Annotated in this window: 74 protein-coding genes, 1 rRNA gene and 2 pseudogenes (1 of these 77 only partly in view); 41 read left to right on the forward strand and 36 right to left on the reverse strand. The window is 71.0% G+C overall.

Going from position 1 to position 86,228, the window contains the following annotated elements; translation table 11 throughout:
* The 3 genes in view from BFN33_RS34040 to BFN33_RS34050 are tightly spaced (at most 1 nt apart) and all read right to left on the reverse strand, a layout consistent with a single transcriptional unit that may run on beyond the window.
* A protein-coding gene (locus BFN33_RS34040; protein ID WP_069764026.1) for an ABC transporter permease crosses the window boundary here: on the reverse strand, window positions 1–458 show its 5' portion. The gene continues 205 nt to the left of window position 1, outside the view; only the first 458 of its 663 coding nucleotides appear in the window; the start codon lies at window positions 456–458; the stop codon falls past the left edge of the window.
* A gap of 1 nt (window position 459) precedes the next feature.
* Entirely contained in the window at window positions 460–1,101 is a 642-nt protein-coding gene (locus tag BFN33_RS34045) for an ABC transporter permease (protein ID WP_069764027.1), read from the reverse strand.
* Window positions 1,098–2,135 carry an ABC transporter ATP-binding protein gene (locus BFN33_RS34050; protein ID WP_069764028.1) on the reverse strand — a complete coding sequence of 346 codons (1,038 nt, stop codon included), beginning with the start codon at window positions 2,133–2,135 and terminating at the stop codon, window positions 1,098–1,100. The genes BFN33_RS34045 and BFN33_RS34050 overlap by 4 nt, the downstream gene beginning before the upstream one ends.
* A 141-nt stretch (window positions 2,136–2,276) precedes the next feature.
* Between BFN33_RS34050 and BFN33_RS34055 the strand changes: the two genes are divergently transcribed.
* The 3 genes from BFN33_RS34055 (at window position 2,277) to BFN33_RS34065 (ending at window position 5,334) form a co-directional block, all read left to right on the forward strand.
* Window positions 2,277–3,809 (forward strand): aromatic amino acid ammonia-lyase, encoded by a 1,533-nt coding sequence (locus BFN33_RS34055; protein WP_069764029.1) that lies wholly within the window; start codon window positions 2,277–2,279, stop codon window positions 3,807–3,809.
* Complete coding sequence (locus tag BFN33_RS34060; RefSeq protein ID WP_069764030.1) at window positions 3,806–4,657, forward strand: MurR/RpiR family transcriptional regulator; 852 nt, start codon at window positions 3,806–3,808, stop codon at window positions 4,655–4,657. Before BFN33_RS34055 ends, BFN33_RS34060 begins: the two co-directional genes overlap by 4 nt.
* A gap of 83 nt (window positions 4,658–4,740) precedes the next feature.
* Entirely contained in the window at window positions 4,741–5,334 is a 594-nt protein-coding gene (locus BFN33_RS34065; RefSeq protein WP_088245446.1) for a hypothetical protein, read from the forward strand.
* Window positions 5,335–5,350: 16 nt separating this feature from the next.
* On the opposite strand, the gene BFN33_RS34070 is transcribed toward BFN33_RS34065, so the two are convergent.
* The 5 genes from BFN33_RS34070 to BFN33_RS34090 form a co-directional block, all read right to left on the reverse strand.
* The gene (locus BFN33_RS34070) at window positions 5,351–5,725 is read right to left on the reverse strand and encodes a hypothetical protein (RefSeq protein ID WP_069764032.1); all 375 of its coding nucleotides are present in this window, start codon (window positions 5,723–5,725) and stop codon (window positions 5,351–5,353) included.
* Window positions 5,726–5,745: 20 nt separating this feature from the next.
* Window positions 5,746–6,267: a roadblock/LC7 domain-containing protein gene (locus BFN33_RS34075; RefSeq protein WP_069764033.1), complete on the reverse strand. Its 522-nt coding sequence runs from the start codon at window positions 6,265–6,267 to the stop codon at window positions 5,746–5,748.
* Between the two features lie 34 nt (window positions 6,268–6,301).
* Entirely contained in the window at window positions 6,302–7,243 is a 942-nt protein-coding gene (locus BFN33_RS34080; protein ID WP_069764034.1) for a hypothetical protein, read from the reverse strand.
* Window positions 7,240–7,656 (reverse strand): hypothetical protein, encoded by a 417-nt coding sequence (locus BFN33_RS34085; protein WP_069764035.1) that lies wholly within the window; start codon window positions 7,654–7,656, stop codon window positions 7,240–7,242. Before BFN33_RS34085 ends, BFN33_RS34080 begins: the two co-directional genes overlap by 4 nt.
* Window positions 7,657–7,825: 169 nt before the next feature.
* Window positions 7,826–9,196, reverse strand: a complete 1,371-nt coding sequence (locus BFN33_RS34090; protein WP_069764036.1) for a diaminopimelate decarboxylase — start codon at window positions 9,194–9,196, stop codon at window positions 7,826–7,828.
* 168 nt (window positions 9,197–9,364) lie between these two features.
* Between BFN33_RS34090 and hutU the strand changes: the two genes are divergently transcribed.
* The 4 genes from hutU to hutI all read left to right on the forward strand — a co-directional run bounded on the left by hutU (window position 9,365) and on the right by hutI (window position 14,929).
* The gene (hutU, locus tag BFN33_RS34095) at window positions 9,365–11,029 is read left to right on the forward strand and encodes a urocanate hydratase (protein WP_069764037.1); all 1,665 of its coding nucleotides are present in this window, start codon (window positions 9,365–9,367) and stop codon (window positions 11,027–11,029) included.
* A gap of 77 nt (window positions 11,030–11,106) precedes the next feature.
* Window positions 11,107–12,309 carry an allantoate amidohydrolase gene (locus BFN33_RS34100; RefSeq protein WP_088245451.1) on the forward strand — a complete coding sequence of 401 codons (1,203 nt, stop codon included), beginning with the start codon at window positions 11,107–11,109 and terminating at the stop codon, window positions 12,307–12,309.
* A complete protein-coding gene (locus BFN33_RS34105; protein WP_069764039.1) occupies window positions 12,306–13,643 on the forward strand; it encodes a formimidoylglutamate deiminase in 1,338 nt (445 codons plus the stop codon). Before BFN33_RS34100 ends, BFN33_RS34105 begins: the two co-directional genes overlap by 4 nt.
* Window positions 13,640–14,929, forward strand: coding sequence for an imidazolonepropionase (hutI, locus tag BFN33_RS34110; protein ID WP_069764040.1), 1,290 nt, complete (start codon window positions 13,640–13,642; stop codon window positions 14,927–14,929). The genes BFN33_RS34105 and hutI overlap by 4 nt, the downstream gene beginning before the upstream one ends.
* 12 nt (window positions 14,930–14,941) lie before the next feature.
* Here hutI and BFN33_RS34115 read toward each other — a convergent pair whose 3' ends face one another.
* Window positions 14,942–16,453: an RICIN domain-containing protein gene (locus BFN33_RS34115; protein WP_069764041.1), complete on the reverse strand. Its 1,512-nt coding sequence runs from the start codon at window positions 16,451–16,453 to the stop codon at window positions 14,942–14,944.
* Window positions 16,454–16,619: 166 nt separating this feature from the next.
* A complete protein-coding gene (locus BFN33_RS34120; protein ID WP_069764042.1) occupies window positions 16,620–17,534 on the reverse strand; it encodes an RNA polymerase sigma factor SigF in 915 nt (304 codons plus the stop codon).
* A 239-nt stretch (window positions 17,535–17,773) separates the two neighbouring features.
* On the opposite strand from BFN33_RS34120, the gene BFN33_RS34125 reads away from it, so the two are divergent.
* From BFN33_RS34125 to BFN33_RS34145, 5 genes are all read left to right on the forward strand, one after another.
* Entirely contained in the window at window positions 17,774–18,154 is a 381-nt protein-coding gene (locus BFN33_RS34125; protein ID WP_069764043.1) for an STAS domain-containing protein, read from the forward strand.
* A 225-nt stretch (window positions 18,155–18,379) separates the two neighbouring features.
* The gene (locus BFN33_RS34130) at window positions 18,380–18,874 is read left to right on the forward strand and encodes an ATP-binding protein (RefSeq protein ID WP_069764044.1); all 495 of its coding nucleotides are present in this window, start codon (window positions 18,380–18,382) and stop codon (window positions 18,872–18,874) included.
* 132 nt (window positions 18,875–19,006) lie between these two features.
* Complete coding sequence (locus BFN33_RS34135; protein WP_069764045.1) at window positions 19,007–19,702, forward strand: LPXTG cell wall anchor domain-containing protein; 696 nt, start codon at window positions 19,007–19,009, stop codon at window positions 19,700–19,702.
* Window positions 19,703–19,929: 227 nt separating this feature from the next.
* Complete coding sequence (locus BFN33_RS34140) at window positions 19,930–21,021, forward strand: hypothetical protein (RefSeq protein ID WP_069764046.1); 1,092 nt, start codon at window positions 19,930–19,932, stop codon at window positions 21,019–21,021.
* The gene (locus BFN33_RS34145; RefSeq protein ID WP_370743339.1) at window positions 21,018–22,346 is read left to right on the forward strand and encodes a hypothetical protein; all 1,329 of its coding nucleotides are present in this window, start codon (window positions 21,018–21,020) and stop codon (window positions 22,344–22,346) included. The genes BFN33_RS34140 and BFN33_RS34145 overlap by 4 nt, the downstream gene beginning before the upstream one ends.
* Before the next feature lie 98 nt (window positions 22,347–22,444).
* On the opposite strand, the gene BFN33_RS34150 is transcribed toward BFN33_RS34145, so the two are convergent.
* Window positions 22,445–23,989, reverse strand: a complete 1,545-nt coding sequence (locus BFN33_RS34150; protein WP_069764048.1) for a peptide MFS transporter — start codon at window positions 23,987–23,989, stop codon at window positions 22,445–22,447.
* A 296-nt stretch (window positions 23,990–24,285) separates the two neighbouring features.
* Between BFN33_RS34150 and BFN33_RS34155 the strand changes: the two genes are divergently transcribed.
* Together BFN33_RS34155 and BFN33_RS34160 are read left to right on the forward strand one after the other, a co-directional pair.
* Window positions 24,286–24,963 carry a response regulator transcription factor gene (locus tag BFN33_RS34155; protein WP_057611579.1) on the forward strand — a complete coding sequence of 226 codons (678 nt, stop codon included), beginning with the start codon at window positions 24,286–24,288 and terminating at the stop codon, window positions 24,961–24,963.
* A gap of 29 nt (window positions 24,964–24,992) precedes the next feature.
* Window positions 24,993–26,267 carry an ATP-binding protein gene (locus tag BFN33_RS34160; RefSeq protein WP_069764049.1) on the forward strand — a complete coding sequence of 425 codons (1,275 nt, stop codon included), beginning with the start codon at window positions 24,993–24,995 and terminating at the stop codon, window positions 26,265–26,267.
* Between the two features lie 344 nt (window positions 26,268–26,611).
* On the opposite strand, the gene BFN33_RS34165 is transcribed toward BFN33_RS34160, so the two are convergent.
* A complete protein-coding gene (locus tag BFN33_RS34165) occupies window positions 26,612–27,130 on the reverse strand; it encodes a GtrA family protein (protein WP_069764050.1) in 519 nt (172 codons plus the stop codon).
* Window positions 27,131–27,295: 165 nt separating this feature from the next.
* Here BFN33_RS34165 and BFN33_RS34170 point away from each other — a divergent pair, with 165 nt between their 5' ends.
* Genes BFN33_RS34170 through BFN33_RS34180 form a run of 3 tightly spaced genes read left to right on the forward strand, consistent with a single transcriptional unit; the run spans window position 27,296 to window position 30,137 of the window.
* Window positions 27,296–28,435 carry a 5-(carboxyamino)imidazole ribonucleotide synthase gene (locus BFN33_RS34170; protein WP_069764051.1) on the forward strand — a complete coding sequence of 380 codons (1,140 nt, stop codon included), beginning with the start codon at window positions 27,296–27,298 and terminating at the stop codon, window positions 28,433–28,435.
* Window positions 28,436–28,455: 20 nt separating this feature from the next.
* Window positions 28,456–28,953, forward strand: a complete 498-nt coding sequence (gene purE / locus BFN33_RS34175) for a 5-(carboxyamino)imidazole ribonucleotide mutase (protein WP_069764052.1) — start codon at window positions 28,456–28,458, stop codon at window positions 28,951–28,953.
* Window positions 28,950–30,137, forward strand: coding sequence for a dipeptidase (locus BFN33_RS34180; protein WP_069764053.1), 1,188 nt, complete (start codon window positions 28,950–28,952; stop codon window positions 30,135–30,137). Before purE ends, BFN33_RS34180 begins: the two co-directional genes overlap by 4 nt.
* On the opposite strand, the gene BFN33_RS55280 is transcribed toward BFN33_RS34180, so the two are convergent.
* Window positions 30,086–30,601: a hypothetical protein gene (locus BFN33_RS55280; RefSeq protein ID WP_107488006.1), complete on the reverse strand. Its 516-nt coding sequence runs from the start codon at window positions 30,599–30,601 to the stop codon at window positions 30,086–30,088. The genes BFN33_RS34180 and BFN33_RS55280 overlap by 52 nt on opposite strands.
* 17 nt (window positions 30,602–30,618) lie before the next feature.
* Between BFN33_RS55280 and BFN33_RS34190 the strand changes: the two genes are divergently transcribed.
* Window positions 30,619–31,731, forward strand: coding sequence for a dipeptidase (locus BFN33_RS34190; RefSeq protein WP_069764054.1), 1,113 nt, complete (start codon window positions 30,619–30,621; stop codon window positions 31,729–31,731).
* Between the two features lie 54 nt (window positions 31,732–31,785).
* Here BFN33_RS34190 and BFN33_RS34195 read toward each other — a convergent pair whose 3' ends face one another.
* Both BFN33_RS34195 and BFN33_RS34200 read right to left on the reverse strand, forming a co-directional pair.
* Entirely contained in the window at window positions 31,786–32,169 is a 384-nt protein-coding gene (locus BFN33_RS34195; RefSeq protein WP_057611570.1) for a VOC family protein, read from the reverse strand.
* Window positions 32,170–32,197: 28 nt separating this feature from the next.
* A complete protein-coding gene (locus BFN33_RS34200) occupies window positions 32,198–32,557 on the reverse strand; it encodes a VOC family protein (RefSeq protein ID WP_069764055.1) in 360 nt (119 codons plus the stop codon).
* A gap of 117 nt (window positions 32,558–32,674) precedes the next feature.
* Here BFN33_RS34200 and BFN33_RS34205 point away from each other — a divergent pair, with 117 nt between their 5' ends.
* On the forward strand, window positions 32,675–33,184 hold the full coding sequence (locus tag BFN33_RS34205) for a CGNR zinc finger domain-containing protein (protein WP_069764056.1): 510 nt from the start codon (window positions 32,675–32,677) through the stop codon (window positions 33,182–33,184).
* Window positions 33,185–33,265: 81 nt separating this feature from the next.
* Here the strand turns inward: BFN33_RS34205 and BFN33_RS34210 are convergent, their stop codons facing one another.
* The 6 genes from BFN33_RS34210 to BFN33_RS34235 all read right to left on the reverse strand — a co-directional run bounded on the left by BFN33_RS34210 (window position 33,266) and on the right by BFN33_RS34235 (window position 39,207).
* Window positions 33,266–33,964, reverse strand: coding sequence for a cupredoxin family copper-binding protein (locus BFN33_RS34210; protein WP_069764057.1), 699 nt, complete (start codon window positions 33,962–33,964; stop codon window positions 33,266–33,268).
* Complete coding sequence (locus tag BFN33_RS34215) at window positions 33,961–34,419, reverse strand: hypothetical protein (protein ID WP_069764058.1); 459 nt, start codon at window positions 34,417–34,419, stop codon at window positions 33,961–33,963. Before BFN33_RS34215 ends, BFN33_RS34210 begins: the two co-directional genes overlap by 4 nt.
* 119 nt (window positions 34,420–34,538) lie before the next feature.
* Window positions 34,539–35,570, reverse strand: coding sequence for a plastocyanin/azurin family copper-binding protein (locus BFN33_RS34220; protein ID WP_069764059.1), 1,032 nt, complete (start codon window positions 35,568–35,570; stop codon window positions 34,539–34,541).
* Between the two features lie 42 nt (window positions 35,571–35,612).
* Window positions 35,613–36,932 carry a copper resistance CopC/CopD family protein gene (locus BFN33_RS34225; protein ID WP_079141139.1) on the reverse strand — a complete coding sequence of 440 codons (1,320 nt, stop codon included), beginning with the start codon at window positions 36,930–36,932 and terminating at the stop codon, window positions 35,613–35,615.
* Complete coding sequence (locus tag BFN33_RS34230; protein ID WP_069764060.1) at window positions 36,929–37,579, reverse strand: hypothetical protein; 651 nt, start codon at window positions 37,577–37,579, stop codon at window positions 36,929–36,931. Before BFN33_RS34230 ends, BFN33_RS34225 begins: the two co-directional genes overlap by 4 nt.
* Before the next feature lie 284 nt (window positions 37,580–37,863).
* On the reverse strand, window positions 37,864–39,207 hold the full coding sequence (locus BFN33_RS34235) for a UDP-glucose/GDP-mannose dehydrogenase family protein (RefSeq protein WP_069764061.1): 1,344 nt from the start codon (window positions 39,205–39,207) through the stop codon (window positions 37,864–37,866).
* 178 nt (window positions 39,208–39,385) lie between these two features.
* Here BFN33_RS34235 and BFN33_RS34240 point away from each other — a divergent pair, with 178 nt between their 5' ends.
* The 3 genes from BFN33_RS34240 (at window position 39,386) to BFN33_RS34250 (ending at window position 42,062) form a co-directional block, all read left to right on the forward strand.
* Window positions 39,386–40,543 (forward strand): acyl-CoA dehydrogenase, encoded by a 1,158-nt coding sequence (locus BFN33_RS34240; RefSeq protein WP_069764062.1) that lies wholly within the window; start codon window positions 39,386–39,388, stop codon window positions 40,541–40,543.
* 178 nt (window positions 40,544–40,721) lie between these two features.
* Window positions 40,722–41,084 (forward strand): four-helix bundle copper-binding protein, encoded by a 363-nt coding sequence (locus tag BFN33_RS34245; RefSeq protein WP_069764063.1) that lies wholly within the window; start codon window positions 40,722–40,724, stop codon window positions 41,082–41,084.
* 204 nt (window positions 41,085–41,288) lie between these two features.
* Window positions 41,289–42,062, forward strand: a complete 774-nt coding sequence (locus tag BFN33_RS34250) for a class I SAM-dependent methyltransferase (RefSeq protein WP_069764108.1) — start codon at window positions 41,289–41,291, stop codon at window positions 42,060–42,062.
* Window positions 42,063–42,074: 12 nt separating this feature from the next.
* On the opposite strand, the gene BFN33_RS34255 is transcribed toward BFN33_RS34250, so the two are convergent.
* A complete protein-coding gene (locus BFN33_RS34255) occupies window positions 42,075–43,388 on the reverse strand; it encodes an LCP family protein (RefSeq protein WP_069764064.1) in 1,314 nt (437 codons plus the stop codon).
* A gap of 119 nt (window positions 43,389–43,507) precedes the next feature.
* On the opposite strand from BFN33_RS34255, the gene BFN33_RS34260 reads away from it, so the two are divergent.
* A complete protein-coding gene (locus BFN33_RS34260; protein WP_069764065.1) occupies window positions 43,508–44,065 on the forward strand; it encodes an acyl-CoA thioesterase in 558 nt (185 codons plus the stop codon).
* Window positions 44,066–44,102: 37 nt separating this feature from the next.
* Here the strand turns inward: BFN33_RS34260 and BFN33_RS34265 are convergent, their stop codons facing one another.
* Complete coding sequence (locus BFN33_RS34265; protein WP_079141141.1) at window positions 44,103–45,563, reverse strand: LCP family protein; 1,461 nt, start codon at window positions 45,561–45,563, stop codon at window positions 44,103–44,105.
* Between the two features lie 131 nt (window positions 45,564–45,694).
* Here BFN33_RS34265 and BFN33_RS34270 point away from each other — a divergent pair, with 131 nt between their 5' ends.
* Entirely contained in the window at window positions 45,695–46,723 is a 1,029-nt protein-coding gene (locus BFN33_RS34270) for a glycosyltransferase family 2 protein (protein ID WP_069764067.1), read from the forward strand.
* Window positions 46,724–46,758: 35 nt separating this feature from the next.
* Here the strand turns inward: BFN33_RS34270 and BFN33_RS34275 are convergent, their stop codons facing one another.
* From BFN33_RS34275 to BFN33_RS34300, 6 genes are all read right to left on the reverse strand, one after another.
* Window positions 46,759–48,390, reverse strand: a complete 1,632-nt coding sequence (locus BFN33_RS34275; RefSeq protein WP_370743340.1) for an LCP family protein — start codon at window positions 48,388–48,390, stop codon at window positions 46,759–46,761.
* A gap of 63 nt (window positions 48,391–48,453) precedes the next feature.
* Window positions 48,454–50,196 (reverse strand): LCP family protein, encoded by a 1,743-nt coding sequence (locus tag BFN33_RS34280; RefSeq protein ID WP_079141148.1) that lies wholly within the window; start codon window positions 50,194–50,196, stop codon window positions 48,454–48,456.
* 159 nt (window positions 50,197–50,355) lie between these two features.
* Window positions 50,356–51,957 (reverse strand): LCP family protein, encoded by a 1,602-nt coding sequence (locus tag BFN33_RS34285; protein WP_069764070.1) that lies wholly within the window; start codon window positions 51,955–51,957, stop codon window positions 50,356–50,358.
* Between the two features lie 259 nt (window positions 51,958–52,216).
* Window positions 52,217–53,959 carry an LCP family protein gene (locus BFN33_RS34290; protein WP_069764071.1) on the reverse strand — a complete coding sequence of 581 codons (1,743 nt, stop codon included), beginning with the start codon at window positions 53,957–53,959 and terminating at the stop codon, window positions 52,217–52,219.
* A 153-nt stretch (window positions 53,960–54,112) separates the two neighbouring features.
* Entirely contained in the window at window positions 54,113–55,297 is a 1,185-nt protein-coding gene (locus BFN33_RS34295) for an LCP family protein (RefSeq protein ID WP_069764109.1), read from the reverse strand.
* Between the two features lie 118 nt (window positions 55,298–55,415).
* Window positions 55,416–56,150: a TIGR03089 family protein gene (locus BFN33_RS34300; protein WP_069764072.1), complete on the reverse strand. Its 735-nt coding sequence runs from the start codon at window positions 56,148–56,150 to the stop codon at window positions 55,416–55,418.
* Between the two features lie 129 nt (window positions 56,151–56,279).
* Between BFN33_RS34300 and BFN33_RS34305 the strand changes: the two genes are divergently transcribed.
* Entirely contained in the window at window positions 56,280–57,752 is a 1,473-nt protein-coding gene (locus BFN33_RS34305) for an N-acetylmuramoyl-L-alanine amidase (protein ID WP_079141142.1), read from the forward strand.
* Window positions 57,753–57,936: 184 nt separating this feature from the next.
* Window positions 57,937–59,019: an NDP-sugar synthase gene (locus BFN33_RS34310; RefSeq protein WP_069764074.1), complete on the forward strand. Its 1,083-nt coding sequence runs from the start codon at window positions 57,937–57,939 to the stop codon at window positions 59,017–59,019.
* Window positions 59,020–59,288: 269 nt separating this feature from the next.
* Here BFN33_RS34310 and BFN33_RS34315 read toward each other — a convergent pair whose 3' ends face one another.
* The 4 genes from BFN33_RS34315 to BFN33_RS34330 form a co-directional block, all read right to left on the reverse strand.
* On the reverse strand, window positions 59,289–60,296 hold the full coding sequence (locus BFN33_RS34315; RefSeq protein ID WP_069764075.1) for a DNA-3-methyladenine glycosylase: 1,008 nt from the start codon (window positions 60,294–60,296) through the stop codon (window positions 59,289–59,291).
* Window positions 60,297–60,417: 121 nt separating this feature from the next.
* Entirely contained in the window at window positions 60,418–61,881 is a 1,464-nt protein-coding gene (locus tag BFN33_RS34320; RefSeq protein WP_305144237.1) for a coenzyme F420-0:L-glutamate ligase, read from the reverse strand.
* Between the two features lie 8 nt (window positions 61,882–61,889).
* Window positions 61,890–62,849: a 2-phospho-L-lactate transferase gene (gene cofD, locus BFN33_RS34325; RefSeq protein ID WP_069764076.1), complete on the reverse strand. Its 960-nt coding sequence runs from the start codon at window positions 62,847–62,849 to the stop codon at window positions 61,890–61,892.
* Window positions 62,850–62,883: 34 nt separating this feature from the next.
* Window positions 62,884–63,429, reverse strand: coding sequence for a cysteine dioxygenase family protein (locus tag BFN33_RS34330; RefSeq protein ID WP_069764077.1), 546 nt, complete (start codon window positions 63,427–63,429; stop codon window positions 62,884–62,886).
* Window positions 63,430–64,141: 712 nt separating this feature from the next.
* On the opposite strand from BFN33_RS34330, the gene BFN33_RS34335 reads away from it, so the two are divergent.
* The 3 genes from BFN33_RS34335 to BFN33_RS34345 all read left to right on the forward strand — a co-directional run bounded on the left by BFN33_RS34335 (window position 64,142) and on the right by BFN33_RS34345 (window position 69,720).
* A complete protein-coding gene (locus BFN33_RS34335) occupies window positions 64,142–64,405 on the forward strand; it encodes a WhiB family transcriptional regulator (protein ID WP_003990679.1) in 264 nt (87 codons plus the stop codon).
* Window positions 64,406–64,588: 183 nt separating this feature from the next.
* Complete coding sequence (locus BFN33_RS34340; RefSeq protein ID WP_079141144.1) at window positions 64,589–68,245, forward strand: glycosyltransferase; 3,657 nt, start codon at window positions 64,589–64,591, stop codon at window positions 68,243–68,245.
* Complete coding sequence (locus tag BFN33_RS34345; RefSeq protein WP_069764079.1) at window positions 68,242–69,720, forward strand: DUF5719 family protein; 1,479 nt, start codon at window positions 68,242–68,244, stop codon at window positions 69,718–69,720. Before BFN33_RS34340 ends, BFN33_RS34345 begins: the two co-directional genes overlap by 4 nt.
* A gap of 22 nt (window positions 69,721–69,742) precedes the next feature.
* Here the strand turns inward: BFN33_RS34345 and BFN33_RS34350 are convergent, their stop codons facing one another.
* Complete coding sequence (locus BFN33_RS34350; RefSeq protein WP_088245448.1) at window positions 69,743–70,186, reverse strand: metallopeptidase family protein; 444 nt, start codon at window positions 70,184–70,186, stop codon at window positions 69,743–69,745.
* Window positions 70,187–70,544: 358 nt separating this feature from the next.
* Between BFN33_RS34350 and BFN33_RS34355 the strand changes: the two genes are divergently transcribed.
* The 8 genes and pseudogenes from BFN33_RS34355 (at window position 70,545) to BFN33_RS34385 (ending at window position 78,224) form a co-directional block, all read left to right on the forward strand.
* Window positions 70,545–70,919, forward strand: a complete 375-nt coding sequence (locus BFN33_RS34355; RefSeq protein WP_069764081.1) for a DUF3499 domain-containing protein — start codon at window positions 70,545–70,547, stop codon at window positions 70,917–70,919.
* A gap of 134 nt (window positions 70,920–71,053) precedes the next feature.
* Window positions 71,054–71,387 (forward strand): annotated as a pseudogene (locus BFN33_RS52160) (L-lactate permease); the annotation flags it as partial.
* 157 nt (window positions 71,388–71,544) lie between these two features.
* Window positions 71,545–72,777 (forward strand): annotated as a pseudogene (locus tag BFN33_RS34365) (L-lactate permease); the annotation flags it as partial.
* 103 nt (window positions 72,778–72,880) lie between these two features.
* A complete protein-coding gene (locus BFN33_RS34370) occupies window positions 72,881–74,248 on the forward strand; it encodes a phosphomannomutase/phosphoglucomutase (protein ID WP_176742526.1) in 1,368 nt (455 codons plus the stop codon).
* A 194-nt stretch (window positions 74,249–74,442) separates the two neighbouring features.
* On the forward strand, window positions 74,443–74,613 hold the full coding sequence (locus tag BFN33_RS50415) for a Trm112 family protein (protein ID WP_007382472.1): 171 nt from the start codon (window positions 74,443–74,445) through the stop codon (window positions 74,611–74,613).
* A 156-nt stretch (window positions 74,614–74,769) separates the two neighbouring features.
* Window positions 74,770–75,897 (forward strand): SIS domain-containing protein, encoded by a 1,128-nt coding sequence (locus BFN33_RS34375; RefSeq protein ID WP_069764083.1) that lies wholly within the window; start codon window positions 74,770–74,772, stop codon window positions 75,895–75,897.
* A 45-nt stretch (window positions 75,898–75,942) separates the two neighbouring features.
* On the forward strand, window positions 75,943–77,094 hold the full coding sequence (gene manA, locus BFN33_RS34380) for a mannose-6-phosphate isomerase, class I (protein ID WP_069764112.1): 1,152 nt from the start codon (window positions 75,943–75,945) through the stop codon (window positions 77,092–77,094).
* Window positions 77,095–77,240: 146 nt separating this feature from the next.
* Complete coding sequence (locus tag BFN33_RS34385) at window positions 77,241–78,224, forward strand: cation diffusion facilitator family transporter (RefSeq protein WP_069764084.1); 984 nt, start codon at window positions 77,241–77,243, stop codon at window positions 78,222–78,224.
* An 87-nt stretch (window positions 78,225–78,311) separates the two neighbouring features.
* Here BFN33_RS34385 and BFN33_RS34390 read toward each other — a convergent pair whose 3' ends face one another.
* The gene (locus BFN33_RS34390) at window positions 78,312–80,510 is read right to left on the reverse strand and encodes a fructose-specific PTS transporter subunit EIIC (RefSeq protein WP_069764085.1); all 2,199 of its coding nucleotides are present in this window, start codon (window positions 80,508–80,510) and stop codon (window positions 78,312–78,314) included.
* A gap of 489 nt (window positions 80,511–80,999) precedes the next feature.
* On the opposite strand from BFN33_RS34390, the gene ahcY reads away from it, so the two are divergent.
* Together ahcY and BFN33_RS34400 are read left to right on the forward strand one after the other, a co-directional pair.
* Window positions 81,000–82,457 (forward strand): adenosylhomocysteinase, encoded by a 1,458-nt coding sequence (ahcY, locus tag BFN33_RS34395; protein ID WP_069764086.1) that lies wholly within the window; start codon window positions 81,000–81,002, stop codon window positions 82,455–82,457.
* Between the two features lie 149 nt (window positions 82,458–82,606).
* On the forward strand, window positions 82,607–83,236 hold the full coding sequence (locus BFN33_RS34400) for a hypothetical protein (protein WP_069764087.1): 630 nt from the start codon (window positions 82,607–82,609) through the stop codon (window positions 83,234–83,236).
* Between the two features lie 99 nt (window positions 83,237–83,335).
* On the opposite strand, the gene BFN33_RS34405 is transcribed toward BFN33_RS34400, so the two are convergent.
* Window positions 83,336–84,346: an RDD family protein gene (locus tag BFN33_RS34405; RefSeq protein ID WP_069764088.1), complete on the reverse strand. Its 1,011-nt coding sequence runs from the start codon at window positions 84,344–84,346 to the stop codon at window positions 83,336–83,338.
* Between the two features lie 130 nt (window positions 84,347–84,476).
* Here BFN33_RS34405 and BFN33_RS34410 point away from each other — a divergent pair, with 130 nt between their 5' ends.
* Together BFN33_RS34410 and BFN33_RS34415 are read left to right on the forward strand one after the other, a co-directional pair.
* Entirely contained in the window at window positions 84,477–85,484 is a 1,008-nt protein-coding gene (locus BFN33_RS34410) for a stage II sporulation protein M (protein WP_069764089.1), read from the forward strand.
* A 556-nt stretch (window positions 85,485–86,040) separates the two neighbouring features.
* A 16S ribosomal RNA gene (locus BFN33_RS34415) occupies window positions 86,041–86,228 on the forward strand; the annotation flags it as partial.

An 86,228-nucleotide genomic window follows, 5' to 3' on the forward strand; every position in this document is an offset into this window, starting at 1 on the left:
AGGCGCAGGCCGGTCATGATCAGGGGGAGTGCGAGCGGCAGCTCGATCTGGAACAGGACCTGGTGGCCGCGCATGCCCTGGCCGCGGGCGGCGTCCTTGACGTCCGGGTCGACGGCCGTCATGCCGGCGTAGGTGTTGGTGACGATCGCCGGGACCGCGAGGGCGACCAGTGCGACGTAGACCGGGAGCATGGACAGGCCGCCGGCCAGGAAGACCAGCACGACCAGGCCGACGGTCGGCAGGGCGCGGCCGAAGGAGGCGAGGTTGATCGCGAGGAAGGCGCCCTTGCCGGTGTGGCCGATCAGCAGGCCGAGGGGGAGGCCGATGGCGGCCGCGACGAGGGTCGCGAGCAGTGAGTACTGGAGGTGCTCGGCGAGGCGGTGGGCGATGCCGTCCGTCCCCGTCCACTGGGAGCCGCTGGTCAGCCAGGAGCCGAGGTTCTTGAAGAGTTCGTACATGTCAGGCTCGCCTCCGCCGCCACGGGGTCAAGACGTACTGGAGGGCCACCAGCAGGGCGTCCGCGACCACGGCGAGCAGGATCGTGAGGACCACGCCCACGATCACCGGGGTCGGGAAGTCGCGCTGGAAGCCGTCGGTGAAGAGCTGGCCGAGGCCGCCGTCGCCGATGTAGGTGGCGACCGACACCAGGGAGATCGACATGACGGTCGCGATCCGCACGCCCGCCATGATCACCGGGAGCGCGAGGGGGAGTTCGACGGTGAGGAGCGTGCGCAGGGGGCGCGTGCCCATCGCCTTCGCGGCCTCCTTGGTCTTCGCGGGGACCGAGTCGAGGCCCTCGACGGTGTTCCGCAGCAGGACGACCAGGGTGTAGACCGTCAGGCCGATCACGGTCGTGGTGCGGGTCAGACCGCTGATCGGCAGCAGAAGCACGAAGATCGCGATGGACGGGATCGTGAACAGGACGTTCGAGAGCCCGAGCAGGAAGCCGCGCAGGGGGCGGACCCGGTGGGCGACCACCGCGAGGGGCAGCGAGATCAGCAGGCCGAAGAAGACGGCGCTCAGGGCTGCCTGCAGGTGCGAGACCGTCAGGGTGGTCAGGTCGTCGGTGTGGCCGGATATCCACGACCAGTCGATGGTCATGCGGCCACCCGGGCTTCCGTGTGGGCGCGGCCCGCGTGCCGGTGGATGTCGTCGCGGGAGGTGACACCGGTCAGTACGCCGTCGGCGTCGACGCGGGCGACCAGGCCGGTGGGGGAGGCGAGGGACTCGTCGAGGGCGGCGAGCAGGGAGTCGCCGTCCTTGAGGGGGCGTACGGGGAGTTCGAGGGCGTCCGCCGAGCGCCAGTGCGCCGGCCTGCCGGCTTCGTCGCGTACGAGGGTCCAGGCGCCGCCGTCGGGGGCCGGGCCCTGCGGGACCTCGGCCAGGGTCTTCAGCGAGAGCAGCTTCAGGCCGCGCTCGGCGCCGAGGAAGTCGGCCACGAAGTCGTCGGCCGGACGGGCGAGGAGCTCGGCGGGCGGGGCGCACTGCACGAGGTGACCGCCGGTCCGGAAGATCGCGATGCGGTCGCCGAGTCGTACGGCCTCGTCGATGTCGTGGGTGACGAAGACGATGGTCTTGCTCAACTCCTTCTGGAGCCGGAGCAGTTCGTCCTGGAGCTGGGTGCGCACCACCGGGTCGACCGCGCCGAAGGGCTCGTCCATGAGGAGCACCGGCGGGTCGGCGGCGAGGGCGCGGGCGACGCCGACGCGCTGTTGCTGGCCACCGGAGAGCTGGTGGGGGTACCGCTTGCCGGACTCGGCGGTCAGACCGACCGTCTCCAGCAGTTCCGCCGCCCGGGCCCGGGCCTTCTTGCGGCCGTGGCCGAGCAGGAGCGGGACGGTGGCGATGTTGTCCAGCACCGTGCGGTGCGGGAAGAGGCCCGACTGCTGGATGACGTACCCGATGGAGCGGCGCAGTTCGGCCGCGTCCTGCCGGGTGACGTCCTTGCCGCCGACCTTGATGGTGCCGGAGGTCGGCTCCACCATCCGGTTGATCATTCTGAGGGTGGTCGTCTTGCCGCAACCGGAGGATCCGACGAGGACGGTCACGCCGCCTTCCGGCATGTCGAGGGTGAGATCGTGCACTGCTGTCGTGCCGTTGGGGAAGCGCTTGTGGACCGTGTCGAACTGGATCATGAGATGTCCCTTGCCCGGCTGTATAACGTCATGCAGAGTTCTCGGTAGCTGAATAGGTTGTCAACGGTTCGGTGTTAATCCGAGGTAACGGATGACCGTCAGGCAAGATCGAACGTCCGCTTTGAGGGGAGTCTGAGCTAAATGTCGTCTCGGATCGTGGACACTCCTGATCCCGTCGCGGTCGGGCACACGGGCTTGGTGGTCCTCGACGGGATCGGACTCGGCGTCGCGGACGTCGTCCGCCTCGCCGACGGGAGCGCGCGACCGGTGCCCGGGACCGACGCGACGAAGCGCGTGACGGAGTCCTGGGACGCCGCCCGCCAGATCGCCGCGACCGGACGCGTCTACGGCCGCTCGACCGGTGTCGGCGCCAACCGGAACGAGGACGTGCCCACCGAGGCGGCCGCCGAACACGGTCTGCGGCTGCTGCGCAGCCACGCCGGCGCGATCGGCGAGGAACTCCCGGCCCGGCAGGTCCGGGCGATGCTCGCGGTGCGGGCCAACCAACTGCTCGCGGGGGGCGCGGGGCTGCGGCCGACCGTCGTGACGGCTCTGTGCGAGGCGCTGGAGAGCGGGGCGTACCCGGTCGTCAACGAGTTCGGCTCGGTGGGCACGGGGGACATCGCGGCGCTGGCCCAGGTGGGGCTGGCGCTGGCGGGGGAACACCCTTGGCGGGGGACGGACGGTGCCGCCGGGGGTGCCCCCGAGCCCCAGCTCCTCGACAACAACGACGCCCTTGCCTTCATCAGCAGCAACGCCCTCACCCTCGGCCAGGCCGCCCTCGCCCTGCACGAGCTGCGCGGGCTCATCGAGGCCACGCAGGTCGTCGGGGCGCTGTCACTGCTGGCCGTGGACGGGTCGCACGAGGCGTACGCCGCCCCCGTGCACGCCGCCCGGCCGCACCGCGGATCCGTCGAAGTGGCGCGGCGGATGCGGGAGTTGATCGGGGCGGAGGAACGGCCCACCCCACCGCTCGGCCGGATCCAGGACCCGTACGGCTTCCGGTGTCTGCCCCAGATCCACGGTCCCGCCCAGGACGCCGCCGACACCCTGGAGGAGGTCCTCTCGATCGAGATCAACGCGGCCGCCGAGAACCCGCTCATCTCCCCCCAGGACATGGCCGCCTACCACCACGGCGGCTTCTACCAGGCCCAACTGGCCCTCGCCCTGGACCACTTCAGGCTGGCCCTCACCCAGGTCGCCCGCCTGTCCACGTCCCGGCTCTCCACGCTCAACGAGCCCGCCTTCACCCGTCTGAGGCCCTTCCTCGCCGACCAGGAGCCCGCCTCCTCCGGCGTGATGATCCTGGAGTACGCCGCCGGAGCCGCCCTCGGCGACCTGCGGGCCTTCTCCGCGCCCGCCTCGCTCGGCCACGCTGTACTCTCCCGAGGCGTCGAGGAACAGGCCAGCTTCGCCTCGCTCGCCGCCCGTCAGACACTGCGGGCGTGCGGCGCGTACCGTCTCGTCGTCGGCTGCGAACTCGTGGCCGCCGTACGGGCGCTGCGCCAGCGCGACCTCAGGCCCGACCCGGACCTCCCGGTGGGCCGCGCGCTGGAGCTCGCCGAGGCGGTCCTCGAAGAGGACCCGGCCGACCGGCCGCTCACGGGCGACGTGACGGCGGCGGCCGCACTGCTCGACCGGTTCACGGACATCTGGAGGGGGAGCGAGGCATGAGCGAGACGGGCGGGGTGGACACTCCCGCGGGACGGCTGCAGGCACTGTTCGAGGGGCACCGGCTCACGCCGACCCAGCGGCGCATCGCGCACAGCATGGTGCGGCGGGCCGGGGACGTGCCGTTCCTGTCCAGCGTGGAGCTGGCCGAACTGGCCGGGGTCAGCCAGCCCTCGGTCACCCGCTTCGCCGTCGCCCTCGGCTTCGACGGCTACCCCGCCCTGCGCAGGCACCTGCGCGAGGTCACGCCCACCGAACAGTCGGCGGCCTCGGCGTCGTACAACGAGTACCAGCAGGCCGTCGAGGCCGAGATCGAGAACCTCAGGCACCTGGCGGAGATCCTCGCCGACCCGCGGCCGGTGCAGAAGGCGGGTCGGCTGCTCGCGGCCTCCCGCCCCCTGCCGGTGCTCGGTCTGCGGGCCGCCGCCTCCCAGGCGTACGGCTTCGCGTACTTCGCCGCCAAGGTCCATCCGGACGTACGGCTGCTCAACGAGGGCGGCACGATGATCCACGACCGCATCGACGCCGCCGTCCGCGCGGGCGCCTCGACCCTGCTGTGCTTCGCGCTGCCCCGGCACCCCCGGGAGGTCGTCGACACCCTCGCCTACGCCAAGGAGGCGGGCCTGAGCGTCGTCACGGTCGCCGACTCCGCCTTCGCCCCCGTCGCCAAGGTCTCCGACCTGCTGCTGCCCGCCGCCGTCGGCACCGGCCTCGCCTTCGACACCGCCTGCGCGCCGATGCTGCTCGGCCGGGTGCTGCTGGAGGCGATGTGCGACGACCTGGCGGACGCGCAGGCCCGGCTTGAGGAGTTCGACGCGCGGGCGGCGGCGCGGGGACTCTTCGTCGAGTAGGGCGTTTTTTCAGGCTCGTCTCACGTTCGCTCGCTACTCTCCCGGCCCAGCAGGACTGTGCCAGGACGAGAAGGAGGCGGGACGTGGCACGCGGAGATCGCAGGGCTCAGGGGCTGGCTCGGGTGGCTGTCGTCGTGCGGGCCGGGGCGGCGCCGCTGTGGTGGCTCGGAGTGTTCGCGGCGGGCGTCGGGCTGCTGATCCCGGGCCTGACCGGACGCCGGATCGGGGTGATGGCGGGCGCGGCGCTGTTCATCGTCGCCGTGGCCGTGGTGTCGTACGGCCGCCGCAAGCGGTACACGACGCTGGGGCGGGCGGCCGTTCGCGCCGGAAAGCACGACGTGCTCCAGGACCGGGCGGTCAGTGTGCGCAACTGGCGCCGCGGACACCGCTGGTGGCTGCTGCTTGCCTGGCTGGTCGCGCTGGTGAGTTCGTTCGCCGTGCCCGTCGCGGGCGGCATGCTGCTGGCCGGGTGCGGTACGGGCCTGTGGTTGAAGGCCGCCTGGCTCGGGCGGCGCGAGCGGGCCGAGGACGCACTGCTGTGGGTGCGGGTCGACTGGCTCGCCGCGAACGGCGGCCGCCCGGCCGGCAAGGCGGTCAGGGCGTACCGCAGCACGGGTATCGCGGCGGGCGACGCGGCCCCGGGAGGATCGCGCCGCCGCACCGCGGCACTGGTCTAGGTCCGGTGCTTCCGGGTCACACCTCCAGGTCGTTCTCGATCTGCCTCAGCTGGTGGCGGGCCATCGCGAGGTTGGACCGCTTGGCGTCCAGGACCAGGTAGAGGAAGAGGCCGTTGCCACCGCGTCCGCTGATGAGGCGGATGAGGTGGTACTGGTCGGACAGGGTGATCAGGATGTCCTCGATCTGGGCCTTGAGGCCGAGGTGCTCCATCGTGCGCATCTTCGCGCGGACCACGTCGGTGTTGCCGGCGGCGGCCACGTTCAGGTCGAAGGTCTTGCTGCCGCCCATGGTGCCGAGCGCCATGCCGCTGGTGTAGTCGACGAGCGCGACGCCGGTCGCGCCCTCGATGGAGGCGAGAGCCTCCTTCAGTGTGGTTTCGGTGTTGGCCATGACTGTGTCTCCTCGGTTGTCTAACTTTCGGTGGTGGTGCGGGCCGCCGTCGGTGCGGTGGCCGCGGCGCGCGGATCCTCGGGCTTGGCCCGGGACGTGCGAGCCGCTCTGGCACGTGCCGGAGCGGACTTCGCGGGCGCCTTCGTGATGGCTTGTGTGTGCTCGGCGGCCGCGCTGTCGACGAGCTCCCCGATCCGGGCACCCGCCCGGCGGCCCTCGAGATGCAGGCGCCCGACGTTGACCCGGTCCTGCGCGAGCAGCGTGACGACGGCCCCGGCGCCCGCCGCGTACGTGGCGACGTAGCCGTACACGCCCCGCAGGAGCAGTTCGCGCAGGTCGCCCTGGCCGGTCTCGTCGGCCAGCTGGGCGGCGAGCGCCCGGGTGGCCCCGGTGAGCGCGGCCACCGTCTCCGGATCGACACCCGGGGTGTCCTGGGCCAGGACGAGACCGTCGGCGTCCGCCGCGAGAGCGCCCGTGAGCTGCGGCACCCGGGCTCTGAGCCGGCGCAGCTCCTCCAGGATCCCGTCCTGAGCTGCTGCCATCAGGTCTCTCCTCTCGGCGCGGATCCGCTGCCGCTCAAAGGGCCTCCAGCGCATCCCTGAGCCTCTTCAGCAAGGTGACGTGGGGATCGACGAACTCGACGGGCGGACCGTCGCCCGGCGTCCCGGGCACAGGCTCGGTGAGGGACACCGGCGGACGGGGCGTGACCACTCCGGCCGCCACCAGCCGCCGTACGTCCACGAGGGTGTGGAAGGCCGGACGGCCCAGCTCGCGTGCGATCTCCGACGCCGTGCGGATGCCGTCCACGCGGGCCAGTACCGCCTGCCGCCGGGCCGGGAGCGGCGGGGGCGCGGGGCGGTGCTCCCGGGTCAGCGGCACCTCGTCCGGCAGGGCGTCAGGCCAGATGCGGTGCAGCAGGTCGCGGCGGCGCAGGGTCTCGCGCTCCAGGTCGGCGACCGGGACCGGACGCGGGCCGCCGGGGGTGTCGTCGGGTTCCCGGGGTTCGACGACGGGCTCCTCCGGTCCGTCCTCGCTGCCGTAGCGGAAGCGGCCCGGGGTGCTGCTCGGGGCGAGGGCGAAGTACGCCGCGTCGTACAGCGCGGTCAGCCGGCACATCTCCAGGGCGCCCGCGGTGAGCAGCCCGCCCGCGACCAGCCGACGGCCGGCCCGGTGCACGGCCTCGGCGCCGGTGAGGCGGCGGGCCCCGGTGCCGGCGCCCCCCGTGCTTGCGACCGACTCGGCCAGGGCCTGCCGCCAGACGTCGGGGTCCAGCGTGCCGTGGGCGGCGAGGAGGACGTCGGCGCCGGGGGCGGCCGGGCTCTCGGCGTGCACCACTTTGCCGTCGGCGAGGTGCAGAGTGCCGCGCTCGCGCACCAGGATGCCGGTGGCGCGCTCGGCGGCCAGCCGGGTCAGCATCGGCGAGACACCGCCCCAGCCGCGGTCCAGGGCGGCCGCCTTGTCGCGCACCGGCAGCCGGGGCGGCGGGGTGGCGGGCGTGGTGATGCGGACCGTCGTCATCCGAGCTCCAGCCGTCCGGCCATCTCGCCGAGCCGGATCCGGGCCAGCGCGAGATTGCCCTCCGCGCGGGCCAGCCACAGATGCAGGAACACGCTGCTGTCGAAGGACGTCGGCACGAAACGCAGGACGTGGTAGCTGTCCCGGTTGCTCAGGATGAGATCTTCGACCGGCGGGTCCGGCTCGTCCCCGGGCGCCGCCGCCTCAGCGGCCCGGGAGCTCTCGGAGGCGAAGGCGCGCTGCTCGGCGGCGAGCCGGGCGAGCTCGGCGGCCTCCGCGGCGGCCGCCTCCTGGTCGCCGCCGGGAGCTTCCCCGACGGCGCCCAGTGCCAGCCCGCTCGTCCAGTCGACCAGCGCGGCCCCCCGCGCACCCGGCAGCCGCATGGCTTCCAGCAGGCACTCGTCGATTCCCTGCACCGTGGCTCCCCTCCCGCCTGGGGTTCGGCTGAGTGACGCCGAAACTACGCAACGTGTGCGCGACGGGTGAGGGATCTGGCATTTTCCGGTGGAACATTCTCCGGGTGGCTAGAGTGGGTCAACTTGCCTTGTTCACGGGCCAATTGATCAGTCGACCCGCCGCTGCGTGTCAACGGCTCCCGGGTGCGTGGAGGGTGGTGAGCGCACCGGCGTGCGCCCCTCCGGATTCGGCCACGATCGAGGCGAGCGTCTGCGGATCCCGCACGGTCGCGAAGCGAACGCCTCCCGGCCGGTCGGGCACGAAGCCGTAAATGCCCGGCCGGGCCAGCGAGTTGTACGCGTAGTGGTGCGCGAAGTAGTACGCGCCCGTGTCCAGCGCCGCCGCGTAGTCCCCCTGGTCGAGCAGCGGCAGCGCGCGGCCCTCGGCCAGCAGGTCGCCCGCGAAACAGGCGGGACCGGCGACGTCCTGCACCACCTCGGGCCCGCTCTTGGGCCGCCCCTTGCCGTCGTACGCGGTGATCCTGAGCGGCCACGACCCCGGCACGTACACCGTCCGCGTCGCCACCTGCACGCCCGCGTGCGTCACCGCGACCGCCCGCCCGCCCGCGCTCTTGGCGTACTCCACCCGCGCCACGATCGTGCCGTGCTTGGCCAGCAGCGACCGCCCGAACTCGGTGACCAGCCCGTACCGCCCGTCGAACAGCCCCGGTACCGCCTCCCTGAGCGCCCGCGCGTACTCCGCGTACGTCGGTGCCGTCACGTCCGAGGCGAAGTTCACCGGCAGCCCGCCGCCGATGTCGACCGTGTCGATCTGCGGCCGCCCGATGCGCCGGTTGATCTCCTCGGCGAGCGCGTACGTCTCCGCGACCCCCTGAGCCATCAGGGAGAGCGGGATGCCCTGCGAGCCGGTGTGCGCGTGCAGCCGGCTCAGCCAGGGCCGGTCGAGGTAGGCGCACACGACCCACTCGCGCGCCCCCTCGTCCCGCAGCGCCACCCCGAACTTCGAGGTCGCCGTGGCCGTGGAGGTCGCCCCGATGGAACCGCCGCCGACCTGCGGGTTGACCCGGATCCCGAGCGGGGAGCGGCTGACGGCCGACCGGACGAGGCCGTCGATGCGGTCCAGCTCCTGCGGATTGTCCGCGTTGACGGCGATCCCCAGCGCCAGCGCCTCCCTGAGCTCGGCCGGCGTCTTGGCGGGCGAGTCCAGGACGGTCTCGGCCGGCGACAGCCCCGCCGCCCGCGCCAGCGCGAGTTCGCCGGGGCTCGCCACCTCCGCGCCGATGCCCTCCTCGCGCAGCAGCCGAAGCACCGGCACCAGCGGGGTCGCCTTCACCGCGAACGCGTGCAGCACCGGGGTGCCCGGCGCGGTGACCTCGGCGAAGGCCGCGCGGAGCTCCGCCGCCGACTCCCGGATCCCGGTGACGTCGAGAAGTCCGACGATGGGGGAGTCCGGCCCCAGCAGGCCCTGCTCCACGGCCGCGCGCACCGCCTCGTCCCGGCGGGCCACCCGTCCTTCACCGGTGTTGCCGTACTCGTCCACCACGACTCCTACTCGTCGTCCCTGCCGTCGCGCCGCGTTCGGATGTCCGAACGAAACATCCCTGCCCTACCGATGCTGACGCCAGAACGTCTTGACTAGTTCTATTCAGAAAGTCAGGATGTGAATATCGACAGCAACAAGCCGGAGCAGAGCCCCAGGAGGCAGACCATGTCAGGACCCCGCCCCGTACGAGCGCCGCGCGGTACGGAACTGAGTGCCCTGGGATGGCAGCAGGAAGCCGCCCTGCGGATGCTCCAGAACAACCTCGACCCCGAGGTCGCCGAGCACCCCGACAAGCTCGTCGTCTACGGCGGCACCGGCAAGGCCGCCCGCGACTGGCGCTCCTTCGACGCCATGGTCCGCACGCTGCGCACCCTCAAGCAGGACGAGACCATGCTGGTCCAGTCCGGCCGCCCCGTCGGCGTCATGCAGACCCACGAGTGGGCCCCGCGCGTCCTGATCGCCAACTCCAACCTGGTGGGTGACTGGGCGAACTGGGAGGAGTTCCGGCGTCTGGAGGCCCTCGGCCTGACCATGTACGGCCAGATGACCGCCGGCTCCTGGATCTACATCGGCACCCAGGGCATCCTCCAGGGCACCTACGAGACCTTCGCCGCCGTCGCCGCGAAGAAGTTCGGCGGCACCCTCGCCGGCACCATCACGCTGACGGCCGGTCTGGGCGGCATGGGCGGCGCCCAGCCCCTCGCGGTCACCATGAACGACGGTGTCGCGATCTGTATCGACGTCGACCCGCGCGCCATCGAGCGCCGCATCGAGCACCGGTACCTCGACGTCAGGGCCGACAGCCTGGAGGACGCCCTCCGGCTCGCGGTCGAGGCCCGGGACGCCCGCCGTCCGCTCTCCATCGGTCTGCTGGGCAACGCGGCCGAACTGCTGCCGCGCATGCTCGCCGAGGGCGCGCCCGTCGACATCGTCACCGACCAGACCTCCGCGCACGACCCGCTGGCGTATCTGCCGGTGGGCGTCGACTTCGAGGACATGGCCGACGCGGCCGCCAAGGACCCGGCCGGCTTCACCGTGCGCGCCCGCGAGTCCATGGCCCGGCACGTCGAGGCCATGGTCGGCTTCATGGACGCCGGCGCCGAGGTCTTCGACTACGGCAACTCGATCCGCGGCGAGGCCCAACTCGCCGGGTACGACCGGGCGTTCGCCTTCCCCGGGTTCGTCCCCGCCTACATCCGCCCGCTGTTCTGCGAGGGCAAGGGCCCCTTCCGCTGGGCCGCGCTGTCCGGTGAGGCGTCCGACATCGCCAAGACCGACAAGGCGATCCTGGAACTGTTCCCCGAGAACGAGTCCCTCGCCCGCTGGATCAAGATGGCGGGAGAGCGGGTCCACTTCCAGGGCCTTCCCGCGCGTATCTGCTGGCTCGGTTACGGCGAGCGGGACAAGGCCGGGGACCGGTTCAACGACATGGTGGCGAGCGGAGAGCTGGCGGCGCCGCTGGCGATCGGGCGGGACCACCTGGACGCCGGGTCCGTCGCCTCCCCGTACCGCGAGACCGAGGCCATGCTCGACGGATCCGACGCGATCGCCGACTGGCCGCTGCTGAACGCGATGGTCAACGTGGCCTCGGGCGCGTCCTGGGTCTCCCTCCACCACGGCGGTGGCGTGGGGATGGGGCGGTCCATCCACGCCGGCCAGGTCACGGTGGCCGACGGCACGAAGCTGGGCGGGGAGAAGGTCCGGCGGGTGCTGACGAACGACCCGGGCATGGGTGTCATCCGGCACGTGGACGCGGGGTACGACATCGCCGAGTCCGTCGCCGACGAGCGGGGTGTGCGGGTGCCGATGCGTGAAGGTGATTCGGCGTGACGGAGCGCGGTACCTCCGGAACACTCCAGAACCACTCCGGAACGGTCCGGAGCCACGGCACCGCCTCCTTTCAGGAGATGTGGCGCGAGCTGCTCCCCATCGGCCGGCACCCCGACTCCCACGGCTACCGGCGTTTCGCCTGGACCGGGGCCGACACCGAGTGCCGGGCCTGGTTCAAGGAGCAGGCCGAGGTCCGCGGACTGACCTACGAGGTCGACCGGAACGGCAACCAGTGGGCCTGGCTGGGCGACCCCGCCCAGGGGGACGCCGTCGTGACCGGGTCGCACCTCGACTCCGTGCCCGACGGGGGAGCCTTCGACGGGCCCCTCGGCGTCGTGTCCTCCTTCGCCGCGCTCGACGAACTGCGGGCACGTCGGGTCGAGTTCACCAAGCCCCTCGCCATCGTCAACTTCGGGGACGAGGAGGGGGCGCGGTTCGGGCTCGCCTGTGTCGGATCCCGGCTCACCGCCGGGCAGCTCACCGTCGAGCAGGCGCACCGGCTGACCGACGGGGACGGCGTCACGCTCCCGCGGGCCATGGAAGCCGCCGGCCACGACCCCGACGGCATCGGAGCCGACCCCGAGCGGCTCGCCCGCATCGGCGCCTTCGTCGAGCTCCATGTCGAGCAGGGACGGGCGCTGGACCTCTCCGGCGACCGGGTCGGCATCGCGAGCGCCATCTGGCCGCACGGCCGCTGGCGGTTCGACTTCCGGGGCGAGGCCAACCACGCCGGTACCACCCGCCTCGTGGACCGGCGCGACCCCATGCTGTCGTACGCCGAGACCGTGCTCGCCGCCCGCCGGGAGGCCGAACTCGCCGGGGCCGTCGCCACCTTCGGCAAGATCGCCGTCGAGCCCAACGGCGTCAACGCCATCCCCTCCCTGGTGCGCGGCTGGCTCGACTCCCGCGCCGCCGACCAGGAAAGCCTCGACCAGGTGGTCGGCGGGATCGAGAAGGCCGCCAGGGAGTACGCGCAGGCGCACGGCATCGCCCTCGACGTCGTCCGGGAGTCCTTCACCCCCGTCGTCGAGTTCGACCACGCCCTGCGCGACGAGCTCGCCCGCATCCTGGGCACCGACACCGATCTCAAGGTGCCCGTCCTCGGTACCGGCGCCGGACACGACGCCGGGATCCTCTCCGGGAGCATCCCGACCGCCATGCTGTTCGTGCGCAACCCCACGGGCGTCTCGCACTCCCCGGCGGAATCCGCCGCCGAGGACGACTGCGTGGCCGGGGTCCTCGCGCTCGCCGACGTACTGGAAGGGCTGGCCCGCAGGTGACACCGAAGACCTACTGGCTGGAGCACGCCTGGCTCGACACCCACGTCGAGCCCGGCGTGGCCGTGGACGTGGCGGACGGCCGCGTCGCCGCCGTCCGTACGGACACCGACACCCCGCCCCCCGGCGCCGAGATCCTGCGCGGACTGACGCTCCCGGGCCTGGCGAACACCCACTCGCACGCCTTCCACCGGGCCTTGCGCGGCACCGTCCAGGTCGGCTCCGGAACCTTCTGGACCTGGCGCGAGGTCATGTACTCGGTCGCCGACAGGCTGACCCCGCAGACGTACCAGGCGCTCGCCCGTGCGGTGTACGCGGAGATGGCGCTGGCGGGGGTGACGGCGGTCGGTGAGTTCCACTACCTGCACCACGCCCCGGGCGGCACCCCTTACGCCGATCCCAACGCCATGGGCGAGGCCCTGATCGAGGCCGCCGCCGAAGCCGGTATCCGTATCACCCTCCTCGACACCGCCTATCTCTCCTCCGGCTTCGGACAGCCGCCCACCACCCACCAGCTCCGCTTCTCCGACGGCAGCGCGGACGCCTGGGCCGAACGCTGTTCAGTTCTCAAGGACCGGGATCACGCGAGGATCGGTGCGGCGATCCACTCCGTACGGGCCGTGCCCGCACGCCAGTTGGCGACCGTGGCCCGCTGGGCCGAGGAACGCCGGGCCCCGCTCCATGTGCACCTGTCCGAGCAGACCGCCGAGAACGACGCGTGCCGCGAGGCCCACGGGTGCACGCCCACCGAGCTGCTCGCCGAGCATGGTGTCCTCGGACCGCGCACCACCGGCGTCCACAACACCCACCTCACCGACCAGGACATCGCCCTGATCGGCGACAGCGGCACCGGCACCTGCATGTGCCCGACGACGGAACGGGACCTGGCCGACGGCATCGGACCCGCGGTCGCCCTGCAGCGCAGGGGCTCACCGCTCTCCCTCGGCTCCGACAGCCACGCCGTCATCGACCTGCTCGAGGAGGCTCGCGCGATGGAGCTCAACGAGCGCCTGCGCACTCGCACGCGAGGTCACTGGACGGCGGCGGCCCTCCTGCGGGCGGCATCGGCCGACGGCCACGCGGCCCTCGGCTGGGACGGCGCAGGCACCCTGGAGCCCGGCGCGCTCGCCGACTTCACCACCATCGCCCTCGACTCGGTCAGGACGGCAGGGCCGCTTCCGCGGCTCGGGGCCGAGACGGCCGTATTCGCCGCGTCGGCAGCAGACGTGTCGCACACGGTCGTGGGAGGTCGGCACGTCGTACGGGACGGGGTCCACGCGCTCGTGCCGGATGTGCCGAAAGCCCTCGCGGACGCCGTCGCAGCGCTGCACGGATGACCCCGGGCCGCCCGCCCCCGCGGCCGGCCCCCGAACCCGCCCCCACCGCCGACCAGGCCACCGAGGACGCCATGAGCAACGCGACGACCGTCAGCCCCGCCCACTCCGCGAGCAGCGCAAGCACGCTCATCACCAACATCGCCGCCCTGGTCACCAATGACCCCTCCCTCGGTGACGGTTCCCCCCTCGGACTGATCCAGGACGCGGCCGTCGTCATCGAGGGCGACCGCGTCGTGTGGACCGGTGATCAAAGCAAAGCACCCGCCACTGACAATCGGGTCGACGCGGGCGGCCGGGCGGTCCTCCCCGGCTTCGTCGACTCCCACAGCCACCTCGTCTTCGCGGGCGACCGCACCCAGGAGTTCAACGCCCGTATGTCGGGGCGGGCCTACAGCGCGGGCGGCATCCGCACCACGGTCGCCGCGACCCGCGCGGCCACGGACGCCGAACTGGAGGCGGGCCTCACCCGCTACCTGGCCGAGGCCCTGCGCCAGGGCACGACGACCTTCGAGACCAAGTCCGGCTACGGCCTGACGGTCGAGGACGAGGCGAGGGCCCTGCGCATCGCCGCCGCCCACACCGACGAGGTCACCTACCTCGGTGCCCACATCGTGTCGCCGGACTACGCGGACGACCCGGCGGGCTACGTCTCCCTCGTCACCGGCGAGATGCTCGACGCCTGCGCCCCGTACGCCCGTTGGATCGACGTCTTCTGCGAGAAGGGCGCCTTCGACGGCGACCAGGCCCGCGCGATCCTCACGGCGGGCAGGGCGAAGGGCCTGCACCCCCGCGTCCACGCCAACCAGCTCTCCTACGGCCCCGGCGTACAGCTGGCCGTCGAGCTGGACGCGGCCAGCGCCGACCACTGCACCCACCTCACCGCCGAGGACGTGGACGCCCTGGCGAACAGCCGTACGGTTGCCACGCTGCTCCCCGGCGCGGAGTTCTCCACGCGCGCCGAGTGGCCCAACGCCCGCCGTCTCCTGGACGCGGGCGTCACGGTCGCCCTGTCCACGGACTGCAATCCGGGCTCCTCCTTCACTTCCTCGGTGCCCTTCTGCATCGCCCTCGCGGTACGTGACATGCGGATGACCCCGGACGAGGCCGTCTGGTCGGCCACGGCGGGCGGAGCGGCCGCACTGCGCCGCGAGGACATCGGCCGTCTCATTCCGGGGGCCTACGCAGACTTGATCCTGCTGGACGCCCCGAGCCACGTACACCTGGCGTACCGGCCGGGGGTGCCGCTGGTCAGCGGGGTGTGGCGGCGCGGCACACGCGTGCTCTGACGGCAGCCGCCGCTACGTCGCCCCCGCCCGCCACCGCTGCTCCGCGCCCCCGGTCAGCGGCTGCAGGGACACGCCCTCCCCGCCTCCCGGGGTCATCCCCGTCGCGATGGCGATCGCCGGGCGGATCACCCCGTCGGAGTCGACCGTGAAGCGCAGGTTGTCGCCGTGGTCGCCGTCGACCGAGTCGCAGGACCAGATGCCGAGGCCCTTGTCGACATCGCCGCGGCTGTCGAGGCAGAAGTCGGGGTCGGCGGACGACTGGAGGACACCCCGGGCGGTGTCGACGCGCCAACGCTGGGAGCCGGCCGAGGTGCAGGGGGCCGTGACGACGTCCGTGCCCTCGGAGAAGTCGCCCGAGACGTCCAGACAGCGGCCCGTGGAGACGTTGACCACCTGGGCATAGGAGCCGCCCGGCGCGCGGAACGGGGGCGGGGTCGTCCTGCGGGGCGGTGCCGAGCTCTTCGTGGGGGAGGGGGAGGGCGGTCTGGTCGACGAGGTGGGGGAAGGCGAGGGCGAGACCGTCGTCGTCACCGTCACCTGCGGGGGGCTCGGCAGCGCCCCGCCCGCCGAAGCCGAAGCCGAAGCGGAGGCCGACGCCGACGCGCCCGCCGGGGAGTCACCCTCCTGCGACACCAGGAAGAGCAACAGCGGCACCACAGCCACCCCCAGCGCCGCCGAGGCCAGGACCAGCCGACGCGGTCGCGGCCAGGTGCCGGACGCCGTACGGGACCCCGCCCTGGGTCGCGCCTCCGGCTCGGCCGCCCTCCGCCCCACGTACGCCGTCCCGCCCCACGGCAGCAGCCCCTCCGCCAGTGCCGGCCGCGGAGCGTCCCGCAGCGCGCACAGTTCCTCGTGGGCCGCCGCGCAGTGCGGGCAGCGGGCCATGTGGGCGTGCAGGTCGGTGCTGGCGCGGGGACTGTCCGGACGTACGGACTCCTCGATGAGGCGGCGGAAGTCCGCGCAGCGGGAGTCGTCCGAGGCGGCGAGGCGCAGCCTCAGGCATGTCCTGGCCAGGGACTGCAGGGCCCCCTCCGTGCCGTAGACCACGTCCTCGCGGGTCACGCCCAGGTGGTCGGCGGTGCGGGTCTCCGGCTCGGCCTCCACCAGGCCGTACCAGACGAGGCCCTGGGTGCGGGCCGGCAGGGACTCGAAGGCGGTGAGCATGGGCGGCACCGGGCCGCCCGGTCCCGCCGTGTTCAGGAGGAGCAGGACGCTCGGGTCCAGGCCCGCCGCCCGCTCGTCCCCGGCCCACTCCGCCGCCGACCGTGCCGTCAGCAGCAGGAGCCGGTGGCGCCACGGGACGCCGGGGTCGACCCCGCGGGCCGTCTCCCTGGCCGCGACGGTGAAGGTCTGCGCGGCCAGCTGCCGTGCGGCGCTCTCACCGGCCGTGCAGAGGCGGGCGTAGGCCAGGACCGAGGGCTGGTGGCGGGCGCGGAGCTCCAGCAGGGCCGCGTACGCCGTGACCGTGTCGGCGCGCAGCAGCTCCGTGAGCCGGGCGTCGGACGCCCCGTCGGGGCGAGTCATGCGCACCCTCCTCCTGACGTACCGGCCAGTCTGTGAGGGACCATAGTGGGGGAAGTGAACCGCTGGGGAAAGGGTTTCTCCGAGTAACCACGAGCCACCCCGAACGCACGGTGCCCGGTGTCCCATCGGACACCGGGCACACGCGCAGGTCAGTGGTGCCGACGCGTCACTCCTCGACGGTCAGCCCCTTGCGCAGCCGTACCAGAGTCCGCGACAGCAGCCGCGAGACATGCATCTGCGAGATCCCGAGTTCCTCGCCGATCTCCGACTGGGTCATGCCCGCGACGAAGCGCAGCGAGAGGATCTTGCGGTCCCGGGACGGGAGTCCGGCGATCAGCGGCTTCAGGGACTCGACGTACTCGATGCCCTCCAGACCGTGGTCCTCGTAACCGATCCGGTCGGCCAGCGCACCCTCGGAGTCGTCCTCCTCGGGCTGGGCGTCCAGCGAGGCAGCGGTGTACGCGTTGGACGCGGCCATGCCCTCGACGACCTCTTCCTTCGACAGCCCCAGACGCTCGGCGAGCTCGCCCACCGTCGGGGCGCGGTCAAGCTTCTGAGCCAGCTCGTCGCCGGCCTTGGCCAGGTCGAGCCGGAGCTCCTGGAGGCGGCGCGGCACCCGCACCGACCAGGACGTGTCCCGGAAGAAGCGCTTGATCTCGCCCACGATGGTTGGCATCGCGAAGGTGGGGAACTCCACACCGCGGCTGAGTTCGAAGCGATCGATCGCCTTGATCAGGCCAATGGTGCCGACCTGGATGATGTCCTCCATCGGCTCACTGCGGGAGCGGAAGCGGGAGGCGGCGAACTTGACCAGGGCGAGGTTCAGTTCGACGAGCGTGTTGCGGACGTACGAATACTCGTGCGTGCCCTCCTCCAGCGACTCCAGCCGCGCGAAGAGGGTCTTGGAGAGGGCTCGCGCGTCCACGGCCCCCACCTCTTCGAAGGGTGGGATCTCCGGGAGCCCGGCGAGCACATCGTCTTCGCTGTCCTGCTCGATGGGATTCAGATGTTCCGGGGGGGATGTCGACGTCGCCTGATGGGTATGCGAGGCGTCGAGCCGGGGTGACATGATGTCCTCCATCGTTCTCGGCATAAGGCTGCCGAAGCCAGTTCGTGCACTGCGGTGTGCGGCGCCTCCAAAGCCGGCCGTGTCGAGTACGTGTCTCTACTAGCCCTACCCGGTTTCCCGACACGACCGCAAGTGTGTTCTGTGCGGTTATGTCCGTTTGTGTGGCGATTGTTCGGGTGTCGGAGGGTGTGGAGAAGGCGTAATGTTCGAGGGCGTCATCAGCAGCCACGATGTCGGGAGAGAGAGACGGCATGGACCGCGGGACGGTCGGCAGCGCACAGTCTGGCCGGCTTCTGGTTGAGGTGCGGCAAGAGGGCTCCAGCGCCGTCGTGACTCCAGCAGGTGAGTTGGATCACCACACGGCCGATTTGTTGCGTGAGCCACTCGAGGACTGCCTCGCCAAGGGGAAGAGCCGGCTTGTCGTCGACTGCACACGGCTGGAGTTCTGTGACTCCACCGGACTGAATGTGCTGCTCGGGGCACGGCTGAAAGCCGAGGCGGCGGGAGGTGGCGTGCACCTTGCGGGCATGCTGCCGGTCGTGGCACGGGTCTTCGAGATCACGGGGGCCGACGCGGTCTTCACCGTGCACGACACCCTGGACGAGGCCCTGGCCGAGGAATCCGGCGGCTGAGGCGACGAGACGAGTGGCGGTCCCGGTGCCCCGGCTCGCGCCCCGCTCGTCTCCTCCGGCCGGTCCTCATCGGGTGTCACACCTTCTTTGCCGGACATACGTCCGCAATGGAGGGGTGTTCTACCGGTCCGCTCGGGCAGGAGACATCCGTACTGACTGTTCGGTGAGCGACCATGCAGTGACGTTTTGAATCGTGAACCGGTGAATCGGTGAGGTGAAGCGCTGATGAGCACCACCCGGCCCTACTCGCCGGGCGACCGTGACCCGGAGCCCGGCGTGGAGCCTGGCGGCGAGGCCGAGGTGCCGACGGGACGGCAGGTCCGTCGGCTAAGCTTCGAGGGGGAGAGCGGGGTCGTCCCGCTCGCACGCGACTTCACCCGGCAGGCGTTGTACGCGTGGGGGTGGTTGCCGGCGGCGTCCGCCGACCGGCGGGCCGTGGCGGAGGACGTGCTGCTCGTCGTCTCCGAGCTGGTGACGAACGCGTGTCTGCATGCGGAGGGCCCGGACCAGTTGTGGATCTCCTGCGACAACAAGGTGATCCGCCTCGAGGTCTCGGACAGAGGCACCGGGCAGCCGGCGCCGCGCACTCCGCACCGGGCCGGACGGCCGGGCGGGCACGGGATGTTCATCGTGCAGCGGCTCTGTCTGGACTGGGGAGTCGTACGGGCCCCCGGGCTGACCGGCAAGACCGTGTGGGCGGAGCTCGGAGCACCCGCCTAGCATCCGCCCGGCGCTCTCCCGGTGCTGTCCCCACAGTTCCGACACTTCCTTTCTCTTCCTTCCTCTGGTGCCCCGGCGTACCTTGACGGCCGATCTGATGTGCCGTCAGGAACGAGTAAGGGGAGCGGAACCGTGTCGTACCCGAAACGAACCGCCGCGCTCGCGTCCGTCGCGGCCCTGGCCGGCTCGGCGGTGCTGATGGCCGCCCCCGCTGCCGTCGCCGAGGTCGTGAACGTCAACTACCAGTGCAAGACGCCGATCGGTGACAAGAGCGCCGTCTCGCCCATCGACATCAAGGGCGTCAAGAGCGGCGGCGGCTACAAGCTCACCATGTCCTGGCAGAAGGGCGTCTCGTCCAGCCCGGTCGATCTCGGCAAGGGCGCGATGAGCCCGAGCGCCACCATCAAACTGGGCGGCGCCGACAGCGGGACCATGAGCGTGACGGGCCCGGCCAACCAGGCGACCGTCCCCGCCAACACCCCCATCAAGATCAGTGACCTGACCGGGACGTACACCCCGAAGAAGTCCGGCAAGGTCACCTTCACGGCGGGCGTGCTCACCATCAAGGCGCTCGGAACGACGACGACCTGCACGCCGACCAACAACCCCGGCGCCTCGCTGACCCTGGACGTCACCGCCGCCTCGGGCTCCTCCGGCGGCACCCAGAGCGACAGCAACGCGTCCGACAGCGGCTCCGCCCTCCCGCAGACCGGTCCCGAGGACTCGGCGATCGCCCTCGGCACGCTCGGCGGCACGGTACTGCTCGCGGGCGCGGCCGGCGCGCTGTGGCTGACCCGGCGCAACCAGGCGGTCCGCGCCCGCCGCTGAGCGGCCCGGACCGCTCTCGTACGACAGCTGGAGCCGCCCGTGCCGTCCACCGCCCGTGCCCTGTCCGCGCCGATCCCGCCGGCTCGCGTCGCCGACGGGATGGTCCGGAACGCCCCACGGCGTGGTGGCGCAGGGCGGTTGGTCCCGCGTACGGCGTCCAGGGCGTCGTACGGCCGCATCCTGGCCCAATCCCCCTGTACGGAGGCCGAGTTGACGGGAGTGACGACATGAGCCCGACCGGCAGGGTGCGGTGGGCGGTGCTGACGGCAGTGCTCGCGCTGCTGCTCGCGCCCCTGGCGGGGACGGCGGCCGCCGCGGACAGGCCAAGCGTGAAGCTGTCCAAGTCCCAGGGCGGTACCGGCAGTTCGATCACCGTGAGCGGCGACGGATGGCGTGGGCGGGCGCTGCTGATGATCCTGGTCTGCGGGCAGGCGGTCCCGTCGCGCGGGGTGCCCGGCGGCACCAACTCCTGTGCCAACGCGGACGGCCGGGCCGTCACCACCGACTCGAAGGGGCGCTTCAGCAGGAAGCTGCCCGTCGCGGAGCCGCCGGTGCCCTGTCCCTGCGTGGTGCACGTGGCCACGGTGACCGGGGCGAAGGCCGAGGCCGACGCGATCTTCCAGGTGGCCGGACACGCCGTGGAACCGCTGCCCGCCGAGACGGACGGCGGGCGGCTGTCCGTCCTCACCGACACGCGGCTCGACGGCTCGGGCGGCCTTCTGACGTGGTTCGGGGCGCCCCCCGCCCGCACTCTCGTCTTCACCGTCGGCAACGTCGGCACCTCCGCCGTCAAGAACCCCGTCTTCCAGGTCGGCACCGCGCACGGCGTGTTCGCCCCCCAGTGGGAGGAACAGCAGTGGCGCGGCACGATCCAGCCGGGCCGAAAGGCGCGGCTCGAACTGCCCGTCGAGCTGACGGGCGGCGCGCACGGCGCGTACACGGTGTCGCTGAAGTACGGCGGCAAGGTGCTGGCCGAGCAGCCCTGGGACGTGGGCCGGCCCTGGGGCGTGACCCTGTTCTGGATCCTGGCCTGCCTGGTGGTGCCTGCCGCGCTGTTCCGCATCGGCATGGCGGTGGTGGACCGGGTACGGCCACGGCCCGCCGGCGGCATCCGGCACCGCGGACTGCGGCTGCCCGAACTCGCCCTGCGCCTGCCGGGCCTCAAGCCCTCCACGGCCGCACACGCGGCCACCCCGACGTCCACTCTGCCGTGGTTCACCCCGGACGCGGATCCGGGCGCGGCCGGTGGCCGGCTCTCCGCACCGCACGACGACAGCCCGACGAGTCCGACGACTCCCACCAGAGAGGGATCCCCGTGAGTATGCGCAGGAGAGTCACACCGGCCGGCGGGCCGAGAAGAGCGGGCGCGGCGGGCGCGACGCTGGTGCTGGCCGGGGCGGGCGTGGTGCTCGGCCTGGCCGCCGGGCCCGCCCAGGCCGCGGAGGTGTCGTTCGCGACCCGGTGCGTGCCGCCCGCCGGCGTCGGACTCGACCCCGTCGACGGCACCACCAAGGTCGAGATCACCGCGCCGGCCACCGCGAAGGTCGGCGACGAGATCAATGTGGTGTGGAAGTTCACGCAGGCCGCGTCGAAGAACCCGAACATCATCGACCTGCCCGCCAACTCCGTCCAGCCGACCGGCACGTTGAAGGCCGCGGGCGCGCAGAGCGCCGACATCGCGATGACCGGGCCGCGCGAGAACCCGGCGATCCCCAAGGGCGGCGCCATGGTCCTGTCCGACATGAAGGGCACGCTGAAGCTGACGGCGGCCGGGGAACTCACCCTGACACCGGGCCCCTACACGGTGAACGCGATGGGGACGAACACGGTGTGCACACCGACGGAGACGGTGCCGAAGGGGGCGACGGTCACCGTGGCGGCGGGCGACGGGACATCCACGCCGACACCGACGCCGACCGACACGGAGTCCCAGTCCCCCGACCCGACCGACAGTGCCACGCCGACCGACAGCGCGACCCCCACGGACACCGCGAGCCCGACCTCCACCGCGTCGGACGACGGCCAGACCGACTTCACCGGCAAGGCGGTCGACATCCCCTACACCTGCCAGTCGCCCCTCGGCGAGAAGAAGGCCACCTCCACGATCCAGATCAACGCCAAGAAGAGCGGCGGCAGTTACGGCATCACCGTGCAGTTCAAGAACTCCCCGATGGACAGTCCCGCCGACATCCCCGCGGACTCGGTCAAGCCCTCCATGGACGTCGTTCTGGGCGGCGACGACAAGGGCTCGGTCCATGTCGAGGGCCCCACCAACTCCGAGGCCATCAAGTCGGGCGACCCGATAGAGATCCCGGACATGACCGGCACCTACAAGCCGGGTGCGACGGGTGAGTCGACGCTGTCGCCGGGTGTCCTGACGATCAAGGCACTGGGCACGACCACGACCTGCAAGCCGGACAAGACACAGGTCTCCCTGACCCTGACCACGAAGGAGCAGGAGGGCGGGGCGTCGGGCGGTTCGTCGAGCGCAGGTGGCACGAGCGGTTCTTCGACCAGCGGCGGCCTGGCGGCGACGGGCGCGGACGACCACGCGGCGCTGAAGGCACTGGGCCTGGTGGCGGGAACGGCGGTGCTGCTGGGCGGGGCGGTCTTCACCTTCATGCCTGGAAGGCGGACCAGGTGACGCGGTTCAGGGGCGCGGGGAACCGCGCACAGCGGTGAAACCGACGGGGCCGCCGGAACCCACCCGGATTCCGACGGCCCCGTCACTTCGGTACGGCCCTAGCGCACATCCCCCATGAGGGACTTGACCTTCCGCCGGTACATCCACACCGCGAACCCGGCGAGAGCCGCAAGCGCCGCCTCCCCGAACACCGCGGGCGTCCCGCTGAGGTCGACCCCGGCGATCGCGGGGTTGGACAGCAGGCCGGTGATCGAGTCGCCCGCGGTGACCGCGAGGAACCAGACACCCATCATCTGCGAGGCATACTTCGCGGGAGCCATCTTCGTCGTCACCGACAGGCCGACCGGCGAGAGGCACAGCTCACCCACGGTCTGGATGAAGTAGATGCCCACGAGCCACATCGGGCTGACCACGGTGCCGTTCGCCGCCATGGCGATCGGGACCAGGAAGAAGAAGAACGAGACACCGACCAGGACCAGGCCCATCGCGAACTTCACGATGGTGCCGGGCTCCTTGCCCTTGCGGTTCAGCCACACCCACAGCCAGGCGAAGACCGGGGCCAGCGCCATGATGAACAGCGGGTTCAGCGACTGGTACCAGGAGGTCGGGAAGTCGAAGCCGAGCAGGGAGCCGGCCGTCTTCTGGTCGTTCGAGCCGAACGCCTGGACCGTGGACGCGCCCTGGTCGTAGATCATCCAGAACACGGCGGCCGCGACGAAGAACCAGATGTAGCCGGACATCTTCGACTGCTCGGTGGCCGTCAGCTCCTTGTCCCGCTTGATGCGCAGCAGCACACCTGCCGGGACGACCAGACCGATGACGGTGAGCGGGATCATCGCCCAGTTCAGCGTGAAGTGGCCGGTGAGGCCGACGACGCCGTAGAAGACGGTCGCGGCGATCACCCAGAACAGGCCCTTGCGCAGCCAGGCCGCGCGCTCCTCGGCCGCCAGCGGCTTGGGGACGACGTTGCTGACCGGGCTCAGGTTGCGGGTGCCGAGCAGGAACGCGGCCAGACCGATCGCCATGCCGACCGCGGCCATGCCGAAGCCGAGGTGCCAGCTGACCTCCTGGCCGACGGTGCCGATCGCCAGCGGGGCGAAGAAGGCGCCCGCGTTGATGCCCATGTAGAAGATCGTGAAGCCGCCGTCGCGGCGCGGGTCGTCCGGGCCGTCGTACAGGTGGCCCACCATCGTGGAGATGTTGGCCTTGAGCAGCCCGGAACCGGCCGCTACGAGCGCGAGGCCGGCGAAGAACGGCGCCTGGCCGGCGGGCAGCGCCAGCACCAGGTGGCCGCACATGATCGTGACGGCCGCGATGGCCACGGTCTTGCGCGGGCCCCAGACGCGGTCGCCGAGCCAGCCGCCGGGCATGGCGAGCAGATAGACCATCGCCGAGTAGACGGAGACGATCACGGTGGTGGTCGCCAGGTCCATCGCGAGGCCGCCGCCCATGCTGCCCTTGCCGGCGTCGGGGCCGCCGGAGAGCAGATAGACGGTGAGCAGGGCCTTCATGCCGTAGTAGGAGAACCTCTCCCACATCTCGGTCATGAAGAGTGTGGCCAGTCCGCGGGGGTGGCCGAAGAAGGCTTTGTCGGAACCGGGGGTGCCCGGAGTCACCGAGTCCTTCGTCAGGCTGGACGCCATGGTCGTTCCTTGCTGGTGGGGGTTACCGCACACAAAAGAGACCTTCAGCGACAGATACGCGCCAAAGGCCCCGACGATGCGACAGGCATTGATTCACCATACGGCAGGATACTGCCGGAAATGGAAGGACTTGAGACGTGAATCACAGGTGGCCGAGGAACCGTACACCCTGTTTCTAAGGTCTTTACGGGGTAGACACCCCACACTCACAGGTTCACACCACATCCATAAAAGGTAAGAACCACTGGGTCGCGATCACACCACAGCATCTTTCAAGAGCGGTCTACCATCAGCTCATGACCCGTGTACTGCTCGCCGAGGACGATGCGTCCATTTCGGAGCCGCTGGCCCGCGCCCTGCGCCGGGAAGGGTACGAGGTCGAGGTGCGTGAGGACGGCCCCACCGCACTCGACGCCGGAATGCAGGGCGGCATCGACCTGGTCGTCCTCGACCTGGGTCTGCCCGGCATGGACGGCCTCGAGGTGGCCCGCCGACTGCGCGCCGAAGGCCACGCCGTACCGATCCTCATCCTGACCGCACGCGCCGACGAGGTGGACACCGTCGTCGGTCTCGACGCGGGTGCCGACGACTACGTGACCAAGCCCTTCCGGCTCGCCGAGCTGCTCGCCCGGGTCCGGGCCCTGCTGCGACGCGGGGCGTCCGAGCCGGCCCAGCCGCCGGCCACCCACGGGGTGCGCATCGACGTCGAGTCGCACCGGGCGTGGATGGGCGACGAGGAACTCCAGCTCACCGCGAAGGAGTTCGACCTGCTGCGGGTGCTGGTGCGGGACGCGGGGCGGGTGGTGACCCGGGACCAGCTGATGCGCGAGGTCTGGGACACCACATGGTGGTCGTCGACCAAGACGCTCGACATGCACATCTCGTGGCTCCGCAAGAAGCTCGGCGACGACGCGGCCAACCCGCGGTACATCGCGACGGTACGAGGAGTGGGCTTCCGCTTCGAGAAGAGCTGAATCCCCGGGTATCGGCTAGGTAAGAGGACATGCGCCGTCGACTGATCCAGTCCACGCTCGCCGTGGTGCTCGTGGTGATCGCCGTCTTCGGCGTCTCGCTCGTCATCGTCGAGACCCGCACCATCAGCAACAGCGCCCAGGAGCGGGTCGACTCCGAGGCGATCCGGCTGGCCGGGATCGTGGACAGCCGACTGTTCGCCGCGGAGGACGTGAACGCGGAGATCCTGCGCGACCAGGTCGCGCAGGAACGCTACGCCATGATCCGGATCCCCGGAAAGCCACCGATCGAGGTCGGTTCCAGGCCGGTCGGCCAGGTCATCAGCTCCACGGAGAAGGGCGAGGAGGGCGAGACGGTCACCGTGCAGGAGCCGCGCTCCTCGGTGACCCGGGAGGTCGGCCGCACACTGCTGATCATCGGTCTGGTGGCCCTGCTCGCGGTGGTCGCCGCGGTGCTGCTCGCGATCCGCCAGGCCAACAAACTCGCCTCGCCGCTGACCGACCTCGCCGAGACCGCGGAACGGCTCGGCTCGGGCGACCCACGGCCCCGGCACAAGCGGTACGGCGTCCCCGAGCTGGACCGGGTCGCCGATGTGCTGGACTCCTCCGCCGAGCGCATCGCGCGCATGCTGACGGCGGAGCGGCGCCTGGCAGCCGACGCCTCCCACCAGCTCCGTACGCCGCTGACCGCGCTCTCGATGCGCCTCGAGGAGATCACCCTCACCGACGACCCGGACACGGTGAAGGAGGAGGCGAACGTCGCGCTGACCCAGGTGGAGCGGCTGACGGACGTGGTCGAACGGCTGCTGACCAACTCCCGCGACCCCCGGGCCGGCAACGCCGTCACCTTCGACCTCGACGAGGTCATCCAGCAGCAGCTCGCGGAGTGGCGGCCCGCGTACCGCAGTGCGGGCCGGGCGATCGTCAGCTCGGGCAAACGGCACCTCACCGCCGTCGGCACACCCGGTGCCGTGGCCCAGGTCCTGGCCGCGCTGATCGAGAACTCCCTCATGCACGGCGGCGGCACGGTGGCGCTGCGCACCCGCGTCACCGGCAACCAGGCCGTCATCGAGGTCACCGACGAGGGCCCCGGCGTCCCCGCCGACCTCGGCGCGCGGATCTTCGAGCGCACCATCAGCGGCCGCAACTCCACCGGAATCGGCCTCGCGGTCGCCCGCGACCTGGCGGAGGCCGACGGCGGCCGCCTGGAAATGCTCCAGGCCCAGCCCCCGGTCTTCGGCCTGTTCCTCTCCCGCACCCCGCTCAAGTCGGCCGCGCTGGACGACGACGAGCCGATGGTGCGGTGAGCCTCCGGCGGTTGGGCGGTGTTTGTCTGCGGGTTTGGGGGCGGGCGTTTTTGCGCAGTTCCCCGCGCCCCTGGGTGCCTGCGGCGGCCTGTTTCGGTCCGGTGGGGGCGGGTGTAGCGCGTGCGGTCTGGTGGGTGGGTCGGGGCCGGGGTGGGGGGTGTCCGTCCTCGGTCCGGCGGCTCGGCTGCTTTGGCGGTGCTCGGTGACGGACGCCGGCCGCTGCGGGCGGACACCCCCCACCCCGTCCCCTTCCCGCCGTACGCGGCCAACCGCCTGTCCTGGCGCACGGGGCGCTGTGCCGGGTGGGCGCGTCTCACTCCGTGTCGCCGAGGTGGAGCGGACTGTCAGAGCACCCGCTGCTCGGGGCGGGACGGCTTCCTGGTCGCCGTCTGCTCCGCCTCCTCCAGGAAGGACTCCGCGCTCGCAACCGCCTCGCGGGCGGGGAGGGTCTTGAAGACCCAGCTGCGGTAGGACCAGAAGCGGAAGAGGGTGGCGATGCCGATGCCGAGGAACTTGAAGATGTTGCTCTGCAGGGGGCTGTCCCAGCCGAAGGTGTAGGTCGCGGCGTACAGGATGCCGTTCTCGATGACCAGGCCGACCACGCTGAACAGCAGGAACAGCGTCAGTTCCTTCGTACGGCCGCTCTTGTCGCGGTCACGGTACGTGAAGTACCGGAACCCTATGTAGTTGAAGATGATCGCCACGACCGTGGCGACGACGCTTGCCCGGACCACCGGAAGCTCGGTGACCTGCCGCACGAGGTTGAACACGACGAGGTTGACGAGGAGGCCCGCTCCGCCCACCGCACCGAATTTGGCGGCCTCGCGAACGATCCTTCGCAACCCTGAGGAACCATGTCCCATGGTCGTACAGGCCCCCAGTCGATTGGTTTCGTCAACTCAACCATGCTAACCACCCCTCTGGCCCATTGCCTGTGGACGAACTCACACACAGGGAAACAAGCTGGTAAGAGGACCGGAAAGAGGCGCTGAATCCGGCCGCCGTGGCGTGACCGATACCCTGGGGTCGTGACGTTCCCCGTAGTCGGCATGGTCGGCGGAGGCCAGCTCGCCCGTATGACACACGAGGCAGGCATCCCGCTCGGCATCAGGTTCAAGCTCCTCAGCGACACCCCGCAGGATTCCGCGGCGCAGGTGGTGAGCGACGTCGTCATCGGCGACTATCGCGACCTCGACACGCTGCGCGACTTCGCGCGCGGGTGCGACGTGATCACCTTCGATCACGAACACGTACCCACCGAGCACCTCAGGGCCCTGGAGGCGGACGGCATCCCCGTGCGCCCCGGCCCCGACGCGCTCGTGCACGCCCAGGACAAGGGCGTGATGCGCGCGCGGCTCGACGCGATCGGCGTCCCGTGCCCCAGGCACCGCATCGTCAGCGATCCGCAGGACGTGGCCGCCTTCGCGGCGGAGGGCGACGGCTTCCCCGTCGTCCTCAAGACCGTCCGCGGCGGCTACGACGGCAAGGGCGTGTGGGTCGTCGACTCCGTCGAGGAGGCCACGGACCCCTTCCGGGCCGGTGTCCCCGTCCTCGCCGAGGAGAAGGTCGACTACGTCCGCGAGCTCGCCGCCAACGTCGTACGGTCGCCGCACGGCCAGGCCGTCGCCTACCCGGTCGTCGAGTCCCAGCAGGTGAACGGCGTCTGCGACACCGTGATCGCCCCCGCGCCCGGCCTCGACGAGGCGCTCGCCCTCAAGGCCGAGCAGCTGGCCCTGTCCATCGCCAAGGAACTGGACGTCGTCGGCCACCTCGCCGTCGAGCTCTTCCAGACCCGCGACGGCCGCATCCTCGTCAACGAACTGGCGATGCGCCCGCACAACTCCGGCCACTGGTCGATGGACGGCGCGATCACCTCCCAGTTCGCCAACCACGTCCGGGCCGTCCTCGACCTCCCGCTCGGCGACCCGCGCCCCCGCGCCAAGTGGACCGTCATGGTCAACGTCCTCGGCGGCGACTTCCCCGACATGTACTCCGCGTACCTGCACTGCATGGCCCGCGACCCCAAGCTGAAGATCCACATGTACGGCAAGGACGTGAAGCCCGGCCGCAAGGTCGGCCATGTCAACACCTACGGCGACGACCTGGACGACGTTCTCGAACGCGCACGTCACGCTGCCGGCTACCTGAGAGGCACGATCACCGAATGAGCCCCGTTGTTGGCATCGTCATGGGTTCGGACAGCGACTGGCCCGTCATGGAGGCCGCCGCTCAGGCCCTCGACGAGTTCGAGATCGAGTACGAGGTCGACGTCGTCTCCGCGCACCGCATGCCGCGCGAGATGATCACGTACGGCGAGCAGGCGGCCGAGCGGGGTCTGAAGGTGATCATCGCGGGGGCCGGCGGCGCCGCCCACCTCCCGGGCATGCTCGCTTCCGTGACCCCCCTCCCGGTCATCGGCGTCCCGGTCCCGCTGAAGTACCTCGACGGCATGGACTCGCTGCTCTCCATCGTGCAGATGCCGGCCGGTGTCCCCGTCGCGACCGTCTCCGTCGCCGGCGCCCGCAACGCCGGCCTGCTCGCGGCCCGCATCCTCGCCGCCCACGACGAGGAACTCCTCGGCCGGATGCGGGAGTTCCAGCAGGAGCTCAACGACCAGGCCACCGAGAAGGGCAAGCGCCTGCGGTCCAAGGTCGAGGGTCCCAGCGGTTTCGGTTTCGGCAAGTGACGGCCGTGGGACCGCTGGAGACGGCCCGGGAACTGCTGCGCGAGGCCCCGGTCGTCGACGGCCACAACGACCTCCCGTGGGCGCTGCGCGAACAGGTCCGCTACGACCTCGACGCGCGGGACATCGCCACGGACCAGTCGGCCCACCTGCACACCGACCTGGCGCGGCTGCGGGCCGGCGGGGTCGGTGCGCAGTACTGGTCGGTGTACGTCCGCTCGGACCTGCCCGACGCGGTGCCGGCGACGCTGGAACAGATCGACTGCGTAAGGCAGTTGATCGCGCGGTACCCGCAGACGCTGGCGCCCGCGCTGACGGCCGCCGACATGGAGGCGGCGCGCTCTCAGGGCCGTATCGCCTCCCTCATGGGCGCCGAAGGCGGCCACTCCATCGCCAACTCCCTCGCCACACTGCGGGCGTTGTACGCGCTCGGCGTGCGCTACATGACCCTCACCCACAACGACAACGTGGACTGGGCGGACTCGGCGACCGACGAGCCCGGCGTCGGGGGGCTGTCGGCCTTCGGCCGTGCGGTGGTGCGGGAGATGAACCGCGAGGGCATGCTCGTGGACCTCTCGCACGTGGCGGCGACGACCATGCGGGACGCGCTGGACGCGAGCGAGGCACCGGTGATCTTCTCGCACTCCTCCTCGCGGGCGGTGTGCGACCACCCGCGCAACATCCCGGACGACATCCTGGAGCGCCTCCCGTCCAACGGCGGCATGGCGATGGTGACCTTCGTCCCGAAGTTCGTCCTCCAGGCCGCCGTCGACTGGACCGCCGCGGCCGACGAGAACATGCGCGAGCACGGCTTCCACCACCTCGCGACCACCCCGGAGGCGATGAAGGTGCACCGCGCCTTCGAGGAGCGCACCCCGCGCCCGGTCGCCACGGTCTCGACGGTGGCCGACCACCTGGACCATATGCGCGAGGTGGCCGGCGTGGACCACATCGGCATCGGCGGCGACTACGACGGCACGGCGTTCACCCCGGATGGCCTCAGCGACGTCTCCGGCTATCCCAACCTCATCGCCGAACTCCTGGACCGCGGCTGGTCGAAACCCGACCTGGCCAAGCTGACCTGGCAGAACGCGGTACGGGTGCTGGGCGCGGCGGAGGACGTGGCCCGGGGCCTTCAGGCGACCCGTGCGCCGTCCAACGCGACCATCGAGTCGCTGGACGGCTGACCGCCGTCGGCCGTCAGGGCGGGGTAGTCGGTGTAGCCGTCCGCCCCGCCCACGTACATCAGGTACCGGTCCCGGACCGGAATGAGGGGCGCGCCCCGCCGCAGCCGGTCCACCAGGTCCGGGTTGGCGAGGAACGGCCGGCCGAGGGCGACCAGGTCGGCCCCGGCGGCCGGCATGTCCTGGGCCGCCCGCGTGACGGCCTGGGTGGTGAGGCCGGACAGCACCGGGTTGCCGATCAGGACGCCGGGCCAGTCGGCGCGGATCCCGCGGTACCACCGGGTGCCGGGGTCGGCGTGCACGAGGTGCAGGTAGGCCAGGTCCAGGCCCTTCAGCCGGGCCGGCAGAGCCGGATAGAGGACCTCGGTGTCGTCCTCCTCGACACCGTTGACCCCCGAACGCCCTGCCCACCAGGAAGCCGCCCGCGCTCCGTGCGACGGTGGCCGTACGGCGATGAGGAAGATCACGACGTACGGAGCCCGTCATGGCAGACCTCCAGGACGAACTGCCCCCCACGGCCGAGGTGGGAGAGCTGCCCCGGCTCTTCGAGGCTGTGCCGGAGCTGTACACCCCCGTCTCCGATCCGGACAGCGAGCCTTTGGACCGTGCCCGCGCGATCCTTGCCGCGCACCCCGTCGCCGACGGCTACAGCGGACTGCCCTGGGCCCTGAGACACCTGCCCTGGTTCGACCTGGAGGTCGGCGAGAGCGCCGTGGACACGGATGTGCCCAGGCTCAGGGAGGGCCACGTCGGCGCCCTGATGTGGTCGCTGCACCTGCCCGAGGGGCTCGACGGGGACCGTGCCGTCGGCGCCACCCTGGAACAGCTCGACCTGGTGAAGACGGTCGTACGGAATCACCCGGAGGGGCTGCGGCTGGCCTGCACCGCCGGACAGACCACCGACGCCCGCAACTGCGGCCGCGTCGCCGTGCTGCTCGGCCCCGCCGGAGCCGCCGCCCTCGGCGACTCGCTCGGCATCCTGCGCTCCCTGCACACCCTCGGCCTGCGCGTCCTCACCCTGTCCGGGGTGTCCTGGGCGAGCGAGGCGGGGCTCACCCGGTTCGGTGAGGAGGTGCTGCGCGAGATGAACCGGCTCGGAGTCCTCGCCGATCTCTCCGGTGCCTCCGAGACCACCGTCCGGCGGACCCTGGCGGTGGCCAAGGCGCCCGTGCTCTTCACCCGCTCCGCCGCCCGCGCCCTGCGCCCCCACCCGGCCAACCTTCCCGACGACCTGCTCGTCGAGCTGGGCGCCGCCCGGGGCCTGTGCATGGTGCCGCTGACCGCCGAGCAGACCGGCCCGACGGTCCGGGACGTCGCCGACCACCTCGACCACCTGCGCGCGGTCGCGGGCGCCGAGTCCGTGGGCCTGTCCGGCACCTACGACGCCGGCATCGCCCACCCCCAGGAGCTCGACGACGCCGCCTGCTATCCCCACCTCGTCGCCGAGCTGCTGCGCCGCGGCTGGGAGGAGGCCGACCTCGCGCTGCTGACCTGGGGCAACGTCCAGCGGGTGCTGCGCGAGTCCGACTTCACCGCACGAGCGGCACAGCTACGACGCGAGCCGTCGACGGCGAAGATCGCCGAGCTCGGCGGGTAGCCCGCGGTGCCGGAAATCGCCGAGCTCGACGGATGGTCAGCGGCGCGGCGCGCGCTACACCGGGTCGATCCGGCAGAGGCAGAAGGGGTGGCCCGCCGGGTCCGCGTACACCCGGAAGTCCTCCTTGTCCTCCGCGTGCAGCGGCCGTCCGCCCAGCTCCAGCACCCGGGCCTCGGCCGCGTCGATCTCCTCCCAGGTGGTCCCGCCGTCGAAGTCGAGGTGGAACTGCTGGGAGTTGCGGTCCGCCCGCGGCCACTCCGGCGGGGTGAGCCCCGGTGCGCTCTGGAAGGCCAGCCGGGGGCCGCCGGGCACGCGCAGGACCACCCACTCGGGGTCGTCGTCCTCCGGGGTGCCGCCCACGATCCCGGCGTAGAAACGGGCGAGCGCGCGGGGATCGGGGCAGTCGATCACGACGGAACGGAAGCGTGCGACAGTCACGAGAGCTCCTTCTGGTTCGACCGGCGGTTCAGCAGGCGCAGAGACAGAACGGGTGCCCCGCCGGGTCCGCGTACACACGGAAGGTGCGGGAGCGGTCCTCGGCGTCCAGCGGCTTCGCCCCGAGCGCCAGCACCTCCTTCTCGGCCGCGTCCAGGTCCTCGACGGTCAGGTCCAGGTGGAACTGCTGCGAGGCGTCGGGGGCGGGCCACTTCGGCGGTACGAAACCGGGGGCGGCCTGGAAGGCCAGCGACGGTCCGCCGGGGGTCCTGAGGTCCACCCAGTCCCCCTCGCCCTCGACACTGCCGCCGAGGACACCGGCGTAGAAACCGGCGAGCGCGCGGGGGTCCGGACAGTCCAGCACGACGACTCCGAGTTCGGCGATGGCCATGGCTTCCTCCTTGAAGCGGGGTTACCTGTAGGACCGGGTAACCAGTAACCGTTACCGCATGCTCCCGTATTGGAGGTAACCTCGCAAGGGGATTCACTAGCTAGGTAGCGTGCAGCCATGAGTGAGCGATCGCCCGCGCCCGGGGGGCTTGACCTGGTCCAGACCCTGGTCAACACGGTGGATCTGGAGTCGGGCGCCGATTCGCTGGACACGGCGGAGGGGCGGGCGCGCTTCGGGATCGCCGAGGGCGAGGTCGCGGGGGCCCGCGAGCTGCGGGAGTCGCTGCGGGTCGCCCTGCTGGCTCACGCGGGGCATCCGCCGCATCGCGCGGTGACACCGCTGGGGGAGTTGCTGGCGGCGGCGCCCCTGGTCCTGACGGTGGCCGCGTCGGACGGCTCGGCCGCCCTCGCCCCCGCCGACCCCCGCCCGCTCCTCTCCCGTGTCGCCGCCGCCGTCGCGGAGTCACTGATCGCCGGCACCTGGATGCGCCTGAAGGCCTGCGAGGCGGCGGACTGCCACTGGGCGTACTACGACCGCAGCCCGGCGGGCCGGGGACGCTGGTGCTCCATGCAGGTGTGCGGGGCGCGGGCGAAGATGCGGAGGTATCGGGGGAAGGGAGCGCCGTAGGGAGCGGCGCCGGTCGCGCCCGCGCGGAGCCGCACGGGCGCGGGGAACTGCGCGACCGGCCACGACGGCGCCGCACCCGACCTACACGCCCTCCTCTCCTCCCCGCGGAGTCGAAGCCGCGGCCCGCGACCCCACCAGCAGCAGGCACAGCACCGCGACCCCCGCGACCAGACCGGCCAGGACCAGCAGCGGATCCAGCGGCCGGGCCGTGGACGCGGCCGCCTGGGTCGCGGCCGGCTGCGCCGCCTGCGAGACCTGCGGCGACGGCGCCGTCTGCGGTACGGCGGCCTGGGACGCCGTGGGTGAGGGCGACGAGCCGGCCCGGGTCGCCGCGGGGCCGCGGCTCGTCGTCATGCCCGGCATCGTCGAGTGCTGCCGCTGACTCGTGGACGGCTGCGTGTGCTCGTGCTGCGTCGGTGCCGCCGGGGTCGGAGCGGGAGCCGCCGCCCGGACCGTGATGCCCGCCGTCATGTCCGGGTGGACCGTGCAGACGTAGCCGTAGGCTCCGGCCGTGGTGAACGTGAAGCTCCAGCTCTGGCCCTTGTTCAGCATGGGGGAGTGGATGGAGAGCGGGCCCGAGGTGGTCTTCACGTCGTGCGGAGCGGTGTCGTAGTTGGTCCACGTCACCGTGGACCCGGCGGGCACGCTCAAGCTCGCCGGCGAGAACGCGTATCCCTTCATCGCCACCTGGAATGTCGCGGCCGACGCCTCGTGGCCGTACGGCAGCATCCCCAGGGCGAGCAGCGCGAGCACCGCCGCGGCCCGCAGCAGCCCCCTCATGCGAACTCCGCCGCGACGAGCAGCCTGAGGCGCGTGGCCGGAATCCGCCACGGCAGCCGGAACCCGGTGGCCCGGCGCAGCAGCCGGTACGGCAGCTTGGCCGCGCCCACGACGAGCAGCCGGTCCTCGTCGCGCTCGACCACCCGCAGCCGCAGCAGGACGGGGAAGGCGACGCCGTTCAGGGCGAGGTCGCCGGTGAGCTGGAGCCGGTCGCCGGGCAGGGTGTCGACCTGCCCGGAGGTGAGGACGGCCCGCAGCTCACGGTCGTCGAACTCGAAGCGGAACGAGGGCTGCCCGGCGTCCTGGGACGTCTCCATGGACGCCTCGGCGAGCGGCACCCGCCGTCGCCGCAGCGGCAACGGCCCGTACCAGGCGGTGAGTTCGGCGAGGGAGCGGCCGGGGGCCACGGTGTGGCGCTGGGGCGGAGGAACGGTGGGCAGGGTGACGGTTGTCATCCCGAACTCCTTGGAAAGCGGTTCCCGAAATGTGGCGGGGGTGTGGAGAATGGGGCGTGGACGCCGCTCCGGCCGGCTGAGCCCCGGCCGGAGCGGCGTCCACCCTTGCGCGGGACGTGTCAGCAGCTGGCGGTGAGGAAGTCCGTGGTCGGCTTGAGCATGTGCCCGGCCCAGACGGTGTGCATCTTCACGTAGCTGTCGGTGTCGAGCAGGTCGGTGACCTGCTGTCCGAGCGATTCCTCCAGGTGTGCCGAGTAGATGTGCTGGAGCAGCACGGTGAGGGTGTCGTCGGCCACCGAACCGCCGTCACTGACGGCCGGCTTGAGGATGGACTCGATCCACACCGTGTGCATCTTGAGGTACGAGTCGAGCGCCAGCGCGTCCTGCACCTGCTGGCCCGGCGACTCCTCCAGGTGTGCCGCGTAGAGGTGCTGGAGGATCGGCAGCAACTCGTTGTTGATGCTGGCGCACTGCTCGCCGGAGCCGGAGCCGCCACCGGAGGTCGGCGTGGCCGTCGGGGTCGCGGTGGGCGTGCCGGTGGGCGGCGTCGAGGTGGGGGTGGCCGTCGGAGTGGCCGTGGGCATGGGCATGCCGGTCGGCGTCGCGGTCGGGGTGGGCGTGGGCGACGTACCGCCACCGCCACCGCCACCGGACGCGGCGACGACCTTCACGGACGACACCATGTCCGGGTGCACCGCGCAGTAGTACTCGTACGTCCCCACCTTGGTGAAGGTGTACGACCACGACTGGCCCTGCTTCAGGGTCCCCGAGTCGAAGGCCACCGGGGCCTTGGTCGTGGTGACCGTGTGCGGTGCGCTGTCGTGGTTGGTCCACTGGACGGTCTGGCCGGCCTCGACGACGAGCTGCTTACCGTCGCCGAACTTGTAGCTCATGATGTCGACCTGGTAGTCCGGCTTGGCAGCCGCGGCGGGCTGGACCTCGGCAGCGGCGGCAGCGGGCGCCTGAGCCGCGCCCGCGGTCTGCTGCGAGGAATTGGTGGAACCCGACGCCGCGTTCAGCAGTCCGAGGCTGAGCACGGCCGCGAGTGCCGCACCGAGCCCCACGAACAGCAGGGACCGGCCCCCGGACCTACCGGCCTTGGCCGTCGGCGGCTGGAGCCGCCGTTCGCCGGTCTCATCGCTTCTTTTCACTTCAACTCCTATTGTTTCCCAGGGAGTTGTTTCCCATGGAGTTCAGCGGCCAGGATCGGCCGTGACCAGCAGACTCGTCACGGCGAGGACGACGAGGACCAGCCCCGTCTCGGCCGCGACCGAGTAACCGAAGGGCCGCACGGTGGCGGCGTCGCCGCGCAGCAGCACGGCGAGATCGAGGCGGGTGCGCACCCACTGGCGGCTCGCGTACGCGGCCACCAGGACGCTCCCGAGGACAGCTGTCTTGATGAGCAGCAGATGCCCGTACGAGGTGTGCAGCAGGGCGCCGTACGACCCCACCACCTGCCAGGCGAGCACCAGCCCGGCGCCGACGATGCCCGTGACGCTCACGGCCGCGAGCTTCGAGTAGCCCGGCACGACCCGCGCCAGCTCCGCGGCTTGGCGGCGGGGCAGCACGGCCAGCGCGAGCATGGCGAGCCCGCCGATCCACAGGGCGGCCCCGAGCAGGTGCACGAAGTCGGCGACGGCGCCCCAAGTGGGCTCGCTGCCCTCGGAGTTGTGGCCCGTCATCCCGGTCGTGCGCAGCAGCCCGAAGGTGACCGCGAGGGCGCCCACCCGCCAGCCCGGAGAGCGGGAGGTGGCCGCGCCGCCCTGGAGCAGCGCGCTGAGCACCACGGCCGCGAGCACCCACATCAGCCCCCGTGCGGCGAGCACGACGCCGGGTTCGGTGGCCAGGATGTCCGCGTAGGTCGCCGGGCGCAGCGCGTCCCGCAGCCCGCCGAAGGAGGCGTACGCGCCCTGGAGTCCGACGGCCGCCACGGTCGCCAGCAGCCCGCCCGTCCAGGCGAGCCCCAGCAGCGCCCGGGCCCGCGGTTCGTGGGTGCCGCCCGGCCACAGCAGCGCGACGAACGCGAGCCCGCCGACGAACAGGGTGAGCGCGAGGTATCCGGCCCAGCGGACGGCGACGAGGCCCTTGCGCACCGAGGGGGACGGTGCGGGAGCGGCAGCCGGGGCCTCGTCGCCGCCGGTCCTGGTGGCGGCCGTGCCGGCGGTGAAGGCGATCCGGCCGGAGGAGGCGTGCCCGTCCTCCTCGTCCACGACGGACCACACGACGGCGAACCTGCCGTCCGCCGGGCTGTTGAGAGCGACCCGCACGACATCCTTCTTCGCCGTGTGCGACACCGGCAGCCGGTCGCCGTCCACCGTCAGCACCCGTACGTCGGTGAGGTCCACGGCCTCGTCGAAGGTGAGGACGAGGCTTCCGGGCGCCTTCTTCAGGTCGGCCCCGTCCTTGGGGGAGGAGCTCACCAACCCGGTGTGGGCGGCGGCGGGTTGGACCGCGCCGAACAGGGCGCAGAGCAGGGCGGCGAGGAGGAGCAGGGTCCGGCGCAGTGTCGTCACGGGGTCGCCTCCGGCTGCGGGGAGGCGGAGGCGGGGGCGAGGATGCCGCCGAGGAGGCCGGAAGCGGGGGCGAGCCCGACGCAGGGGGAGGCGGTCGGCGACGGTGAGGGGGTCGCCGCCGGGCCGTCCAGGAGGCCGAGGACGGAGTCGGTGACCCCGACGAGCAGCGGCTGTACGAGCTTGACCTCGCCGTCGGAGCAGCTGCCCGTGTCCGAGGGGGACGGCGTGGGGGTGGTGGGCCCAGGTGTGGGCGTGGGGGAGCCGGTGCCCGGGACCGGCGTGGTCCCGTGGCCGGAGTGCCCGCCGCCCTGGCCGCCACCGGAGCCGATGGGGACGGTACCGGTCACCACGCCCCCGCCGCCGTATCCGCCGCCGTACCCGAGGCCTCCGCCGCCTCCGCCGACTCCGCCGTACGAAGGCAACTCCCCGGATCCCACCGGGGCTTGACCGGTTCCCGGGGAAGTCGTCGCCGGTGCCGTGGCCGCGGGCGGGGTGACCGGGGGAGCGGCCTCGGCCGCGCCGGAGGCGGGGGCGCCGATGCCCGACGCGTAGCCCAGCACGATCACCACGGTGCCGACGAGCGCCCCGGCGACCAGTTCGTCGCGGTGGTCACGCGGGACACCCGTCGCCCTGCGGAACAAGGGCATGACTCACTCCTGACATGCTCAGCTCAATCCGACCGAAGAACGCGGCCGATGACGAACAGTGGAGTGGAGGGCGGATTCCGCATCACTACGCACCGGTTAACCGATGGTTGCCTACCTCTCCATTACGAGGTCGTGGTCTGTGAGAACGGTCGATTCCGCACCGTGCTCGAATGCAAATCGAACTCGTGTTGAGGATTCCGGGGAGGGCGGGCATATGCCGGGTCGGCGCACGACAGGGCCCCGGCGCTGGAACACGCCGGGGCCCTGTACGACCTGTCCCGGGGTCAGGCGGTCGGCCGCCCCATCGCCCGGTACGTCCACCCGGCCTTCCGCCACAGCACCGGGTCCAGGGCGTTGCGGCCATCGAGGACGACCTTCGCCGACGCGACCTCGCCGAGGGCCGCCGGGTCCAGTTCGCGGAACTCCCGCCACTCCGTGAGGTGGAGGACGACGTCGGCGCCCCGGACCGCGTCCACGGCGGTGTCGGCGTAGCCGAGGGTCGGGAAGAGGCGGCGGGCGTTGTCCATGCCCTTCGGGTCGTAGACCGTGACCTGGCCGCCCTGGAGGTGGATCTGCCCGGCGACGTTCAGTGCGGGCGAGTCCCGGACGTCGTCCGAGTCGGGCTTGAAGGTGGCGCCGAGCACCGCGACCCGCTTGCCGAGGAACGGCCCGCCGCCCAGTATCTGCCGGGCCAGTTCCACCATCTGGCCGCGCTGGCGCATGTTGATCGAGTCGATCTCGCGCAGGAAGGTCAGCGCCTGGTCGGCGCCGAGCTCACCCGCACGGGCCATGAAGGCCCGGATGTCCTTCGGCAGACAGCCGCCGCCGAAGCCGATCCCGGCCCGCAGGAACTTCTTCCCGATCCGGTCGTCGTAGCCGATGGCCTCCGCCAGCTTCGCCACATCGCCGTCCGCGGCCTCGCACACCTCCGCCATCGCGTTGATGAACGAGATCTTGGTCGCCAGGAAGGAGTTCGCGGACGTCTTCACCAGCTCGGCGGTCGGGAAGTCGGTCACCACGAACGGCGTGCCCTCGCCGAGCGGCGTCGCGTACACCTCGCGCAGCAGCTTCTCCGCCCGCTCGCTGCGCACGCCGACGACGATCCGGTCCGGGTGCAGGGTGTCGTCCACGGCGAAGCCCTCGCGCAGGAACTCGGGGTTCCAGGCCAGCTCGGCGTCGGCGCCCGCGGGGGAGTGGTCGGCCAGGTAGCGGGCCAGCCGGTCGGCGGAACCGACGGGCACCGTCGACTTGCCGACGACGAGGGCCGGGCGGGTCAGGTGCGGGGCGAGGGAGGCGATCGCGGAGTCGACGTACGACATGTCGCAGGCGTACTCGCCGTGCCGCTGCGGGGTGTTCACACAGACGAAGTGCACGTCACCGAAGGCGCCGACCTCGGCGAAGTCCATGGTGAAGCGGAGCCGGCCGGTGGACCCCTCGATCCCGGCGACATGCTTGCGCAGCAGGTCCTCGAGGCCCGGCTCGTACATCGGGACCTCGCCCCGCTGGAGCATCTCGATCTTCTCGGGCACCACATCGAGCCCCAGCACCTCGAAACCGAGCTCGGCCAAGGCCGCGGCGTGGGTGGCGCCGAGGTAGCCGGTGCCGATCACGGTGATCTTGAGGGCCATGGAGACTCCAGAAAGAGGGACGGGCCAGTGCGCGCCCGAGCATAGTCGGAGGGTCTGACGGGCAGTTTTCCCGCTGTCGCCAAGCTCACGTATCACTCCCGTGGGCCGGGCCCTAAAATTTGAGTTACTTAACGGTAATTAGCACAGGCACTGCAGCGTCCTTGGAGCGTGAGAGACCTTGGCCGGATCGGCTGACTTCGACCTGTACCGCCCGTCCGAGGAGCACGACATGCTCCGGGACGCCATCCGCTCGCTGGCGGAGGCGAAGATCGCGCCCTACGCCGCCGCGGTGGACGAGGAGGCCCGCTTCCCGCGCGAGGCGCTGGACGCGCTGGTGGCCAACGACCTGCACGCCGTGCACGTCCCCGAGGAGTTCGGAGGCGCGGGCGCCGACGCGCTGGCCACGGTGATCGTGATCGAGGAGGTCGCGCGCGTCTGCGTGTCCTCCTCCCTGATCCCCGCGGTGAACAAGCTGGGCTCGCTCCCGGTGATCCTCTCCGGGAGCGAGGAGCTGAAGAAGAAGTACCTCGGCCCGCTCGCCAAGGGCGACGCGATGTTCTCGTACGCCCTCTCCGAGCCGGACGCCGGCTCCGACGCGGCCGGCATGAAGACCAAGGCGGTCCGCGACGGCGACCACTGGATCCTCAACGGCGTGAAGCGCTGGATCACCAACGCGGGAGAGTCCGAGTACTACACGGTGATGGCGGTCACGGACCCGACCAAGCGCTCCAAGGGAATCTCCGCGTTCGTCGTCGAGAAGTCCGACGAGGGCGTCTCCTTCGGCGCCCCGGAGAAGAAGCTCGGCATCAAGGGCTCCCCGACCCGCGAGGTCTACTTCGACAACGTCCGCATCCCCGCCGACCGAATGATCGGCGACGAGGGCACCGGCTTCGCCACGGCGATGAAGACCCTGGACCACACCCGCATCACCATCGCCGCCCAGGCCCTCGGTGTCGCCCAGGGCGCCTTCGACTACGCCAAGGGCTATGTCCAGGAGCGCAAGCAGTTCGGCAAGGCCATCGCCGACTTCCAGGGCATCCAGTTCATGCTCGCCGACATGGCCATGAAGATCGAGGCGGCCCGCGCCCTGACGTACCAGGCGGCGGCGAAGTCCGAACGCGGCGACAAGGACCTCACCTTCCAGGGCGCCGCCGCCAAGTGCTTCGCCTCGGACGTGGCGATGGAGGTCACCACCGATGCGGTCCAGCTGCTGGGCGGGTACGGCTACACCCGGGACTACCCGGTGGAGCGCATGATGCGCGACGCGAAGATCACGCAGATATACGAAGGCACGAACCAGGTCCAGCGGATCGTCATGGCCCGCAACCTGCCGTAGCCGGTCCGACCGGCGACGACCGAGCCCCCGGATGCGTTCCGGGGGCTTTTGTCGTACTGCGGCTGGGGCATTTCGGGGTGGATTGTTCACGTCCGCCCGATGGCGCCCCGCGAGGCAGGGGCGTAGGACGGAAGGGCACGGGACCCGTCCCGGGTTCCCGCATCCCCCAGGAGGAGCCATGACCCAGGCCGAGAGCATGTCCACGATGAGCAAGGAGATGCAGGACTGCGTGGCGGCGTGCATGGAATGCCACAGTGTCTGCGAGGAGACCATGAGCTCCTGCATGCAGATGGGTGGCCAGGCGCAGATGCAGATCATGCGCGCGCTCATCGACTGCGCCGAGATGACCCGCATGTGCGCGGACATGATGATGCGCCGCTCGCCCCTGTCGGCGGAGATGTGCGCGATGTGCGCCAAGGCGTGCGAGATGTGCGCCGAGGCGTGTATGTCCATGCCGGACGATGCCCAGATGATGCGCTGCGCGGAGGCGTGTCGTCGCTGTGCGCAGACCTGTCACGCGATGTCGGGTATGGCGATGTGACGCCGACCGGCTGAACGGATCGAGGGCACCCGCTCGGGTGCCCTTGATCACCGGGGGTGCAGACTGCCGGACATGACCTCGCCCGAGAAGACGACGCCGCCCTACACGGATGAGCAGGGACAGCCCGCGGACCGGCTCTTCCAGCCGCCGTCGCTGCCCCCGACGACGCACCCCACCGAGGCCTTCGACGCCGCCGAGCGGGACATGTGGCAGGGCCGGACCGAGGCCTACGCGGGGAGTTTCGCGCGGCTGTGCGCCCACCCGGTGGAGGCCCTGCTCGACGCGGTCGGAGTGGGTGAGGGGACCCGGGTCCTCGACGTCGGGACCGGCACCGGTACGGCGGCCGTGGCGGCGCGGGCGCGCGGTGCCCGGGTGAGTGCCGTGGACGCCGACGCCGGGATGGTGGCGGCGGCGCGTGCCCGCGGGCTCGACGCGCACACCGGTGTACTGCCCGAACTCCCTTACCCTGAGGGCGAGTTCGATGCCGTCATCGGCAACTTCGTCATCAACCACGTCGGCCGCCCCCGCGCCGCCCTCGCCGAACTCCACCGCCTTCTGCGCCCCGGCGGCCGGATCGCGCTCACGACGTGGAGCGCACGGCGCGGCGCGGGACAGGACCTGCTGGGCCGGGCCTGCGCGGCGGGCGGGGCCGTACCGCCGGCCTACCTCCCGCGGCTGGATCCGGCACAGGACTGGGACCGTACGGCGGACGGCCTCGCCGAACTGCTCGGCGAGGCCGGATTCATCGAGGCGGAGGCGGCCGAACTCACCTGGGAACACCGCGCCGGAGTCGAGGAGTGGTGGAGCGCCGCCGCGGGCGGGGTCGCCACGATCGGACTGATCGTCACCTCGCAGGACCCGGGGACCGTCGCCCGGATCCGGCGGGAGTACGAGCGTCTGAGCGCTGAACACACGGTGGCGGAAGGGCAGTTGGCCCTTCCGCACATCGCGCTGCTCGGCTCGGGACGGCGGGCCTGAGGACCCTGGTCCTCAGTTGCCCGAGACGGTGACCTTCTCGTCGTTGTTCAGCTCCTGCACCAGCTGCTTCACCTTCGCCTTGTCCCAGACGAGGTTGCCTCCGGTCGACCCGGAGATCGGCATGTTCAGCGAGGTGCCGTCGCCGCCGTTGACGCCCTTCATCGCGAAGAACATGGACCCCAGGTCGTACAGGCCCATGTCCTTGTCGACGATGAGCGAGTCCAGGCCGGCGCCGAGCGTCGGGTAGAGCTTGAAGGGGTTCAGGACCGTGCCGGGGGTGGCCACCTGGTGGGCAAGGGCCGCGAGGAACTTCTGCTGGTTCTTGGTGCGCTGCAGGTCGGACGCGGCGAACGCGTGCCGGGTGCGGACGAAAGCGAGCGCCTGGTCGCCGTTCAGCTTCTGCTTGCCCGCCGAGAAGTCGGCGCCGGAGTACTTGTCCTTGAACCCCTTGTCGATGTCGATCTCGACCCCGCCGACCGCGTCCACGATGCTCGCGAAGCCGGCGAAGCCGATCTCGACGTAGTGGTCGATGCGCAACCCGGTGTTGAACTCGACGGTGCGCACCAGCAGTTCGGGGCCGTCCTCGGCGTAGGCGGCGTTCAGCTTCACGTGCCGGCCCGTGCCCTTGTAGGTCTTGCCGGACTCGGAGCCCACGAAGGTCGGGATCTCCACGTCCGAGTCGCGCGGCAGCGAGATCAGCGTGTCGCCGTTGCTGCCGGTGTGCAGGATCATCATCGAGTCGGTGCGCTTGCCCTCGGCGGAGCCGGTGTGCAGCTGCTTCTTCTGCTCCGAGGAGAGCCCGGCGCGGCTGTCGGAGCCGACGATGAGGTAGTTGGTGCCGTCGCCCTGCTCCGGCCGGTCGATGACCTTGGACAGGTCGACCTCGCGGTTGAGCTTGGAGTCGGCCCAGAAGTAGGTGGCGACGGTCGTCACGATCAGCCCGGTGACCACGACGATCGCAGTCCACTTGATCCGCTTGCGCCAGTTCGGCGCGGGCCGCGGACCACGGCCGCCGCCGCCGCCCGGCTCGGCGGGGCCGCCGTAGCCACCGCCCCCGCCGGGGGCGCCGTAGACCTGGCCGGTGTTGTAGCCGCTGTCATAGCCGCCGCCGTGGCCCTGGCCGTCGACGTACGACGGCTGCTGGGGCACGCCGTTGCCGTACGGCGGCGCGGACGGGCTCCGACCGCCGTACGCGCCCTGCCCGGGCGCCCCCTGATCGCGGCCGACCTGCCGCATCACGCGGGCGCTCTCGGGCTGTGCGCTCGCGCTGCCGCGTCCGTACCGGTCGCGGTTGTCGCCGGACCATCCCTCGGGCCAATCGTTCATGGGGCCCAGTGTGCAGGTACCGGCTGTGCCCTATACAAGGGTCGTCGGAAAATCAGGGCAGCGCTGTTGCCAAGCTGACACAAATTCCGCGATTGTCATCACGGCATAAGGTGGAGGCCATGACAGACCAGGCCACCGTCGCGCAACCGGGTACTCCGGAGATCCCGGGCAAGCCCACTTCGGCGTCCCGCACCACGCTGAGCCACATCATGACCCAGGCCGACACCAACCTCCTCGGTACCGTGCACGGCGGCGTGATCATGAAGCTGGTGGACGACGCGGCGGGCGCGGTGGCCGGGCGGCACAGCGGCGGGCCCGCGGTCACCGCCTCCATGGACGAGATGGCGTTCCTGGAGCCGGTCCGGGTGGGTGACCTCGTCCATGTGAAGGCCCAGATCAACTGGACCGGCCGCACCTCGATGGAGGTCGGTGTGCGGGTCCTCGCGGAGCGCTGGAACGAGTCCACGCCCGCCACCCAGGTCGGCTCCGCCTACCTCGTCTTCGCGGCCGTGGACGCCGACGGCAGGCCGCGCCGGGTGCCGCCGGTGCTTCCGGAGACGGAACGGGACGAGCGGCGGTACCAGGAGGCGCAGATCCGCCGCACCCACCGGCTCGCGCGACGCCGGGCGATCATGGAGCTGCGGGAGAAGCGGGCGGCGGAGGGCTTCGAGGACTGAGCCGCCCCCGTGAGAGAACTCACGGACAACGCTCCGCCTACACGCACCCCACCTCGTCACCCCTGACCACTCCGGACTCCCCCTGGAGCTCGTCCTCGGCCCGTACCTTGCGTACCCGCTCGAAGTCCGCGCCCACGATCACCTTCAGCACCGCTCCCTGACCCTTCACCGCCCGCAGCTCGCTGCCGGGCAGGGCCGCCGCCAGGGAGCGGGCGGAACGGTCCCAGCGGGGGTCGTAGGCGACGACCGTGCGCTTCAGCGTGCGGTCGGCGGAGCTCACCGGGAACCCCGTCGTACGGAACCCCGTCGACGCCAGTGCCGTGTCCACGCGCTTGCCGAGTCCGCCGGCCGCCGTGGCGTTCTCGACCTGGACGCGGATCTGCTGCGGGGACACCGGGACCAGCAGCGCCTTGTTCTTCGGCTTGTCCGCGGCCAGCGGCTGGTCCTCGCGCAGGGACTTGAAGAGCCGCGCCGACTTCTCCGGGTCCCATTTCAGGGTCGAGCCCACGCCCTTGACGACGTATCCCATCTGCTCGATCGGCACGGTCGTGAACTCCGAGGAGGAGGGGGAGAAGTTCCGCATCGCCCGCCCCAGACCGAGCAGTTCGTCCGTGCCGAAGCCCTTGTCGGCCCGTACGGAGCCGAGGACGGCCCGGGTCACGTCGCGGAACCTCATCGGGTTCAGGAGGATGCCGGACGAGGTCGCCCGGTCGATCAGCGCCGCGAGGAAGCGCTGCTGCCGCTTCATCCGGCCGAGGTCGGAGGAGCCGTCGGCGTGCCGGGAGCGGACGTACTGCAGGGCCTGACCGCCCATCAGCCGGTGCCGGCCGGCCGCGAGGTCGAGGCCGGTGTACGCGTCCTTGAGCGGGTCGGCGTTGCAGATCTCGACGCCGCCGAGCACGTCCACCGTCTTCATGAAGCTGGTGAAGTCGACCTCCAGATAGTGGTCGATCTTCACGTGGGTCATGTTCTCGACGGTCCGGACCGTCAGCTGCGGCCCGCCTTCCGCGTAGGCCGCGTTGATCTTGAGGGGATGCCCGTGGTGACGTTCCCCCGTGGTCATGTCGACGTGCGCGGGCGTCGTCGCGTACGAGTCGCGCGGCAGGCTCACCACGCTCGCCCGCTCCCGGTCCTCCGAGATGTGCACGATCATGATCGTGTCGGTGCAGTGGCAGGGTTCGCCGCCCAGCCGGTACTTCAGCCGCTCGGCCTCGGTGATCTTGTCGCGGCCGTCGGTGCCGACCAGCAGCACGTTCATGCCGTCTCCGGCGCGCGGCCGGTTCTTCATGTCCTTGAAGGGGTCCACGCGCGCGATGTCCGCGTCGAGGCTGGTGACGACCGCGTGCCCGATCCCGGCGGAGGCGAGCACGACGACGGACAGCGTGGTCGCCGCCCGCATGCCCCAGCGGGGCCGCTTGCGTCGCACCGGCGGCCGGGAGGGCCGGCGTTGCGGGGGGCGAGGGCGGGCGGCGGAGGGGCGTGGCGGCGTGCTGGGCAAGGGGGAACACCTCCGCGAGGGCAGCCGAACGAGGGATCATGAGCACGGTAGGCCCATACGATCTGCGACGACCGGCACCGCCCCGGGCGGGGCGCGGCGGTGTCCCCCGTTCGCGGTAACGTGAGCCCCCTATGAACGCCAAGCCCGACGTGCAGCTCCCCGCCGTGTCCGTGATCATGCCCGTCCTCGACGAGGAGCGGCATCTGCGCGGAGCCGTCCAAGCGATCCTCGCGCAGGAGTACGCCGGCGAGATGGAGGTCGTGCTCGCCCTCGGTCCTTCCACGGACCGCACGGACGAGATCGCGGCCGAGCTCGTCCGCGAGGACCCCCGCGTCCACACCGTCCCGAACCCGGCCGGCCGCACGCCCGCCGCGCTGAACGCCGCGATCAAGGCCTCCCGCCACCCGATCGTCGTCCGCGTCGACGGGCACGGCATGCTCTCGCCGAACTACATCGCGACCGCCGTACGGCTCCTGGAGGAGACCGGCGCGCAGAACGTCGGCGGCATCATGCACGCCGAGGGTGAGAACGACTGGGAGCACGCGGTCGCCGCCGCGATGACCTCGAAGATCGGCGTGGGCAACGCGGCCTTCCACACCGGTGGCGAGGCACAGGCGGCCGAGACCGTCTACCTCGGTGTCTTCCGGCGCGAGGCGCTGGAGCAACAGGGCGGCTACAACGAGGAGTTCATCCGCGCCCAGGACTGGGAGCTCAACTTCCGGATCCGTGAGGCGGGCGGGCTGATCTGGTTCTCGCCGGAGCTCAGGGTGTCGTACCGCCCGAGGCCGAGCGTGAAGGCCCTCGCCAAGCAGTACAAGGACTACGGCCGCTGGCGGCACGTCGTCGCCCGCTACCACGAGGGCTCCATCAACCTGCGCTACCTCGCCCCGCCGACCGCGGTGTGCGCGATCGCGGCCGGAATCGTGGTCGGGGCGGTGCTGACCCCGCTCGGCTTCGTCGTCCCCGGCGGCTACCTCGCGGCGATCGTCCTCGGCTCGCTGCCCGCGGGCAAGGGGCTCCCGCTGAAGGCACGGCTCCAGATACCCGTGGCGCTCGCCACCATGCACATGTGCTGGGGCTACGGCTTCCTGACCAGCCCGCGCTCGCTGGCGAAGCGGGTCATCGCCTCGCGCCGGCCCGCCGTACTGAACAAGGTGTGAACGGGCGCCCCTCAGGACCGAGGGGCGCCCCCCCGTCACCAGGTGAAGCCCGGGTTCACGTGCATACAGGCCGTGTCGTCCGCGCCGTTGAGGGCTTCCGCGGTCTTCGGGGTCGTGTCGTCCTGCTTGGGCGCCTTGTACGTCGTGCCCTCGCGCCAGTCGGCGCCGACGACCAGGGTGACCCCGGAGACGTCCGTCGACTTCTTCACCGAACTCATGGGAATCCCCAGGGACTTGGCGACCGCCTGGGCGTCGCCCTCCAGCTCGGCGCTCGGGTAGCGCACCAGCGTCGTCGCCTCGCTCAGGGACCCCGTCCGGTCGGAGACCGCCTTGTCGTAGCCCTTGTCCACCAGCAGTCCGGCCACCGTGCTCGCGCGGCCGCTCGCCGCGGCCAGGGAGCCGGTGCGGGTGCCGTTCTGGACCAGGACCCCGATCTCGTCCTTCGCGGCGGCCTGGTCGTCGGAGGCCGCCTCGGCCTTCCCGGCGGTCGCCTTCTTCGCGTCCTTGCCGTCCAGCGCGATGTCCTCGCGCACCAGCCGGAAGAGCTGCTCGGCGTCCTCGGTGGGCTCCACCCGGGCGCCCACGTACCGGTTGGGCATCGTGGTCATGGTGATGCGCTCCGGCTCGACCTTCCGCAGCTCGTTGCTGAGGTCGTAGAGCTTCTTCACGGTGCCGAGCCCCGAGTCGACCGTGACCGCCCTCGTGGCCTGCTCGGCGAGCTTGCGCAGCTTGTTCGGGCTGCTCAGGGTGGCGTTGGCGCGCAGCTCGCGGACCATCGAGTTCATGTACATGTGCTGGGCCTTGGCACGGGCCAGGTCGCTGCCGTCCTCGAAGCCGTAGCGGGTGCGCAGCCACTGCAGGGCCTGCTCGCCCTTGACCGGGTGCGTGCCCTTCGTCAGCTTCAGGCCGGAACCGTGCCCCTGGCTGTCCCGCGACTCGATGTTGGCGTCCACGCAGACCGGGACACCGCCGATGGCGTCGGCCATGGACACCACGCCCGAGAAGTCGACCATCATGAAGTGGTCGATGTGGATACCGGTGAGCTCCTGCCAGGTGGCCACCGTGCAACCCGGGCCGCCGTGGCCGAGGCTCTGGTTGGTCATCGCCCGGCCGTCGCTCGCCGCGTACACCTTGCCGTCGTCCGGATCCGTGCACTTGGGGATCTTCACGAGGGTGTCGCGCGGCATGCTGACGACCGAGAGGTTGCTGCGGTCGGCGGACAGGTGCAGCAGCATCTGCACGTCCGCGAGCGGAGTGGAGCCGAACGTCTCCTTGGCGCCGCCCAGCTTCTGGTTCTCCTCGTTGTCCCGTGCGTCGGAACCGATGACCAGGATGTTCAGCGGGGTCTGGCCCGCCGCGTTCGGCGTCGGCTCGGCGACCTTGTTGTCGCCCAGGTTCAGTTCGTCCTGCTCGATGTTGGAGTTCAGGTGCCGGTAGTAGAGGTAGCCGGTCCCGGCCACCGCGAGTATCAGTACCGCGAGCGTGGTCGCGGACCATCTGAGCATCCGGTGCTTGCGCGGCGCCCTACGGCTGCCGTGCCCGGACTCCGCCTCGGTCCCCGGCGCGACGTCCTGCACGCTGTATTGCGTTGTCAACGTTCCCGTCCTCCCCACCCACCCCACCGGACCCGCACGCCATGCGTCGGGCCCGCCGCACGTCTTAGACATACGACGGGCCCGTGAGGTTGCCCTACGAACCTGTGTGAGACCTGGGTCCTGCCCCGGCGGACCTCAGCTCGCGCACTGGGCCTTGTCCGCCGTGGACTTGTCCACGCCCGGTGCGGCCGCCGCGGAGGAGCTGAGCTTCACGCCCGCGCCCTTGAAGTCCTTGCCCAGGGTGAGGGTCATGGCCGGCAGGCCCTGCGCGTTGGTGACGCTCTTGCCCGGCTTCAGTGCCGAGCCGGAGAGCCCCATGATGTCCGCGAGCCTGCGCGCCTGGTCGGCCTGGTCGGGGGCGTACTCCAGGGTCGTCCTCGCCAGCGTCGCCTCGGCGTTGCCCGCGTTCTCGGACTTGGTCACGCCCTCCTCGGTCTGGAGGTAGGCGAGCTGCTGCTGCGCGCTGCCCCCGGCCGCGCCGCCGTTGAGGATGCGCACGCGGACGTCGGACGCGGCGGACTTGGTGCCCTTGAGCCGGGCCGCGACCTCCGCCTTCTCCTTCTTCTCCTGCTTCTTGACCTCGGTGAAGGAGACGTCGTTCTTGATCGCGTCGAAGATCGCGGGGGCCCTTGAGTCGTCGACGATCACCGTCGCCTTGACCACCGTCTCGGCGGGGTTGTCCTTGACCGGGATCGTCATGAAGCTGATGTTCTTCGTCGGCACCTTCTTCAGCTCCAGGGCGATGTCCTTGAGCGTGCCGACCTTGCCGATCGCCTTGTCCACGGTCAGCGCGTTGGTCGCGGCCTCCGCCAGCTTCAGCAGCTTGGTGGGGCTGGTGAGGGTGTCGCCGGAGGTCATCTTGCGCATCAGCGAGCCCAGGAACTGCTGCTGCGCCTTGATCCGGTCCAGGTCGCCCTTGTTGCCGAAGGCGTGCCGGGTGCGCACGAAGGCGAGAGCCCGCTCGCCCTGCACCTTCGACTTGCCGGCGGGCAGGACGAGCTTCGACTGCTTGTCGTCGACAGCCTTCTCCACACAGACCTCGACCCCGTCCACCGCCGTGGTCAGGGTCTTCACCGCGTTGAAGTCGGCCATCACGAAGTGGTCGGGCTTGATGCCGGTGGCCGCCTCCACCGTGCGCATCGTGCAGCCCGCGTCCCGGCCGCTCTCACCGAGGCTCCGGTTGAAGCGGGCGTCCTCCAGCCCCGCGACGACCTTCTCGGTGCCGTCCTCCTGCTTGGTTTGGCAGTCCGGTATGTCGACGATCAGGTCGCGCGGGATGCTGAGCGCGGTCGCGTTCGTCCGGTCCTTGGCGACGTGCAGCAGGATGTTGGTGTCGGCGTGGCCCACGCTGCCCGCGTCGCCGTAGCCCTCGTTGCCCTCACCGGTGCGCTTGTCGGTGCCGATGATGAGGATGTTGAAAGCCTCGTCCTTGCTGAAGTTGCTGGCTGCCGCGTCGCCGACGTCGGTCGTGCCGACGTTGCCCTCGAGGTGCTTGAGGTAGAAGTAGCCCGTCGCGGCACCGGCGACCAGGACGAACGCCATCGTGCCGCCGGTCCACAGCAGGCTCTTCTTCGCCTTCGACGTCTGTTTGACCGGCCGCCGTCCGCGCCGCCCCGGCAGCGGCTCCTCGGGCGGCGCGCCCCGGCGCCTGCGCGGCGGCGGTACGTCCCGGCCGGGGGACACCGGGGCGGTCGTACGACCGCCCGCCGCACCCGTCCTGCTCGGCGAGGGCGCGGCCGCGGCTCTGCGCGGACCAGGAATGCCCGACTGCGGTGCGGATGGGCCCAGTCGCAGTTCGTATTCACCGGTGTTCGGATTGAGCACCCACTGGTCTGCGGGGTCGACGTCGTCCGCCCGCCCACGGCCTTGTGCGTCCACGTTGTCCGAATCCTCCGTCAGGGCCACGCGGCGATCGCTGGATCGCTCACACTATCCGCCCGGTTGGGCCTTGAGCGACGTGAGTTGTTCCTGCGCCGATCCTGTAAGTATGTACGTACGCCTGGACCCCACCGTTCGGCCCCCGGCCGTCCCGTTCCCCTACCACTGGTAGACGGAGTACACGTCCATGCACTGACCGGTGTCCGAGCCGTTGATGGCGTCCGAGTTGCCCGGCAGATCACCGGCCTTGGCCTCGGACTGCTTCGGATACGCCGTCCCGGTACGCCAGTCGGCGCCCACGACGAGGGTGACCCCGGACACATCGGTCGACTTCTTCACCGAACTCATGGGGATTCCCAGGGACTTGGCGATGCGCTGGGCGTCGCCCTCCAGGTCGGCGCTCGGGTAGCGCACGACCGTCCGGTCCTCGGAGAGGCCCGCCGTCGCGTCCTTGGACGCCTGCGAGAAACCTTTCCGCACGAGCTCCTCGGCGATCGTGCCGGCGCGTCCGCCCACCGGGCCGAGGGTGGAGGTCGCCGTCGCGTTCCGCACGAGGACACCGATCTCGTCGTCCGGCGCGGAGGGGGGCTTGGTGGCCGCGACGGTCTTCTTCCCCTCCGGGGCCTTGCCCTTGTCGTCGAGGGACACGTCGTCGCGGAGCATCTCCCAGAGCTTGTCGGCGTTCGCGCCGTCGGGTACGACGTGTTCCTTGTTCTTCGGGTCCTGGACGTTCGGCATCGTCACCGAGGTGATGCGGTCCGTCGGCACCGACTTGAGCTGCAGGCCCAGGTCGTAGAGCTCCTTGACCGAGCCGATCTCCTCGGACACCTGGAGGGACTTCGTGGCCGCCTCGGCGAGGTCCATCAGCCGCGGGGTGTCGGTGAAGACGTTCTGCCCCTTCAGCGTGCGGATCATCGAGTTCAGGTACATGTGCTGGGCCCTGGCCCGCATCAGGTCGCTGCCCCAGGCGTGCCGGGTGCGCAGCCACTGCAGGGCCTGCTTGCCCTTGACCTTGTGCGTGCCCGCCGTCAACTTCAGCCCGGAGCCGCCGGCGACCTGGGCCGTCGGGCGGTCCCACACGTTCTGCTTCACACAGACGGAGACACCGCCGATGGCGTCCGCCATCCTCACCACACCCGAGAAGTCGATCGTCATCCAGTGGTCGATGTAGACCCCGGTGAGGTTCTGCCAGGTGGCGAGCGTGCAGCCGGCGCCGCCGCGCGCCAGGGAGGTGTTGATGATGTCGTTGATCGGCGGGTACGTCTTCCCGGTGTCCGGGTCCGTGCACTTGGGGATGTCGACCCGGGTGTCGCGCGGGATGCTCACCATCGCTGCGCTCTTGCGGTCCGCGGACAGGTGGATGAGCATCTGCACGTCGCCCAGCGGCGGGTTGCCGCGGTTGTCCCTGCTGCCGCCCAGCTTCACGTTCTCGTCGGAGTTACGGCTGTCCGAACCGATCAGCAGGATGTTCAACGGCGTCTGCCCGGCCGCGTTGGCCTCGGCCTTGTGCGCCTTGGAGTCACCGCTGCTGCGCTCGCCCTTGCGGATGTTGGCGTTCAGATGCTGGTAGTAGAGGTATCCCGCGCCGGCGGTGCCAAGTATCAGCACGGCGAGCGTGGTCGCCGACCATCTGAGCACCCGGTGCTTGCGCTGGGCCCTGGCCCGCCGCCGCCCGTGCCGTCCGGCTCCGTCCGGACCGGGCTCATCGGCGGGCCGTACGTCCGGCCGCGCCCCCTCCTCGTGCACACTGCTGTGCCCCATCCCCTGTCTCCCCACCCTCACGCAGAACGAACGAAAAGACCTGCCGTACGACTGGTTAGACGCACGACAAGCCTCTTAGGTCACCGCAGAGCCGGCGAACAACTCCTCGCTGGGCCGCCGGGCCGGCACGCACCCTCGCGGCGTTGCCGAAACGCCCACGTGGCGCCTGCACGAGGACGCTCCGTCGCCTTGCGATCCCACGCACCGACCGCCGCGGCGCCCGGCCCTTCGGGCGGACGACGGGGGTGTTCGCCGGCTGTCACTTGGCGCACTCGACCTTGTCGGCCGTGGACTGCTGCACCCCCTCGGGTGCCTTCGTCGCCGTGGTGAAGGACACCCCGGCGCCCTTGAAGTCCTTGCCGAGGGTGAGGGTCATGGTGGGCAGGCCCTGGGAGTTGGTGACGCTCTTGCCGGGCTTCAGCTGGGCCCCGGACAGGCCCAGGATGGCCGCGAGCCTGCGCGCCTGGTCGGCCTGGTCGGGGGCGTACTCCAGGGTCGTCTTCGCCAGTGCCGCGTCCGCGTTGCCCGCGTTCTCCGACTTCAGTACGCCCTCTTCGTTCTGCAGGTACTCCAGCTCGGCCTGCGCGCTGCCCGCCGCGGCACCGCCGTTGAGGATGCGCACCCGCACCTCGGACGCGGCCGACTTGGTGCCCTTGAGCCGGGCCGCCTCCTCGGCCGCCTCGGCGCTCTTGGACGCCCCGGCCTTCTTCTTGACCTCGGTGAAGGACACGTCGTTCTTGATCATGTCGAAGACGGTGGGGGCGGTCGCGTCGTTGAGAACGACCGTCGCCTTCACCTTCTCCGTCGGGTTGTCGACGACCGGCACCGTGGTGAACGTCAGGTTCTTCACGTTCAGCTTGCCCAGCTCCAGACCGAGGTCCTTCAGCTTGCCGATGCTGTCCAGGTTGGAGTCGACGGCCAGCGCCTTGGTGCCCGCCTCCGCCAGCTTGATCATCTTCGCCGGGTTGGTCAGCGTGTCGTTCGACTTCAGCTTGCGCATCAGCGCGCTCAGGAACTGCTGCTGGAGCCCGATCCGGCTCAGGTCACCGCCGAAGCCGACCGAGTGCCGGGTGCGCACGAACGCGAGAGCCTGCTCACCCGAGATGGTGTGCGTGCCCTTCGACAGCTTGAGCTTGGAGTCCTCGTCGTCGATGTCCTTGGCCAGACAGACCTCGACCCCGCCGACCGCCGTCGTCAGCGTCTTGACCGCGTTGAAGTCGGCCACCATGAAGTTGTCGGCCTGGATCCCGGTGAGCTCGGTCACGGTCCGCACCGTGCAGCTGGCGGTCCGTTCGTCCTGTCCCAGGCTCGTGTTGAAGCGGACGTCGTCCGTGCCCGGGATGACCTTGGTGGTGCCGTCCGACAGCGTGGTCTCGCAGTCGGGGACGTTCACGATCAGGTCGCGCGGGATGCTCAGCGCGGTCGCGTTCGTACGGTCCTTCGAGACGTGCAGCAGGATCGTGGTGTCGGCGTGCCCGACGCTGTCCTTGTCGCCGTAGCTCCCGTTGCCCGCACCGGTGCGCTTGTCGGTGCCGATCAGCAGGATGTTGATCGCCTTGTCGGTCTGGAAGCCACCGGTGCTCGCGCCGTCGTCGGAGACGGAGGTGATGTTCCCGTTGAGGTGCCGGATGTAGAGGTAGCCGCCGCCCGCCGCCGCGACCAGCACGAACGCCATCGTGCCGCCGGTCCACAGCAGGGCCTTCTTCGCCGTCGACTTCTTCTTGACCGGCCGGCGCCCACGGCGCCCCGGCAGCGGCTCCTCGGGCGGTGCGCCCCGCCTGCGCGGAGGCGGCACCGTACGGCCCGTCGCCACGGGTTTGGCCGTACGACCGGCGGGTACTCCCGCCCTGTTCGGGGAGGGTGCGGCTCTACGGGGTCCGGGAATACCCGACTGCGGTGCGGAAGGGGTCAGTCGCAGTTCGTATTCACCGGTGTGCGGGTTGAGTACCCACTGGTCTGCGGGGTCGATGTCGCCCGCCTGCCCACGGCCTTGTGCGTCCACGGTTGCTGAATCCTCCGTCGGCCGGATGCACCGGAGCGCTCACACTAGCTGTCCGATTCGCCGACAGGTTACGACGGTGACAAATTCCACGCCCCTACAACCGGGCATTCCGCCCATTTGCTCGGACACCGGTTCGCCGCCTTGGGAAACGCTTTACCCGCAGGTGTCCTCGGCGGCCGTGTTGCCGCGGAAGGTGGGCGCCGTGCCCCCGTTCTCAGATTCTCCATTGGGTTCTTCATCATGAGAATGTTCTGAAAACTTCTGGGATTTCTCCGTCACCTTCACCGGCGCATCCTTGCGCAACCGTTCGAAAAGCCGCCGGGCCTCGGGTTCCGCGAGTTGATCACGATTGGCGTCGTGGACGTACGGCTCTCGCGGCACGGTAAGGAATTGCACACGCTCCGTGGGGATGTGCCGCAGGCCGCGCACGAGTTCGTACAGTCCGCGCAGACTCGCCAGATCGGGATCGGTGGTGAGCGAGGAAGTCGCGGCGTCCAGCACGGGATAGAGCTTCACCGGATTCAGCAGTACGTCATTGCTCTGCACCTTGTGGACGAGCGCCCCGAGAAAACGCTGCTGGCGGTCCATCCGCTCGGTGTCGCTGCCGTCGCCGAGGGACTTGCGGGCCCGCACATAGCCGAGCGCCTCCTCGCCGTTCAGCGTCACCCGCCCCGCCGGAAGCCGCAGCTTGGCCGCCTTGTCGTCGATCGGTTCGTCGAGACAGACCGTCACTCCGTCGACGGCGTCCACCATGTCCTTGAACCCGTGGAAGTCGACGACCATGTGATGGTCCACGCGAATGTTCGTGAGTTTCTCGACGGTCCGGATCGTGCAGGCCGAACCGCCCTTCTGGAAGGCGCTGTTGAACATCGTGAACGCGGGCTCACCACGGGTCCCGTCCGACCCCAGACAGGCCGGCACCTGCACCATCAGGTCCCGCGGCAGCGACACGGCCGTCGCGGTGCGCCGTCCGGCGGACAGATGCAACAGGATCGTGGTGTCCGACCGCTCGGTCCCCGAGTCCCGCCCGTACCGCGCGTTCTCGTCCCCCGACCGTGAATCGGACCCGATCAGCAGGATGTTCTGCGCGTCCTTGACGAGCGAGGTGGGCCGCTCCTTCTCGTACCGGGCGAGCTCGCGGGCGGCCGCGTCGTCCGGGGTGATGTTCCCGTCGAGCTTGGCGTAGAGGGCCCAGGCGGCACCGGCGGTGGCGGCCACTGCCACGGCGACGGCGAGCCCGGCACCGCGCAGCCACCGCCGCCGCCGGCGGCGTCTGAGCCCTTCACCACCGGCCGACGCCCCGAGGCCGGGTCCGAGGGCGCGAGCTCTGTCGGTCACGAGTCGGCCCACCCCTCATGGCGTACGTATCTGTACCTACGACCATGACGTGGACCGGTTCCCGGGGGCGGCCGGTACTGCTCCACTCGGGTGACCGCACCGGCGTCCAACCGTCCGCTTACCGACGGACAGCCGTGACCCGCTCACTCTCGATCCGCTTGGCGAGCCCCTCCTCGTCCAACCGCTCCAGATGGCGGCACAGCACCACGGACCCCCCGGTGGCGAGCGCCCCGTACAGCCCGGCGTTCAACCCGTCCCACGTGTCGTACGGCAACCCCGACAACACGCGGTCCCCCGTCCCCTCGGCCCCGGCCCGCTCGACGACCTCCGCCGCGCTGAACTCCCGCCCCGCCACGATCAACGCGGGCTCATCGGGGTCCACCGGAGCGAACGGGGCGAACCGGTCCCCTTGTCCCGGCACCTCCACGGCGTAGTCGACGAAGCCGTCCGGCGTCTGCGGAAAGCGCCCGCCCAGCGGGCGCAGCGCCAGCGCCACCCGCTCCCCGGAACACGCCCGCGCCGCCTCCAGCGTGTCCGGCCCGCTCACGACCACGTCGGCCGCGGCCGGATCTCCGCCGACGTCCGCGACCACCCCCACCGACGCGCAGGCCAGCAACCACACCGCCGTCTGCCAGTGCGCGGGCAGCAACAGCGTCACCCGGTCACCGGGCGCCGCGGCGAGGTCGCCCTGGAGGAGGTTCGAGGTCTTGGCCACCCAATTGGCGAAGGTGGCCACGGACAATTCGACACGTTCGCCCGTGGCGTCGTCGTAGAAGGTCACCAGGGGGCGGGCGGGGTCCGCGGCGAGCGCGGAACGCAGCAGGTCGGCGGGGGTGCGATCGGTGGCGTTCATCCGCAGAAGCGTACGCGGGCCCGCGGCCGGACACCCCCGCGCGGGGCCACCGGTTCGGCGCAACGACACCCGACGGTCCGTCAGTTTCCCGATGGACAGATTTATATGACTATGTCCAGGATCGGGAGCATGCGTGGACTACTTGCTTCCTCGGTCGGCGTCACCGGCGCGGCCGCCCTCGCCCTGTCCCTCACCTCGCCCGCGGTCGCGGCGAGAACGGTGTCCCCGGCGGCCGTGAGACCGGCGTCGGGTGCGGAAGCCCCCGGCAGCACCCAGTCGCTGCCCCTCGCGCCCCTCGCCCCCCGGGATGTCACCCCCGCTCCGGCCGACGAACAGGGCCTGCCCCGCCGGGATGTTCGGCACTTCTCCCTCGCGGGCGTGATCTGGGACGACCCGGACACCGAGCTGCACGGCCGCGTCCAGATCCGCACCCGCGCGGCCGGCACCCACACCTGGTCCGGCTGGCAGGACCTCGAGACCCACAACGACGACACGGCCGACCCCGGCACGGCCGAGCGCACCTCCGGCCGCGTCCACGGCGCCACGGCACCGCTGTGGGTGGGTGACTCGGACGGCGTGGAGGTGAGGGTCCGAGCCGAAGCCGACCGCAGGGCCGGGGACATGGCCCCCGGCTCCCGTACGGTGACCGCGACCGCTCCGCTCCCGAAGGGGCTGCGTCTGGAACTCGTGGACCCGGGGGAGAGCGCACCGGCGTCCACCCGGCAGGAAGCCGCGACGGCGGGCGCCCCTCATCGCGCCGTCGCACTCCGTTCCGCCCCCACCCCCGAGCCGGGGGAAGACCCCGCCTCGATGGACACGTCCCTCCCCACCGCCGAACCGCCCGAAGACCCCGCCTCGATGGACGCGTCCGCCGCCAACGCCGGCCTGGCCGATGCCGGCGACCTCGAGATCCCGGCGCTGGACCGGCAGCAGACCGAACAGGAGCTGTTCGCCCTGCGCGCGGGGGAGTTGACGGAGCGGCAGCGGACGAAGCCGTACATCGGACCGCGCCCGCGCATCGTCACCCGGCGCGGCTGGGGCGCCGACGAAGGGCTGCGCGAGCGGAAGTTCGTCTACACGAAGAAGGTCAAGGCGGCCTTCGTGCACCACACGGCGTCCGGCAACGGGTACCGCTGTACGCAGGTGCCCTCGCTCATTCGCGGTATCTACCGCTACCACGTCAAGAGCATGGGCTGGCGCGACATCGGCTACAACTTCCTCGTCGACAAGTGCGGAAACATCTACGAGGGCCGGGCGGGCGGTGTCGCGAAGGCGGTCCTCGGCGCCCACACCCTCGGGTTCAACAGCAACAGCGTGGGGATCGCCGTCGTCGGCAGCTACGGCTCCAAGAAGCCGCCCGCCGCCGTGACGAACGCCGTTGCACGGCTCGCCGCGTGGAAGCTCGGCCTGTACGGCGGCAACCCGAAGGGGAAGACGTATCTGAAGTCGGGCGGTGGCAACCGCTATCCGAAGGGTAAGAAGGTACGACTGAACGTGATCTCCGGTCACCGGGACGGCTTCGCCACGGAGTGCCCCGGACGGCAGCTCTACCGCAAGCTCGGATCCACCCGCACGACAGCTGCCCGTCTCCAGGGTCGTTGACGGTCGCTGAGGACCGAGAAGAGTCCGTAAGAGTCCGAGGGAGAGTTCGTACCACCCGTTTCACCGCCGTCGGGGGGCAGGCGCGAATGCCGCACGGTCGCCGAAGGTGCCGCACAACGGTCTGCATACACTGACCGGTCGAAAGACAGTTCGGGTCGGTCCCGGCAGGAAGCGGAGACAACAGGTGACAGAAGCGATCCTCCTGGTCGGCGGCAAGGGCACGAGACTGCGACCCCTCACGGTCCACACCCCGAAGCCCATGGTCCGCGCGGCCGGTGTCCCCTTCCTCACGCACCAGCTGGCCAGAGCGAGAGCGGCGGGCGTCGACCACATCGTCCTCGCGACGAGCTACCTCGCGGAGGTCTTCGAACCGCACTTCGGCGACGGTTCCGCCCTGGGGCTCCACCTTGAGTACGTCACCGAGGTGGAGCCCCTCGGCACGGGCGGCGCGATCCGCAACGTGGCCGCCCGTCTGCACTCCGCCCCCGACGAGCCGGTCCTGGTCTTCAACGGCGACATCCTGACGGGCCTGGACATCAGGGCGCTGGTGCGCACGCACGAGACGACGGGCGCGGACGTCTCCCTGCATCTCACGAAGGTGACGGACCCGCGGGCCTACGGACTGGTCCCCACGGACGACACGGGCAGGGTCCTGGCGTTCCTGGAGAAGCCCCAGACCCCGGAGGAGATCGTCACCGACCAGATCAACGCGGGCGCGTACGTCTTCCGCCGCTCGGTCATCGACACGATCCCGGGGGGCCGCCCGGTCTCGGTGGAGCGCGAGACCTTCCCCGAACTCCTGTCGGCCGGGGCCCACCTCCAGGGCATGGTCGACTCGACGTACTGGCTGGACCTCGGCACCCCCGCCGCCTTCGTCCGCGGCTCGGCCGACCTGGTCCTGGGCCGGGCCCCGTCCCCCGCGGTCCCCGGCCGCTGCGGCGACCGCCTGATACTCCCCACGGCCAGGGTCGCCCCGGACGCGAAACTGACCGACGGCACGGTGGTCGGCGAGGGCGCGTACATCGCGGAGGGTGCCAGGGTCTCCGGCTCGACGATCCTTCCGGGCGCGGTGGTCGAACCCGGAGCCGTCATCACCGACTCCCTGATCGGCACCAGGGCCCGCGTGGGCGAACGCTCGATCCTCACCGGCACGGTCATCGGCGACGGCGCGATCATCGGCGCCGACAACGAACTGCGGGACGGCGCGCGAGTCTGGTGCGACGCGAAGATCCCCGCGGGAGCGGTCCGTTTCTCGTCGGACCAGTGAGGAGAGGTTCCGGCGGCGGGTGTGGGGGCGTCACCTGTTCTGGTTCTTTGTCGACGCCGGTCCGCTTCTGTCAGCCCGTCCGGCGTTTGAGGACGAGGCCCGTTCAGGGCCGACGGGGTCCGGGGCGGAGCCCCGGCGGGGGTGCAGGGGGCGGAGCCCCCTGAGCGGGGTCGCAGGGCGGCAGCCCCTGGTGGGGGCCCCTCTGGGGGTGGGACGGGTAGGGGCGGCGGGGGCGAAACACGCGACGGCAACCCCCACCCACCGCACCGTCACAACCGCCCGATGTCCCCCCGAGTCATCCGCGGCGCCCGCCGCTCCGGAACCCGCCCACTCAACAAGATCAACCGAGCCGCCCGATGCCGCTGCCCCGCATACGGCTCCAGCAGCGACAACATCGCCGCATCGTCCGCATCCCGATCTCCGGCCAGCGCGAACCCCACGATCCCCGGCAGATGCAGATCCCCCACGGTCACCGCATCCGCCGCGCCATGGCTGCGCTGCACCACCTCCGAGGACGTCCACGGCCCCACCCCCGGCACCACTTCCAACCGAGCCTGCGCGGCCTCCGGAGACATCCCCACCGCCTCCTCCAGGCGCGCGGCCACCCGCACGGCCCGCAGGATCGTCGAGGCCCGCTTGTTGTCCACCCCGGCCCGATGCCACTCCCACGACGGAATCAACGCCCACGTCCGGGGCGACGGCATCACCCACAACCACCCGCCCGCCGCGGGCCCCGGCGCCGGCTCCCCGAACTTCCGCACCAGCAACCGCCACGCCCGATACGCCTCAACGGTCGTGACCTTCTGCTCCAGCACGGAAGGAATCAACGACTCCAGCACCAGCCCGGTCCGCGTCAGCCGCAGCCCCGGCCGCCGGTGCCAGGAATGAGCCACCACCCGATGCCGGGGCACGAAGACAGAAGGATCGTCCGCGGCCCCGAGCAACTCCGGCAACTGCGAGAGCAGCCACTCGCCCCCGGGTCCCCAGGCCTCGCCGCGCACCTCACCGCCGTACACGCAGACCCGCAGGGTCCCGGGACCGACGGGCGTACGACTGGCCCGCCACACGGACCCGTCCGGAAGAGCCCGGAACGTGGGGTCCCCGGGCCCCCGCCTGAGAGCACCGAGCACCAGCCCGAGATCGACGGGCCACCCCGGCGTCCACTTCCGCACGAGCGGGGTCTCCACCCGCGGCGCCTCCCGCCGCGGGGCGGGCACGGCGACCTCTCCACCGCGCACGGTCGTACGCGTGGGCCGGGGAGCGAAACGTCCTGCCACGAATGAAGTCCTGAGGTACGAGAGGAACCGGGACCCGGGTTGCCAGAGGAACCGGAAGAGGCCCTATGAGACTAGGCGCAAGCCGGGGCCCACCACCGCACCTCGACGAAACCGGCGCACATCACCGCACCTCGATGAAACTCCCCGCATCCCGATCCGGCCGGGGCCGAGGCGCCTGCGCCGGATGCCCCACCGCGACGGCGCCCATCGGATCCCAGTCCGCCGGCAGCCCGAGCACCTCCCGCACCACATCGCGGCAGAACATGGTGGACGACACCCACGCCGACCCCAGCCGCTCCCCGGCCAGCGCGACCAGGAAGTTCTCCACCCCGGCCCCCGCGGCGACGACGAACATCTCCCGCTCGGCCGCGTCCCGGCGCGGATCGCCGTACGTGTGCGACCCGTCCATCACCAGACAGGGCACGGCGAGATACGGCGCGTTCCGCAGCACGTCCCCGCGCCGCACCCGCTTGGCGATGGACTCCTCGGACTTCCCGTCCCGGCGCAGATCGGCGATCCAGGCGTCCCGCATGGCGTCCAGCAGCCCGGTCCGCGAGGCCTCGGACTCCAGCAGCACGAACCGCCACGGCGTCGTGTGATGCGGCGCCGGCGCGGTGACGGCCGCGGCGACGGCCCGTCGTACGGCGCCGGGGTCGACGGGCTCGTCCGTGAAGGCCCGTACGGTACGGCGCTGGGTGACCGCCTCCCGGACGGCCTCCGAGGTCCCCAGCCGGAACATGTCGTCGCGCGCGTGACGCACCATGGCCCGCGCCCCTTCCCCGTGCTCCTCGGCCACGACGTGCGCCAGCCCGCGCACGACGGCGACGGGGAGACCGGCGGCCTTGCCCTTGACGAGATCACCTGCGGCGGCCAGTTCGTCGGCCGTCGCCACCACGGTCGCGCTGAGCGGATTGCCGTACGCGTCCGTGCCGCCCCGTAGATCGTCCAGCACTCGCACCCCGGCGGCCCCGATCGCGACATCGGTGAGCCCGGCGCGCCAGGGCCGCCCGAAGGTGTCGGTGACGACGATCCCGACGTCGACCCCGAGGGCGTCCCGCAACCCGTCCCGGATCGCCCGCGCCGACGCGTCCGGGTCCTCGGGCAAGAGCAGCACCGTCCCCGAAGGAGTGTTGGAGGCGTCGACCCCGGCGGCGGCCATCACGAGCCCCTGCCGGTTCTCGACGATCCTGAGCGCCCCGCGCCGCGCCACGACCCGTACGGTCTCGGCGTCGATCGCGGCCTCCCGGTCGCTCGCCTCGACGATCCGCCCCTCCGCCTTGGACACGATCTTCGAGGTGACGAGCAGCACGTCCCCGTCGACGAGCCCCGGCTCGGCGGCGGCGATCAGCTTGGCGAGGTCGTCCCCCCGCGCCACCTCGGGCATCCCGGAGACGGCCCACACCCGGAAACCGCCGCTACCCGCACCGCTCGCCGCCCCGGGACCGGACCCGATCACCGCGGTCCCGGCATCGCCGCCCGCCGCCCCGTCGCCCTTCGCCGGCCCGCCGCCGGCGGCATGCGCGCCGCCCCGGCTCCCGGCCACCGCTCCCGGTGCTTCGCCCGGGCCCCTTGCCTCATCCGACATCTCGCCGCTCAAGCTCCGCGCACCTCCTCCGCCAGCTCCAGCGCCTCCTGGGCCATCCGCGCGGTCGCGTCCAGGTCGGTCATCATCAGGGGTACGGCCCGGCAGCGGATGCCGGCCGACTCGACGCGCTCGACCGCTCCGGCGTCCACGGTGTCGACGAGCCAGCCGTCCAGCAGCCCCGAGCCGTAGTGCTCGGCGACCGCCGCGGCCGTGGACTCGACGCCGACCGCCGCCAGCACCTTGTCGGCCATGCCGCGCACGGGCGCGTCCCCGACGATGGGGGACAGGCCCACCACCGGTACCCCGGCCTCGGCGATCGCCTCGCGGATGCCGGGCACGGCGAGGATCGTGCCGACGGACACCACCGGGTTGGACGGCGGGAACAGCACGACGTCCGCCTCCGCGATCGCCTCGAGCACCCCCGGCGCCGGCTTGGCCTGCTCCGCGCCCACCGGCACGACCGCGTGGGCCGGAACGGACGCCCGCAGCCGCACCCAGTACTCCTGGAAGTGAACGGCCTTGCGCTCGCCGTCGACCTCCACGGCCACATGCGTCTCGACCCGGTCGTCGGTCATCGGGATCAGCCGCACCCCCGGCTTCCACCGGTCGCACAGTGCCTCGGTCACCGCGCTCAGCGGATATCCCGCACCGATCATCTGCGTCCGCACGATGTGCGTGGCGAAGTCCCGGTCCCCGAGCCCGAACCACTCCGGTCCGACGCCGTACGCCGCGAGCTCCTCCTTGAGGTGGAAGGTCTCGTCGGCCCGCCCCCAGCCCTGCTCCTCGTTGATACCGCCGCCGAGCGTGTACATCACCGTGTCGAGGTCCGGGCAGACCTTCAGCCCGAAGAGATGGATGTCGTCCCCGGTGTTACCGATGACCGTGATGTCCGCGTCCGGCGCGGCCTGCTTCAGACCGCGCAGGAACCGGGCACCACCGATGCCGCCTGCCAGAACCACAATGCGCATGGGAGCAAGTCTTGCAGGCGGGTACGACAACGCGTCACGCGGTTACGGCGTCCACCTCGCCGTGGGTCTCGCGGGCGGTGCAGGCGATGGGGGTCCCCCCGGTCGAACGGAGTTGAGACTGGGGGAGCATCGGCATCTCCGTCAGCCCCGGGTAGTAGACGTGCAGACTCACCGCCGGCTCCAGCGCGTCGTTGACGACTTCGTGCACGTACCCCGGCGCGAACACCCGCTGTGTCCCCGCCCCCAGCGCGCGCGTGCCCCGCTCGGTGCGCTCGGTCAGCGCGCCCTCCAGGACGGTGAGGATCCCGGAGGAGCGGCCGTGGTCGTGCAGCCCGCTGCCCTGACCGGGGACCCAGGACAGCAGCCACACCTCGTAGCCGGGCCCGGTTCGCAGCCGGTGGTACCAGCGGCTCGTCGCGTCGTACTGGACGAGGTGCGCCCACTGCGAGCTGTCGGCGGCGATGGAGCGTGCCAGGCCGACGAAGTCGGCGACGGTGGCCGGGTGCTCGCGAGGGGCCTGGAGGAGGTGCGGGACCTCGAGGAGGTCGCCGGCGATCTGGAGGTCGTTGTCGCTGTTCATGGGGTGCGATGGGTCCTCGGCGAAGAGTGGCGAAGAGGGTGGGGGGCTGGCTGGGTGTCGCGTACCGTCCGCCCGGATCACGGGGGGACAGGAATGCCCGGGTGCGGGCGGGGAACAAGCAGCCGAGTCACGATGGACTCAGAGGCAGCCGGAGCGCGTTGGGCTCAACAGCTGGAACAGCAACAACAGCTACAGCGAGCGCGGGCAGCACCGTGGGACCCCGCTGTGCGGGTCGAGGTGAGTGCCAAGTTCGCGAGCATGCCCACAAGGACACCGGGTCACACGTTCACTGTCAACTCGACACCCCGGAAGTGGGACATGTTTCACCTCATCCGGTCCATCTCCCTGATGAAAGGTTTGTTCACGCGTCTACCGGGACACATGGCGCACAACCGGGCGCACGGGCCGCGACTTCGCACGACTTCCACGGGCGCACACGGAACGAGTTCGAACTGATGGGCGTCCTTCCCCGTACAGGTCCGAAAGGGCCGGCACGGCTCGGCAGCCCTCTCGGGTCTCGTCTGCTTGTCAAGGTTTATGCCGATTTGAACACTTTCTGCTAGGCCTTGGTTCCGCAGAGTGAATAAGGGGCCCAATAGCAGATCTCGGCTTGACTCGCCCGGAGCAGCACACTTGTAATTTCACTCGTGTCGTTCAGCCGAAATCGGTAACGGCCGTCACACGGGGACGCGAAGACAGACGAGGGGCGCACATGACCGAGCTGGTGCAGCAACTGCTGGTCGACGACGCGGACGAGGAACTCGGCTGGCAGGAGCGCGCGCTGTGCGCCCAGACCGACCCCGAGTCCTTCTTTCCCGAGAAGGGCGGCTCCACCCGCGAGGCCAAGAAGGTCTGCCTCTCCTGCGAGGTCCGCTCCGAGTGCCTCGAATACGCCCTCGCCAACGACGAGCGCTTCGGCATCTGGGGCGGCCTGTCGGAACGCGAACGCCGCAGGCTGAAGAAGGCCGCCGTCTGACGCGAGGTACACATCGCCGCACTTTTCGTACGCAACTGAACGGCCCGTCGCGCTTGGGTTATCCACAGGCGGCGGGCCGCCGTCCTGCCCAGCCGATAGTGTGGGCGCTCGTCCGAGACGCCTCGCCGCCCCCTCAGGGCACAGGCGTCCACCGCAGTCCACCGAACCGGGGCCCGTACCTCGATGTCCGTGCACAGCCACACGGCAGCCCAAGATCACGCTGCCACTCCTGAGTTCCCGCGTCATGTGGTGACCGCAGTGCTCGTCTCCCACGACGGCGCCCGCTGGCTGCCCGACGCGCTCGCCGGGCTGCTCGGCCAGGAGCGCCCCGTGCAGTTCGCCATGGCCGCCGACACCGGCAGCGCTGACCACTCCGCGCAGCTGGTCACCGACGCGCTGGGGGCCGACCGGGTCCTGCATCTCGCCCGGCGCACCGGCTTCGGCCAGGCCGTCGAGGAGGCCGCCCGCACCGCTCCCGTCCTGACCCCGGACGAGCTGCCGTATCTGAAGCGGCCCAGCGGCTGGGACCCGGTCACGCGCACGTGGCGCGACGACGCCTACGACCTGCCGGAACTGCCGCACGGCGAGCCGGTCCAGTGGCTCTGGCTGCTGCACGACGACTGCGCCCCCGAGCCCGACGCCCTGGCCCAGCTGCTGCGCGTCGTGGAGAACGAACTGGAGCTCGGCCGGGACGACGTCGCCGTCGTGGGCCCCAAGCTCCGCGGCTGGTACGACAAGCGGCAGCTCCTGGAGGTCGGCGTCTCCATCGCCAACTCCGGTCGCCGCTGGACGGGCCTGGACCGCCGCGAACAGGACCAGGGCCAGCACGACCACGTCCGGTCCGTGCTGTCCGTATCCACCGCGGGCATGCTGATCCGCCGCGACCTCTACGAGCAGCTCGGTGGGTTCGACCGGCGGCTGCCCCTCATGCGTGACGACGTCGACCTGTGCTGGCGCGCCCAGGCCGCCGGCCACCGCGTCCTCGTCGCCCCCGAAGCCGTCGTACGCCATGCCGAGGCGGCCTCCCGGGAGCGCCGTACCGTCGACTGCGCGGGCCGCACCACCGCCTCTCCGCACAAGGTCGACAAGGCCGGTGCCGCCTACACCCTGCTCGTCAACACGCGCACGGCCGCGCTGCCCTGGGTGCTCGTGCGCCTGGTCCTGGGCACCATGCTGCGGACCGTCGCCTACCTCGTCGGCAAGGTCCCCGGGCAGGCTCTCGACGAGATCCGCGGCCTGCTCGGCACCCTGTTGCGGCCCGAGCGGATCATCACCGGGCGGAGCAAGCGAGGCACGCCGGTCGTCGACAAGGACGAGCTCAGGCAGCTGTTCCCGCCGCCCGGCGCGACCGTCCGGGCCACCGTGGAACAGATCGCGGGCAACTTCTTCGGCGGCTCCGACGCCGAGGCCTCCGCGGCCGGACGCCACGGCGGTGGCATCGAGTCCGGGCCCGGCGGCGACGACGCGGACTTCCTGGAGATCGAGCAGTTCGCCCGCCTCAAGCGCGTCGCTCGCAAGCCGGGGCCGGTGCTCTTCCTGGCGCTGCTGCTCGTCGCCCTGGTCGCCTGCCGCAATCTCCTGGGTGGCGGCGCGCTCGCGGGCGGCGCCCTGCTGCCCGCCCCGGCCGACGCGAGCGAGCTGTGGTCGCGTTACGCGGACGCGTGGCACGCGGTGGGCGCCGGCGGCACCCCGTCCGCGCCGCCGTATCTGGCGTTCATCGCCGCGCTGTCCTCCGTATTGTTCGGCTCCACCGGTCTCGCCCTGACGGTCCTGCTGGTCTGCTCGGTGCCGCTGGCCGGCTGCACGGCCTACTTCGCCTCCCGCCCGCTCGTCGAGTCCCGCCTCCTGCGCGCATGGGCGGCCGTCGTCTACGCCTTCCTGCCCGCCGCCACCGGCGCCCTCGCCGGCGGCCGCGTCGGCACCGCCGTTCTCGCCGTCCTGCTGCCGCTCATCGCGCGCGCGGGCGTCGTCGCCGGCGGCCTGACGAGCACCACGGGCACGCGTGGCAGTTGGCGCGCCACCTGGGCGTTCGCGCTCCTGCTCACGATCACCACCGCGTTCACGCCGATCATCTGGCCGATCGCGCTGATCCTCGGCATCGCCCTGCTCGTCGTGCGCCGCACCGACATCACCGCCTACGGCCTGCGCTTCCTGGCCCAGTTCGGCACCCCTCTGCTGGTCCTCGCCCCCTGGTCGCTGACCCTGCTCCCGTTCGGCTTCTTCGAGCAGGCGGGCCTCGAGTACGGCTCCTCGGCCGCCTCCGCCCTCGACCTGCTCGGCGCGAGCCCCGGCGGCCCCGGCACGGTCGACGGGCTGATGCTGATCGGCGTGGTGCTGGCAGCCCTGGCCGCCCTGCTGCGCACCGAGCGGCAGTTCGGCATCTGGACGGCCTGGGCGGTGGCTCTGGTGGGCCTCGTCTTCGCGGTCCTGTCCAACGACTCGACCTGGGCGGGCCCCGCCACCCTCGTCTACGGCCTCGCCCTGCTGGCCGCCGCCGTGCTCGGCGCCGACGGGGCACGCGCACGCGTGGCCGAGCAGAGCTTCGGCTGGCGCCAGCCGGTCGCCGCCCTGATCGCCTTCGCCTCCGCTGCGGGCCCGCTGCTCGTCGCCGCGGGCTGGATGATCGGCGGCGCCGACGGACCGCTGGAGCGCCGCGACCCCGTCCAGGTGCCCGCGTTCGTCGCCGAGGAGAGCGGCACCCGCGACCAGGCCCGCACCCTCGTCCTCGACAGCGACTCCGCGGCGCACGTCGGCTACATGCTGGTGCGCGGCTCCGGCGCCCGCCTCGGCGACGCCGAACTCGCCGCGGCCGACGGTGAGAACGACAAGCTGGACAAGGTCGTCGCCAACCTCGTCGCCGGCTCCGGCGCCGACCAGGCGAACCAGCTCGGCGGCTTCGCCGTGCGCTACGTCCTCGTCCACAAGGGCGCGCCCCGCGAGGTCACGCGCGTGCTGGACGCCACGCCCGGCCTGACCCGGCTCAGCCAGCAGGACGGCAGCGGACTGTGGCGGGTCGACCAGGAGGTCGCGCGCGCCACCATCGTCGCCAAGTCCGGTTCCGGTACCGCGCAGCCGGTGGCCGCGGGCCCCGTGGACATCCACACCACGGTCCCGTCCGGTGCCGCCGGCAGGATCCTGCGCCTCGCCGACACCGCCGACGAGGGCTGGACCGCCACCCTGGACGGCAGGCCGCTGACCCGCACCACCCTCGACGGCTGGGCCCAGGGCTTCGAACTGCCCGCCTCCGGCGGCAAGCTGGACGTCACCTTCGACGATCCCTTCACCCACACCCTGTGGCTGTGGATCCAGGGCTTCCTCGCCGTCGTCCTCGTGGTCATGGCCCTGCCCGGCCGCCGCCGCGACGTCGACGACGACCTCCCCGAGGAGCCGTCGATCCCCGCCCAGGCCGTGGCGGGCGAGGGCCGCCGCGCCCGCCGGCTGCGCGCCCAGGCCGAGGAGGCCGCCCGCCCAGACGACCTCCCCCCTCCTCCGCAGGAGGCCCCCGCCGCGGTCCCGCACCAGCAGTCCTACGGCGACTGGGACGCCCCGGCCTACACGAACGCCGAGTACGGCACCTACGGCGGCGAGCAGTACCAGGGCACCGCCCAGCAGTACCCGGCAGGCGGCTACGACCAGCAGCCGTACCAGGCGGACCCCTACCAGGGCGGCCAGTACGACCCGTACGCCTACGGCGGCCAGAACCAGCAGCCGTCGTACGACCAGACGTACGGCGGCCAGTACGAGCAGCAGTACGACCAGGGCTACGACCCCGCGTACGACCCGGCGCAGCAGCACCCGGACGCCACCGGCAGTGAGCGCCCCGACGGGAGTCAGCAGTGAACCGCACCACCGTGTCCCTCATCGCCGGCACCGCCGCGCTCGCCGCCGTCACCGGGTTCGCGACCCTCAGCTCACCGCAGGCCGCCAGCACCGCCGGGACGGCCGCCGAGCTGCCCGTGGAGCGCACCAGCCTGCTGTGCCCGGCGCCCAGCACCTCCGACATCGCGGAGACGTCGTACACGTCCTTCACGCCCGTCACCAAGGACGCGGCCGGCGGCGGGAAGGCCGAACTCCAGGCGGCCGCCGCGAAGTCGGACGGCAAGAGCGCGGGCAAGAAAGCCGGCAAGCCGGTCCTCGAACCCGAGGAGCCCGGCAAGCCCGCCACCGGGGACACCTCCGGCGGCGCCGCGCCGGCCCTCGTCGGCACCGCCGAGGGGAAGTTCGCGCCCGGCTGGACCGTCCAGGAGACCACGAAGGTCGCCGCGGGCTCCGGACGCGGGCTGCAGGGCGTCAACTGCTCCGCCCCCGACACCGAGTTCTGGTTCCCGGGCGCGAGTACGGCCGCCGACCGCACGGACTACGTGCATCTGACCAACCCCGACGACTCCGCCGCCGTCGTCGACATCGAGCTCTACGGCAAGGACGGCGCCCTGGACTCCAAGCTGGGGGAGGGCATCACCGTCGCACCGCACGCCAGCGACCCGATCCTGCTGTCCACGCTCACCGACGAGAAGCAGGAGAACCTCACCGTCCATGTGAACGTCCGCAGCGGGCGCGTGGGCGCGGCCGTGCAGGCGCTGGACGACAAGCTCGGCGGCGACTGGCTGGCCGCGTCGACGGACCCGTCAGGCAGTCTGGTGCTGCCCGGAATCCCGAAGGACGCCACCGCCGTGCGCCTTGTCGCCTTCACGCCCGGCGACTCCGACGCCGACCTGAAGGTGCGGCTCGCGTCCCCGACCGGCCTGATCACCCCCGCCGGGAACGAGACGCTGCACGTGAAGGGCGGCATGACCGCCTCCGCCGACCTCGGCGACGTCACACGCGGGGAGGCGGGTTCGCTGGTCCTGACCCCCACCGACACATCCGTGCCGGTGGTCGCCGCCCTGCGGGTCGTCCGCGGCAAGGGCGACGACCAGGAGACGGCCTTCATCCCGGCCACGCGTCCGGTCGGCCCGCGCGCGACGGTCGCCGACAACAGTGCCAAGGGCACCACGCTCTCGCTGACCGCCCCCACCCGCGCGGCCACCGTCAAGGTCACGGCCTCGGCGGGCAGCAAGGGCGGTGAGGCCGTCTCGAAGACGTTCACCCTCAAGGCGGGCACCACCGAGAACGTGGCAGCCCCCACCCCGACCGGCCTCAAGGGCACGTACGCCCTCACGGTCGAGCACGTCTCAGGAGGCCCGGTCTACGGCGCCCGCACCTTGGCGGCCACCGCCGACGGAGTGCCGGGCTTCACCATCCAGGCCCTCCCGGACGACCGGGGCATGGTGGCGGTGCCGGAGGCGGACCAGGATCTGTCGGTGCTGCAGAAGTGACCCGGGGTGATCCGCGGGCGTTTCAGTCCTCGCCGTACCGCGGATCCACCGTCTCCGGAGTGAGCCCCAGCAGCTCGGCCACCTGCTCCACGACGATCTCGTGCACCAGCGCCGCCCGCTCGTCGCGCCCCTTGGTGCGGATCTCCACCGGCCGCCGGTAGACGACCACGCGCGCGGGGCGCCCCTCACGTGCCGGAATCGTCCCGCCGAGCGGCACCGCCTCGTCGTTCCAGGACTGTCCGTCCAGCCGAGGCACCTCCAGGACCAGGAAATCGATGTCGGCGAGCTGCGGCCAGCGCCGCTCCAGGCGCTCCACGGAGTCCTGCACCAGGTCCGCGAACGCCTCGGCTCGACTCGCGGCGAGGGGCACCTGCGGCGGGGCGATCGGGCCGCGCATGCCCCTGCCGTGGCGATCACGGCGGCGGGGCCCGGGGCCGGTGGCGCGGGGCGGTACAGGGTTGTCCATCACTGGTGAAGGGTAATCCTCGCCGCACCCCGGCGCCCGCCGCCCACGCGATACCCCGGACACGGTCGGAAACGACGTACGGCCTCCGCGTACGGCATGTCGGCAGTCGACCATTCCAGCCAAGGTTGGGCTCGAATCCGTATCTCGCCGAGGCCGTCGATCTCAACGCAATTGGCATGGTTTGCACCAACTGGTGATCGGTTCCAGGTGTGTTCGCGCCCCTCTGACAGCCGGTGTCCGCGCAGGTCATCGCGGTGTGACGGGAGTGTCCTGTGGGGCGTTTCACAGCACGACACGGTGGGGTGACCTGGGGGAGAGTCGTCGCGGCCCGTTCAAGAGTGCGGTACCGTCCAACGTCGTGAGCCCTGTACGTCGCTGTTCGCGCACCGCTTGCGGCCGTCCCGCCGTCGCGACGCTGACGTACGTCTACGCCGACTCGACCGCGGTCCTCGGCCCGCTCGCCACCTACGCCGAACCCCACTGCTACGACCTGTGCGCCGAGCACTCCGAGCGCCTCACCGCCCCACGCGGCTGGGAGGTCGTCAGGCTCCTCGACGCCTCGGCCCCGGCCCGGCCCAGCGGGGACGACCTGGAAGCGCTTGCCAACGCCGTGCGCGAAGCAGCCCGTCCGCAGGAGCGCTCCGCCCAAGCCGGCGGTGGAGCTCGCGCGGCCGACCCGATGGAGGTCGCGCGCCGCGGCCATCTGCGGGTCCTGCGCTCGCCCGACAACTGACCCGTCCTCTGTGCGCGTTCGACGCGGAGTTCCCTCGGTGACGCTCGCCCGTTGACGTGGACTTGGCGCGGACACGACCCTTCCGTCAGTCAATTGAGAAATCGCTTTCCGCATGACGGAATCGGGGAGGCCCCGTGTACGTCCAGGAACTCGAACCCGTCGCCGACTCGCTCGGGCTGTCCGCCCTCGTCGCGGCCCTGCCCCTGATGATCGTCTGCGTCCTGCTCGGCGGCGTCCGCATGAAGGCGCACCTGGCAGGCCTCACAGGCCTCCTGGCGGCCGCTCTCGCCGCCCGGCTCCCTACGCATGCCGCTGGGCCAGACCGCCTCCAGCGACGCACAGGGAGCCGCGTTCGGTCTCTTCCCCATCCTGTGGATCGTCGTCAACGCCCTGTGGGTGTACCGGATGACCGTCCGCACCCGGCACTTCCACATCCTGCGCCGATCCTTCGGGAGGCATGGGCGGGATGGTGGTGCGTAACGGCCCCGCCGGGTCCGAGGTGGATCATCCGCCGGTCACCGGCCGGGTGGCCGGGGAGGCGTGCCGCGCACCAGCCGGTCCGACTGCGGCGGCCGCATGCCGCGGGCCCGGTTCCCTTGTCGGAACCGGGCCCGCCGCCGCCGGCCCCCGCATCCAGGCCCTCGTCGTCGCCTTCTGCTTCGGCGCGCTCCTGGAGGCCCTCGCCGGGTTCGGCGCACCGGTCGCGATCCGCTCGGTCATGCTCGTCGCCCTCGGCTTCGACCCGGTGCGCGCCGCGGTTGTCGCGCTGGTCGTCAACACCGCCCCGGTGGCCTTCGGCGCGATGGGCACACCGGTCGTGACACTCGCGCAGGTCACCGGGCTGCCGTTGGACGACGTGGCCTCCGTGGTGGGCCGTCAGACGCCTTTGCCGGCCCTCGTGGTGCCCCTGGTGCTGGTCGTCCTGGTCGACGGCGGAAGGGGCCTGCGTGAGACCTGGGTGCCCGCACTGGTCTGCGGAGTCGCCTTCGCCGTCGTCCAGTTCGCGGTCTCCACCTACGCCTCCGCACAACTCGCCGACATCGGGGCCGCCTTGGCCGGCGCGGGCGCCCTGGTCGCTGTACCACACGCGCGCGTACCGGCCGACGTGTCCGTACGCGCGTCCGTGCTGACCGGCGCACGCAGTGAGGACCTCGCCGAGACGGACCCGCGCGGTGAAGTCCTGCCCGCTACGCCCCGGCGAAGGTGACCCGCATGTACGACTGGCTCTTCCTGTCGTGAATTCCGACGGGGATCCGGTCGGCGGCAACGTCACGATTGACGTTCTTCACCTGGCCGATCGTCTCCACCGGCGGCACCCTCGTGCTGCTCGCGGGAATCCTGACGGCGGCCCTCGTGCTCCGCGTGCACGCACGCGTGGCGGTCTGTGAATGGGCAGCGACCGTCCATGAGTTGAGGTTCGCGATCCTGACCGTGACGTCCGTGCCGGCGCTCGCGTATGTCATGAACCTCTCCGGGCAAGCCGCCACCCATCGGCCACTTCGTGGCGGCCGCGGGTGCCCGACTTGCGTTCCTGTCGCCGGTCCTGGGCTGGTTCGGAGTGGCCGTCTCCGGTTCCGACACCTCGGCCAACGCACTGTTCGGGGCGTTGCAGGTGACCGCCGCGCGGGAGTCCGGGCTCTCCCCGGAACTGCTGGCCGCAGCCAACAGCTCGGGCGGGGTGCTCGGCAAGATGATCTCGCCGCAGAACCTCACCATCGCCTGCGCGGCCTTCGGTCTCGCGGGCCGCGAGGGGGACCTGCTGCGCAAGGTGCTGCCCTGGAGCCTCGGACTGCTGCTGTTGATGGGCATGATCGTGGTCGGACAGAGCTCGCCGGTGCTGGGCTGGATGCTGCCCTGACGCCTTCAGCGCCGTCTGACCTCAGGTAACGGCTCGGCTCCCGCACCACCCGCTGTCAGTGGCTACGGGTAGTTTGTGGTGACCGACAGGACTTTCAGAAGGGTTGGCCGTGGCTGATCTGTCACAGCTCGTGAAGGCGTACGACGTGCGCGGAGTCGTTCCCGACCAGTGGGACGAGACGCTGGCCGAGCTTTTCGGTGCCGCCTTCGTCCAGGTGACGGGGGCAAGCGCGATCGTGACCGGTCACGACATGCGGCCCACGTCCCCGGGTCTGTCGCGGGCCTTCGCGCGTGGAGCGGCCGCCCGCGGCGTGGACGTCACCGAGATCGGCCTGTGCTCGACCGACCAGCTGTACTACGCCTCCGGCGCGCTGAACCTGCCGGGCGCGATGTTCACGGCCTCCCACAACCCCGCCCAGTACAACGGCATCAAGATGTCCCGGGCCGGCGCGGCCCCGGTCGGCCAGGACACCGGCCTCGCCGAGATCCGCGAACTGGTCGAGCGCTGGAGCGAGGCGGGCGCCCCGCAAGCGGCCGCGACAACCGGCACGATCACGCAGCGGGACACGCTGGACGACTACGCGGCCCACCTGCGCTCCCTCGTCGACCTGACCTCCATCCGCCCCCTGAAGGTCGTCGTGGACGCGGGCAACGGCATGGGTGGCCACACCGTCCCGACGGTGTTCGCGGGCCTGCCCCTGGACGTCGTCCCGATGTACTTCGAACTGGACGGCACGTTCCCGAACCACGAGGCCAACCCCCTCGACCCGGCGAACATCGTCGACCTACAGAAGCGGGTCCGTGAAGAGGGGGCCGACCTCGGCATCGCCTTCGACGGCGACGCGGACCGCTGCTTCGTCGTCGACGAGCGCGGAAACCCGGTCTCCCCGTCCGCCATCACCGCCCTGGTGGCCTCCCGCGAGCTCGCCCGGCACGGCGGCAAGGGCACGGTCATCCACAACCTGATCACGTCCTGGTCGGTCCCGGAGGTCGTCAAGGAGAACGGCGGCACACCGGTCCGCACGCGCGTGGGCCACTCCTTCATCAAGGCCGAGATGGCCAGAACCGGCGCGATATTCGGCGGCGAACACTCGGCGCACTACTACTTCAAGGACTTCTGGAACGCCGACACGGGCATGCTGGCGGCCCTCCACGTCCTTGCCGCGCTGGGCGGCCAGGAAGGTCCGCTCTCGTCCCTGGTGGCGCAGTACGACCGTTACGTCGGCTCCGGCGAGATCAACTCCACGGTCGCCGACCAGACGGACCGCCTGGCCGCGATCAAGGCGGCCTACGAGGGCCAGGAGGGCGTACAGCTCGACGAACTCGACGGACTCACGGTCACCACCCCCGACTGGTGGTTCAACGTCCGCCCGTCCAACACGGAGCCCCTCCTGCGCCTCAACGCGGAGGCGAGGGACGAGGCGACGACGGCGAAGATACGCGACGAGGTCCTGGCGATCATCAGAGCCTGACGGGAAGTCGGCTGCTGGGGGCGCAGGGGGCTGTGGCTTCAGGGAGGGGACGGGCAGGGGCGAGGGGGCGAAAGCCACGACGCCGACCCCCGCCCGCCGACCTTGCCCCAACCCCGGCGCCCTCCCTCTCCCCGGCGGTACCCTGACCAGGCACATCCGCACATGCAGCCGTATCGCCCCCGAAGGGAACCCCCATGCCGCTCGAAGCCGGCCTCCTGGAGATCCTCGCCTGCCCGGCCTGTCACGCCCCCCTCAAGGAGCAGGACACCGAGCTGATCTGCACCGGCCAGGACTGCGGCCTGGCATACCCGGTCCGTGACGGCATCCCCGTCCTCCTCGTCGACGAGGCCCGCCGCCCCGCGTGAGCGCCCCGCTGCCGCCGTAGGCGGGACAGCGCCCCAGCTGCCGTAAGAGCGACAACGACACAGCGACCACCGGTGTCCCGGCCCCGCGCGACCGACGACCCGGCGAAGCGACAACCCGGCGTCCCCGGAGACCCGGCGATCGGAGGCTGCCGCCCCATGCTCGACGAATCGCTGCTAGACACCCCCGAGGCCCTCTCGGAGGCCGACCGCCGAGGCCTGCTCCGCGGCGCCGCAGAGGCCGGCGCCCGCGTCCGCACAGCGGCACGGCACGCAGCCGAGGCAGGGGTGAATGACCTCAAGCCCGACGGCCGCCCCCGTGCCGTCCTCATCGCGGGGCCCGGCGCCGCCGCCACCTGCGCCGCCGACCTCCTCGGCACACTCGCCGGCGCCGGCAGCCCCGTCACCCGCCTCGCCCCCACCGGAGTCGCCCCCGCCGCGGGTGCCCTGCGCTGGGAACTCCCCGGCTGGGCGGGCTCGGTCGACCTGCTTCTGATCGCCACTCCCGACGGCACCGAACCGGGCCTGTCCCTGCTCGCCGACCAGGCCTACCGTCGCGGCTGCACCGTCGTCGCGGTGGCGCCCGGCCGTACCCCGCTCAGCGAGGCGGTCGAGGGCGCCCACGGCCTGTTCGTGCCCATGGCCACGGCCCCGTACGAGCAGGCCACACCCCTCACAGCATCCGCCCCCGGCGTCCTGTGGGCCCTGCTCACACCGCTCCTCGCGATCCTCGACCGCACCGGCCTGCTCACCGCCCCGCCCGACACGCTCGGGAAGATCGCCGACCGCCTCGACCACATCGCCGAGCGCTGCGGCCCCGCCATCGCGACCTACAGCAACCCGGCCAAAACCCTCGCCTCCGAACTTTTCGACGCGCTCCCGGTGATCTGGACCGAGGGCACCTCCGCAGGGCCCGCGGGCCGTCGTTTCGCCGCCGCCCTCGCCGAGCTCTCCGGCCGCCCCGCCGTGGTCTTCGAACTGCCCGAGGCACTCGACGCGCACAGCACGCTGCTCGCTGGGCCGCTGGCCGCCGGCGCCGATCCGGACGACTTCTTCCGCGACCGCGTCGAGGAAGCTCCCGCGCTGCACGCTCGCGTGGTGCTCCTTCGCGACCGTCCGATCGGCGGTCTCAGCGCCGCTCCGGCCGCCCGTGAACTGGCCCTCGGCCACGACACGCCGATCAGCGAGCTGGAACCGGAGCCCGGCGGCGAGATCGAGACCCTCGCGGAACTGATCGCCGTCACCGATTTCGCCGCCGTTTACCTGGCGCTCGCCTCGGGGGCCTGACGTTGCCCAGGACGCCCTGATCGCCGTATGTACAGAAAGAGCCTGATGGACCGCCTCGACAACACCGTCCGCCCCTACGCGTGGGGTTCCACCACCGCCATCCCCGAACTCCTCGGCGTCCGGCCGACCGGTGAACCGCAGGCGGAGATGTGGATGGGCGCCCACCCGGGAGCTCCTTCACGCACCGGCCGGGGCACCCTCGTCGAGGTCATCGCCGCGGACCCGGCGCAGGAGCTCGGCGCCGAGGCCGTCGCCAAGTTCGGCCCCCGGCTGCCCTTCCTGCTCAAGATCCTCGCCGCGGGCGCCCCGCTCTCCCTTCAGGTGCACCCCGACCTCGCCCAGGCGAAAGAGGGTTACGACGACGAGGAGCGCCGTGGCATCCCCGTGGACGCGGGCCACCGCAACTACAAGGACGCCAATCACAAGCCCGAACTGATCTGCGCGCTCACCGAGTTCGACGGCCTGTGCGGCTTCCGTGAACCCGCGCGCGCGGCCGAACTGCTCGACGCGCTCCGTGTGGACTCCCTCAAGCCGTACGTCGACCTCCTGCACGCCCACCCAGAGGAGGCGGCCCTGCGGGAGGTCCTGACGGCCGTCCTGACCGCCGACCGCGCGGAGATGGCCCACACGGTCACCGAGGCCGCGGCCGCCTGCGCCCGCCTCGGCGGCGACCACGCCCCGTACGCCGACATCGCCCACCACTACCCGGGCGACCCGGGCGTCATCGCCGCGATGCTCCTCAACCACGTCCGACTCCAGCCCGGCGAGGCACTGTTCCTCGGCGCAGGCATCCCGCACGCCTATCTGAGCGGCCTCGGCGTCGAGATCATGGCCAACTCCGACAACGTCCTGCGCTGCGGCCTGACCCCCAAGCACGTCGACGTCCCCGAACTCCTGCGCATCGTCCGCTTCGAGGCCGCCGACCCGGGCGTTCTCCGCCCCGAGGCGTCTCCCGACGGCGAGGAGGTCTACGAGACCCCCATCGACGAGTTCCGACTCTCCCGCTACGTCCTTCCCGAAGGCGGCGCCACCCACGACCTGACCCGCCCGACCCCACAGATCCTGCTCTGCACGGCAGGTTCCGTGCGAGCCGGGGAACACGAACTGAGCCCCGGCCAGTCGGTGTTCGTACCGGCGGGCGAGAAGGCCGAGGTGTCCGGTACGGGCACGGTCTTCCGGGCAACGGTGATCGTGTGACCGTGACGTGTGATCGTATGACCGGGCCTGTGGACGGCTGAGACGGCCGTGCCGGACGGGGCTGCAAGAATGGCTCCCACGGCAAAGGACGGGCAAAGGCCTGGACGGGCGTAGAGGCACTTGAGGCGAAGGGACAACGCGAGCAGATGAGCGCGTCAGGCGGAACCAGGGCGATCGTGGCGGCACTCGGCGCCAACCTCGCGATCGCGGCATCGAAGTTCGTGGCGTTCGCGTTCAGCGGCTCCTCGTCGATGCTCGCCGAGGGCGTGCACTCCCTCGCCGACTCCGGAAACCAGTTCCTGCTGCTGGTCGGCGGCAAGAAGGCCCAGCGCGAGGCCACCCCGCAACACCCCTTCGGGTACGGCCGCGAGCGTTACATCTACGCCTTCCTGGTCTCGATCGTCCTCTTCTCGGTCGGCGGCATGTTCGCCGTCTACGAGGGCTACGAGAAGATCAAGCACCCGCACGAGATCGAGCACTGGTACTGGCCGGTGGGCGTCCTCATCTTCGCGATCATCGCCGAGGGCTTCTCCTTCCGGACGGCCATCAAGGAGTCCAACCCGCTGCGCGGCGACCTCTCCTGGAAGGAGTTCGTGCGCCGCGCCAAGGCACCCGAGCTCCCGGTCGTCCTCCTGGAGGACTTCGGCGCGCTCGTCGGCCTGGTCCTCGCCCTCGGCGGCGTCGGCCTGGCCCTGCTCACCGGCGACGGCGTCTGGGACGGCATCGGCACCCTCTGCATCGGCATCCTGCTCATCCTGATCGCCCTCGTCCTGGCGGCGGAGACCAAGTCCCTGCTGCTCGGTGAGGCCGCCGGCCTCGAGGCGGTCCAGAAGATCGAGGCCGCGATCGTCGACGGCCGCACCGTCACCGGCATCATCCACATGCGCACGCTCCACCTCGGCCCCGAGGAACTGCTCATCGCCGCCAAGATCGCCGTCCAGCACGACGACACGGCCGCCGAGGTCGCCTCCGCGATCAACGCCGCCGAGTCCCGCATCCGCGAGGCCGTCCCGATCGCCCGCGTCATCTACCTGGAGCCCGACATCTACAGCGAGACCGAGGCCGCCAAGGGTGCCGACCGGGAGGCGACCCCCGGGGGACCGGCACAGCAGCCGGCGCCCGGCCACTGAGACTCTGCCGAACGTCTTTTGTCCTGTACTACGACGGGGCCCGCCGACCTTCTCGGCGGGCCCCGTCGGTTCTCGGCGCTCCGGCGGCTACCGGACCTCGCTCAGCACCTCCAGCACCGCGCCCTCGTCCGGCGCCGCGATGAGCCGCTCCCGGAACCCGGGGTCCGTCAGCCTGCGCGACAACAGCGCCAGGATCCGCAGGTGTTCATCGCCCGCGGCCGCCTCCGGCACGGAGATCATGAAGACCAGCCTGGCCTTCGTACCGTCCAGCGAACCCCACTCGACACCCTCGGCGGACCGCGCGAACCCGACGACGGGCGCGGTCACCGCATCCGTCTTGGCGTGCGGAATCGCGATCTCCTCCCCGAGCCCGGTGGTTCCCTGCTCCTCCCGCCGCAAGGCGGTGGCGACCAGTTCGTCGAGATCCGCCACCTTCCCGGTCCGGGCGAGCAGCTCAGCCATCTCCCGGATGGCGGCCTCCTTGTCGCGGGCGTCGAGGGCGACCTTCACGGTCCGCTCGGTGAGATAGCCGGAGAGAACATCGCCGTCGGTTTCGGCCGTGGGGGTGCCGGCGGCTTTGGTGCCGACACCGGTATCGGTGTCAGCGCCCGCTCCCGCAGCCCCACCAGCACCGGCGTCGGCTTTGTCGTCGGCGCCCCCGATGTTCCGCGTCCCGGTCGGTGCCGCCTCCGTGGCGGGCACGCTCGACGAGGCCACGACCCGCTGCGCCGCCACAGCACCGGCGGCTCCACCGGCCGCCGCACCGACGCCCACCCCGACCAGCGCGGGCTCGAGCGGTTCGGCCACGCTCAGTCCGGGCACCGGTGCCGCACTGTTGCGCCTCCGCTCGCTGACGTCGACCAACGTGACCGTCGTCAGCGCGGTGACCGCGGTGCCGATCAGCACGGCCACGAAGAACATCGGCACCCCGCTCACCGCACCCAACACCGCCACGATCGGCCCGCCGTGCGGCACCGCGTCCTCGACCCCGGCCACACCGGCGATGGCGCCGGCCACCGCGCCGCCGAGCATGTTGGCCGGAATCACCTGTGCGGGCCGCGCCGCCGCGAACGGGATCGCACCCTCGGAGATGCCGAAACAGCCCATGAACAACGCGGCCAGGCCGGTCTCCCGCTCCTGCTCGGTGTAGAGGCGTTTGCGTATCAAGGTCGCCAGTCCCTGCCCGAGCGGCATGACCGGGATCGCGGCCGCGCACATGCCCATGACCGTCTGGTTGCCGGTCGCGATCAGCCCGGTGCCGAACAGGAAGGCCGTCTTGTTGACCGGCCCGCCCATGTCGAACGCGATCATGAGCCCCAGAATCGCGCCCAGCAGGATCGCGCTCGTGCCCGTCATTCCGCTGAGCCAGTCGGTGAGGTGCTCGAACACCCAGGAGATCGGCTTCCCGATCACGTAGATGAAGAACAGCCCCAGAGCCGTGGTCGCCACGATCGGGATCACGATGATCGGCATGATCGGCCGCACGAACTTCGGGACCTTGACCTTCTTGATCCACAGCACCAGATACCCGGCGAGGAACCCGGTCACGATCGCCCCGATGAACCCGGCGCCCGCCTTCGAGTCGTACAGGTCGCCCGTGTTCGCGATCCAGCCACCGATCATGCCGGGCACGAGGGCGGGCCGGTCCCCGATGGCGTAGGCGATGTAGCCGGACAGGATCGGCACCATCAGCGTGAAGCCGATGACGCCGATGTTGTTGATGTCCATCCAGAAGGAGTCCTTCGGGATGACCAGACCGCCGGACGGGTCGGTGTGCCCGCCGAGCGAGAGCGAGATCGCGATCAGCAGCCCGCCGACCACCACGAACGGGATCATGTAGCTGACCCCGTTCATCAGCGCCTTGTACGCGACGCTCCGCTCCTTGCCGCCGCCCGATGCCGAAGCGGCCGGGGTGGCGCCCGCCGTGTGCACCGGCGCGGACCGCACCCGTTCGATCAACTGTTCAGGGTGGCGGATCCCCTCCGCCACGCCCACGGTCAGAACGCGCTTGCCCACGAAACGGCTCAGGTCCACGTCCTTGTCCGCGGCGATGATGACGCCGTCTGCGGTGTTGACATCGTTGTCATCTAGTACGTTTTCAGCCCCGATCGAGCCCTGGGTCTCCACCTTCATGTCGATGCCACGGCTCGCGGCGGCCTGCGTGAGCTTCTCCGCGGCCATGTATGTGTGGGCGATGCCGGTCGGGCACGCGGTCACCGCGAGCAGCTTCAACCGCTGCCGCTCGCTGCCGCCGCCGGTGTGGGGAGGTCCGGCCGGACTGGTCACGTCGATCTCCTAACGCCGTTGTCACGCGGAAACGCCGTCCCGGACGCCCCGCAAGATCGATCGGATCTTCCGATCTCTTCGCATCCTCCGTCACCTGCCCAGACCACCCGAGAACCAAAAGTTCCTGGATGACTGGCCTGTCGTCTCCTGTCCCGCAGCTCGCAGGCCCGTTGTCACCACAGCCAGGGCACGGTGTCAGGACGAGCGACGGCACCCCTTCGACGTCCCGGACGGCCGGCCATGATCGGCCTGATGTATGCGGAGGCGGACTGGGGTGCCCCGGCCGACCGGTGTAGCTTGGGACGGAGCCAGACGTCGCTGCTGATGGCGGTCGGGCGGTCCGCACGCGGGCCGACCGAGGGAGAGAGGGCCTCCGACGGACTGCGCTGCGCGCACCGGGCATGCCTGTGTCCTCTTCGGGCACCCCTGTGTCCGCCGCCGCGCAGACCAGCAGTACCACCGCGCCCCAAATCCGAGGAGCAGCTCGTAATGACGACTGTCGACAACCGACAGGACTTCAAAGTCGCCGACCTCTCCCTGGCCGAGTTCGGCCGCAAGGAGATCACCCTCGCCGAGCACGAGATGCCCGGCCTGATGGCGATCCGCAAGGAGTTCGCCGAGACGCAGCCGCTCGCCGGCGCCCGCGTCACCGGCTCCCTGCACATGACCGTGCAGACCGCCGTCCTCATCGAGACCCTCGTCGCCCTGGGCGCCGAGGTCCGCTGGGCGTCCTGCAACATCTTCTCCACCCAGGACCACGCGGCCGCCGCCATCGCCGTCGGCCCGAACGGCACCGTGGACAACCCCCAGGGTGTCCCGGTCTTCGCCTGGAAGGGCGAGACGCTGGAGGAGTACTGGTGGTGCACGGAGCAGGCCCTGACCTGGCCGAACACCCCCACCGGCGGCCCGAACATGATCCTGGACGACGGCGGTGACGCCACCCTCCTCGTCCACAAGGGCGTCGAGTACGAGAAGGCCGGCAAGGTCCCCTCCGTCGACACCGCCGAGTCCGACGAGCACCGCTGCGTCCTCGAACTCCTGCACCGCACCATCACGGACGGCTCGCAGAAGTGGACCCAGCTGGCCTCCGAGATCCGCGGCGTGACCGAGGAGACCACGACCGGCGTCCACCGCCTGTACGAGATGCAGCGCGACGGGGTCCTCCTGTTCCCGGCGATCAACGTGAACGACGCCGTCACCAAGTCGAAGTTCGACAACAAGTACGGATGCCGCCACTCCCTGATCGACGGCATCAACCGCGCCACCGACGTCCTCATCGGCGGCAAGACGGCGGTCGTCCTCGGCTACGGCGACGTGGGCAAGGGCTGCGCGGAGTCCCTGCGCGGCCAGGGCGCCCGCGTCATCGTCACCGAGATCGACCCGATCTGCGCTCTGCAGGCGGCGATGGACGGCTACCAGGTCACGACCCTCGACGAGGTCGTCGACAAGGCCGACATCTTCATCACCACGACGGGCAACAAGGACATCATCATGGCCTCGGACATGGCCAAGATGAAGCACCAGGCGATCGTCGGCAACATCGGTCACTTCGACAACGAGATCGACATGGCCGGTCTCGCCAAGATCCCCGGCATCGTCAAGGACGAGGTCAAGCCGCAGGTCCACACGTGGAAGTTCCCCGACGGCAAGGTGCTCATCGTGCTGTCCGAGGGCCGTCTGCTGAACCTGGGCAACGCCACGGGCCACCCGTCGTTCGTGATGTCCAACTCCTTCGCGGACCAGACCCTGGCCCAGATCGAGCTGTTCACCAAGCCCGACGAGTACCCGACCGACGTCTACGTGCTGCCCAAGCACCTCGACGAGAAGGTCGCACGCCTCCACCTGGACGCGCTCGGCGTGAAGCTGACCCAGCTGCGCCCGGAGCAGGCGGCGTACATCGGCGTCGAGGTCGACGGCCCGTACAAGCCGGACCACTACCGCTACTGAGCCGTAAGGCACAGCAGCAGACCCTCCGAGGCAGGCCCCCGCACCCCCGTGTCGGGGGCCTGCCCCTTTGGCCTTGTGACCCTCTCTCCGCCTTGCGCCCCCGCCGTGTGACCGTCAGGCCGGACAGCCCGTCAGAACCCAGGACCCCCATGCCCCGCGGCCGCTATTCGCTCCACGATCCGCACGATCACACCCCCCTCGCAGAAGAACACTTCCAGTGCGCCCCCGGCCCGTCCGGTTGGCGCTACGTCTCCCAACTCACCACTCCCGCCGACGATCACAGCGGCTCGGTCGACCTCACCCTCGACGAACTCGGCCGCCCCATCCGCCTCGAACTGCATGCCGCGAGCTGGCAGGTGCGCGGTGCCGCGCTCGACGGCGTCACCTGGGTCCGCACCGACCCCACCGGGGCCCACGCCACGGAAGGCAATGTCGCCGCCCATGCCTTCACCGGCACGTCCCCCGCGTTCCTCGTCGCCACCACCCGTCTCCTGCGCCTCACCCCCTCCGCATCAGCAACCCGCGTACGCCTCGTGGCCTTCACGGACCCCGTCCTCGCCCCGCGCACCGTGGACCAGTCCTGGACCTTGCTGAAAAGAGAAGCACACGCCACTGACAACGGCCCGCTGACCGTGGAGGAATACCAGGTCACAGCCCTGGACACAGGCGAACAGCACATCGTGCACATCGCCGGCGACGTGGTTCTCGCGGCCCCCGGGATCGAGCTGGAGGACCTCGAATCACCGCCGTCGACGTTCCCCGCACCGCCGCTGGACTGAAGCGACTTCAGCGGGTGTCCGCTTCAGCACACGACACCAGCGGCACGCGGTAACCCCCAGGACGGTCACCGACTCTGAGGCGCCTGGCAACCCGCGGAATCACGCCGGCGGAACGAACCCGGACGCAGGCCTGCCCCCCGGCGGCACGGCGGGCCTGGGCCCCTCGGAGGACTTCTCGTACGAGGGTCCCTCCACCGGAACACCAGGACGCGCCCCGCCCGGAGCCGCCTCGACGCCGTACGAGACAGGCGGCTGAGGAGACGGCGGAGCAGCGGGCTGCGCCCCCGGATACGGGTAACCGCCCTGCACTGCGACCGCAGGACCGGGCCCCGACGCATGAGACGGCCCGGTCCCCGTCGTACCGCTGCCGTAGGCCCGCCGGGCCTCCCGGGCTTGCCGTTCCTGCACCACCGCCGCCAGATACGCGCCCGGCGGCACATCCTGCGGAGCCGGAGTTCCCGTGTGCGCCGCGAGATCGGACGCCAACCGCTGCGCCATGGTCCAGCCGACCTGCGGGTCGAGTTGGTGCATCCGGGTCAGGTACTGGCGGATGGCAAGCCACAAGCCATCGGGAACCGCCGACAGATCGAGCCCGGAGAACCGGCCGGCCAGCCAGGGCGGAGGCGGCGGCACGAATCCGCTGGGCCCCACCGGAATTCGCTCCCGCACGACCAGCGTGCCCGCGAACACGTCACCGAGCCGACGGCCACGGGCCGACACGAGCGATGCGATACAGGCCACGACTCCGAACGTCATGAGAATCTCGATCACACCGATCGCGCCCCGCACCAGCGCATGCCGGAAGCGGATGGGCCCGCCGTCGTCCCGGACCACGCGAAGCCCGACAGCGAGCTTCCCCAACGATCTTCCGTGGCTGAGCGTCTCGACCGCGATCGGGCCGCCCACCAGCACGAGCAGGAACGCTGCGATCGAGAGCGCCACCTGGGCCGCGTCGTCCAAAGAAGCGGAAGCGGCCACCAGAGCCACGGTCACGGTGATGTACACGACCACGGCCACGATCAGATCGATCAGCACGGCCAACGCCCTGCTGGGCAGCTTCGCAGGGCGCAGCTCAAGCGCCACCGCCTCGCCCGTCACGAGCTCACTCACGCCTGCTGTCCTTCCCCTGACCCGACTGGTCAACGGCCAGTCTGCCAAGCTGAGGGCGCATCGCGTCGCAGTACGACAAGCTGACACTCACGACGGACCGCCGACGATCAGCCGAGGAGCAGGCAAACCGATGGACCTCGACGTCTTCGTCACCGCTCACCGAGCCGAATGGGACCGCCTCGACGCCCTGCTCCGGCGCCAGCGCCGCCTCAACGGCGCCGAAGCGGACGAACTCGTCGCTCTCTACCAACGCACCGCCACCCACCTCTCGCTGATCCAGTCCAGCGCCCCCGACCCGCAGCTCACCGGCCGGCTCAGTCAACTCGTGGCACGCGCGCGTAGTGCCGTCACAGGAACCCGCCGCGCCTCGTGGCGCGATGTCACCCGCTTCCTTGCTTACGGCTTCCCCGCCGCCGTCTATAGATCGCGGCACTGGTGGGTGCCCACCGCGCTGCTGTCCACCGTCGTGGGAGCCCTCCTGGGCTGGTGGATCGGCACTCACCCCGAGGTGCAGTCCTCCATCGCGGCCCCCAGTGAACTGCGCGAGCTCACCCGCCCCGGCGGCCAGTACGAGACGTACTACTCGAGCCATCCCGCGGCATCCTTCGCCGCCCAGGTCTGGACGAACAACGCCCAGGCGGCCGCCATGTGCCTGGTCCTGGGTATCTTCCTGGGCCTCCCGGTCCTCTGGATCCTGTTCCAGAACATGCTCAACCTCGGCGTCGGCATCGGCCTGATGTCATCGGTTGGCCGTCTCGACACCTTCCTCGGCCTCGTGCTCCCGCACGGCCTCCTCGAACTCACGGCGGTCTTCGTCGCGGCCGGCACAGGTCTGCGTCTCGGCTGGACTCTGATCGATCCCGGCCCCCGCTCCCGGCGCACGGCACTGGCGGAGGAAGGCCGGGCTGCCGTGGGCATGGCGATAGGTCTCGCGCTGGTCCTGTTCGTCTCCGGCGCCATAGAAGGCTTCGTCACCCCGTCGGGCCTGCCCACATGGGCCCGCATAACCATCGGGGTCGTCGCCGAGCTGGCCTTCCTCGCCTACGTCTTTGTCCTGGGCGGACGAGCGGCGCGTGCGGGTGACACGGGTGACGTCGAGGCCGCTGAGCGCAGCGCCACCGTCCCTACCGCCGCCTGATGTGCAGGGGACGCTGCTGAGCTGCTACTGTCTCCTTCGCCCCACAGGAGCCGTTGACACGGAGGCTGGGGGGAGGTAGATTCGAACAGTTGCCTGGAGCCGGGTTCATCCCGCTCGGTAGCAGTGAGTGTCTGTCTGCTTCTGGAAATCTTGATTTCAGAGAAGCCCTTTCCCGATGAAATCGGAAACAGATGGCCGGTCAGTCCGGTCCGAAAGTTCTGATAATGTTGGGAGCGCCGGAAAGGGAAACGCGAGAGCGGGAACCTGGAAAGCACCGAGGAAATCGGAACCGGAAACGGTCTGATAGAGTCGGAAACGCAAGATCGAAGGGAAAAGCCCGGAGGAAAGCCCGAGAGGGTGAGTACAAAGGAAGCGTCCGTTCCTTGAGAACTCAACAGCGTGCCAAAAATCAACGCCAGATATGTTGATACCCCGTCTCCAGCATCTGCTGGGGCGAGGTTCCTTTGAAGAAAACACAGCGAGGACGCTGTGAGTGACCGCCTTATTCCGGTGGTCGCTCCGCTCTCGTGTGTGTCGACCGGATTACCGGTAAACATTCACGGAGAGTTTGATCCTGGCTCAGGACGAACGCTGGCGGCGTGCTTAACACATGCAAGTCGAACGATGAACCACTTCGGTGGGGATTAGTGGCGAACGGGTGAGTAACACGTGGGCAATCTGCCCTTCACTCTGGGACAAGCCCTGGAAACGGGGTCTAATACCGGATACCACTACCGCAGGCAT

Source organism: Streptomyces sp. LUP47B, assembly GCF_001746295.1.
Lineage (GTDB): Bacteria > Actinomycetota > Actinomycetes > Streptomycetales > Streptomycetaceae > Streptomyces.

Bases quoted from the DNA above. Each gene is read 5' to 3' on its own strand.
- BFN33_RS34050 (WP_069764028.1), bottom strand. From the start codon at position 2,135: ATGATCCAGTTCGACACGGTCCACAAGCGCTTCCCCAACGGCACGACA.
- BFN33_RS34285 (WP_069764070.1), bottom strand. From the start codon at position 51,957: ATGGGGCACAGCAGTGTGCACGAGGAGGGGGCGCGGCCGGACGTACGG.
- BFN33_RS34215 (WP_069764058.1), bottom strand. From the start codon at position 34,419: ATGACAACCGTCACCCTGCCCACCGTTCCTCCGCCCCAGCGCCACACC.
- BFN33_RS34235 (WP_069764061.1), bottom strand. From the start codon at position 39,207: ATGGCCCTCAAGATCACCGTGATCGGCACCGGCTACCTCGGCGCCACC.
- manA (WP_069764112.1), top strand. From the start codon at position 75,943: ATGGACCGCCTCGACAACACCGTCCGCCCCTACGCGTGGGGTTCCACC.
- BFN33_RS34275 (WP_370743340.1), bottom strand. From the start codon at position 48,390: ATGTCTAAGACGTGCGGCGGGCCCGACGCATGGCGTGCGGGTCCGGTG.
- BFN33_RS34350 (WP_088245448.1), bottom strand. From the start codon at position 70,186: ATGGACAACCCTGTACCGCCCCGCGCCACCGGCCCCGGGCCCCGCCGC.
- BFN33_RS34120 (WP_069764042.1), bottom strand. From the start codon at position 17,534: ATGGAGGACATCATGTCACCCCGGCTCGACGCCTCGCATACCCATCAG.
- BFN33_RS34125 (WP_069764043.1), top strand. From the start codon at position 17,774: ATGGACCGCGGGACGGTCGGCAGCGCACAGTCTGGCCGGCTTCTGGTT.
- cofD (WP_069764076.1), bottom strand. From the start codon at position 62,849: ATGCGCATTGTGGTTCTGGCAGGCGGCATCGGTGGTGCCCGGTTCCTG.
- BFN33_RS34100 (WP_088245451.1), top strand. From the start codon at position 11,107: ATGTGGCGCGAGCTGCTCCCCATCGGCCGGCACCCCGACTCCCACGGC.
- BFN33_RS34305 (WP_079141142.1), top strand. From the start codon at position 56,280: ATGCGTGGACTACTTGCTTCCTCGGTCGGCGTCACCGGCGCGGCCGCC.
- hutU (WP_069764037.1), top strand. From the start codon at position 9,365: ATGTCAGGACCCCGCCCCGTACGAGCGCCGCGCGGTACGGAACTGAGT.
- BFN33_RS34335 (WP_003990679.1), top strand. From the start codon at position 64,142: ATGACCGAGCTGGTGCAGCAACTGCTGGTCGACGACGCGGACGAGGAA.
- BFN33_RS34155 (WP_057611579.1), top strand. From the start codon at position 24,286: ATGACCCGTGTACTGCTCGCCGAGGACGATGCGTCCATTTCGGAGCCG.
- BFN33_RS34060 (WP_069764030.1), top strand. From the start codon at position 3,806: ATGAGCGAGACGGGCGGGGTGGACACTCCCGCGGGACGGCTGCAGGCA.
- BFN33_RS34320 (WP_305144237.1), bottom strand. From the start codon at position 61,881: ATGTCGGATGAGGCAAGGGGCCCGGGCGAAGCACCGGGAGCGGTGGCC.
- BFN33_RS34200 (WP_069764055.1), bottom strand. From the start codon at position 32,557: ATGGCCATCGCCGAACTCGGAGTCGTCGTGCTGGACTGTCCGGACCCC.
- BFN33_RS34205 (WP_069764056.1), top strand. From the start codon at position 32,675: ATGAGTGAGCGATCGCCCGCGCCCGGGGGGCTTGACCTGGTCCAGACC.
- BFN33_RS34130 (WP_069764044.1), top strand. From the start codon at position 18,380: ATGAGCACCACCCGGCCCTACTCGCCGGGCGACCGTGACCCGGAGCCC.
- BFN33_RS34075 (WP_069764033.1), bottom strand. From the start codon at position 6,267: ATGGCAGCAGCTCAGGACGGGATCCTGGAGGAGCTGCGCCGGCTCAGA.
- BFN33_RS34070 (WP_069764032.1), bottom strand. From the start codon at position 5,725: ATGGCCAACACCGAAACCACACTGAAGGAGGCTCTCGCCTCCATCGAG.
- BFN33_RS34255 (WP_069764064.1), bottom strand. From the start codon at position 43,388: ATGAACGATTGGCCCGAGGGATGGTCCGGCGACAACCGCGACCGGTAC.
- BFN33_RS34165 (WP_069764050.1), bottom strand. From the start codon at position 27,130: ATGGGACATGGTTCCTCAGGGTTGCGAAGGATCGTTCGCGAGGCCGCC.
- hutI (WP_069764040.1), top strand. From the start codon at position 13,640: ATGACCCCGGGCCGCCCGCCCCCGCGGCCGGCCCCCGAACCCGCCCCC.
- BFN33_RS34055 (WP_069764029.1), top strand. From the start codon at position 2,277: ATGTCGTCTCGGATCGTGGACACTCCTGATCCCGTCGCGGTCGGGCAC.
- BFN33_RS34140 (WP_069764046.1), top strand. From the start codon at position 19,930: ATGAGCCCGACCGGCAGGGTGCGGTGGGCGGTGCTGACGGCAGTGCTC.
- BFN33_RS34250 (WP_069764108.1), top strand. From the start codon at position 41,289: ATGTGGCAGGGCCGGACCGAGGCCTACGCGGGGAGTTTCGCGCGGCTG.
- BFN33_RS34150 (WP_069764048.1), bottom strand. From the start codon at position 23,989: ATGGCGTCCAGCCTGACGAAGGACTCGGTGACTCCGGGCACCCCCGGT.
- BFN33_RS50415 (WP_007382472.1), top strand. From the start codon at position 74,443: ATGCCGCTCGAAGCCGGCCTCCTGGAGATCCTCGCCTGCCCGGCCTGT.
- BFN33_RS34270 (WP_069764067.1), top strand. From the start codon at position 45,695: ATGAACGCCAAGCCCGACGTGCAGCTCCCCGCCGTGTCCGTGATCATG.
- BFN33_RS34230 (WP_069764060.1), bottom strand. From the start codon at position 37,579: ATGCCCTTGTTCCGCAGGGCGACGGGTGTCCCGCGTGACCACCGCGAC.
- BFN33_RS34340 (WP_079141144.1), top strand. From the start codon at position 64,589: ATGTCCGTGCACAGCCACACGGCAGCCCAAGATCACGCTGCCACTCCT.
- BFN33_RS34080 (WP_069764034.1), bottom strand. From the start codon at position 7,243: ATGACGACGGTCCGCATCACCACGCCCGCCACCCCGCCGCCCCGGCTG.
- BFN33_RS34210 (WP_069764057.1), bottom strand. From the start codon at position 33,964: ATGAGGGGGCTGCTGCGGGCCGCGGCGGTGCTCGCGCTGCTCGCCCTG.
- BFN33_RS34245 (WP_069764063.1), top strand. From the start codon at position 40,722: ATGACCCAGGCCGAGAGCATGTCCACGATGAGCAAGGAGATGCAGGAC.
- BFN33_RS34190 (WP_069764054.1), top strand. From the start codon at position 30,619: ATGGCAGACCTCCAGGACGAACTGCCCCCCACGGCCGAGGTGGGAGAG.
- BFN33_RS34115 (WP_069764041.1), bottom strand. From the start codon at position 16,453: ATGACTCGCCCCGACGGGGCGTCCGACGCCCGGCTCACGGAGCTGCTG.
- BFN33_RS34260 (WP_069764065.1), top strand. From the start codon at position 43,508: ATGACAGACCAGGCCACCGTCGCGCAACCGGGTACTCCGGAGATCCCG.
- BFN33_RS34160 (WP_069764049.1), top strand. From the start codon at position 24,993: ATGCGCCGTCGACTGATCCAGTCCACGCTCGCCGTGGTGCTCGTGGTG.
- BFN33_RS34400 (WP_069764087.1), top strand. From the start codon at position 82,607: ATGCCCCGCGGCCGCTATTCGCTCCACGATCCGCACGATCACACCCCC.
- BFN33_RS34330 (WP_069764077.1), bottom strand. From the start codon at position 63,429: ATGAACAGCGACAACGACCTCCAGATCGCCGGCGACCTCCTCGAGGTC.
- BFN33_RS34300 (WP_069764072.1), bottom strand. From the start codon at position 56,150: ATGAACGCCACCGATCGCACCCCCGCCGACCTGCTGCGTTCCGCGCTC.
- BFN33_RS34045 (WP_069764027.1), bottom strand. From the start codon at position 1,101: ATGACCATCGACTGGTCGTGGATATCCGGCCACACCGACGACCTGACC.
- purE (WP_069764052.1), top strand. From the start codon at position 28,456: ATGGGTTCGGACAGCGACTGGCCCGTCATGGAGGCCGCCGCTCAGGCC.
- BFN33_RS34410 (WP_069764089.1), top strand. From the start codon at position 84,477: ATGGACCTCGACGTCTTCGTCACCGCTCACCGAGCCGAATGGGACCGC.
- ahcY (WP_069764086.1), top strand. From the start codon at position 81,000: ATGACGACTGTCGACAACCGACAGGACTTCAAAGTCGCCGACCTCTCC.
- BFN33_RS34375 (WP_069764083.1), top strand. From the start codon at position 74,770: ATGCTCGACGAATCGCTGCTAGACACCCCCGAGGCCCTCTCGGAGGCC.
- BFN33_RS34385 (WP_069764084.1), top strand. From the start codon at position 77,241: ATGAGCGCGTCAGGCGGAACCAGGGCGATCGTGGCGGCACTCGGCGCC.